The 115,060-nt window shown below is 68.0% G+C and carries 110 protein-coding genes, 2 pseudogenes and 1 riboswitch (2 of these 113 running past the window's edge); of the genes and pseudogenes, 58 read left to right on the top strand and 54 right to left on the bottom strand.

Features of this window, described 5'->3' with window-relative positions; all coding sequences use genetic code 11:
- On the top strand, positions 1-5,615 hold the 3' portion of the coding sequence (locus tag AB0L57_RS23385) for an amino acid adenylation domain-containing protein (RefSeq protein WP_364965803.1). The gene continues 544 nt to the left of window position 1, outside the view; only the last 5,615 of its 6,159 coding nucleotides appear in the window; its start codon lies beyond the left edge, outside the window; it ends in the stop codon at positions 5,613-5,615.
- Here the strand turns inward: AB0L57_RS23385 and AB0L57_RS23380 are convergent.
- Both AB0L57_RS23380 and AB0L57_RS23375 read right to left on the bottom strand, forming a co-directional pair.
- Positions 5,593-6,411 (bottom strand): acyl-CoA thioesterase II, encoded by an 819-nt coding sequence (locus AB0L57_RS23380; RefSeq protein WP_364965800.1) that lies wholly within the window; start codon positions 6,409-6,411, stop codon positions 5,593-5,595. The two genes, AB0L57_RS23385 and AB0L57_RS23380, sit on opposite strands and share 23 nt — an antisense overlap.
- 89 nt (positions 6,412-6,500) lie before the next feature.
- Positions 6,501-7,940, bottom strand: coding sequence for an MFS transporter (locus AB0L57_RS23375; RefSeq protein WP_364965798.1), 1,440 nt, complete (start codon positions 7,938-7,940; stop codon positions 6,501-6,503).
- A 196-nt stretch (positions 7,941-8,136) separates the two neighbouring features.
- On the opposite strand from AB0L57_RS23375, the gene AB0L57_RS23370 reads away from it, so the two are divergent.
- A complete protein-coding gene (locus tag AB0L57_RS23370) occupies positions 8,137-8,748 on the top strand; it encodes a hypothetical protein (protein WP_364965795.1) in 612 nt (203 codons plus the stop codon).
- Positions 8,749-8,754: 6 nt separating this feature from the next.
- On the opposite strand, the gene AB0L57_RS23365 is transcribed toward AB0L57_RS23370, so the two are convergent.
- The 7 genes from AB0L57_RS23365 to AB0L57_RS23335 all read right to left on the bottom strand — a co-directional run bounded on the left by AB0L57_RS23365 (position 8,755) and on the right by AB0L57_RS23335 (position 17,461).
- Positions 8,755-9,723, bottom strand: a complete 969-nt coding sequence (locus AB0L57_RS23365; protein ID WP_364965793.1) for a LysR family transcriptional regulator — start codon at positions 9,721-9,723, stop codon at positions 8,755-8,757.
- Positions 9,724-9,903: 180 nt separating this feature from the next.
- Positions 9,904-11,187, bottom strand: coding sequence for an alkaline phosphatase family protein (locus AB0L57_RS23360; protein WP_364965790.1), 1,284 nt, complete (start codon positions 11,185-11,187; stop codon positions 9,904-9,906).
- Positions 11,184-12,080 carry a LysR family transcriptional regulator gene (locus AB0L57_RS23355; RefSeq protein ID WP_364965787.1) on the bottom strand — a complete coding sequence of 299 codons (897 nt, stop codon included), beginning with the start codon at positions 12,078-12,080 and terminating at the stop codon, positions 11,184-11,186. The genes AB0L57_RS23360 and AB0L57_RS23355 overlap by 4 nt, the downstream gene beginning before the upstream one ends.
- Positions 12,077-13,498, bottom strand: a complete 1,422-nt coding sequence (locus tag AB0L57_RS23350) for a cation:dicarboxylase symporter family transporter (RefSeq protein WP_364965784.1) — start codon at positions 13,496-13,498, stop codon at positions 12,077-12,079. Before AB0L57_RS23350 ends, AB0L57_RS23355 begins: the two co-directional genes overlap by 4 nt.
- 177 nt (positions 13,499-13,675) lie before the next feature.
- Positions 13,676-15,271, bottom strand: a complete 1,596-nt coding sequence (locus tag AB0L57_RS23345; RefSeq protein WP_364965781.1) for a carboxylesterase family protein — start codon at positions 15,269-15,271, stop codon at positions 13,676-13,678.
- Between the two features lie 155 nt (positions 15,272-15,426).
- The gene (gene pdxS / locus AB0L57_RS23340) at positions 15,427-16,329 is read right to left on the bottom strand and encodes a pyridoxal 5'-phosphate synthase lyase subunit PdxS (protein WP_364965778.1); all 903 of its coding nucleotides are present in this window, start codon (positions 16,327-16,329) and stop codon (positions 15,427-15,429) included.
- A 517-nt stretch (positions 16,330-16,846) separates the two neighbouring features.
- Positions 16,847-17,461 (bottom strand): TetR family transcriptional regulator, encoded by a 615-nt coding sequence (locus tag AB0L57_RS23335; protein ID WP_364965775.1) that lies wholly within the window; start codon positions 17,459-17,461, stop codon positions 16,847-16,849.
- A 191-nt stretch (positions 17,462-17,652) separates the two neighbouring features.
- On the opposite strand from AB0L57_RS23335, the gene AB0L57_RS23330 reads away from it, so the two are divergent.
- From AB0L57_RS23330 to AB0L57_RS23315, 4 genes and pseudogenes are all read left to right on the top strand, one after another.
- Positions 17,653-18,873, top strand: coding sequence for an alkane 1-monooxygenase (locus tag AB0L57_RS23330; RefSeq protein ID WP_364965772.1), 1,221 nt, complete (start codon positions 17,653-17,655; stop codon positions 18,871-18,873).
- Positions 18,873-19,040: pseudogene (locus AB0L57_RS23325) on the top strand (rubredoxin); the annotation flags it as partial. The gene AB0L57_RS23330 and the pseudogene AB0L57_RS23325, both read left to right, overlap by 1 nt.
- The gene (locus tag AB0L57_RS23320) at positions 19,041-19,223 is read left to right on the top strand and encodes a rubredoxin (RefSeq protein WP_364965854.1); all 183 of its coding nucleotides are present in this window, start codon (positions 19,041-19,043) and stop codon (positions 19,221-19,223) included.
- On the top strand, positions 19,220-20,449 hold the full coding sequence (locus AB0L57_RS23315; protein ID WP_364965769.1) for an FAD-dependent oxidoreductase: 1,230 nt from the start codon (positions 19,220-19,222) through the stop codon (positions 20,447-20,449). Before AB0L57_RS23320 ends, AB0L57_RS23315 begins: the two co-directional genes overlap by 4 nt.
- Before the next feature lie 75 nt (positions 20,450-20,524).
- Here AB0L57_RS23315 and AB0L57_RS23310 read toward each other — a convergent pair whose 3' ends face one another.
- The 9 genes from AB0L57_RS23310 to AB0L57_RS23270 form a co-directional block, all read right to left on the bottom strand.
- Positions 20,525-21,568: an NUDIX domain-containing protein gene (locus AB0L57_RS23310; protein ID WP_364965852.1), complete on the bottom strand. Its 1,044-nt coding sequence runs from the start codon at positions 21,566-21,568 to the stop codon at positions 20,525-20,527.
- Positions 21,568-22,692, bottom strand: a complete 1,125-nt coding sequence (locus AB0L57_RS23305; RefSeq protein WP_364965766.1) for a glycosyltransferase family 4 protein — start codon at positions 22,690-22,692, stop codon at positions 21,568-21,570. Before AB0L57_RS23305 ends, AB0L57_RS23310 begins: the two co-directional genes overlap by 1 nt.
- Positions 22,689-23,660 carry a phosphatidylinositol mannoside acyltransferase gene (locus AB0L57_RS23300; protein ID WP_364965763.1) on the bottom strand — a complete coding sequence of 324 codons (972 nt, stop codon included), beginning with the start codon at positions 23,658-23,660 and terminating at the stop codon, positions 22,689-22,691. Before AB0L57_RS23300 ends, AB0L57_RS23305 begins: the two co-directional genes overlap by 4 nt.
- A gap of 15 nt (positions 23,661-23,675) precedes the next feature.
- Positions 23,676-24,347, bottom strand: a complete 672-nt coding sequence (gene pgsA, locus AB0L57_RS23295) for a phosphatidylinositol phosphate synthase (RefSeq protein WP_364965760.1) — start codon at positions 24,345-24,347, stop codon at positions 23,676-23,678.
- A 1-nt stretch (position 24,348) separates the two neighbouring features.
- A complete protein-coding gene (locus AB0L57_RS23290) occupies positions 24,349-24,963 on the bottom strand; it encodes an HIT domain-containing protein (protein ID WP_364965757.1) in 615 nt (204 codons plus the stop codon).
- A complete protein-coding gene (gene thrS / locus AB0L57_RS23285) occupies positions 24,960-27,032 on the bottom strand; it encodes a threonine--tRNA ligase (RefSeq protein ID WP_364965754.1) in 2,073 nt (690 codons plus the stop codon). Before thrS ends, AB0L57_RS23290 begins: the two co-directional genes overlap by 4 nt.
- A gap of 268 nt (positions 27,033-27,300) precedes the next feature.
- Entirely contained in the window at positions 27,301-27,948 is a 648-nt protein-coding gene (locus AB0L57_RS23280) for a (2Fe-2S)-binding protein (protein WP_364965751.1), read from the bottom strand.
- Positions 27,949-28,161: 213 nt separating this feature from the next.
- Entirely contained in the window at positions 28,162-30,402 is a 2,241-nt protein-coding gene (locus AB0L57_RS23275) for a bifunctional SulP family inorganic anion transporter/carbonic anhydrase (protein ID WP_364965748.1), read from the bottom strand.
- Between the two features lie 291 nt (positions 30,403-30,693).
- A complete protein-coding gene (locus AB0L57_RS23270; protein WP_364965745.1) occupies positions 30,694-32,901 on the bottom strand; it encodes a SulP family inorganic anion transporter in 2,208 nt (735 codons plus the stop codon).
- Between the two features lie 649 nt (positions 32,902-33,550).
- On the opposite strand from AB0L57_RS23270, the gene AB0L57_RS23265 reads away from it, so the two are divergent.
- Complete coding sequence (locus AB0L57_RS23265; protein ID WP_364965742.1) at positions 33,551-34,411, top strand: NAD(P)-dependent oxidoreductase; 861 nt, start codon at positions 33,551-33,553, stop codon at positions 34,409-34,411.
- Positions 34,412-34,424: 13 nt separating this feature from the next.
- Here the strand turns inward: AB0L57_RS23265 and AB0L57_RS23260 are convergent, their stop codons facing one another.
- On the bottom strand, positions 34,425-34,850 hold the full coding sequence (locus AB0L57_RS23260; protein WP_364965739.1) for a VOC family protein: 426 nt from the start codon (positions 34,848-34,850) through the stop codon (positions 34,425-34,427).
- A 271-nt stretch (positions 34,851-35,121) separates the two neighbouring features.
- On the opposite strand from AB0L57_RS23260, the gene AB0L57_RS23255 reads away from it, so the two are divergent.
- Genes AB0L57_RS23255 through AB0L57_RS23245 form a run of 3 tightly spaced genes read left to right on the top strand, consistent with a single transcriptional unit; the run spans position 35,122 to position 37,537 of the window.
- Entirely contained in the window at positions 35,122-35,949 is an 828-nt protein-coding gene (locus tag AB0L57_RS23255) for a GntR family transcriptional regulator (RefSeq protein ID WP_364965736.1), read from the top strand.
- Between the two features lie 11 nt (positions 35,950-35,960).
- A complete protein-coding gene (locus AB0L57_RS23250) occupies positions 35,961-37,382 on the top strand; it encodes an amidase (protein ID WP_364965733.1) in 1,422 nt (473 codons plus the stop codon).
- 17 nt (positions 37,383-37,399) lie between these two features.
- Complete coding sequence (locus AB0L57_RS23245; RefSeq protein ID WP_364965729.1) at positions 37,400-37,537, top strand: hypothetical protein; 138 nt, start codon at positions 37,400-37,402, stop codon at positions 37,535-37,537.
- Here AB0L57_RS23245 and AB0L57_RS23240 read toward each other — a convergent pair.
- A complete protein-coding gene (locus AB0L57_RS23240; RefSeq protein WP_364965726.1) occupies positions 37,501-38,928 on the bottom strand; it encodes an FAD-dependent monooxygenase in 1,428 nt (475 codons plus the stop codon). The genes AB0L57_RS23245 and AB0L57_RS23240 overlap by 37 nt on opposite strands.
- A 111-nt stretch (positions 38,929-39,039) precedes the next feature.
- Here AB0L57_RS23240 and AB0L57_RS23235 point away from each other — a divergent pair, with 111 nt between their 5' ends.
- From AB0L57_RS23235 to AB0L57_RS23225, 3 genes are all read left to right on the top strand, one after another.
- Positions 39,040-39,606, top strand: a complete 567-nt coding sequence (locus AB0L57_RS23235) for a helix-turn-helix domain-containing protein (RefSeq protein ID WP_364965723.1) — start codon at positions 39,040-39,042, stop codon at positions 39,604-39,606.
- Positions 39,607-39,703: 97 nt separating this feature from the next.
- On the top strand, positions 39,704-40,177 hold the full coding sequence (locus AB0L57_RS23230) for a MarR family transcriptional regulator (protein WP_364965720.1): 474 nt from the start codon (positions 39,704-39,706) through the stop codon (positions 40,175-40,177).
- Between the two features lie 5 nt (positions 40,178-40,182).
- A complete protein-coding gene (locus AB0L57_RS23225) occupies positions 40,183-40,605 on the top strand; it encodes an organic hydroperoxide resistance protein (RefSeq protein ID WP_364965849.1) in 423 nt (140 codons plus the stop codon).
- 234 nt (positions 40,606-40,839) lie between these two features.
- On the opposite strand, the gene AB0L57_RS23220 is transcribed toward AB0L57_RS23225, so the two are convergent.
- Positions 40,840-41,730 carry a universal stress protein gene (locus tag AB0L57_RS23220; RefSeq protein WP_364965717.1) on the bottom strand — a complete coding sequence of 297 codons (891 nt, stop codon included), beginning with the start codon at positions 41,728-41,730 and terminating at the stop codon, positions 40,840-40,842.
- A gap of 237 nt (positions 41,731-41,967) precedes the next feature.
- Here AB0L57_RS23220 and AB0L57_RS23215 point away from each other — a divergent pair, with 237 nt between their 5' ends.
- Positions 41,968-42,192, top strand: coding sequence for a hypothetical protein (locus tag AB0L57_RS23215; protein ID WP_364965714.1), 225 nt, complete (start codon positions 41,968-41,970; stop codon positions 42,190-42,192).
- A gap of 54 nt (positions 42,193-42,246) precedes the next feature.
- Positions 42,247-42,816 (top strand): hypothetical protein, encoded by a 570-nt coding sequence (locus AB0L57_RS23210; protein WP_364965711.1) that lies wholly within the window; start codon positions 42,247-42,249, stop codon positions 42,814-42,816.
- 6 nt (positions 42,817-42,822) lie between these two features.
- Here the strand turns inward: AB0L57_RS23210 and AB0L57_RS23205 are convergent, their stop codons facing one another.
- The 5 genes from AB0L57_RS23205 to AB0L57_RS23185 all read right to left on the bottom strand — a co-directional run bounded on the left by AB0L57_RS23205 (position 42,823) and on the right by AB0L57_RS23185 (position 49,331).
- Complete coding sequence (locus AB0L57_RS23205; RefSeq protein ID WP_364965708.1) at positions 42,823-43,770, bottom strand: alpha/beta fold hydrolase; 948 nt, start codon at positions 43,768-43,770, stop codon at positions 42,823-42,825.
- An 80-nt stretch (positions 43,771-43,850) separates the two neighbouring features.
- A complete protein-coding gene (locus AB0L57_RS23200; protein WP_364965705.1) occupies positions 43,851-45,956 on the bottom strand; it encodes an acyltransferase family protein in 2,106 nt (701 codons plus the stop codon).
- A gap of 145 nt (positions 45,957-46,101) precedes the next feature.
- Positions 46,102-46,785 (bottom strand): rhomboid-like protein, encoded by a 684-nt coding sequence (locus AB0L57_RS23195; protein WP_364965702.1) that lies wholly within the window; start codon positions 46,783-46,785, stop codon positions 46,102-46,104.
- 148 nt (positions 46,786-46,933) lie between these two features.
- Positions 46,934-48,109 carry a class I adenylate-forming enzyme family protein gene (locus AB0L57_RS23190; protein WP_364965699.1) on the bottom strand — a complete coding sequence of 392 codons (1,176 nt, stop codon included), beginning with the start codon at positions 48,107-48,109 and terminating at the stop codon, positions 46,934-46,936.
- Positions 48,110-48,782: 673 nt separating this feature from the next.
- Positions 48,783-49,331 carry a TetR family transcriptional regulator gene (locus AB0L57_RS23185; RefSeq protein WP_364965696.1) on the bottom strand — a complete coding sequence of 183 codons (549 nt, stop codon included), beginning with the start codon at positions 49,329-49,331 and terminating at the stop codon, positions 48,783-48,785.
- 97 nt (positions 49,332-49,428) lie between these two features.
- Between AB0L57_RS23185 and AB0L57_RS23180 the strand changes: the two genes are divergently transcribed.
- From AB0L57_RS23180 to AB0L57_RS23160, 5 genes are all read left to right on the top strand, one after another.
- Positions 49,429-49,896: a DUF4334 domain-containing protein gene (locus AB0L57_RS23180; RefSeq protein ID WP_364965693.1), complete on the top strand. Its 468-nt coding sequence runs from the start codon at positions 49,429-49,431 to the stop codon at positions 49,894-49,896.
- A 9-nt stretch (positions 49,897-49,905) separates the two neighbouring features.
- Complete coding sequence (locus AB0L57_RS23175; RefSeq protein WP_364965846.1) at positions 49,906-51,003, top strand: NAD(P)-dependent alcohol dehydrogenase; 1,098 nt, start codon at positions 49,906-49,908, stop codon at positions 51,001-51,003.
- Positions 51,004-51,022: 19 nt separating this feature from the next.
- Positions 51,023-51,165: riboswitch (cobalamin riboswitch) on the top strand.
- Between the two features lie 36 nt (positions 51,166-51,201).
- Complete coding sequence (locus tag AB0L57_RS23170) at positions 51,202-51,417, top strand: CbtB-domain containing protein (RefSeq protein ID WP_364965690.1); 216 nt, start codon at positions 51,202-51,204, stop codon at positions 51,415-51,417.
- Positions 51,418-51,438: 21 nt separating this feature from the next.
- The gene (locus AB0L57_RS23165; RefSeq protein ID WP_364965687.1) at positions 51,439-52,290 is read left to right on the top strand and encodes a CbtA family protein; all 852 of its coding nucleotides are present in this window, start codon (positions 51,439-51,441) and stop codon (positions 52,288-52,290) included.
- Positions 52,287-52,847, top strand: coding sequence for a histidine phosphatase family protein (locus AB0L57_RS23160; protein WP_364965684.1), 561 nt, complete (start codon positions 52,287-52,289; stop codon positions 52,845-52,847). Before AB0L57_RS23165 ends, AB0L57_RS23160 begins: the two co-directional genes overlap by 4 nt.
- Positions 52,848-52,885: 38 nt before the next feature.
- Here the strand turns inward: AB0L57_RS23160 and AB0L57_RS23155 are convergent, their stop codons facing one another.
- Positions 52,886-53,260, bottom strand: a complete 375-nt coding sequence (locus AB0L57_RS23155) for a DUF488 family protein (protein ID WP_364965681.1) — start codon at positions 53,258-53,260, stop codon at positions 52,886-52,888.
- Positions 53,261-53,425: 165 nt separating this feature from the next.
- Here AB0L57_RS23155 and AB0L57_RS23150 point away from each other — a divergent pair, with 165 nt between their 5' ends.
- Positions 53,426-54,187: a 1-acyl-sn-glycerol-3-phosphate acyltransferase gene (locus AB0L57_RS23150; RefSeq protein ID WP_364965679.1), complete on the top strand. Its 762-nt coding sequence runs from the start codon at positions 53,426-53,428 to the stop codon at positions 54,185-54,187.
- A gap of 15 nt (positions 54,188-54,202) precedes the next feature.
- On the opposite strand, the gene AB0L57_RS23145 is transcribed toward AB0L57_RS23150, so the two are convergent.
- Positions 54,203-54,760, bottom strand: coding sequence for a hypothetical protein (locus tag AB0L57_RS23145; protein WP_364965676.1), 558 nt, complete (start codon positions 54,758-54,760; stop codon positions 54,203-54,205).
- A 215-nt stretch (positions 54,761-54,975) separates the two neighbouring features.
- On the opposite strand from AB0L57_RS23145, the gene AB0L57_RS23140 reads away from it, so the two are divergent.
- From AB0L57_RS23140 to AB0L57_RS23120, 5 genes are all read left to right on the top strand, one after another.
- Positions 54,976-55,686, top strand: a complete 711-nt coding sequence (locus AB0L57_RS23140; RefSeq protein WP_364965673.1) for a TetR/AcrR family transcriptional regulator C-terminal domain-containing protein — start codon at positions 54,976-54,978, stop codon at positions 55,684-55,686.
- Between the two features lie 243 nt (positions 55,687-55,929).
- Positions 55,930-56,523 (top strand): ABC transporter permease subunit, encoded by a 594-nt coding sequence (locus tag AB0L57_RS23135; protein WP_364965843.1) that lies wholly within the window; start codon positions 55,930-55,932, stop codon positions 56,521-56,523.
- Positions 56,520-57,794: an ATP-binding cassette domain-containing protein gene (locus AB0L57_RS23130; RefSeq protein WP_364965671.1), complete on the top strand. Its 1,275-nt coding sequence runs from the start codon at positions 56,520-56,522 to the stop codon at positions 57,792-57,794. The genes AB0L57_RS23135 and AB0L57_RS23130 overlap by 4 nt, the downstream gene beginning before the upstream one ends.
- Complete coding sequence (locus AB0L57_RS23125) at positions 57,791-58,528, top strand: ABC transporter permease (RefSeq protein ID WP_364965668.1); 738 nt, start codon at positions 57,791-57,793, stop codon at positions 58,526-58,528. Before AB0L57_RS23130 ends, AB0L57_RS23125 begins: the two co-directional genes overlap by 4 nt.
- Complete coding sequence (locus tag AB0L57_RS23120; RefSeq protein ID WP_364965665.1) at positions 58,525-59,502, top strand: glycine betaine ABC transporter substrate-binding protein; 978 nt, start codon at positions 58,525-58,527, stop codon at positions 59,500-59,502. The genes AB0L57_RS23125 and AB0L57_RS23120 overlap by 4 nt, the downstream gene beginning before the upstream one ends.
- Positions 59,503-59,509: 7 nt before the next feature.
- Here AB0L57_RS23120 and AB0L57_RS23115 read toward each other — a convergent pair whose 3' ends face one another.
- Complete coding sequence (locus tag AB0L57_RS23115; protein WP_364965841.1) at positions 59,510-60,355, bottom strand: crotonase/enoyl-CoA hydratase family protein; 846 nt, start codon at positions 60,353-60,355, stop codon at positions 59,510-59,512.
- Positions 60,356-60,571: 216 nt separating this feature from the next.
- On the opposite strand from AB0L57_RS23115, the gene AB0L57_RS23110 reads away from it, so the two are divergent.
- From AB0L57_RS23110 to AB0L57_RS23080, 7 genes are all read left to right on the top strand, one after another.
- A complete protein-coding gene (locus AB0L57_RS23110) occupies positions 60,572-61,168 on the top strand; it encodes a helix-turn-helix domain-containing protein (RefSeq protein WP_364965662.1) in 597 nt (198 codons plus the stop codon).
- Positions 61,169-61,253: 85 nt separating this feature from the next.
- Positions 61,254-62,030 carry a thioesterase family protein gene (locus AB0L57_RS23105; RefSeq protein WP_364965838.1) on the top strand — a complete coding sequence of 259 codons (777 nt, stop codon included), beginning with the start codon at positions 61,254-61,256 and terminating at the stop codon, positions 62,028-62,030.
- A gap of 79 nt (positions 62,031-62,109) precedes the next feature.
- Positions 62,110-63,546, top strand: a complete 1,437-nt coding sequence (locus tag AB0L57_RS23100; protein WP_364965659.1) for a lipase maturation factor family protein — start codon at positions 62,110-62,112, stop codon at positions 63,544-63,546.
- A gap of 195 nt (positions 63,547-63,741) precedes the next feature.
- Positions 63,742-64,116 (top strand): SHOCT domain-containing protein, encoded by a 375-nt coding sequence (locus tag AB0L57_RS23095; protein WP_364965656.1) that lies wholly within the window; start codon positions 63,742-63,744, stop codon positions 64,114-64,116.
- A gap of 141 nt (positions 64,117-64,257) precedes the next feature.
- Positions 64,258-65,703 carry a basic amino acid/polyamine antiporter gene (locus AB0L57_RS23090; protein WP_364965653.1) on the top strand — a complete coding sequence of 482 codons (1,446 nt, stop codon included), beginning with the start codon at positions 64,258-64,260 and terminating at the stop codon, positions 65,701-65,703.
- An 11-nt stretch (positions 65,704-65,714) separates the two neighbouring features.
- Entirely contained in the window at positions 65,715-66,965 is a 1,251-nt protein-coding gene (locus AB0L57_RS23085; RefSeq protein ID WP_364965650.1) for an arginine deiminase, read from the top strand.
- 73 nt (positions 66,966-67,038) lie between these two features.
- The gene (locus AB0L57_RS23080) at positions 67,039-67,668 is read left to right on the top strand and encodes a glyoxalase (protein ID WP_364965647.1); all 630 of its coding nucleotides are present in this window, start codon (positions 67,039-67,041) and stop codon (positions 67,666-67,668) included.
- Positions 67,669-67,688: 20 nt separating this feature from the next.
- Here AB0L57_RS23080 and AB0L57_RS23075 read toward each other — a convergent pair whose 3' ends face one another.
- Both AB0L57_RS23075 and AB0L57_RS23070 read right to left on the bottom strand, forming a co-directional pair.
- Positions 67,689-68,117: a hypothetical protein gene (locus AB0L57_RS23075; protein ID WP_364965644.1), complete on the bottom strand. Its 429-nt coding sequence runs from the start codon at positions 68,115-68,117 to the stop codon at positions 67,689-67,691.
- 312 nt (positions 68,118-68,429) lie between these two features.
- Positions 68,430-69,275, bottom strand: coding sequence for a helix-turn-helix transcriptional regulator (locus tag AB0L57_RS23070; protein WP_364965641.1), 846 nt, complete (start codon positions 69,273-69,275; stop codon positions 68,430-68,432).
- Positions 69,276-69,378: 103 nt separating this feature from the next.
- Here AB0L57_RS23070 and AB0L57_RS23065 point away from each other — a divergent pair, with 103 nt between their 5' ends.
- Complete coding sequence (locus AB0L57_RS23065) at positions 69,379-70,317, top strand: SDR family NAD(P)-dependent oxidoreductase (protein WP_364965638.1); 939 nt, start codon at positions 69,379-69,381, stop codon at positions 70,315-70,317.
- A gap of 109 nt (positions 70,318-70,426) precedes the next feature.
- Positions 70,427-71,368: an SAM-dependent methyltransferase gene (locus AB0L57_RS23060; RefSeq protein ID WP_364965634.1), complete on the top strand. Its 942-nt coding sequence runs from the start codon at positions 70,427-70,429 to the stop codon at positions 71,366-71,368.
- Between the two features lie 101 nt (positions 71,369-71,469).
- Here AB0L57_RS23060 and AB0L57_RS23055 read toward each other — a convergent pair whose 3' ends face one another.
- Together AB0L57_RS23055 and AB0L57_RS23050 are read right to left on the bottom strand one after the other, a co-directional pair.
- Complete coding sequence (locus AB0L57_RS23055) at positions 71,470-73,545, bottom strand: glycosyltransferase family 39 protein (RefSeq protein WP_364965631.1); 2,076 nt, start codon at positions 73,543-73,545, stop codon at positions 71,470-71,472.
- 44 nt (positions 73,546-73,589) lie between these two features.
- Positions 73,590-74,084: a hypothetical protein gene (locus AB0L57_RS23050; RefSeq protein ID WP_364965628.1), complete on the bottom strand. Its 495-nt coding sequence runs from the start codon at positions 74,082-74,084 to the stop codon at positions 73,590-73,592.
- A 318-nt stretch (positions 74,085-74,402) separates the two neighbouring features.
- On the opposite strand from AB0L57_RS23050, the gene AB0L57_RS23045 reads away from it, so the two are divergent.
- A complete protein-coding gene (locus AB0L57_RS23045; RefSeq protein WP_364965625.1) occupies positions 74,403-74,618 on the top strand; it encodes a hypothetical protein in 216 nt (71 codons plus the stop codon).
- A 20-nt stretch (positions 74,619-74,638) separates the two neighbouring features.
- On the opposite strand, the gene AB0L57_RS23040 is transcribed toward AB0L57_RS23045, so the two are convergent.
- The 4 genes from AB0L57_RS23040 to AB0L57_RS23025 form a co-directional block, all read right to left on the bottom strand.
- Positions 74,639-76,333, bottom strand: coding sequence for an AMP-binding protein (locus AB0L57_RS23040; RefSeq protein ID WP_364965622.1), 1,695 nt, complete (start codon positions 76,331-76,333; stop codon positions 74,639-74,641).
- Positions 76,334-76,367: 34 nt separating this feature from the next.
- Positions 76,368-76,919, bottom strand: a complete 552-nt coding sequence (locus AB0L57_RS23035) for a nuclear transport factor 2 family protein (RefSeq protein ID WP_364965619.1) — start codon at positions 76,917-76,919, stop codon at positions 76,368-76,370.
- 70 nt (positions 76,920-76,989) lie between these two features.
- Positions 76,990-78,135: a helix-turn-helix domain-containing protein gene (locus tag AB0L57_RS23030; protein ID WP_364965835.1), complete on the bottom strand. Its 1,146-nt coding sequence runs from the start codon at positions 78,133-78,135 to the stop codon at positions 76,990-76,992.
- 162 nt (positions 78,136-78,297) lie between these two features.
- Complete coding sequence (locus AB0L57_RS23025) at positions 78,298-79,032, bottom strand: SDR family oxidoreductase (RefSeq protein WP_364965616.1); 735 nt, start codon at positions 79,030-79,032, stop codon at positions 78,298-78,300.
- Positions 79,033-79,132: 100 nt separating this feature from the next.
- Here AB0L57_RS23025 and AB0L57_RS23020 point away from each other — a divergent pair, with 100 nt between their 5' ends.
- Genes AB0L57_RS23020 through AB0L57_RS23005 form a run of 4 tightly spaced genes read left to right on the top strand, consistent with a single transcriptional unit; the run spans position 79,133 to position 82,220 of the window.
- On the top strand, positions 79,133-79,750 hold the full coding sequence (locus tag AB0L57_RS23020) for a TetR/AcrR family transcriptional regulator (protein ID WP_364965613.1): 618 nt from the start codon (positions 79,133-79,135) through the stop codon (positions 79,748-79,750).
- A gap of 29 nt (positions 79,751-79,779) precedes the next feature.
- Complete coding sequence (gene pip, locus AB0L57_RS23015; protein ID WP_364965611.1) at positions 79,780-80,724, top strand: prolyl aminopeptidase; 945 nt, start codon at positions 79,780-79,782, stop codon at positions 80,722-80,724.
- A gap of 31 nt (positions 80,725-80,755) precedes the next feature.
- Complete coding sequence (locus AB0L57_RS23010; RefSeq protein WP_364965609.1) at positions 80,756-81,847, top strand: aminoglycoside phosphotransferase; 1,092 nt, start codon at positions 80,756-80,758, stop codon at positions 81,845-81,847.
- 58 nt (positions 81,848-81,905) lie between these two features.
- Entirely contained in the window at positions 81,906-82,220 is a 315-nt protein-coding gene (locus tag AB0L57_RS23005; RefSeq protein ID WP_364965606.1) for a hypothetical protein, read from the top strand.
- Between the two features lie 55 nt (positions 82,221-82,275).
- Here AB0L57_RS23005 and AB0L57_RS23000 read toward each other — a convergent pair whose 3' ends face one another.
- From AB0L57_RS23000 to AB0L57_RS22990, 3 genes and pseudogenes are all read right to left on the bottom strand, one after another.
- The gene (locus AB0L57_RS23000; protein WP_364965833.1) at positions 82,276-83,127 is read right to left on the bottom strand and encodes a 3-hydroxybutyryl-CoA dehydrogenase; all 852 of its coding nucleotides are present in this window, start codon (positions 83,125-83,127) and stop codon (positions 82,276-82,278) included.
- 188 nt (positions 83,128-83,315) lie between these two features.
- Positions 83,316-84,512 carry a glycosyltransferase gene (locus AB0L57_RS22995; RefSeq protein WP_364965830.1) on the bottom strand — a complete coding sequence of 399 codons (1,197 nt, stop codon included), beginning with the start codon at positions 84,510-84,512 and terminating at the stop codon, positions 83,316-83,318.
- Positions 84,513-84,677: 165 nt separating this feature from the next.
- Positions 84,678-84,929 (bottom strand): annotated as a pseudogene (locus AB0L57_RS22990) (GNAT family N-acetyltransferase); the annotation flags it as partial.
- A gap of 217 nt (positions 84,930-85,146) precedes the next feature.
- On the opposite strand from AB0L57_RS22990, the gene AB0L57_RS22985 reads away from it, so the two are divergent.
- The gene (locus AB0L57_RS22985) at positions 85,147-86,358 is read left to right on the top strand and encodes a hypothetical protein (RefSeq protein ID WP_364965827.1); all 1,212 of its coding nucleotides are present in this window, start codon (positions 85,147-85,149) and stop codon (positions 86,356-86,358) included.
- Positions 86,359-86,422: 64 nt separating this feature from the next.
- Here AB0L57_RS22985 and AB0L57_RS22980 read toward each other — a convergent pair whose 3' ends face one another.
- Complete coding sequence (locus tag AB0L57_RS22980) at positions 86,423-87,385, bottom strand: DUF5996 family protein (RefSeq protein WP_364965603.1); 963 nt, start codon at positions 87,383-87,385, stop codon at positions 86,423-86,425.
- Positions 87,386-87,443: 58 nt separating this feature from the next.
- Positions 87,444-88,289: an NmrA/HSCARG family protein gene (locus AB0L57_RS22975; RefSeq protein ID WP_364965600.1), complete on the bottom strand. Its 846-nt coding sequence runs from the start codon at positions 88,287-88,289 to the stop codon at positions 87,444-87,446.
- Positions 88,290-88,543: 254 nt separating this feature from the next.
- Between AB0L57_RS22975 and AB0L57_RS22970 the strand changes: the two genes are divergently transcribed.
- The gene (locus AB0L57_RS22970) at positions 88,544-88,876 is read left to right on the top strand and encodes an antibiotic biosynthesis monooxygenase (RefSeq protein ID WP_364965598.1); all 333 of its coding nucleotides are present in this window, start codon (positions 88,544-88,546) and stop codon (positions 88,874-88,876) included.
- Between the two features lie 133 nt (positions 88,877-89,009).
- On the opposite strand, the gene AB0L57_RS22965 is transcribed toward AB0L57_RS22970, so the two are convergent.
- From AB0L57_RS22965 to AB0L57_RS22945, 5 genes are all read right to left on the bottom strand, one after another.
- Complete coding sequence (locus AB0L57_RS22965) at positions 89,010-89,204, bottom strand: ferredoxin (protein WP_364965595.1); 195 nt, start codon at positions 89,202-89,204, stop codon at positions 89,010-89,012.
- Between the two features lie 14 nt (positions 89,205-89,218).
- A complete protein-coding gene (locus AB0L57_RS22960; RefSeq protein WP_364965592.1) occupies positions 89,219-90,439 on the bottom strand; it encodes a cytochrome P450 in 1,221 nt (406 codons plus the stop codon).
- 96 nt (positions 90,440-90,535) lie between these two features.
- A complete protein-coding gene (locus tag AB0L57_RS22955; RefSeq protein ID WP_364965589.1) occupies positions 90,536-91,150 on the bottom strand; it encodes a TetR/AcrR family transcriptional regulator in 615 nt (204 codons plus the stop codon).
- A gap of 129 nt (positions 91,151-91,279) precedes the next feature.
- Positions 91,280-92,626, bottom strand: coding sequence for a family 1 glycosylhydrolase (locus AB0L57_RS22950; RefSeq protein WP_364965586.1), 1,347 nt, complete (start codon positions 92,624-92,626; stop codon positions 91,280-91,282).
- 140 nt (positions 92,627-92,766) lie between these two features.
- Entirely contained in the window at positions 92,767-93,624 is an 858-nt protein-coding gene (locus tag AB0L57_RS22945) for an SDR family NAD(P)-dependent oxidoreductase (protein ID WP_364965583.1), read from the bottom strand.
- A 329-nt stretch (positions 93,625-93,953) separates the two neighbouring features.
- Here AB0L57_RS22945 and AB0L57_RS22940 point away from each other — a divergent pair, with 329 nt between their 5' ends.
- The 15 genes from AB0L57_RS22940 to mug all read left to right on the top strand — a co-directional run bounded on the left by AB0L57_RS22940 (position 93,954) and on the right by mug (position 106,919).
- The gene (locus tag AB0L57_RS22940; RefSeq protein ID WP_364965580.1) at positions 93,954-95,477 is read left to right on the top strand and encodes an AMP-binding protein; all 1,524 of its coding nucleotides are present in this window, start codon (positions 93,954-93,956) and stop codon (positions 95,475-95,477) included.
- A 188-nt stretch (positions 95,478-95,665) separates the two neighbouring features.
- Complete coding sequence (locus tag AB0L57_RS22935) at positions 95,666-96,856, top strand: LLM class flavin-dependent oxidoreductase (RefSeq protein ID WP_364965576.1); 1,191 nt, start codon at positions 95,666-95,668, stop codon at positions 96,854-96,856.
- Positions 96,857-96,933: 77 nt separating this feature from the next.
- Positions 96,934-97,746 carry a mycofactocin-coupled SDR family oxidoreductase gene (locus tag AB0L57_RS22930; protein ID WP_364965573.1) on the top strand — a complete coding sequence of 271 codons (813 nt, stop codon included), beginning with the start codon at positions 96,934-96,936 and terminating at the stop codon, positions 97,744-97,746.
- Positions 97,746-98,219, top strand: a complete 474-nt coding sequence (locus AB0L57_RS22925; RefSeq protein ID WP_364965570.1) for an OB-fold domain-containing protein — start codon at positions 97,746-97,748, stop codon at positions 98,217-98,219. Before AB0L57_RS22930 ends, AB0L57_RS22925 begins: the two co-directional genes overlap by 1 nt.
- Entirely contained in the window at positions 98,216-99,391 is a 1,176-nt protein-coding gene (locus AB0L57_RS22920; RefSeq protein WP_364965567.1) for a transporter, read from the top strand. Before AB0L57_RS22925 ends, AB0L57_RS22920 begins: the two co-directional genes overlap by 4 nt.
- 34 nt (positions 99,392-99,425) lie before the next feature.
- Entirely contained in the window at positions 99,426-99,923 is a 498-nt protein-coding gene (locus AB0L57_RS22915; RefSeq protein WP_364965565.1) for a lipocalin-like domain-containing protein, read from the top strand.
- Positions 99,913-100,440: a hypothetical protein gene (locus tag AB0L57_RS22910; RefSeq protein ID WP_364965562.1), complete on the top strand. Its 528-nt coding sequence runs from the start codon at positions 99,913-99,915 to the stop codon at positions 100,438-100,440. The genes AB0L57_RS22915 and AB0L57_RS22910 overlap by 11 nt, the downstream gene beginning before the upstream one ends.
- Positions 100,437-101,594 carry an aromatic ring-hydroxylating dioxygenase subunit alpha gene (locus AB0L57_RS22905; RefSeq protein ID WP_364965559.1) on the top strand — a complete coding sequence of 386 codons (1,158 nt, stop codon included), beginning with the start codon at positions 100,437-100,439 and terminating at the stop codon, positions 101,592-101,594. The genes AB0L57_RS22910 and AB0L57_RS22905 overlap by 4 nt, the downstream gene beginning before the upstream one ends.
- Positions 101,595-101,629: 35 nt before the next feature.
- Complete coding sequence (locus tag AB0L57_RS22900; RefSeq protein WP_364965556.1) at positions 101,630-101,959, top strand: hypothetical protein; 330 nt, start codon at positions 101,630-101,632, stop codon at positions 101,957-101,959.
- Complete coding sequence (locus AB0L57_RS22895; RefSeq protein ID WP_364965553.1) at positions 101,956-102,498, top strand: flavin reductase family protein; 543 nt, start codon at positions 101,956-101,958, stop codon at positions 102,496-102,498. The genes AB0L57_RS22900 and AB0L57_RS22895 overlap by 4 nt, the downstream gene beginning before the upstream one ends.
- A gap of 2 nt (positions 102,499-102,500) precedes the next feature.
- The gene (locus AB0L57_RS22890) at positions 102,501-103,940 is read left to right on the top strand and encodes an aldehyde dehydrogenase (RefSeq protein WP_364965551.1); all 1,440 of its coding nucleotides are present in this window, start codon (positions 102,501-102,503) and stop codon (positions 103,938-103,940) included.
- Positions 103,941-103,995: 55 nt separating this feature from the next.
- Positions 103,996-104,634, top strand: a complete 639-nt coding sequence (locus tag AB0L57_RS22885) for a TetR/AcrR family transcriptional regulator (RefSeq protein WP_364965549.1) — start codon at positions 103,996-103,998, stop codon at positions 104,632-104,634.
- Positions 104,635-104,736: 102 nt separating this feature from the next.
- Entirely contained in the window at positions 104,737-105,981 is a 1,245-nt protein-coding gene (locus AB0L57_RS22880) for a cytochrome P450 (RefSeq protein ID WP_364965547.1), read from the top strand.
- A 31-nt stretch (positions 105,982-106,012) separates the two neighbouring features.
- Positions 106,013-106,243 (top strand): ferredoxin, encoded by a 231-nt coding sequence (locus tag AB0L57_RS22875; protein ID WP_364965546.1) that lies wholly within the window; start codon positions 106,013-106,015, stop codon positions 106,241-106,243.
- A 112-nt stretch (positions 106,244-106,355) separates the two neighbouring features.
- Positions 106,356-106,919 carry a G/U mismatch-specific DNA glycosylase gene (mug, locus tag AB0L57_RS22870; RefSeq protein WP_364965543.1) on the top strand — a complete coding sequence of 188 codons (564 nt, stop codon included), beginning with the start codon at positions 106,356-106,358 and terminating at the stop codon, positions 106,917-106,919.
- A gap of 47 nt (positions 106,920-106,966) precedes the next feature.
- Here the strand turns inward: mug and AB0L57_RS22865 are convergent, their stop codons facing one another.
- The 6 genes from AB0L57_RS22865 to AB0L57_RS22840 all read right to left on the bottom strand — a co-directional run bounded on the left by AB0L57_RS22865 (position 106,967) and on the right by AB0L57_RS22840 (position 112,867).
- Positions 106,967-108,196 carry a VWA-like domain-containing protein gene (locus AB0L57_RS22865; protein ID WP_364965541.1) on the bottom strand — a complete coding sequence of 410 codons (1,230 nt, stop codon included), beginning with the start codon at positions 108,194-108,196 and terminating at the stop codon, positions 106,967-106,969.
- Complete coding sequence (locus tag AB0L57_RS22860) at positions 108,193-109,431, bottom strand: AAA family ATPase (RefSeq protein ID WP_364965538.1); 1,239 nt, start codon at positions 109,429-109,431, stop codon at positions 108,193-108,195. Before AB0L57_RS22860 ends, AB0L57_RS22865 begins: the two co-directional genes overlap by 4 nt.
- 53 nt (positions 109,432-109,484) lie before the next feature.
- Complete coding sequence (locus AB0L57_RS22855) at positions 109,485-110,864, bottom strand: hypothetical protein (RefSeq protein WP_364965536.1); 1,380 nt, start codon at positions 110,862-110,864, stop codon at positions 109,485-109,487.
- 119 nt (positions 110,865-110,983) lie between these two features.
- On the bottom strand, positions 110,984-111,391 hold the full coding sequence (locus AB0L57_RS22850) for a hypothetical protein (protein WP_364965534.1): 408 nt from the start codon (positions 111,389-111,391) through the stop codon (positions 110,984-110,986).
- Positions 111,392-111,845: 454 nt separating this feature from the next.
- On the bottom strand, positions 111,846-112,070 hold the full coding sequence (infA, locus tag AB0L57_RS22845) for a translation initiation factor IF-1 (RefSeq protein WP_364965532.1): 225 nt from the start codon (positions 112,068-112,070) through the stop codon (positions 111,846-111,848).
- A complete protein-coding gene (locus AB0L57_RS22840) occupies positions 112,067-112,867 on the bottom strand; it encodes a GNAT family N-acetyltransferase (RefSeq protein WP_364965529.1) in 801 nt (266 codons plus the stop codon). The genes infA and AB0L57_RS22840 overlap by 4 nt, the downstream gene beginning before the upstream one ends.
- Positions 112,868-113,277: 410 nt before the next feature.
- On the opposite strand from AB0L57_RS22840, the gene AB0L57_RS22835 reads away from it, so the two are divergent.
- The gene (locus AB0L57_RS22835) at positions 113,278-114,153 is read left to right on the top strand and encodes a glycosyltransferase family 2 protein (protein ID WP_364965526.1); all 876 of its coding nucleotides are present in this window, start codon (positions 113,278-113,280) and stop codon (positions 114,151-114,153) included.
- Between the two features lie 10 nt (positions 114,154-114,163).
- Here the strand turns inward: AB0L57_RS22835 and AB0L57_RS22830 are convergent, their stop codons facing one another.
- Positions 114,164-115,060, bottom strand: partial view of a LuxR C-terminal-related transcriptional regulator gene (locus AB0L57_RS22830; protein WP_364965825.1) — the 3' end only. 12,954 nt of this gene lie beyond the right edge of the window; 897 of the gene's 13,851 nt are visible here — the last part of the coding sequence; its start codon lies beyond the right edge, outside the window — the gene reads right to left on this strand; its stop codon occupies positions 114,164-114,166.

Here is a 115,060-nt window from a genome sequence, read left to right as displayed (position 1 = left end):
CCGGCTCCACCGGACGCCCGAAGGGAGTGGCGGTCACCCATTCCGGGCTGCCCGCCGTGTGCGAAACACTGCGCACCACCGTCGGAGCCACCCAGGACGCGCGCATCCTGTACAACGCGTCCCTGAGTTTCGACGCGTCCGTGCTCGAGCTGCTGCTCGCCATCGGTGCCGCCGCGACGCTGGTGATCACCCCGCCCTCGGTGATCGGCGGCCTCGACCTGGCCGAGCTGCTGCACCGCGAACGGGTCACCCATGCGTTTCTGACACCGTCCGTGCTGGCGACGCTGCGGCCCGCTGGCCTGGACAACCTCGCCGCGATCGTGGTCGGCGGCGAGGCGTGTCCACCCGACCTGGTCCGGACCTGGGCCACCGCGGGCAAACGGCTGCACAATGTCTACGGGCCCACCGAAACCACCATCGGGGTGACGCTGAGCGACGCGCTGGCGCCCGCCGCCGAGGTCCCGCTGGGCAACTCGGTTCCCGGGCTGGTCCTGCATCTCCTCGACGCACAGCTGCGACCGGCTCTCACCGGTGCCGTCGGCGAGCTGTATGTGAGTGGACCGGCCTTGGCGCGCGGCTATACGGGCCATCCCGGGCTCACCGCGGCACGCTTCGTGGCCGATCCATCCGGTGCGCGGATGTATCGCACCGGTGACCTGGTTCGCCGCACCGCCACCGGCGAACTCGAATATCTCGGACGAGTCGATCATCAGGTCAAGGTCCGCGGGCTGCGCATAGAACTCGGTGAGATCGATTCCGCCCTCCTGCGCCACCCGGCGGTGGCGCAGGCGGTCACCGTGGATCGCACCACCGGCGCGGGTGAGGTCGAGTTGGTGTCGTTCGTGCGGGCGGCGACGGGCCGGGAGCCGCGGGCCGCGGAGCTGACCGCGAGTCTGAGCACCGAGCTGCCGGCGTTCATGCTGCCGAACACGGTGCTCGTGGTCGAGCAGTTCCCACTGACCGCGACCGGGAAGATCGACCGGACCGCGCTGCGCGCACAGCAGCTGCCGGCCGCGGCTTCCCGGCGGGCAGCCGATGTGGGCGAGGACCTGGTCGCCGAGGTATTCGGGCGGATACTCGGCCGCGACACGCTCGGCGGCGATACCGATTTCTTCGCCGCCGGCGGCAACTCGCTGCTCGCGACCCAGGTCGCGGCACGGTTAAGCGAGATCTGGCAGTTGCGGGTGCCGCCCACACTGCTGTTCGACCATCCCACCGTCGCCGCGCTCACGACCGCGCTGCGGACACGGCAGTTCGACACCGTCCGGCCGCCGTTGCTCCCGGCCGTCCGGCCCGAGCGAATCCCGCTGTCGCCGAATCAACTTCGCTTCTGGTTGCGCAATCAGTTCGACACCACCTCCGCGGTGGACAATGTCGGATTCGCCCTGCGGCTGTCCGGTGCGGATCTCGGCGCACTGCAGGCTGCCCTCATCGATGTGCTGAGCCGGCACGAAGCATTGCGGACCCGCTACCCGGCCGATGCGGACGGGCCTCATCAGCTGATCCTGGACGCCGCGGCATGCGGCGATTGTTTCGCCGTCGAGGACATCGGCGACGCCGACCCTGCCGAACGAGTGCACGGCGTACTCCGGGAGGGCTTCGATGTCACCACGCAGGTGCCGCTACGCGTCCGGCTGTTGCGGACGACGCGAGACCACGTTCTGGTCTGCGCCCTGCACCACATCTGCGCCGACGGTTCCTCGCTCGCACCGATGGCACAGGACCTCGCCGCCGCCTATACCGCCCGATGGGGCGGAAAGGCTCCCGAATGGCGACCCGTGGCGGTGCAGTACGCCGACTACGCCCTGTGGCAGCGGGAGCTGCTCGGATCACGCGACGAACCGGATTCCCTGCTGTCGCAGCAACTCCGGTATTGGAGCGAAGAGCTCGGCGGCCTGCCCGATCAGCTCGACCTGCCGATCGACCGGCCCCGCCGATCGGTCGCGTCGCTGCGCGGTGCCGCCGTGGATCGCACGATCTCCGCGCGGTTGCACGGCGAACTGCTCGAGGTGGCCCGCAGCGGGCACGCCAGTCTGTTCATGGTGATGCGAACGGCGCTGGCGGTACTGCTGGCCCGGTTGTCGGGCAGTAGCGACATCGCCATCGGCGTACCGATGACCAACCGGGCCGAACCGGCACTCGACGGCGTCGTCGGCATGTTCGTCAACACGACCGTCTCCCGGACCCGTATCGACGCGGGCGAGCCCTTTGCGGCACTGCTCGCCCGTACCAGGTCCCGCGACCTGGCCAACTTCGCGCATTCGGAAGTTCCCTTCGAGCAGGTGGTCGATGCTGTCGACCCGGTGCGGTCCCCCGGGCGGCACCCGCTGTATCAGGTCGGTTTCGCCTTCCAGAACTTCGCGCGGCCCGATCTGGAGATGCCCGACACCGCGCTGTCGCCGTTCGCCATAGAAATCGACACGGTGAAGACCGATCTGCACATCGGCGTGATCGACACCCGAGACGAGGACGGGACCCCCGGACCGGTGTTGATCCGATTCGGTTACAGCACAGATCTTTTCGATCAGGCGACGGTCGACGGATTCCTCGATGCCTATGTCCGCCTGCTGCATTCGGTCGCGGCGGAGGTGTCGACTCCGGTCGGGGACCTGATATTGGCCGATGCGGCCCACCCCGGCTGCGACGCCACCGCTCACCCCGTCGAATCCGAGTCGCTCACCGCCGCACTGCTCCGCCGGGCGGCCGCCCGTCCGGACGACATCGCGGTGGTCTGCGGTCCGGCCTCGATCAGCTACACGGATCTCACCGACCGGATCGCGCGACTGGCCCGGTGGCTGATCGCACAGGGCGCCGGCCCCGAGTCCGTCGTCGCGGTGGCGATGCGCCGGTCGATCGACCAGGTGGTCGCGTTGTACGCCGTCGCGGAGGCGGGCGCGGCCTGGGTGCCGATCGACCCGGACCATCCGGAGCAGCGGACCGCGCACATCCTGGAATCGGCTGACCCGCACTGTGTTCTGACCACCACCGCGGATCGGTTCACGATGGTGCCGGCCCATGCCGTCGACGCGATGGACCTCTCCCGGTTCCCGGCGGGCCCGGTGCGCGACGAGGAACGCGGCGTCCCGCTGCGCGGCGATCACCCCGCCTATGTCATCTACACGTCCGGATCCACCGGAAAGCCCAAGGGTGTGGTGGTGACCCACGCCGCGATCGTCAACCAGCTCGAGTGGATGCACCGGCGATACGGGGTCGGACCGCAGGACAGGTATCTGCAGAAGACCGCGGCCACATTCGACGTGTCGCTCTGGGGGTACTTTCTTCCGCTGCGGGCAGGAGCACAGTTGATCCTGGCCGCTCCGGGCAGCGAACGCGATCCACACGCGATCTGCGCACTGGTCGCCGAGCACGCCGTCACCCTGACCGATTTCGTCCCGTCCATGCTCACCGTCATCGCCGGCTGCGCGTCATCGCCACTGCTGCGGACACTGCGGGCCGTCTTCGTGATCGGCGAGGCGCTGCCGCCGGAGACCGCCCGGGATTTCGCGGCGGTGTGCCCGGCGCAGGTGCACAACCTGTACGGTCCGACCGAGGCCGCTGTCAGCATCACAGAACACCACATCGGACCGGATGATCTGCGAGCCCCGACCGTTCCGATCGGCGTTCCGGTATGGAATTCCCGCTGCCCGGTGCTGGATTCGCGCCTGCACGAGGTGTACGACGGCGTGACCGGTGAGCTCTTCCTGGCCGGGGATCAGCTCGCCCGCGGCTATCACGGTGCGCCCGGCCTCACCGCGGCACGGTTCGTCGCCGATCCCTTCGGCCCGCCCGGCGCGCGGATGTACCGCAGCGGCGATCTGGCACGTCGGCGACGCGACGGCGCCCTGGAGTATCTGGGACGCACCGACTTCCAGGTCAAGGTGCGCGGTCATCGCATCGAACTCGGCGAGATCGAGTCCGCGCTGCTGGCTGATCCGGAAGTGGCCCAGGCCGCGGTCACCGTGCACCGATCGGAGGCCGGTGACCGGCTGGTCGGGTACATCGTCCCCGCCGACGGGCACGTGGTGGACGCGCAAGCGTTGCGGCGCAGTGTATCCGGGCAGCTGCCGAGCTACATGGTGCCCGCGGCGGTGCTGGTGCTGGCCGCGCTGCCGGTCAACACCAGCGGCAAACTCGATCGCGCCGCCCTCCCCGAACCGGTGTTCACCAGCGCGTCCGCGGTGGCGCCCGCGACCGAGCTCGAATGCGCCATCGCCGACGTTTTCGCCGAGGTGCTCAACATCGACCGGGTGGGCGCGACCGACGACTTCTTCGAGTCGGGCGGCTCCTCCTTGCTCGTATTCGTTCTGCACCAACGATTGTCGGCCCGGCTGAACCGCGAGGTCGCGATGTCGGCGATTCTGGCTCACCCGACCGTCGGCGGATTGGCAGCCCACCTGACCGGCGCGGGGGCGCCGCCGATGGTGCACTCCCCCGCCGCCGACGCGGTACTCGAACCCGAAATCACCGCGGCCGGAGGTCGCCCGGCCGCGACGGTGCTGCTCACCGGAGCCACCGGCTTCCTGGGTGCGCATCTGTTGAACGAACTGCTCACGAGCACCGGCGCGCAGGTGGTGTGCCTCGTCCGCAGCGCGGCCGGGCAGGATCCGCTGGACCGGATCGTCGCCTCGCTCGAGCGGTTCCGGCTGCCGACCGACGCGGTCGCCGAGCGGGTCCGGGCCGTACGTGGTGATCTGGCGCAGCCGGACCTCGGGCTGACCCCGGCGGATTTCGATTTCCTGGCGGCAAACGTCGATGCGATCTACCACAACGGCGCCCGGGTCAATCATGTCGATCCCTATGAGCGTCTGCGCGCGGCCAATGTCGAAGGGACGCGCTCGATTCTGCGGCTGGCGACCACGCGGCGTATCAAGACCGTCCACTTCGTCTCCACACTCGGCGCCGCCGTTCCGGCCGACGCCGTGCCCGCGGTCGTCGGCGAGGACGACCGGTTGCGCGCCGATCAGTTGCAGGACAACGGCTACCTCGTGTCGAAATGGGTTGGTGAGGAACTGATCCGGCAGGCCGGTGAGCGTGGTGTGCCGGTGACCGTGTTCCGGCCGGGCACGATCTGCGGCCACACCGTCTCGGCGGTCAACAACCCGGACGACGCCTTCTGGAATATGGTGCGGGCCGCGGCCACGCTCGGGGTGGCACCGGATGTGGGTGCGGCGACGGTATCGCTGGTGCCGGTGGATTACGTGGTGCGCGCACTCGTCGCGATCAGCACCGGAAGCGGTGGCACAGGTTCGGTGTATCACCTGGTCAGCCAGCATCCGGTGGCCGTCGCCGATGTTCTCGATTCGCTGCGCGCGCACGGCCATCCGATCGCCGTGCGGCCGCTCGAGGAGGTCCGCGCGGAGCTGGACACGCAAACCGCCGCCCGGTCGGCGGCCGGTGACGACACGCTGGTGCGTGCTGCCCTGCTGGCGCCGACATTCGCCGGACTCGCGGGCCATACGGTGTGGTCCGACGTCGCTGCCCGGACGGCGCTGGAGGGCACCGGGATCGAGTGTCCGGCCGTCGATCGGATCGTCCTGGACCGCTACGTCGAGCGGCTCGGGGAGTCCGATCTGCTCGGTACGGCGGCCGGGTTCACTCCCGCAGGCTGCGGATGAGACCTTCCTGCACGACCTGAGCGACGAACTGCCCCTGCTGGTTGAAGATTCGCCCACTGGTCAGGGCACGACCGTAACCGGCCGACGGCGAATTCTGGTCGTAGAGCAGCCATTCGTCGGCCCGGAAGGGACGCAGGAACCACATGGCGTGGTCCAGTGAGGCGTCCTGGGTGTGTTCGTCGCGGTGGGTGACCTTCGACGAGCCGAGCAGGGTCATATCGCTCATGTAGGCGAGGGTGCACACATGGAACAGCGGATCGTCGGGCAGCGGATGGCGGTAGCGGAACCACACCTGCTGCTGGGAGGCGAGTCCGTCGCGAAGGGTGACCTGATCCTGTGGCACCGGCCGGATGTCCCAGTGTTCCCATTCGCGCATGAGCCACAACCGCTCGGCGCTCATCGTCTCGTGCCCGTCCGGAATATCCTGAGGCAGCGGCACTTCCGGCATCCGGTCCTGATGTACCGGGCCCTCGTCGCCGACATGGAAGGACGCCGACATGGTGAATATCGCCTCGCCGTCCTGGATTCCGGTCACCCGGCGGGTACAGAACGAGCGGCCGTCACGGATGCGTTCGACCAGGTACACCGTCTGCTCGGACGGATTCCCGGGGCGAAGGAAGTACCCGTGGAGCGAGTGCACCTCGTACCGCGGCTCCACGGTGCGCACGGCCGAAACCAGCGCCTGGCCGGCAACCTGTCCGCCGAAGGTTCGGGGCAGCTGGGACTTGGTCACCGCGCCGCGGAAGATGTCGCGCTCGAGCCGCTCGATCTCGAGCGCTTCTTCGATGGTCGCCATGTACCGTCCTTCCAGGAATAGACGAGCTCAGGCTAAGCGATGCCGAACCGCCTCCGACGCGCGACTCCGCCTGCCGACACACCGGACGGCTAGGACGTATTCGTGCCCTGGGACCCCACGAAAGCCTTGGCTTCCTCCTCCGAACCGGCGGCCGGTGCCGAACCCCACATGTGCTTACCGTTCGGCTCGGCCAGGAAATACACCGACACCGCACCCACCAGGCCGGCGATGATCAGGTAGTACGCGGGCCAGTTCAGATCGCCGGTCGCGCCGACAAGCGCACCGACGACCACCGAGGTCGTCCCCGCGAACAGCGACACCGCGACATTGAACGACACCGAAAGACCCGCGCCGCGCACCCGCGTGGGGAACAGCGACGGCAGCGTCGAGGGCATCGTCGCGCTGAAACAGATCAGTGTGAGGCCCATGATCAGCAGACCCAGGAACACCGCGAACGCGTTGTCGGTGCGCACCAGCAACACCATCGGGAACGCCAGCACGATCAGCGCGACGACGCCGGTCCAGATGATGGGTTTTCGACCCACCCGGTCGGAGATCAGGCCGATCATCGGAATCGCAAGCAACGCAATGGCCATCACCACGATCTGCAACCACTGCGAGGTCGACGAGGACACTCCGCCGCCGGTGCTGTCGGGCACGGTCTCGGTCACATAGGTCGGCATGTACGAGGTGAGCATGTAGTTGGTGACGTTCCAGACCACCACCAGCCCCATGCAGACCAGCACGTACGGCCACAGTTTCGCGAGCACCTTGGCCTCGTCACCGGTCTTGTTGGCCTTCTCGCGGTCCTCGGACTCCTTCTCCAGCGCCTCGAAGGCGGGCGTGTCGGCCAAGCGCATCCGCAGGTAGACCCCGACCGCACCGAGTGGCAGCGCGATGAAGAACGGCAACCGCCAGCCCCACGCGAGCAACTGGTCGTGGGTCAGGACGGCATCGGCGAGCGTGACGACCAGCGCGCCGAACAGATATCCGGTGAATGTACCGAATTCCAGCCAGCTGCCGAGGAATCCGCGGCGCCGATCCGGAGCGTACTCGGCGATGAAGGTCATCGCGTTGCCGTACTCGCCGCCGGTGGAGAAACCCTGCAGCAGGCGCGCGCACAACAGCAACATGGGTGCCCAGATACCGATGGTGTTCTGATCCGGAATGCAGCCGATCGCGAAGGTACCGGCGGCCATCAGGATCATCGTCGTGGCGAGCACCTTGTTGCGGCCGATGCGATCGGCGAGCGGCCCGAAGAACATTCCGCCGAACGGGCGCACCAGGAACGCCACCGCGAACAGGCCGAACGTCGCGATCGTGCCGGCGGTGTCACCGAGATGCGAGAAGAACACCTCTTTGATGGTGGGCTCGAAATACGCGTAGACACCAAAGTCGTACCACTCGGTGATGTTGCCGATACTGGCCGCACCGATCGCCCGTCTGATGATGGGCGGATCGGTGACGACGATGTCGTCGAGCGACCACCGCCTCGGACGTTCGCGCGGGCTCAGCACGGCCACCGACACCGACCTCCTCGAGTTTTTGTGGTCCTCTCTCGATCCGCGGCGTCGCGACCCCGGCCGGGGTGGCGGATCGCCTCGCACAGGTTCCTTCCGTCCGGGATCGACCCGCTCAGGCTATGCGATCACCACCCGCGGCGGTCGGCGACCCTCCGCGATCGCCGACTCGGCCTGTGCCCGGCGGACGGGGCATGATGGGCGGATGCCCGCATTCGAACCGATCTCGGCGCACGGGCTGATCACCGCGATCGCCGATGCAGTACGCGCCGAGCCCGGCCCGGTGGTGGTCGCCGTGGACGGCGCCGACGCGGCCGAACCCCGCATCCCCGCCGAGCGGCTCGCCGAGCTGATCCGCACCCGCGGCCGCCCCGCCGCGGTGGTGTGGTCACACGATTTCGTCCGCCCGGCCTCGGTGCGACTGGAATTCGGTCGCGACGAGATGTCCTATCGCACGGGCTGGTTCGACTACGCCGCCCTCGATCGCGAAGTGTTGCAGGCGGTGCGCCGCCGCGGCCGGTGGCTGCCCGCCCTGTGGGACGAGGCCGAGGACCGCTCCGCGCGCGCCGCGATGCGCACGGCCGCCGCGGGCACGGTCCTGGTGGTGGCCGGGCCGATGCTGCTGGGCCGGAAGCTGGATTTCGATGTGACCGTGCGACTGCGCATGTCGGAGGCGGCGCTGCGGCGGCGTACCGATCCCGGCGATCTCTGGACCGTCCCGGCGCTGCTGCACCACGACGCCGAACACGACGAGCCGGCGGCCTTCGAGGTGCGGTGGGATCATCCCGACCGCCCGGCGATCCGCATGGACCGATGAGTGCGGTCAGATCTCGAACAATTCGCGGTCGGCTGCGGGAATCCAGCAATCCGTGGCGATCACGCGATCGTAGTTGCTGCGAAAATGGTCGACGACCCGCGGTAGTCCGGGATGCGGGTTACCGGTCGACCACAACAGGGCGTGCGGATACACCGGTGTCGGATCGACGATCGGCAGCCTGCGGATGTGCGGATGCCACGGATTGCGAAAGTGATCACTGCTGATCGTGCACAGCGTGGTGGACTCGGCGATCAGCCCGACCATGGCGGTGATTCCATCGGGGCCGGGCGCGTCCCGCTTCGATCGGGGCGTGATGTCGACGGTGACACCGCAGTGCTCACTCAGTTCGCGATAGAAGTCGGCCCATTCCGACGGCACCCCCGCCCCGGGGATCCACACCGTCATTTCTCCTACCTCGGCGAGGGTCACCGCCGATCGGCCCGCCAGTCGATGGTGGCGCCCGACGAGCAGATGGACGGGGTCCAGATAGGCCGGTGCCGCCGCGATGGTCGACGGCAGTGGCCGGGGACCACCGTGCGCGCGGGCGAACGCGGCATCGGCACGGCCGTGCACGACCATGTCCCGCGAGGTCTCGAAGACATTGGAGATGACGATCTCGGTATCGGAGCCGCGGTGGTGGTCGAGATAGAACCGCATCCGCTCCATGGCACCGTCACGCTCGCCCAGGATCGCCACCCGCAACGGCCGCGGGGTGTCGTGCACCGCGGCCACCGCGGCCTCGGCGACCGCCAGCAGCGAGCGCGCGTGCGAGACGAATCGCGATCCCGCGGCGGTGACGGCGATACCGGAGGGCACCCGATCGAACAGCGTCGCACCCAGTTGCGACTCCAGTTTGGCGATCCGCTTGGACACCGCCTGCTGGCTGATGCCGAGAACGGTGGCGGCGTGACTGAACTGCTGCTCGTCGACCGCGGCCACGAATGCCCGCACGGCGGCCAGATCCAGATCCGTCATCATGCACACCTCCGTGGACAACCATCGGTTGTCCGGACCGCCTCCTGAACCCGAGCCACTGTACCGTGTCCTGGACGAGCCTGAAATCTGCTATTTTCCAGCCTTTTTGCCTAGAGCGAAGCTACCCGGCGCCGACTCCGAGCGCCCCCGCCGACGACCGGAGTCCACAACCGGAAGAGGTCACCGACCCCGGTTGCCGGTCGCCGCGACGCTCTCCGCCCGGCCGATCGGCTCGCTCGCCGCACCGACGTGGTTGAGCACCAGATCGTGGATATCACGGCTGCGCAGCACATTCGCGTGATAGCGGTCGGCCAGCGGACCGTGCACCGGGCGGCTCGTGATCAGCGGCACCGGCTGCTCGTGCCGGCCACCGTGTGAGCGCAGGGCGCCGTGCAGGCCGGACAGGTCGTGGTCGGCGGCACGGCGGCCCAGGGCGATATCGGCGGCGGCGGTGACAGCGAGATCACCGATGCGGTCGGCGGGATGTTCGTACACGGTGATCGCGTCCGCCCGGGTCCACACCTCCTCGATCCCGGGCAGTGCGGCGATGACGGCGCGCGCGGTGTCCCGGTGCTCGTCGTCGACATGGATCCAGGCGAACGAGCCCAGCGCGCCATGGTGTTTCACGTACGGATCGGTGATCGGCAGCACCACCTCGTGCACGGGTACCGAGGCAGCGTCGAGGATGTCGAGCAGATAGTGGACATTCGGGCTGCCATCGGGCTTGTGCTTGGCGTTCATTCCGTGGTCGGCGGTGATGCCGACGACGAAACCGGCGTCGAGGTATTCCCCGAGCAGGGTGTCGAACTCGGTGAAGAAGCGATCCGACAACTCCTCCCCCGGTGCGACGGCGTGCTGCACCCGGTCGGTGAGCGAGATGTAGAGCAGCCGCAACCGCGGGCACGCACGGAAGGCCGCGATGCCGATCCGCATGGCGTAGTGGCTGGCGTCCCAGTCGTAGATGCCGGGCGCGGGGCGGCCGACCAGGTCCTGTAGATCGCCGATCCCGTATTCCGGGAGCCCGTGCTCGGCGGCCAGTTCCACGCTCACACTGGGCACCCCGCCGTTGCCGAGCAGTCGCCGCAACTTCTCCTTGGTGGTGACCATCAGCGTCGGGACGCCCGCCTGTTCCAGAACGGCGTGAATACTGGGGCAGCGCAGGAACTTCGGATCGTTGAGCAGCTGCAGCGAGCCGTCCTCGAGCCGGCAGTAGTTGCCGGGCACGCCGTGCAGGGCGGGCGGGGCGCCGGTGACGATCGACAGGTTGTTGGGATTGGTCAGGCTCGGCATCTCCGAGGCGCCGATCCGGTATTCGCCGCCCTCGTCCAGCATTCCGGCCAGGCGCGGCATGATGCCGCGGGTCAGCGCATCGGCGAAGTACTCGGGGTCGCCGCCGTCGACGGTGAACACCACCGTCGGCTCCACGGGCAGGCGGTACTCACGGCCGTTCGCGGTGATCGTCATCGGGGGGACCTCTCTCGTGCCAATTGGATGAACTCTTCTTCCGGCCGGGACAGGGCCCGGCCGATCCGGTGGATCAGATGGACCGGCCGGGTCGCGGGTGCCGGTTCCAGTGCCAGTTCCGCCACCCGGCCCAGCCGCAGCGCGGACTCCGCGGAAACTCGTGTCACACAGGCGATGCCGAGCCCCGCGGCGACCGCCTCGACGATCGCTCCGGTCCCGCTGATGGTCCAGGTGCGGGCGCGCGGGATCTGCCAGCAGTCCATCAGGGTCTGCTGATACCGCCGGGTCGTCGACCCGGATTCGCGCACCAGGATCGTGCTGCCGCGCAGATCCGCGGCATCGACGCAGGCGGCGCCCGCCAGCGGATGCGCGGCCGCGGCGATCACGACTTGCGGTTCGCGTCCGACCAGGATCCGCTCGTGGTTCGAGTCCTCATCGGACGCGGCGACCAGTGCCACCGCGATCTCCCCGCTGTCGAGGGCACGCAGCGTCGCGCTGGTGTTCTGAATGCTCACCTCGAGCGCGACCTCGGGGAACAACGTGCCGTATTCGACCAGCAGCGGCGGGAGCAATCCTTCACCGGCGGTGACGGTTCCGCCGATCGACAGCGTGCCCTCGACCGGTCCGTGGCCGAGCCGCCGCAGCTGGTCGACCGCGGTCTCGTAGCTCTCGAGCACCTGTGGCGCGTGGGTGAGCAGCAGTTCTCCCGCGGGGGTGAGCCGACGACCGGGCGTGCGATCGAACAACTGCGCACCGACCTCGGCCTCGAGCAACCGGATGTGGGTGGAGACGGTGGATTGGGCCATGTCCAATGCGCGGGCGGCAGCCGAGAATCCGCCGGTGCGGGCGACCGCGACGAAGACGCGCAACCGCTGCAGGCTCGGCCCGCTCATCGCCGCGGATCCGATTCCGCGAACCGCGGCGTTCCGGCATTCGGCGATGCGGCGTCGCGGGTGTCCGGTGGCTCGGCGAGTGGTGCGGCGACGGGCAACCGGCGATCGTCGTGCAGGAGCCCCGGGGCCCCACCGCCCATGATCGCGTTCAGCTCCCGCGCCCGGGTCTCACCCTGCCATCGGGAGATCACCAGTCCGGCAACGGCATTGCCGAGCGAGTTGACCACGGCCCGGCACTCGGACATGAAGCGGTCGACGCCGAAGACGAGCATCACGCCCGATACCGGGATCAGCGACAGCGAGGACACCGTGGTCGTGAGCATCACGAAACCGCCACCGGTGACGCCCGCGGTGCCCTTCGACGACAGCAGCATCACCAGTAGCAGCATCAGCTGCTCACCGAACGACAGATGCAGCCCGAGTGCCTGGGCGATGAACATCGTCGACAGCGTCAGATAGATGCAGGTGCCGTCCAGGTTGAACGAGTAGCCCGCGCTGACGGTGATTCCGGCCGTGCCCTTCGAAACACCCGCGTTCTCGAGTTTGCGCACGATTCCGGGAATCGCGACCTCCGAGGACGACGCCCCGAACGCGAGCAATACCTCCTCCTTGAAGTAGCGGAAGGTGCGCAGCGGCCGCAGCCCGGCCAGCAGCAGCGCCCCGCCGAGCACCACGACCACGAAGACCAGTGAGGTGAGATAGAAGGTGGCGATCAGCTCGACCAGCGCGCCGAGGGTCGCGGCGCCGAAATGCCCGGTGGTGTAAGCCATCGCGCCGAACACACCGACGGGGGCGAGATAGGTCACGAACCGCACGACGGTGAACAGCACCGCCGACACCCGCTCGGTCGCCCGGGCGACCGCCCGGCCCTGTTCCCCCATCGAGGCGATCGCGATACCGATCAGCACCGACAGGAACAGGATCTGCAGGATGTGCCCCTCGGCGAACGCCGCCACCGCGTTGTCCGGAACCAGCTGGGTGAAGTAGTCGGTCCAGTCCAGTTCCGTGCCCGCCGCCGCGCGCTGTGCGACCGATTCGCTCAGCCGCAGCCGCGACGGGTCCACATGCATCGCCGAACCCGGCTCGACGAGGTCGACCACCACCAGTCCCAGCAGCAGCGCGACGGTCGTGACGACCTCGAAGTAGAGGATCGAGCGCAGCGCGACCTTGCCGACACTGCGCAGATTCGCCACCGCCGCGATCCCGCTGACGACCATGCAGAACAGGATCGGGCCGAGCAACATGGTCAGCAGGCTCACGAACAGGTCGCCCAGCACCTGCAGTGAATCGCCGAGGTCCGGTGCGACCAGTCCGGTGATCGCGCCGGCCGCCATACCTGCCAGCACCCAGACGTAGAGGCGCCGATACCAGGGGCGAGCCCGGCTCGGGGTCGTATCGCGGGGCTCTTGCGTGAACATGGATCTCCTCGCCGTCGTGGACGCGGCGTTCGTGCGTCCGCCACCGAGCATGTGGACCGAACGACGCGAGAGCTTGAATCCATCGGGACGGTGAGGTGAACGATCGTGGTCGGAGCATCGACCGCGCGATACCCGCGATCGGTGCTGCCGATGGGCAGACCCCGGCGTCGCGGCGAGTCAGCCGACCCAGTGGTCGCAGTGGTGCCGCCGGGTGAAGTCGCTGCCGGCCGCGGTGGCGCCCGGACGCAGGGTGAGCACTTCACCGCCGGTGTGGCGGGGCCACTCGGGTTGTCCTGCGGTGTGCGGGTTTCCGGTGTTCACGAACGCGGCCCAGTAGGCGATCATCTGGGCGGACAGATTCTGCTGAGGTGCGGTCGCCGGGTCCGGCAGGCCGGCTACGCCGAACAGATACGGCAATTCGACAGTGTGGGAGGCTCCCAGCGGGAACGGCGTTCCCGCGACGAGGCCACCCGGCGAGGCGGCGGTGGTGTCGTCGAATTCGTATTGGTAAACAGGTGCGCCGCGGGACAGCGCATCGGCCAGAGTCGACACCGGGCAGGCGAAGTCGTGGTCGGTGAATGCCGCCGCCAAGGCCGAGGCCGGGTGAGCGTAAGCGGCGGCCGGGTAGGCGGCGGCGACGTTGTCCGCGTCGGATCCGAACGCCTTGGCCAGCGCATCGAGGTACTGCTCGACGGTGGCGGGCGGTCCGGTCGCCGCGACGATGCCGGTGGCTTCGTCGTGGTTGGTACCGATCAGCACCGGCACGCGGGCAGCCTTGCCTGCGCGCACCGCCGCGACCGGATTGTCCGGCAGCAACGGCTGACCGGTCACGGGACCGGGGGTGGCGGTTCCGCCGGAGGTGGAGTAGCTCAGCGGAGCGGCGACCAGCCGGTAGGGCGGGAGCGCCCGCATGCACTGTGCCACCGCGACGGGTTCGGCTGCGCCACAGCCGAACCCGGTCACATAGTCGGCACTGATCCGGGCCGCGGTCTCCCGGGGCGCCTGGACCTGGCATCGACCGCTCTGCAGGACGACCGCGGCGAACAGTCCCGCCGAGGCCGGTGAGATCAGATGATCGCAGACCGAGGTGGCACCGGAGGACTCTCCGGCGATCGTCACCCGAGCCGGGTCGCCGCCGAACGCGGCGATGTTGTCACGCACCCACCGCAGCGCGGCCTGCTGGTCCAGCAACCCGAAGTTGCTCACCTGCCCGCCGTCGTGGGAGAACACCGGATCGGCCAGGAATCCCAGGGCACCCAGCCGGTAGTTGATCGTGACGACGACCATGTCTCCGGCGGTGACCAGCCGCGACGGATCATAGGAATCGCCGCTGCCGACCTGGAACGCCCCGCCGTGGATCCACACCAGCACCGGTCGCCGCTTCGCCGCGCTCCGGGCCGGAGTCCACACATTCAGGAACAGACAGTCCTCGTCGCCGGCCACGTCATCGGGACCGCGGACGACCAGCGCGCGCTGTTGCGGGCATTCGGCGCCAGGGGCGGTGGCGGCGCGAGTGCCGTCCCAGTGCGCGTGGGGTTCGGGCGGTGTCCAGCGCAGCGCGCCGATAGGTGCTGCCGCATAGGGGATTCCGTCGAAGCGGCGGTGATCGGCGGTCACGGTCCCACGCACCGCTCCCGATGACGTCGTGACCACGGCGCCAGCGGCCGAACCGGCCTGCTGCCCGGAACCGCCACAGCCACCGACCCATCCCGCGCTCACACATATCGCGGCCAGAACCGTCACCACCCGCAGGACGCGTCGCCACCGTGACATACGAGACATCCCCCTCCTACGCCAGTCCCCGTATCTGCCCGATGCCGAGACTATCGGACCACCACCGGCGTGTCGGCGAGGAATGAGAAAGCCGGGCCGCCCGATTCGGGCAGCCCGGCGAAAACTCCTACCGCGCAGACGTTTCCGCGCGGCGCCTACCAGCCGCGCTCGGCCAGGCGATGGGGCTCCGGGATCTCCTCGACGTTGATACCGACCATGGCCTCACCCAGACCACGCGAAACCTTCGCCAGCACATCCGGGTCGTCGTGGAAGGTGGTGGCCTTGACGATGGCGGCGGCGCGCTCGGCGGGGTTGCCGGACTTGAAGATGCCCGAGCCGACGAAGACGCCTTCGGCGCCGAGCTGCATCATCATCGCGGCATCGGCGGGGGTGGCGATGCCACCGGCGGTGAACAGCACCACCGGGAGCTTGCCGGTCTCGGCGATCTCGCGGACCAGTTCGTAGGGGGCCTGCAGCTCCTTGGCGGCGACGAACAGCTCGTCGGCGGGCAGCGACTGCAGGTGCCGGATCTCGCCGCGGATCTTGCGCATGTGAGTGGTGGCGTTGGACACGTCGCCGGTGCCGGCCTCACCCTTGGAGCGGATCATCGCCGCACCCTCGGTGATGCGGCGCAGCGCCTCACCCAGGTTGGTCGCACCGCACACGAAGGGCACGGTGAACTGCCACTTGTCGATGTGGTTGGCGTAGTCGGCCGGGGTCAGCACCTCGGACTCGTCGATGTAGTCCACACCCAGGCTCTGCAGGATCTGCGCCTCGACGAAGTGGCCGATCCGCGCCTTGGCCATGACCGGGATGGAGACGGCGTTGACGATGCCGTCGATCAGATCCGGATCGCTCATGCGGGCGACACCGCCCTGGGCGCGGATATCGGCGGGCACGCGCTCGAGTGCCATGACCGCGACCGCGCCGGCGTCCTCGGCGATCTTGGCCTGATCGGCGGTGACGACGTCCATGATCACCCCGCCCTTGAGCATCTCGGCCATACCGCGCTTCACGCGGGCGGTGCCGGTCGTCGAGGTGGTGTCGGGCGTTGTCACGGGCAAACTCCTGATTATCGGGGATTCGTTCGAGAGGCATCGCTGCGGTGCGAACCTCCACGATTCTATGCGCCCCGATCAGGCCACTTCATAGCCAGTCCGACAGCACTGGACTGGTCGGCCCGAATCCACCCGCCGACACCAGCGGTCCGTGCGCCGCTACACCGGCGCTACGGCGTCGGTGACCGGTGGCGGGAGTGGGCACGGCCGCCGCATGGTGACGCCGACCGACCGAGCCCCTTTCCCGCCGGTCAGAGCGGTCCCACGACGAACAGCTGGGCCCAGTACGTCGCTGCCTGCTCGCCGAGATACGGCACCAGGAAGTCGTACAGCAGATAGGACATGTGCATTCGACATTCACCTCCACACACCGGTTCGCCGGATTCGGTGTGCGGCAAACCGGTTCCGACCCTAACCGATGGTGAGGTAACACACAGCGCAAATCGGGCACCGATCACATCGGTCTCGCGAGGACCGCCGAAAGACCATGTCCGTCAACGCTTCCGGGTCCGGAAGCTCAGCTTCGCGACAACAGCGGATCGAACAATCCCACGGCGACGACCCGGATCTGCGCCAGCGCGGCCTCGACCGGCCCGGTGGGCTGGAACAGATGGCTCAGCGCAAGGCGCACAACGGTTTCGGTGACCGAGGCCAACTCCTCGCCGGTCACTCCGGCAAGCCCGTAGCGGTCACGGATGGCCACGCTCACCGCCTCGATCGCCCGCCCCAGCACCGGTTCCCGTTCGGTCATCAAGGCGGGCAGCAGGGCGGTGTCGGGCGCCGAGCGACCGGACAGCACGGCCTCGAGCAGCATATTGTCCGCACCGGTGCGCAGCGTGAATTCGATCGCGGCGAGCACGCCCGAGATCACATCGTCGGGATGGGCGGCCAGGTTCTCGGTGATACCCACGAGGAAGACGTCCACCTCGTTCGCGATGACGACGTCGGCGAGATCCTGTTTGGTCCCGATCTCCTTGTAGAGCACGGGCCGGCTGACTCCGACCTCCTTGGCCACCCGCGACATGTTCACCGCGCCCCACCCCTCGGCGCACACCAGGCGGCGAGCGGTCTCGATGACCCGCTCGCGCAACAGCAGGCGCATCTCGGACTGGAAGTTCGGCGCGGTAGCCATGCGTTCGATCGTACATCATCAGCCAAAACGTTCGACTATTGACAACTATCGCCTATCTGTATTCAATAGAAACACTTCGCCAAAAAGTGTAAATAGATCGAGGTGGGACGGCATCCACCCGAGATCCGAGCCCGCGCGCATCATCCGTGCCCCACCGCGCGTTCGCGCGCATCGTCGATGAGGAGAATCCGGTGACCACGTCCCGAATCGCTGAGCCGGCGGCCGCACCGCCGCAGTGGCACGACCGCAAACGTCATCTGTGGCTGTTCGGTCTCGTACCGCCGACTGCCGTTCTGCTGGCCGCGGGGCTGGTGTGGCTGTTCGACCGGCTCGGCTGGCAGCACGCGGCGCCGGTCTGGTGGTGGATCGGCCCGCTGCTGGTCTACGTGCTGCTGCCGATCCTGGACCGGTTCTTCGGACCGGACGGCCAGAATCCACCGGACGAGGCGATGGAGCAGCTCGAGAACGACCGCTACTACCGCTGGTGCGTCTACGCCTACATTCCGTTCCAGCTGATCAGCCTGGTTTTCGCCTGCTATCTGTGGTCGGCGTCGAATCTGTCGTGGCTGGGCATCGACGGCGGACTGAGCCTGGTGTCGAAGATCGGGCTGGCGCTGAGTATCGGCACCATGGGCGGCGTCGGGATCAACACCGCGCACGAACTCGGCCACAAGAAGGACGAACTGGAGCGGTGGTTGTCGAAGATCACTCTCGCCCAGACGTTCTACGGCCATTTCTACATCGAGCACAACCGCGGTCATCACGTCCGGGTGGCGACGCCGGAGGATCCGGCGAGTTCGCGCCTGGGCGAATCGTTCTGGACCTTCCTGCCGCGCAGCGTGTGGGGCAGCCTGCGCTCGTCCTGGTCACTCGAGCGGACCCGGTTGCAGCGAATGGGTAAGCGACCCTGGACCATTCACAACGACGTGCTCAACGCGTGGCTGATGTCAGTGGTGCTGTGGGGTGCGCTCGCCGCGATCTTCGGGCCCGGCATCCTGCCCTTCCTGGTCGTACAGGCGGTCTACGGATTCTCACTGCTCGAGACCGTCAACTATCTCGAGCACTACGGCCTGCTGCGGCAGCGCACCGCGGCCGGGCGCTACGAACGCTGCACCCCCGAGCACAGCTGGAACTCCGACCACATCGTCACCAACATCTTCCTCTACCACCTGCAGCGGCACAGCGACCATCACGCCAATCCCACTCGGCGCTACCAGATTCTGCGCAGTATGGACGGCGCCCCGAACCTGCCCAGTGGATACGCCAGCATGATCACCGTGGCGTATTTCCCGCCGCTGTGGCGCCGCATCATGGATCCGCGAGTGCTGGCCCACTACGACGGTGACATCACCCGCGCCAACATCGCACCCGGAAAACGCGACCGGATGCTCGCGAAGTTCGGAGCCCGCTGATGTCCCGGTTCCGCTGTCCTGTCTGCGATTTCGTCTACGACGAGGCCGATGGCGCACCGCGCGAGGGCTTTCCGGCCGGCACCGCGTGGGCCTCGATCCCCGAGGACTGGTGCTGTCCTGACTGCGGCGTCCGCGAAAAACCCGACTTCGAGCCTCTCGACCCGGCCATGACCCAACACAAACTGTTCCGTTGCGTGCAATGCGGTTTCGAATACGACGAGGCACTGGGCTGGCCCGAGGACGGCATCGCACCGGGTACCCGCTGGGACGACATCCCCGAGGACTGGTCGTGCCCCGATTGTGGTGCGGCCAAGGCCGATTTCGAGATGGTCGAGGTCAGCCGGGCATGACTGGACGCATCGTGATCGCCGGAGCCGGAGTGGCCGGTGCCACCGCGGCCCGGACCCTGCGCACCGAGGGCTACACCGGCGAGATCGTCGTCTTCGGCACCGAGGCACATCTGCCCTATCGCCGGCCGATGGTCTCCAAGGAGCTGCTGGCCGGAACCGCGAACGAACGTCGCCTGCTGCTCGAATCGGCCGATTCGTGGACCACGCTCGATGTCGAGTTGCGCTGCGCGACCGCCGTGACCGGCATCGACGTCGACGGCGACCGGGTACACGTGGCCGATGGATCCGCACTCGGCTACGACGCTCTCGTCCTCGCCACCGGAGCCCGTGCCCGGCAACTGCCCGGACCCGAGCAGGGCGCCTTCGTCCTGCGTGGTGCCGCCGATGTCGAACCGCTGCGCACGGCGATGCTCGACGGCGGTTCGATACTGATCATCGGCGGCGGTCTGGTCGGGTGCGAAGTCGCCGCGACCGCACGCGGTCTGGGTGTTCAGGTCGAGGTTGTGCACTCGGGATCGGGACCGCTGGCACGGGTGGTCGCGCCCGTCGTCGGCGAACACTGCCGAAAGCTGCACGCGGACAACGGGGTCGACATCCACGATGCGGTCGCGCTGGAACGTGTCGACAATGTGGGCAGCGGAATCCGGGCGGTCGCCGTCGACGGGCGGGAGTGGCGCGCCGCCGCCGCGCTGATCGCCATCGGCTCCGAGCCCGACACCGCACTGGCCCAGCAGGCGGGCCTGGCGGTCGGCGACGGCATCCTCGTCGACGAGTACCACACCACCTCGGCACCGAATATTTTCGCCGCCGGTGACGCGGCCGCGGTCTACGACGCCGAGCTCGGCATACACCTGCGCACCGAACAGTGGAACAGCGCGCGGGCGCACGGGATCGCGGTGGCCAATGCGGTGTTGGGGCGCGAGATTCCGCGTGCCGAGGTGAACTGGGGCTGGACCACCCAGTACGGCACCACCATCCAGTTCGCCGGCCGTCCGGACCCCGATGACGAGATCGTCGTGCGCACCGGTGACGCCCCGGAACGGTTCGTGGTGCTGAGCGTGCGCGCGGGCCGGTTGACGGCCGCCGCGGCGGTGGCGCGACCCGCGGATCTGCGCGCGGCCCGATCGCTCATCGCCGCGCGGACCGTCCACGATCGCGAGACCTGGACCGACCCCGCCGTCACACTCGCCGATCTCGCCGCCGCCGAACCGATCGCCCGGCACTGAGTTCCCGGTGCCGGCCGGACATCGCGTCCGGATCGAGCGGTACCGCGGGGCCGAATGCACCCGCCGCTCCGGTTGTCAGCGGATGGACCGCACCTCGGGCTCCGCGTCCGACCCAGCGGTGACGATCGCCTCGCCCAGCAATCCGTCCAGATGGTACGGGTAGACCTGCTCCCCCATGGTGTCCAGTTCCGCGATGTCCGACGGACGGCACCAGCGGTAGGCGCTCACGCAACGCCGCTCCCATACCGTCGGATCCGCCGGTTTCGGATCGAACCAGCGGACCCGCGCGACGAAGAACAATTCCTCGGAACGAATCAGCTCACCGTTGAACGGGAACACCGCGACGCGGCGCCAGATCGGGCCACGCAGCAGCGTGGAGTCCAGGGCGAAACCGGTCTCCTCCCACACCTCGCGCACCGCCGCGGTGCGCAGTGTCTCACCCGGTTCGATACCACCACCGACGGTGAACCAGAACGGTGAATCCGGAGTCAGCGGATCGTGGCCGCGCATCAACAGCACCCGATCCTGTTCGTCGAGCAGCACCACGCGCGCCGAGGTTCGCACGGTGTCGACCTCGAGTCCGGTGGTCGCGGCCGCCGTGACCCGCTCGGCGATCTCGAAATACGTGGGCAGCGGCGCGGTACCGCCCAGGTGCAACAGCCGCACCGGGCGCCGGGTACGCAGGGCCAGGGTGTCGCGTACGGCGTCGTTGTGGAAGCGGCGCGCGATCAGCACGCGGGCTTCGGCATCGGCGAGTTCGGCCACCAGTTGCGGACGCAACGTGGTGATGTCGACCGACGACAACGCGGCGGCGAGCTGGTTCTCCGTGGTCTCCCGGTCGCTCCAATCGGCCCGTTCGGCACGATCGGCCAGCGCGGTCAGCCGCTTGGCCTGCTCGGCGGCCGTGGACTCCGACATCGGCCCGGCCATCGAGATCGCCACCGTGCGCGCCACCACCGCGCGCCGCGCCAGCGCCGCTTCGAGGGCGTCGCGGGCCTGATCCCCGCGAACGTGCAGGCGGTCGAGCCGGTTGGCGGTGGAGTACGCCCAGACGCCGATGGCGATGATGACCGCCGCGATCAGCGCGAGGACCAGAATGGTCGTCGCGGAGAAGGTGATCATCCAGCGGTCCTCACTCGGGCGTCGCCGACGGTCACCGTCTCGTACACCCGCAGAATCTGTTCGGCCACGACCGGCCAATCATATTCGCCCACCACCTGATCGGCGATCCGAATCTGCGCCTCGCGGCGGTCGCGGTCGGTGAGCAGGACGTCGATCGCGCGGGCCAGGGCGGTCGAATCCCCCACCGGCACCAGCGATCCCGCGGTACCGTCGCGCAGCACCCGCCGGAAGGCGTCCAATTCGCTTGCCACCACCGCGGTTCCGGCCGCCATCGCCTCCACCAGCACGATGCCGAAGCTCTCCCCGCCCAGATTCGGCGCGCAGTACACATCGGCGCTGCGCATCGCCGAGGCCTTCTGCGCATCCGACACCTGCCCCAGGAACCGCAGATGTCCGGCGTGCTCGCCCGCTTCGCGGCGCAGCCGATCCTCGTCACCGCGGCCCACGATCAGGATCTCGATCTCCGGGTGCCGGGCGACCAGGCGCGGCAGCGCACCCAGCAGTACCGCCATTCCCTTGCGCGGTTCGTCGTAGCGCCCCAGGAACAACACCGTCCCGCCGGAACGCGGATAGCCTTCCAGCAGTGGCGCATTGGCGAAAGCCCGCACGTCGACGCCGTTCGGGATCTCGACCGCATCGCTGCCCAGCGCCTCCACCTGCCAGCGCCGCGCCAGCTCCGACACCGCGATCCGGCCGCTGATCTTCTCGTGATACGGCCGCAGCACCCCTTGGAAGGTGGCCAGCACCAGCGACCGCGTGGTCGAGGTGTGGAAGGTCGCCACGATGGGCCCCTCGGCGACCTTCAGCGCCAGCATCGAGATACTCGGGGCATTGGGTTCGTGAACGTGCAGGACATCGAAGTCGCTGTCGGCGATCCAGCGCCGCAGCCGGCTGTAGGCGGTCGGGCCGAACGACAGCCGCGCCACCGACCCGTTGTACGGAATCGCCACGGCCTTACCGGCCGAGACCACGAATTCCGGCAGTTCGACGTCGTCGGAGGAGGGGGCGAGCACGCTGACCCGATGGCCGCGCTCGATCAGCACCTGCGCCAACTCGACGACATGCGACTGCACGCCACCCGGAACGTCGAACGAATACGGGCAGACCATGCCGATTCTCATGAGGCGGCGCCTCGCTCGGCCTGAGCCCGGGCGATGCGTTCGCGGCGCTGCTCGGACAGATCGCCCTCCCACAGTGGCTGCAACATATGCCAATCCGCGGGATGCTCGGCGATATTCGCGGCGAATCGGTCCGCCAGGCGCTGGGTGGCCGCCGCCACCCCATCCGAGATATCCACGGGTGCTTCGGTTTTCAGGCCCCAGCCCTCCCGGCCCTGATCATCGACGGTGAACCAGGCGTGCACGGGCAGAATCGCCGCGCCGGTCTCGGCGGCCAGCTTCGCCGCGCCCGCCGGCATCCAGGTCCGTTCGCCGAAGAACTCCACCGGCACCCCCCTACCGGTCAGATCACGCTCGCCCAGCAGGCAGACCACCCGATTGCGGCGCAACCGCTCGGCCAGCTGCCCGAACGGCGGCTGTTCACCTCCGGTCAGCGGGAACACCTCGAATCCGAGGCTCTCCCGGTAGGCGAGGAATCGCTCGAACAGAGATTCCGGTCGCAGCCGTTCCTGGACGGTCGTGAATCCGCCGTAGTTCTGGACCAGCCACATACCGGCCATATCCCAGTTCCCGGAATGCGGAAGCACGAACACCGCACCCCGCCCGCGCTCCAGCGCCGCGTCGAGGTGTTCGATCCCGTGCGGTGGTGGCATCAGCGGTGAGCCGGCCAGGGCCGCGTGGTCCAGGGTCGGCAGCCGGAACGCCTCGCGCCAATACCGGGCATAGGAGCGCATCGACGCGGCGATCAGCTCATCGGGCACCTCGTGCGGATCCACTCCGATCACGCGGGACAGATTGCGGCGCAGCTGATTCGGTTGCCCGCCCCGGCGCATCGCCCGGTTGGCGCGGCGGGCCGCCCAGTCACCCCCGAAGTCGAAACACCGGCGCGCGGTCGCCTCGGGCAGCCCGCGCACGAGCCGCCAGCCCGCCGCGTACGCCTTGTCGGTCAGTGCCGCGCTGATCTGCGTCACGCCCGGATACCTTCCTCACTGTGCCGTATCGGGTGTGGCCTTGTTCGCCGGTGCGAGGACATCGCGGGCTCCGGCCGAATTACGCACCGCCAGCACGCGCTGGAAAACGGTGACGATGCTGAGCACCGCCAGGATGTACATCGCGACATGGACCGCGTAGGTGAGCCACTCGATGCCGAAATAGCCGCCGATACCGGTGAATCCGGCGCCGACCAGCACGATCACCAGCCGGTCCGGGCGCTCGATGAGACCACCGTCGGCCGACAGTCCGCTGGCCTCGGCGCGGGCCTTGGCATAGGAGATCACCTGCGAGGTCACCAGGACGACCAGCGTCGCCACGAACAGCTGCCTGCTGTGCTCGTGGTACACCGACCACCACGCCAGCGCACCGAAGATCGCGCCGTCGGCGACCCGGTCGCAGGTGGCGTCGAGGACCGCGCCGTATTTCGTGCCACCGCCGCGGGCGCGCGCCATCGCCCCGTCGAGCATGTCGAACATGACGAAGAGCCAGATCACCATCGTTCCCCAGAACAGGTGATCGGTCGGGAACAGCGTCACCGCGGCGACGATGGACGCGGTGGTGCCGATCAACGTCATCGCATCGGGGGTGAGCCCGGTACGCACGAGTGCCCTGCCCAGCGGCGCGGTCGCCTTGGCGAACGTCTCCCGACCGAAGAAGCTCAGCACGCTACTCGACTTCCTTCGCCTCGTGCCATGCCCCGGCCAGCAGGGCCCGCGTTTCCCGCAGCAACTGCGGCATCACCTTCACGCCACCGACGACGGTGATGAAATTCGCGTCCCCACCCCAGCGGGGAACGATGTGCTGATGCAGGTGGTCGGCCAGCGACCCGCCGGCCACGCCGCCCAGGTTGAGCCCCACGTTGAAGCCCTCGGGCCGCGACACCTGCTTCATCACCCGGATCGCGCGCTGGGTGAAAGCCATCAGCTCGGCGCTCTCCTCGGCAGTGAGATCCTCCAGGTTGGCCACCCGGCGATACGGCACCACCATCATGTGCCCGGGGTTGTAGGGGTAGAGATTCAGCACCGCGAAAACCCATTCGCCGCGCGCGATCACCAGGCCGTCCTCGTCGGACATCTTCGGGATCTCGGTGAACGGATGCTTCAGGCCCGCCGAGCTCTTCTCCTCGGCGGCGCTGTCGCGATCGGCGACCGCACCGGTGATGTAGGACATGCGGTACGGGGTCCACAACCGCTGCAACCGGTCCGGATCCCCCGCCCCGGTATCGACGATCCGACCCGGGTCATGTTGTGTCACAGCCTCTTCCACCATGCCTTCACTCATGCCCCACCAGTCCGGACCTCGAACCCTTCCGCGGTCGGCGAGGCGTTGTCGCGCCGGGAGATCCAGTCGGTCACGGTGGCCACCGCATCGGCCACCGGCACGCCGTTGACCTGGGTACCGTCACGGAACCGGAAACTCACCGCGCCCGCGTTCACATCACGCTCACCGGCCAGCAGCATGAACGGCACCTTCTGCGCGGTGTGATTGAAGATCTTCTTCTGCATCCGGTCGTCACTGCGGTCGACCTCGGCGCGGACACCGTGGGCCCGCAACTGCGCGATCACCCCGTCCAGGTGTTCGGCGAAGGCGTCGGCGACCGGGATACCCACCACCTGCACCGGCGCCAGCCAGGCCGGGAATGCGCCCGCGTAGTGCTCGGTGAGGACGCCGAAGAAACGCTCGATCGAGCCGAACAGGGCGCGGTGGATCATCACCGGCCGCTTCTTGGTGCCGTCGGAGGAGGTGTATTCCAGCTCGAACAGTTCCGGCAGGAAGAAGTCGAGCTGAATGGTCGACATCTGCCAGGTACGACCCAGCGCATCCTTGACCTGCACCGAGATCTTCGGTCCGTAGAACGCGGCGCCACCCGGATCCGGAACCAGCTCCAGACCGGAATCGGTGGCCACCCGGCGCAGAGTCTCGGTGGCCTCCTCCCACACCTCGTCGGAGCCGACGAACTTCTCCGGGTCCTTGGTCGACAGCTCCAGGTAGAAGTCGTCGAGGCCGTAGTCCTTCAGCAGGTCGAGCACGAATTCGAGGGTGGTGGTGAGCTCCTCGACCACCTGCTCCTGCGCGGCGTAGATGTGCGCGTCGTCCTGGGTGAAGCCACGCGCGCGGGTGAGCCCGTGCACGACACCGGACTTCTCGTACCGGTAGACCGAGCCGAATTCGAACAGCCGCAGCGGCAACTCCCGATACGACCGGCCGCGGGACCGGAAGATCAGATTGTGCATCGGGCAGTTCATCGGCTTGACGTAGTAGTCCTGGCCGGGCTTGCGGACGGTGCCGTCCTCGTTGTACTCCGCGTCCAGGTGCATGGGCGGGAACATGCCGTCGGCGTACCACTCCAGGTGCTTGGAGACCTCGAACAGGTGCCCCTTGGTGACGTGCGGGGTGTTGACGAATTCGTAGCCCGCGGCGACGTGGCGCTGGCGCGAGTAGTCCTCCATCTCCTTGCGGATGATGCCGCCCTTGGGATGGAAGACCGGCAGGCCCGAGCCCAGTTCATCCGGGAAGGAGAACAGGTCCAGCTCCGCGCCGAGCTTGCGGTGGTCGCGCTTCTCGGCCTCGGCGAGCCGGGTCAGGTACTCGTCCTGCGCCTCGGTCGATTCCCAGGCGGTGCCGTAGACGCGCTGCAGGTCCTCGCGCGACTGGTCACCGCGCCAGTACGCCGCCGAGGAGCGGGTGAGCTTGAACGCGGGAATGAACTTGGTGGTGGGGATGTGCGGGCCCCGGCACAGATCGCCCCAGACCTTCTCACCCGAGCGCGGATCGAGGTTGTCGTAGATGGTCAGTTCATTCGGTGCGATGTCACTGCCGCCGACCTCCATCACCTCGGGGTCGTCGATGCCGGATTTGTCATTGATCAGTTCGAGTTTGAACGGCTCTTTCGCCAGCTCCACCCGGGCGTCATCGACCTCGACCACCCGGCGCGAGAACCGTTGCGCGCCCTTGACGATCTTCTTCATCCGGGACTCGAGCTTGGTCAGATCCTCGGGAGTGAAGGGCCGGTCGACCTGGAAGTCGTAGTAGAAGCCGTCCTTGATCGGCGGGCCGATGCCCAGCTTGGCCTCGGGGAACTCCTGCTGCACGGCCTGGGCCAGCACATGGGCGGCCGAGTGGCGGATGACGCTGCGGCCGTCCTCGGAGTCGGCGCCGACGGCCTCGACCTCCACATCGGTCTCCGGGGTCCACGACAGGTCCTTGAGGTTGCCCTCGGCGTCGCGTACCACGACGACGGTCTCCGGCCCCTTGGTCGGCAGGCCCGCTTCGCGCACCGCGGCACCCGCCGTCGTCCCGGCCGGCACCCGGACGTGGGCGGCAGGGTTATTGCGGGCTGAGGTGGTCACGGCTGCGCTCTCCTTGGCAGTATCGGTCAAAGCAGGTCATCTTCGCCGTGGACGGTCGCCCGCGGCGTCGTGGTGCGGGTGGGTACCCGCGAGGTGCGGGACGGGCCCGCGGTACCGGAGCAGAACTCCGGGCCGGTCGAGCAACTCCGACCGGCGCGACCAATGCTATCGGGACAGTACCGCCGGTGCGCCGATGGACCGGCCGCAACGGCTCGCGGCCCACCCGATCGGCCCGGTCACCGGCGACCCGGCAGCGACCGCGCCGTGTTCACCCGCGGTGTGCGAGGTCGGCCAGCAGCTGCGCACGCTCGGCGGCCGGGCGTTTCGGGCAACTGGTGCACATCTGACATCCAGGGACCTCGTAGACCAGGCAACACGAGATCCGCCGCACGAATGTCCGGGATTCCACGTCGATGAATCGCGGCGCCGGGAGCCGGTCCCCGATCTCGGTGGCCAGCCGCGCACCGGCGTCGGGATCGCCCGCGTCGATGGCCCGGTTCCCGATCGCGTCCGCGACGACCGCCCACAGCGCGGCCTGCCCGGCACCGGTCGCGGCGGCCAGTACCGGGACGATCCGGCGCAGCGTGTCACCCAGTGCGGCCCCCGCGTCGGTATCCGGTCCGCAAGCCGGTGCGACGATGCGCTCGATCCCGCCGTCCGGGCGCATCTCACAGCGCACCCGTTCCAGCGTCGAATCCGGAACGGGCGTCCCCGCGGCGTATGCCTCGATGATCGGATCGACCAGCGCCGAGGCCGCCATACACCACCACAGCGTGCCCGAGACGCGGGAAACGCCTGTGCCCCAGGAGATTCCCATATCGGCGACCCGCTCCGCGAGCCAGACCGGCTCGGTGAGATTCGTCCCGGCCACCCGGGCCGGGACACCGGGGGCCAACGGCTGTGCGGCCATCTTCATCCGACTCCGATCCACGTCGATTCAGCGAATGCACCACCTCCACCATGACACGACCGGATTCCCCGGATCGATCGTGCGCCGTGGTGCGCGGACCAGCGTATCGGCGCCGACGCCGGGACCGGCCAGGCGCGCCGGTACCGCACGTCCGGTCCGAACGCGGCGAATGCGCGAGTTCGGCTGTCGGGCTGCCGAACTCGCGCATTCTCACCAGGATCACGCGTGGGTCGCGCTCCCGGTGGGTATTCCGGGCCGCTCGGCGTCGGTGATCTCGGCGATGCCGCTCTCCGTGACCTCGAGTACCCGGGCGGTGCCGATGTCGAAGAACAGGCCCGACACCGCGACACCACGTTCGGCGACCGCACGCGACACCACGGGGTGATCGCGCAGCGTCTCGACCTGCACCGCGATATTGACCATGCTCAGCTGATCGGCGGGACCGTAGCCGGCGGCGGCCGCCGCCTCGGCGACCGGATGTCCGGCACGGAACCGCGTCAGGGCCTGTTCGGCGTGCGAGAGCCAGTTGTCGATATCGGGACCGGCGGAGGCATCCGACAGCAGGGCCTTCATCGCACCGCATCCGGAATGCCCGCACACGACCACATTGCGCACCGACAGGTTGCCCAGCGCGAAGGCCAGCGCCGCGTCCACCGACACATCCGTACCCCGGCGAGGCACCAGATTGCCGATATTGCGGATGGTGAACAGGTCACCGGGACCGCTGTTGGTGATCACATTCGGCACGATCCGCGAATCGGCACAGGTCAGGAAGAACGAATCCGGATCCTGTCCGTCGCGCAGTTCGTCCAGATGCGGGCGCATCACATGGGCGTGACTGCGGTGATAGGCCGCCACTCCGGCGGCGACGGGGTTACCCCCGTCGGACCGCCACGGCCCCAGGACATCGTCCAGCAGCCCGCGCGCCCGCCCGCGGCGCGGCGGACGCTCGGCGGCGTCGGCCATGCGCGCCGTGCCGATCTCGACGAATTCGACGGTGCCTCCGGTGCTTTCGTGCTGCCGCGCCCAGGAGTGGATGGCGTCGTAGGCGGCATGGTCGAGGAAGTCGACCGTCAGCTCGACCATCACCTCGGCCCCGTCCGGCACCTTGGCCAGCTGCCCGGTGAGCTTCGGCAGGGCCAGGAATGTGCAGGTGCCATCCACACTCACCAGCCACCGCTCGGTTCCGGCGACCGGACCGGCCTCGACCGAGACCCGCACCACCCGCCACAGCAGCAGCGCGAAGGCGACGATCAGGCCGATCAGCACTCCCTCGAGCAGGTTCAAGAAGACCACCGCGGCGATGGTCACGGCGTAGATCACCAGTTCGCCGGTGCGGTGCGCGATCTTGATGTGCGCCAGCTTCACCAGCTGGATGCCGATCATCACCAGCAGCCCGGCCAGCGCCGATTTCGGGATCTGCTCGACCACGCTCACGAGGGCCACCGAGAACAGCAGCACCCAGACTCCGTGCAGCAGCGCCGAGGCCCGGCTACGCGCGCCGGCGGTCACGTTGGTCGCGCTGCGCACGATCACGCCGGTCACCGGCAGGCCGCCGATCATGCCCGAGGTGACGTTCGCCGCACCCTGCGCCATGAGCTCGCGGTCGAAGTTCGTGCGCGCCCCGGTGTGCATCTTGTCGACGGCGACGGCGGACAGCAGGCTCTCCACGCTCGCGATCAGGGCCACGGTCAGTACGGCGAGCGCGATGCCGCTCCAGTCCCCGCTGGGCATGTTCGGCAGGCCGATGGCGTCGAACAGCGAACCGCTCATGGTGATGCGCGCGGGGTCACCCGGCAGTACCAGCGACAGCGCGGTGGCGATCACGATCGCGACCAGCGGCCCCGGCACGACCCGGATCTTGGCCGGCACATAACGCCAGCCGAGCATGATCGCGATGACCAGCCCGCCGATCAGAACGTCGATACCGCTCAGATGCAGGAGCTGGTTCGGCAGTTCGGTGACGTTCTCCCACGCCGAACTCTGCGACGAGCCGCCGAGCAGGACGTGCACCTGCTGCAGGGCGATGGTGATACCGATTCCCGCGAGCATGGCGTGCACCACGACCGGCGCGATGGCGAGGGCCGCGCGGGCGATACGGCTCAGGCCGAAGACAATTTGCAGGACACCGGCACAGACTGTGATGAAACAGGTTGTCTTCCAGCCGAATTGCGTGATGGTCTCGGCCATCACCACGGTCAGGCCGGCTGCCGGTCCGCTGACCTGCAGGACGGAACCCCCCAGCGCCCCCACCACGATGCCACCGACGGCGGCGGCGATGAGTCCGGCGGCCACGGGCGCGCCGGTGGCGACCGCGATGCCGATCGACAGCGGCAGCGCGACGAGGAAGACGACAACGGACGCGGGTAGATCATGCCGGAGGATCGAGTTCATCCGATCCGACCAACCGGCCCCTGGCGGGGCAGACGGTCTGGGCGTCGAGACGGTGTCGGTGGACATATTGCTCCTTCACCGGCACCGCGGCGGCGGCCCGGTCGGTCGAACATGTTCTCCAGGCATCGAATTCAGCCGCCGGACTTCTTTGTCCCGCAGCCAGCCAGAAGCGAGGGCAACCCTAATAGTAAAGACTAAGCAAAGCCTTAGAAAAGGATCTTTAGCCTGGGACACTATTCGAATCCGATGTGACCACCGTCACCATTTTCTGCCTCGACCTGCATCGACGCCGATCCGACGTCGATTCACCTCCTTCGATCCACGTGCGAGATTTCCAGCGCTGGGAAAGTCACGACCTCATACCGGCACCATGACCGGCGGGCGCACCTCGTCGAACTCGCCGATCCCGTCGTCGGTGATGCGCAGAACGCGCGCGGTCGCGATATCGAAGAACAGGCCCGACACCACCACGCCTCGTTCCTCGATACCCCGCGCCACGGTCGGGTGCACCGACAATGCCCGGACCTGCACCGCGACATTGACCATGCCCAGCTGATCGACCTCACCGAAGCCCGCGGCCGCGGCGGCCGCCGCCACCGGATGTCCGGCCCGGAACTGCTCGAGTGCGGGCCGGCCGTGCGCGAGCCAATCGTCGAGTCCGGATCCGGTGTGCACGCCCGAGCACAGCGCATCCATGGCGCCACAGCCGGAATGGCCGCAGACGACGATCGAGCGGACATCGAGTTTGTCCAGTGCGTAGATCAGCGCCGCTTCCACCGAGGTGTCACGACCGTCGGCGGGAATCAGGTTGCCGATATTGCGCACGGTGAACAGATCACCCGGGCCGCTGTTGGTGATCACATTCGGCACGATCCGCGAATCGGCGCAGGTCAGGAAGAACGAATCCGGGTCCTGAGCATGCCGCAGCTCGTCCAGATGTGGCCGCATCATGTGCGCGTGACCGCGGTGATATGCCTCGATACCCGCCGCGATTCGATCGGTGCGAGCGGTGCGCCGCCACGGTCCGAGCACGTCGTCGAGCAAGCCGCGAGCGTGCTTGCGCGCGGGCGGACCGGCGGTGAGGTCCGCGATGCGCACGGTTCCCAGCTCGACGAATTGCACGGTGCCACCCAGGCTTTCGTGCCGCCGCGCCCATTCGTGCAGGGTGTCCGACGCGGCGTGGTCGATGAAGTCCACCGTCATCTCGACCGTGACGGGCACCCCGGTGGGCACCTTGGCCAGCTGGGCGGTGAGCCGGGGCAGCGCGAGGAAGGTGGCCGATCCGTCCACCGTCACCAGCCACCGCCTGCCGTCACCGACCGGCGCCGCCACGATCACGACCCGCACCACCCGCCACATCAGCAGCCCGAACGAGAGCGCCAGCCCGATCAGCATACCCAGCAGCAGATTGGCGAACACGACCACGAGAACCGTTGCGGCATAGACGATCAGGTCTCCGGTACGGCGCGCGAGGCGGATGTGGGCCAGCTTCACCAGGCCGATGCCGATGACGATCAGCAGCCCCGCCAGCGCCGCCTTCGGGATCTGACGCACCACCTCCACCAGTGCCACCGAGAACACCAGCACCCACACACCGCTGAGCATGGTGCTGGCCTTGGTGCGAGCACCGGCCTTGGCGTTGGTGATACTGCGGACGATGACCGCCGCGACCGGCAGACCGCCCAGCATGCCGGACGTCATGTTCGCGATGCCCTGGCCGAGCAGTTCGCGATCCAGATCGGTGCGATATTCCGGCCGCAGCCGATCCACGGCGACCGCGGACAGCAACGTCTCGACGCTGGCGATCAGCGCGATCGTGATCGCGGCCAGCACGACCGCACCCCAATTTCCGTGCGGCAGTTGCGGTAGCGACATCGCGTCGAACAGCGAGCCCTGCAGCGTGATGCGCTCGACACTGGTCGGCACGATCATCGCCAGCACCGTCGCGACCACGACGGCGGCCAGTGGTGCGGGCACGGCCCGGATCCGTCCCGGCAGATGACGCCAGCCCAGCATGATGGCGATCACCACCGCACCCACCAGCGCGTCACCGCCGTGACTCACGGTGAGCTGATGCGGTAGTTGCACGATGCTCTGCCATGAGGAACTCAGCGTCTGCCCGCCCAGCAGGACGTGCAACTGCTGCAACGCGATGACCACGCCGATTCCGGCCAGCATCGCGTGGACGACCACCGGCGCGATGGCCAGCGCGGCGCGCGCGATGCGACTGAGCCCGAACAGCACCTGCAGGGCACCGGCCAGCACGGTGATGCAACATGTTGTGGGCCAGCCGAATTGGTGGATGGACTCGGCGACCACCACGGTCAAGCTGGCGGTGGGGCCACTGACCTGCAGGACCGAGCCACCACACAGCCCGGCGACCAGACCACCGACCACGGCGGCGATCAAGCCGGCGGCGACCGGCGCGCCCATGGCGACGGCCACCCCGATGGACAGGGGCAGGGCGACGAGGAAAACCACCACGGAGGCGGGTAGATCGTGTCGTAGCAGAACCGAGAGCCCCCGGGACGACGTCCGTCGGGCCGGGTCGGTGTCGGTGGACATATTTCTCCTTCGCCGAATCCTGCCTGGATCCGGTTCATCGGTGGAACATGTACTGGCATCGAGAGCGGGCTAGTGCGTTACGGCCGAGATACATTGCGACTGTGGTCCATCCGGACACGCGAGCTCGCAGCAACGCATCGTGGTCAATAGTAAAGATAACGCAAAGCTGTTGGAAAGCGTTTCCAGGAGAAAAGTTGGCGCCGGTATCTAATTGTGATTTATGTCACATCAACGAGAGGGCGGGTATCAACATGGAACTCCGCTCCGCCGGGACGCGTGAGCCGAAAAGCGATGCGACAGAACCTGTCTCCGCGAACCCTTCGCGATATTACCGCATCCTTCGTACTGGTCATTTGTACGACTTATCTATCACCGGACCGCACCGAGCTGGATCGCACGCGGTCACGCACTGTCGACGGCCACCGCGAGACTCGCTGCGAAAGGGACCGGAACCACAGGTCTCGGGGCGGTGGAGACACTGTCGGGCAACAGTTTTCACTCACCCACCCACGATCGCCGTTGTCGCGCGGCACGTGCCCGCCGCCTCGACTCGCCCCCGGGCAGCACGCGACCGCACGCGGTGCGGGACAGTGGAGCGAGCGGCTCGCCGCTCAGGTGCGCCGGGCGAATTCGAGACGAGGAGGCAGCGGTGCACATCTGCGTACTGGGTATGGGACAGATGGGCCGGGCGCTGGCCGGACGGCTACTCGACGGCGGGCACCGGGTCACGGTGTGGAACCGGACGAAAGGCCGAGTGGGAGAACTCGAATCGGCCGGGGCGGTGGAGGCCGCGACCGTCGCCGACGCGGTGTGCGGTGCCGACACGGTGCTGACGATGCTGGCCGACGATATCGCGGTCACCTCGGTGGCGTTCGGGGAGCTGCGCTCCGCGATCGCGGCGGACACGCCCTATCTCGACTGCTCGACGGTCTCCCCCGCGCTCGGCGCCGCTCTCGCCGACGCATTCGGCACCCGATTCCTGTCCCTGCCGATCATCGGCGCACCGGCCGCCGTCGCGTCGGGAAACGCGATTCTGCTCGCCGGCGGCGAGGCCGAGCTGATCGATCGGCTCACACCCCTGCTCGGCGATCTGTCCGGCCGGATCCGCCGCTACGACTCGGCCGCGCTCGCCCTCACCGCCAAGGTCACCACGAACTTCCTGCTGCTGTCCGGGGTCGTGGCCCTCGCCGAGGCCTTCGCCGTCGGCCGTTCCGGTGGCCTCGGTGACGAACAGTTGCGCGAACTACTCGGCGAGGCTCCGGTCGTGGCCCCCGCACTGGCCAACCGGTTCGATGCCGTGCTCGCCGCCTCCCCGCAGGGATGGTGGACCACCGTCCTGGGTGCCAAGGACGCCGGGCTGGCACTCGACATCGCCGCCACGGCCGAGGTCGAGCTGCCGGTCGCGCAGGTCGTCCGAGACCGGTACGACACCGCCGCCGGCCGGGATCCGGGCGCCGACATCTCGGCGGTGGCCGCGCTCTACCGCGACCGGCCGGACCGGAGGTTCTGAGGACCGGGCGTGGTCACTGCCGGGCGAAGGACACGACCTCCCACAGATGACCATCGGGATCGGCGAAGTAGCCGGCGTGAATTCCCCACGGCCGCGAGCGCGGTGGTTGCAGCACGGTCGCGCCGGCCTCGCGGGCGAGGTCCAGTACCCGGCCGACCTCCTCGTCGCTGTCGACGAACCAGCCCAGGCTCATCGCCGAACCCGATATCCGTTCGAGCGGGACACCGGCGTCGCGAGCCAGGTCCTCGCGGCCGTACAGCGACAGCATCACACCGTTGTCCATGGTGAACATCGCCACCGCACCGCCCGGATTCTCCGCGTCCGGCTGGAATTCGGTGCCGATCACTCCCGGTGAGGACAGCCCCAGCGCGCGGTAGAACCGCAGGGACAGCTCCAGATCACGCACTGCCAGGGTGATCGCGTGGACTCGGGCCTGCACTCGGAACCTCCGTGTCGAATCGTCGTGTGCTGCCAGTCAACCGGACAGCGGACCGGGCGTCTTGTACGTATCGGACATCCGGTTCGCACCGCGTAACGGCGCCGCGCGCGCACCTCCCGATCCCGCGGCCGGTCCGGGGCCCGGCGAAACAGCGCATACCCGGGCACGAAAGCGCTGTTCACAGCGGTGCGGGTGCGGATATCGATCGCGTAACCAGGTATTTACCTCGAGCCCTTGTCGCGTAACGCGCAGTCTCTGCACGCTACCTGGCATGCAGTACCGCACCGAACAGCTTCATCCCGATCAGGCGGATCGCGATCGCCCGGTCTTCCGCGATCAGGTGCGCCAGCTCCTGCCCGCCGCCGCACATCTTCCGGCCCGCCGGCTCCGTGACCTCCTGCGTGCTGCCCTGCGCGCGGGCGCATTCGGCTCCGGGCGCCTGCCCGGTGAGGCCGAACTCATGGCCGAGCATCACCTGCCGCGCGATGTGGTGCGCGCGGCCCTGGCCATGTTGTGTGCCGACGGCCTGATCGAACGCCGCCGCGGTGTGGGCACCGTCGCGATCCGCGAGCACCATGTCGTGTCCGGCGCCCTGCCGCCGGAGGGTCGCACCCTCGAAGAACATCTGGAGCTGGGCCGCATCGCACCGCGGTTGCTGCACTGGGCATGGATTCCGATCCCCCGGGTGATCGCCGCCCATCTCGACGGTGTGCGCGCCGACGAGGACTGCCTGTGCATCGAATACGTTCTGCTGCTCGATGATCGCCCGCTGGCGGTGTTCACGAACTATCTGCGCGCGCCGGAAGCGAGCCGCATCGATCAGGCCGCCTTCGGCGACGATTTCTACACCCTGCTGCGCGGCGGCCGCGTCGAGGTCGACGGCTGCGATGTCGGGGTGCAGGCCGCCCGCGCAGACGACTGCACCGCCGCCCTGCTGCACGTACTGCCCGGTGAGCCGGTGCTGCTGGTGGAGCAGACCATCCGGACCCGCGCCGGCGAGGCCGTCGACTACGCCCTCGGGTCCTGTCGTGCGGAGATCCAGCTGCAACTCGGCGCGATACCCCGACTCGACATGACCGCGACCCTGCCCCACCGATGATGAGGACGATCATGACACTCGCCGCCACCCCACCCGCGCTCTCCGGTCTCACCGGCGCCGTCGCGGCCCTGCGCACCGGTGACGCCACCGCCGCGGGCCTGCTCGCGGACGCCACCGCCGCCGCCGACACCCACGACCCCGCTCTCGGGGTCTACCTCAACCGTTTCGACGAGCGTGCCGCCGCACAGGCCGCGCGGCTCGACGAACGACTGGCCGCCGGCGATCCGGTCGGCCCGCTGGCCGGAATTCCCTTGGGAATCAAGGATATTCTCGCCCACTCGGCGGCACCCACCACCGCGCAGAGCCTGGTTCTCGACCCGGCCTGGGGCGCCGCCGAGGGCGACTGCACCGTGGTGCGCCGGCTGGAACAGGCCGGCGCGATCATCACCGGCAAGGTCACCACGATGGAATTCGCCATCGGGGCGCCGGATCCGGACAAGCCGTTTCCGGTGCCGCGCAATCCGTGGAACACCGACCGCTGGGCCGGTGGATCCAGTTCCGGATCGGGCAGCGGTGTCGCCGCGGGTATGTTCCTCGGCGCGATCGGCACCGATACCGCGGGCAGCATCCGAATTCCGGCCGCCTTCAACGGAATAACGGGTCTCAAGCCGACCTTCGGACGGGTACCGAAGTCCGGTGTGGTGCCGCTCGGATACACCCTCGACCATCCGGGGCCGATGGCTCGCTCGGCGGCCGACTGTGCCCTGCTGCTGTCGGTCCTCGCGGGCTACGATCCCGCCGATCCCTACAGCGCCCGTACTCCAGCCGACGACTACGTCGGCGCCCTCACCGGCGAACTCACCGGCCTCACCATCGGCGTGGACACCCTGGACCGCTTCGCCGACGGTGGAATGGATCCCGAACAGCCGCACAGGTTCTCCGCGGCGGTGGCCGAACTCGAGGCCGCGGGCGCCCGGATCGTGCCGGTCGAGGTGCCGATGTACCGCGAGCTCACCGCCGTCGACGTGGTGGTGATGCTCGCCGAGGCGCACGCCTACCATCGGCGCACCCTGCGCGATCGGTGGGACGACTACGGGCGCGCCACCCGCATCATCCTCGCCGGTGGCGACGCCGTGAGTGGCCCGGATTACGTCCAGGCGCAACGGGTTCGGCGCATCGGCCGGCAGCGGATGGCCGAACTGCTGGCCAAGGTGGATCTGGTCCTCACCCCGACCGGGCATCTCGGCGCCACGGCCCTGGCGGACATGGATCAACTGCAACCGATGTCGATGCTCGCGAGTCTGCATACACCGTACTGGAATCCGCTCGGCAATCCCACCCTGGCTGTTCCGATCGGCACCGGCCGTGACGGGATGCCGCTGTCGATGTCGCTGTCCGGCAGCCATTTCGACGAAGCCACCGTGCTGCGCGCGGGCGACGCCTACCAGCGCCGCACCGCACATCACACCGAAATCCCCACCACCGTCCGCTGATTCGTCAGGAGCCCACCGTGACCTGGTCCACCGATCCCGAAGAGAACACCGCCGTCGAGGGGATGCGCACCCTGGTACGCACCATGGCGGCACTGCTCACCGATGTCACCGACGCCCGCTACACCGATCCCGCCGGTGGTTTCACCGTCACCTGACCCGCACCGAGGAGGCGATCGACGATTCCGCCGGCCCGATGTCCGGCCGCCACGACCGCCTCCTCGGCCAGGGTGCGCGCGGCGCCCACGGCGATTCGCGCGACGATGTCGGGGCGCATCAGCGCGACCGGCCGCCTGGTCAATCCCATCACTCGATACAGCGTGGCGGAGACGACCGGATCGCGTTGCGCCGCCGCCAGCACCGGATCCAGGGCCGCCACCGCGGCCCGGATCAGCGGGTCCGGATGCGGTCCGACATGCGGCATCGCGCTGTCGGCGATCACCGTGAGCTGCCAGGCGACATCGATTTCGGGCGTCACCGCGGCATAGAACCGCCGGGCCAGGTCCCTGTCGCCCGCAGCCAGGCAGCGCTGCAGCGCGCGCATCTGGATCGCCGCGACGGTCATGCCTTGGCCGTAGACCGGGCTGAAACTGCACAGCCCGTCGCCCACGGCCAGCAGGCCCGCGGGAAACCGGTTCAACCGTTCGTAGCGGCGGCGCAGATTCGCCTTGTAACGGAAGGTGGAGATCTCGGTCAGCAGTTCGGCCCGCCGCAGCGGCCCGCGCAACGCCGGTGCGGCGATGTTCGCGGCGAAATCCAGGAAGGCCGACGCCTCGGTGGGCGGCTGCTCACCGGCGTGCCCGATCAGGGTGAGCACGTGCCGATTCCGGCCCTCGACCGCGAACAACGCCATGGCGCGCGGTGGCAGTTCGCGCACCCCGACGGTCACCGATTTGTCGGTCCCGAGCGCACCTGGTTCGAGTTCCACGAAGGCGCTGCGGTAGACGATGTCGATGGCGGTGCCCTCTTCACTCGGGCGCGGATATCCCAGGGCGTCCAGCCAGGCCGGCACGACACCACCGCGGCCCGTGCACGCCACCACGAGATCGGCCGCCAGTGCCGATGTCCCGTGTTCGTCCCGCAGTTCGACACCGGTGACACGCGTCCGGTCGGCGTCGGTCCGCACCCCGGTCGCCACACACCGATCCCGGATGGTCACGCCCGGCGATGCCGCCACGCGCCGGCGCACGTGATACTCGAGCTGCGGACGACTGGCCTGCAGTCCACGGTAGCCGGTGCTGACCCGAGCCAGCGTGCGTCCGGCCATCTGAAAGTTCACCTCGCCCAGCACATCACAGTCCACGGCCCCCGCGGCGAGCAGTTCGGCCGCCAGTCCGGGGAAGAACTCCTCGAGCAGATCCTTGCCTCGGGGCAGCAGGCCGTGCACGTGCCGGCCCTGTGGTACGCCCCTGCGGGCCTCGGGGCCGTCGGGCAGCGCGTCGCGTTCGACGACGGTCACCCGGTCGAAGTGTTCACGCAGCACCCGTGCCGCCAGCAGACCGCTCATCCCGGCACCCAGGACCACCGCGTGCTCACCGATTCTCGCCATTACCGCCCACTTCCCGATCACAAATGAGACTCAGTGTCAAATTAGTCTCAGTTTGCCGATCGAACAACCGCACCCGCCGGAACCGGGCGGGCGGACGGGCACAATGGTGCGGTGACCAGGTCCGCGACCGAATTGATCGATGCCGCATTGAGTCTCATCGCCGAGTCGGGCCTGACCGGCCTCACCCTCACCGATGTGGCACGCCGCGCAGGGGTCTCACGCGCCACCACCTACCGGGAATTCGGCGACAAGGACGGACTGGTCGCCGCGGTGGCGCGGCGCGAGATCGGCACCATGATCGCCGCCGCCTACCAGGTCGTCGACATGGCCGCACCGGCAGCCGAATTGACCAGATCGGCAACCCTTTTCGCCTTGCGGTACCTGCGCGAGCACGCACCGTTCACCTATATCCGCGACCACGAGCCGCAATGGTTGCTCACCCTCGCGGTGACACACGAGGGCGCCGAACGCAACCTCGTCGAAACGGTCACCGCACTGCTCACCCCGCTGCTGTCGCTCGGCCACGCCGGCGAACTGTCGGTGGCCCCGGATCAGGCCGCCGAGATCACCGTGCGCACCGTGTTGTCACATGTCCTGATCGAGCGCAGCACCCTCGACGACGAGGAGATCGCCGATACCGTCGCCCGGGCGGTATCGGCGACCAGCCACGCCCGCTGAGACGAAGCCGCTCCCTCGTACCGCGCTCGAAGGCCGCTGCTCCACGCTCTCCATTTTTCTATTGCACACAACTTACTTTGGTACTACATTATTGACCGTGACCAACCCACTGGCCCTCGACCAGCAACTGTGCTTCTCGCTGTACACCGCTTCGCGGGCGATGACCGCCCGTTATCGGCCGAAGCTCGAGGCCATGGGACTGACCTACCCGCAATATCTGGTCATGCTCACGCTGTGGGAAAACGACGGCCGCAGCGTCGGCGATCTGTGCGGCACCCTCGCCCTCGACTCCGGCACCCTCTCACCACTGCTGAAGCGGCTGCAGGCCTCCGGACTCGTCGAACGCATCCGTTCCGCCGAAGACGAGCGGCGCGTGGAGATCCGCCTCACCGACCGTGGGCGCGAACTGCGCACACAGGCGTGCGACCTTCCGGCTCACATCGCCGAATCCGTGGACATGCCACTGGACGACGTGGTGGCACTGCGAGACACACTGGCCCGGTTGACCGCCGCACTGAACACCCTCCCAGACCCGGATGCCGACCGTGCATCCGCTGACAGAAAGCGATGACCGCGATGACGATCCTCTACACCGCCGAGGCCCTGTCGACCGGAGACGGACGCAACGGCCACACCCGCACCACCGACGGCAAGATCGACCTCGCCCTGGCGATGCCGCCGGAAATGGGCGGAAGCGGGCAGGGCACCAACCCCGAGCAGCTGTTCGCCGCCGGCTACGCCGCTTGCTTCCACTCCGCGCTCCGGCTGGTCGGCAAGCAGGAGAAGGCGAACGTCGACGATTCGGCGGTCGGCGCGAAGGTCGGCATCGGCCCGAACGATGCGGGCGGTTTCGGTCTCGCGGTGACCCTGGAGGTCTCCCTGCCGCATCTGTCGCGCGAACAGGCCCAGGCCCTCGCGGACAAGGCACACCAGGTGTGCCCGTACTCCAACGCCACCCGCGGCAACATCGATGTCGACGTGGTGGTGGCCGAGGACTGAGATCAGCCTCGAGCCGAGGCCTCCGAGTCGGCGTGGCCCTCGCACCATTGCTGCGGGGGCACCGTCACGCGAACCTCGTCGATGTGAGCACCGCAGCCGGACCAGGTGGTTTTTCCGCAGGTGCCGCAGGTGGCGGGTACGCACATCTGTCAATCTCCATCTGTCGTCGGGCAGCAGGACCGGTCGCGTCCCACAGTACCGGGGGGTGGTATCGAGTGCCGTTCGGTCGAGTCGTCACCGGCGCACCACCATGATCGGGCATTCGACCGAACTCAGTAACGCGGCACTGGTCGAACCGAGCAACAGTCCCGTGAATCCACCGCGGCCACGGTTGCCGACCACCACCAGCTGTGCCGAATCCGACTCCCCCAGCAGCGATCTCGCGGGATCGTCACGCACGACCTGCAGGGTGACCAGCAGCTCGGGATAGCGCTCGCGCCACGGCTCCAGACGTTTCGCGAGCATGTCGTGTTCCGCGCCGACAATGGTGTCCCAGCCGAACATCGAGATGTCGAGTCCGGTGGTGTCGCTCCAGGAATGCAGTGCCACCAGCTCGACACCGCGCCGATGCGCCTGATCGAAGGCCTCCTCGATCGCGGGGGTGCTGTTGTCGGTGCCGTCGATACCCACCAGCACCGGCCGGCGCGCGGCCACCGGATCGGTCGCCGAACCCGACTTCACGATCACCACCGGACAGTGGGCATGCTGGACCAGCGCGGAGCTCACCGACCCCAGCACGGTTCGCTGTACCGCACCGCGACCGCGGCTGCCGGCGACCACCCGACGTGCCCGCTCCGATCGCACGAGCAGGTCGCCGATGATCAGCTCCAGGCCGAGTTCGGCGTCGATCCGCAGCTCCGGCCCGCCGATCTCGCGGGCCACCGCGGTGGCCTCGGTCAGGATCTGCTCACCGTCGGTGCGCAGCCAATCCGGTTGCGCCGTACCGGCGGCCAGACCGGGCCCGAAACTCGCCGGGATGGCGATCGAATGCACGATCTCCAGTCGGCATCCGCTCAGCGCCGCATCGCGCGCGGCCCACGCCACGGCGTGCAGGGATGTGGGCGAACCGTCCACGGCGACCACGATCGGCGCGGCGGGGTCGGATTGCTCGGTGGTCACGCTCATCCTCCTCGGTCGACTTCTCGGCAGCCGGCTCGGCGCGGCGGCCGGGCGAAACGCTGGAGCACTCGCACGGACGGCGACAGCTCGATGTTAGCCGGGCCACCGGACGGTCGGCGTGCGCGAATCGGGGACGGGTCCGGCTGCCCCGAACACTCGGGTCTGTCCGAATCCGCCGAGATGTAGTGAGTTGGTCCGTGCGACAGTCGTAGTCACCACCAGCCGACGGAACAGGAATCTCGTATGGGCACATTCGCAACTGTCACTCTGATCGGCGCGGCCACCACCGCCGTGCTGTCCGCGGGCGCCGGTGTGGCGGCCGCCGAAGACACCCCCGTCGCCACACCGGTGATCGCGCCGGGCGAGCCCGATCCGAACGGCACCGGTTCCGCCTCCGTCCTCACCTATCTGGTGGACGCACTGGCCAGCGGCAGCGCACAGCCCGCGGCCGCGCACCAGGTCCGGTAGTCCGGTCGCCCCGAGCGCCGCCCCCGGCACGCCGGGCCCACTATGTTCGAGGGTATGCACTGGGATCAGATGACCGCCACGCCCGATGAGCTGCGCAAGCGAGCGACCCGGCTACGACGCGGCGTCGGCCAGATCGGCATTCTCGAATCGATCCTCAGCGCGGCGGAAGGACCTTGGCTGGGCGCCATGGACGCCGACGGCCGGGGTACGGCGGAACTCAGAATGCATCTTGCCGGGCGGTATCGCGTGACCGCGGTCGTCACGAGCGCCGGCAAATTGAGCATGGTCGCGCTGTCCACTCCGGCCCCCGGCCGCGATCACGAGCGGGTGTTGTCCCTCAAGCCCGCCTTGCGCAAAGGCTGGGACGACGGCGAGCCGATGCCGAAACAGCCGCGGTGGCTCGACTATCTCGTGGACTGGGTGCGCGCGGCCAGCACCGATGTCGACCCCCGTGCGGTGCTGGCCTGGCATCTCGACGGCGCCGACCGCCGGCTGGCCGCCATGAACGAGACGATCGAGAGCCTGCGCCTGAGCCTGTCCGAACGCGAGCAACTCCGCGACGAGGTCGCCGCCGAAGTCACCAGGCTGCGAACCGAACTCGACGCCCTCGGCCCCGCGAACTGAACCTCGTCAGGCCGATTCCCCGACCTGGGTGAGGATCGCCTCGCGCGTCACCGCCCAGGCCGCGGAGTTCGGATCGGTGAATTCGGTGTGCCCGGTGCCGGGCAGGATCCGCAGTTCGGTGCGGTCCCCCGCGCCCCGGGCGGCATCGATGTAGCGGCGACTCTGCTCGGCCGCGACCACCCGGTCGTTGTCACCGTGGATCGCCGTGATGTGCACGCCCACCGGAAGATTCGCGATCGGCGAGGCGTAGCGGTAGTGGTCGGGCACCTCGGCGGGCAGACCGCCCAGCAGTTTGCGCGCGAACCCGTCGTTTCCGTGCCCGACGGCGTAGTCGAGGTCCAGAACCGAGGCCATCAGCGTCACGCTGCGGATGTGCAGTACCTGCGGTCCGTCGGCGCCGGAGGTGCGCCGTCCCGCGGCCCATGCCGCCAGCTGTCCACCGGCGGAATGTCCGGCCAGATGGACACGCCCGAGATCCAGCCTGCCCCCGGCGCGTTGCTGGACCACGGTGGCCAGGGCACCGATCGCGGCATCGGCGTCGGTGAGCGTCACCGGCCAGCCACCCGCGCCGTTGACCCGGCGATACTCGATATTCCACACCGCCACACCGGATTCGGTGAGTTGCCGGGCCTGCTCGGCGAACTGTGACAGATCCCGGTACTGCGCCCAGCCGCCACCGTGGACCAGCACCACCACCGGACAGCGCCCGGCCGACCCTGTCAGCGGGCCACCGGCCGGCAGATAGAGATCACCGAAGGTGTCGGCCTCGGGTCCGTAGGCGATGCGAATCGGCGCTCCGGGTACGACCGGCTCGGTGAACAAGCCCGGAATGAGCGGGCCCGTGGCACCACTGGGCGCCGCCGGTTCCACCGAGAATCCGATGCCCCCGACGACAGCCGCCAGTACCGCGACCACAGCCCAGCGGCGCGCCGCGCCGTATTCAACCCCCACCACGTGCGGGACCTCCTGCTAGAGCCACTCGTGCTCACCGTAGCGGCAATCGCGCCGTTACGCCGCTCACGTGACGCGTGGCACTACCACCAGTGCAGCAGCGGGTCGATCGCCCGTCCCAGCGGACCCGCCAGCGATCGCGAATAACTGGAGGTCAGGTGGTGTTCGTCGTGATAGACCAGGATATTGCCGACCACCACGGGGCATACCTGCGCATCGCAGAACGCATCGCTGAGATCGATGGGGAAGATGTTCGGATAGCGCGCAGCGGGTTCGGCCTGCGGATCGATCGGGTCCAGGGCGTCGGAACGACGCATACCGCAGCTGACCGCGTTGCCACCGCCGGCCAGGCAATCGGCCGCCTTGTACGGCACCTCGCCACGACGTGACCACGGGGTGTCCCGGATGGTGATGACGTTGAGTCCCCGATCGGCCAGCGCCGACCACACATCCACGTAGTACGGCGGTGTCTCGTCCCCGGCGCCGGCACGTGGTCGGCTGCCGGTGGTGAACACCCAATCGGGCCGGTCGACGGCGAGCCGGTCGACGACCGCGCGCGACCAGTCACGGCAGTCGGGAATCGGCTCCCCCTTGTAGGTGGCGTCGTCGGCCAGGGTCAGCGGGCACCCCATCTTCAGATACACCTGGATGCGGAAGGAGTGTTCGGCGGCGAGTTCCTGGAATGCCGGAATCCAGTGCTCGGCATGCGAACTGCCCACCACCGCGATCGTGCGGGTGGCCGACAGGTCGCCATACGTACAGGTGACCACGTCCCTGGTGTCCCAGTCGGCGATACATCCGTCGAGGGTGGGCGGTGGTAGTTCGTTCGGTGCCTGCAACACCGTGGGCCGCATCGGGGCCGACGGCGTCGGCAGATGGGAGGCCAGCGCTTCCGCGCCCGGATACTGCATCGAGTCCAGCGCCCGCGCCGCCGGAGCCGGCTGGGTGCGCACGACGCCGAACTGCCACACGGTGGTGGTCACGACCACCACCACGGCCACCACCGACACCGCCGCGCCGGCGATACGCCGATACCGCACCGATCGGGCCGCCGCGGTGCGCGCGCCCATCCGCAACGGTTGCTCGACCCACCGATTGGTGCCCCAGGCCAGCACCAGTGATACCGCGACGACCCCCGCGCCACCGACGAGCCCGGCTCGCGACCGGCCGGATTCGGCCAGATAGTAGATCAGGATCGGCCAGTGCCACAGATACAACGGATACGCGATGCCACCGAGCCATTGGGCCACTCGGGACGAGAGCAGCCGGTTGGGCCACGGCCTTTCCTCGGCCGCGACATTGTTGGCCGACGCGATCACCGCCAGCGCGGCCAGCACCGGCACCAGCGCCGCCGGGCCGGGATAGCGGTTGGCCCCGTCGACGATCACCCAGCCGCAGGCCACCACCAGCGCCACACCCGCGAATGCGGTGATCCCGCGCAGGATCCGGGGCAGGGTGAGCATCGGACCGGCCAGCGCGAGCGCCGCACCGGCGAGCAACTCCCACAGCCGGGCGCCGCTGTCGTAGTAGTTCCAGCCCTGATGAGTGGCAGCACCGTGTGCCGCGTAGAGCAGCGACAGCAGCGCGGCCGGGGCCGTCACCACCGCCAGCACCGGCCGAACCTGCTCGATCCGGCCGATGCGGCGCAGCACGGCGGTGACGACCGCGACCACGACGAGTGCGAGCAGATAGAACTGCCCCTGCACGGCCATCGACCACAGATGCTGCAGCGGGCTCACCGACGGATCGGCGGCCAGATAGTCCGACCAGGTCAGCGCCAGGCGCCAGTTCTGGTAGTAGAACAGCGAGGCCAGCGTCTGCCCGGCCAGATCACTCCATTGGGTGTAGGGGCGGGTATACGCGGTGGTGGCGACCACGGCGGCCAGTACGACCACCATGGCGGGCAGCAACCGCCGGCCGGTGCGGCGCAGCGTGAATCCGACACCGACCGATCCGGTCTCCGCCCGTCGCAGCAGCAGACCGGTGAAGAAGAAGCCGGACAGCACCAGGAAGACGTCCACCCCGCCGGAGACCCGGCCGAACCAGATGTGGAACACCACCACCAGCGCGATGGCCACACCGCGCAAGCCGTCGAGATCACTGCGATAGGTCGCGGCTCGGGATGCCTTGTCCGCACCCGCCCGCGGCCGGGACGCGGCGGTGACGCGCGCGCCCGTACTTCCGGTCACCACGCGCAGGGCCGGTTCCCGCGATCACGGGCCGAGAGCGCCACCGAAACGGGGAGATGAACACGCGCAGACCACAACACGTCCATTCTCTTAGCACGGAGCAAACGGTCAGCGCCACTTGGCTTTCCGAATTCGATCCGATGGGCTAGGCTCCACGCGCGCGCCCGCGTTCCCGCCAGGCCACCGCGGGATTCCACACCGGCGCTGTCCGAGATCGGGTGATCGGATAGAACGCCAGTCCGATCAGGAATGCCGACAGATGGCCGATCCCGGTGAAGGTGAGATGGATCAGCGGCGGCGCCGCGAAGCACGCACCCGCCGCCACGACGTAGGCCCACCGCCACGGATAGGCGAGGTGATAGGTCAGCACCCCGATGATCCCGGCCAGGAAATAACTCACGCCGATATCGCGAACGTCGACGAGCGCGGGATCGGCGTGGCCGTGCCGAATGGCCCAGCCCAGCACTCCCTCACTGATATAGGTGGCCGCGACGTGGGCGACCAGACCCACGCTCGCCCACCGCAGCGCACCGAGCCAGCGTTCGGCCGGCGCGTGGAACACCCAGAACAGCAGCAGATACGGCAGCCAGAAGTAACCGTCGATCCACAGCAGACTGGTCACCAGGACATGGACGGGGTCGTTCTCCAGATTGTCCAGATTGGTCGACCGCTCGCCCAGCAGGGGCTTCAGCTCGCTGCGCGGAACCGAGTGCTGCACGATGGTCGTGACGAGCAACAGGGTCAGCCAGGAGAAGGTCCACGGCGCGCTGCGTGCCTGGCGCCACACCGCACTCGCGCGGCGACGTACCGGATGTGGTTGTCGATTCACCGCCGCAGCTCCTCACCGGCCGGCCCGAGCCGGTGATCGCCCGGGCGCGACAACCGGCACATCGACACTGCGCGCCGGGCCCGGCAACCACCTCACCCGCGGCGGATGAAGCTGTGTCCCGGCCGCCCACGGCCGGGCACCGCCCCGGTCAGCCGGCCGCCACCACCCAGGCGGGCAGGCCCGCGAGACTGCGGCTCAGATAGCTGCCGTCCCCGGTGAGCGAACGGTCGAATTCGGCCGGGTCGTTGAGATAGGTGGTCGCCAGTGATTTGGTGTGCACCTGTGCGTACTGCTCGCCGTCGGCCGAATGCGCCTGCACCCGCACACCGGACAGCAGATGCACACCGGCCCGCTCGGCGGCGTCGAAACCGTATGCCACCGGGCCGGTTTCGTCGAGGCCGTAGCAGATCGTGATGGGGCCCGACATCGCGCGCACCCGCTCGGTCACGGCCGAGGCCACCGAATGCGGCGCCACCCGCAGCCGGATCCGCCGCAGCGCCGCGGCCACCTCGGTCGGCAATTCCTCTCGCGTCCCCTGCACCATGGCCTGGTACACCGCGGGCTCGGCGATCAACACGGTCGGCGATTCCGCGGCCAGCCGGCGGTGGATGTTGCCCGGCGCGTGGGTGCCGTCCGGTAGTACCAGATCGGCGCCGGCGACGAGATTGGCCACCGTGGCGGTGTGAAATCCGAAGCGCCCGAACAACCCGGCGTAACAGAGCACACGATCGGATTCCCGGAGTTTGCTCGCACCCACCCACGCCGTCGCCGCGTTGAGAACCGCGGTCGCGGAGTATTCGAGGCAGACCAGCCGCCGCGACGGCGCGGACGCGACCCGGCACAGTTCGGTGTCGCGGTGCAGCGCCGGACGTTCACCGTCGATATCGGTGCGCTGGGCCCAGGAACGTTCGTCGAGCCGGACCCCGCTCGCCTGCCCGGAAGCCACCACGGCGTCGATCGCGCATTCGTCTATCAGCTGACGCATCGCCGCCAAAGGAAGGGCGGGGTTGGCCAGGACCGGAACATCGCCGCGCGCCAGCAGCGCCAGTACCGTCGAGATATAGCCGGGGGAATTCCCCAGTGCGACAAGGACTCTCGACCGCGGGCGGCGTAAGACCGTATCGAACCGAGCGGCCTTCTCGGCCACCTCCCCGAGCAAATCGCCGAAGGTTCTGGCGTCCTGCGCCGCCGACACCGTCGCGTGGGGGCGCATCCGCATGGCGGTGGTGACCGCACTGAACAACAGCGCGGGCCTACCGGCACCGGTCGTAATATCCCTGTCGCGATATCCGCGAATATTCACCGATGCAGATTTCGTTGTCATCGAATACCAATCTTTGTTCCCCCTTGTCCGATATCTACCGCATTCCTCCCCGCAGTACACGCTCGCACCCGATCACATGTGGTCACACGCACGCCATCGGGATGCGGTCACATTAGCCACAACCGCAACAATGTGCAACCGAGTTCAATTTCACGCGTTTCGCGAATACATTTACGAATGCAAGCACATTTGCACGGATGAATGTGCGCGATTCTGCGCGTACGGATGACCGCACGGGAGGCGGTGGGCGAGCCCTCCAGCTCGGATGCGGCGCCATGAATCACGATCCACCTCGATCGATACCGTCGGCGCGGACAGTCCGCTCCCAGCAGGCGCCTCCCGGGTCCGTCGCGCCACCCGGCCGGCGACCCGGCAATACATCCGGACACACGTCTCCGAGAATCATCCTGCACCGGGTCGGCGCGGAAATTGCGAACGACGCGCCGAACGGTTTCCGGAACTCCGCAGATGGGCATTGTCTGTAAATGCACGAGCGTGCCGGACCGAATTTCCGCACGATTCCGCACCCGCACCGAAACGAATAAACAGCGACAATTCCACCGGACGTCATGCGCCGGGCGGTCCGGGCCCGATCGGGGCGCTCACCCCCTCGGAGGATGCGCTCGGCCCCGGCTCGACCACCGAATCGGCGCGGCCGCGGCGGGATCGGAGGCTACGGCGCGATCAGCCGGCGGGCCGCGAGTACCGTTGCGGCACGGCGTACTTCGGCATCACCGGCGGCCGGCGCGTGGACCGCGGACGTGCGCGCCAGGTCGGTGAGCAGCGTCAGCAGAATCGACGGCTGGAACTCGGCGGTGATCCAGCCACCGCGCTGGCCACGGCGGATCTCGGCGATCTTGGGCGCCACCGCCCGACGGATCGCCTCGTCCGCCCCCGGGATGTGCACGCCCTCGATCTCCGCCCAGGCCTGTAGCCGGGCGTTGTCCGGATGCTCGAGATAGTGGTCGAACAATCTGCCGACATAGGCGGGCAGATCATCGGCATCCAGGGCGGTCTCCGCCGCGGTCGCACCGGCCCACTGCTCGGTCACCGCCGCGTACAGGCTCTCTTTACCGCCGAAATAGGCGTACAGCCGCTCCTTGCTGGCGTGCGCGGCGTCCGCGATCCGGTTGATCCTGGCACCGGCGATGCCGTGGCGAGCGAACTCCACCTTGGCGGCGGCGAGAATTCGCTCCCTCGTGGCATGGCCGGCTGCGCGCATACGGCGAATCCTATCTTGCCGAACCAATTGGTTCGGGTGTAAGTTGCCGAACCACTTGGTTCGCGATGCGGATCGGTTCGACGAGCGGAGGAGAACCATGACGGGCACCACCGAGCGCTGGCGGGAGTTGGCCGGACAGGCCGACGGGGTGGCGACGGCCGATCTGGATCAGCTCTGGTCCGAACTCGAGACCGTGCGCGCCGAGGACATCCTCGGCGAATGGCAGGGCGGCGCCTTCCGCACCGGTCACCCACTGTGCCGCGCACTGGACAAGAGCCGCTGGCACGGAAAGACATTCGTCTCCACGATGGACGCCAAACCGCTCATCTGCCGCGCCGAGGACGGGACCCTGTTCTCCGATACCGCACTGGGCGGCGGCGAAGCGACGCTGTGGGACATCGAATTTCGCGGCGAGGTCACCGCGACGATGGTCTACGACGGCCGCGCGGTCTTCGACCATTTCAAGCGGCTCGACGAGACCACGCTGATGGGCATCATGAACGGGCGTCCCGAGCTGGTGCTGGCCGGCGGCGAACACTTCTACTTCTATCTGGAACGGATCTGACCCGTGCCGATCACCACCACCGCCGCGCTGTCGCGAGATCCTCACGCCCCCTTCGATATCGAGTCCGTGACGGTCGACGACCCGCGCGACGACGAGATCCTGGTGCGGATCGAGGCGGCCGGGATCTGTCACACCGATCTGGTGTCCCGCGCGGCCGGAAGCCCGCAGCGGCCGGTACTGCTCGGCCACGAGGGTGCGGGAGTGGTCGAAGCGACCGGGAGCCGGGTGGCCGGTGTCCGCCCCGGTGACCGGGTCGTGCTGACCTACCGGCACTGCGGCGACTGCCGCAACTGCCGGCTGGGCCGGCTCGCGTACTGCGCCCGATCCACCGTCCTCAATCAGTTCGGCGCCCGGCCCGACCGCACACCGCGCATCACCGTGGCCGGCACCGCGGTGCGGGACGGATTCTTCGGACAGTCGAGTTTTGCCGGATACGCCCTGGCCACTGCCGACAACACCGTCGTGGTCCCCGGCGACACGGATCTCGCGGTGGCCGCGCCGCTGGGCTGCGGATTCCAGACCGGCGCCGGCGCGGTGCTGAATGTTCTCGCGCCCGAACCAGACGCGCGGCTGGTCGTCTTCGGGGCGGGCGCGGTGGGGATGGCCGGCCTGCTGGCCGCGCTGACCCTGCCCGGAGTCGATGTGGTCGTGGTCGAGCCCGCCGTGAGACGGCGGGAACTCGCCGTCGAACTCGGCGCCACGGCCGCCCTGGATCCCGCCGCCGGTGACATGGCCGCTGCGCTGGCGGATCTCACCGGCGGCGGCGCCACTCATGCCCTCGACACCACCGGACGGCCCGAGGTTCTGGCGACCGCGGTGAGCGCACTGGGTGTCGGCGGCGCCGTGGCCGTGGTCGGTCTGGGCGCCGGCGTCCCGCCGATCGATCTACGCGATATCGTGCTGGGCGGCAAGTCCGTCCGCGGCTGCCTCGAGGGCGATGCGGTTCCGGCGCAATTCATTCCGCGGCTGCTCGAGCTGTATCGCGCGGGCCGCTTCCCGATCGACCGGCTGGTCCGGACCTATCCGCACACCGAGATCGGTGCCGCGCTGGCCGATCAGCGTGACGGTGACGTCGTGAAACCCGTCCTCACCCGGTGCGCGCGGTAGCTGACCGTCCTCGCCCCGATTGACCATACGAACAGCGGTTTCGTATGGTTATGTGAGCGTCGATTCGAGGAACCCGGTGAGAATCCGGGATGGTCGCGCCACTGTGAGCACTCCGGTGACGGAGTGCGAGTCAGGAACTCGGATCGCATGCTCACCATCCGTCTACGGGGACGCGTAATCCCCTGAAGGAGTGCCCCCATGGCGACGTCCTATGTCCCCCGGTCCGGTATCGAGTCGATTCGGCTCTCGATTCCCACCACGGCACTGTGGCTGGCCGGGACCACCCTGCTCGCACTGCTCGCCCTCTACTTCATCGGTGTCGACCAGGGTGCGGTCTCCGTCTTCGGTAGCGATATGCACGTGCACGAGTTCGTTCACGACGCCCGCCACTTCCTCGGCTACCCCTGCCACTGACCGGCGGAACGAGTCGACACCATGGAAAAACGAATCATCGGCCGCGGCGTACTGGTCGGCGCGATCGGCGGACTGCTCGCCTTCCTGTTCGCCCGGATCCTGGCCGAACCCATCATCAACCGCGCCATCGACTACGAGGGCGGGCGCGACGAGGCCCACACCCAGCTGGAACAGGCCGCCGGGCACTCGATGCCCGGCATGGAGGAAACCGAACTGTTCACCCGATCCGTGCAATCGAATATCGGCATCGGTTTCGGCATGATCATCTTCGGTGCGGCGATGGGCGCGCTGTTCGCGGTCGTCTACTGCCTGTTCATCGGCCGCGTCGGCAAACTCACCCCGCGCAATCTCGCGCTGTGCCTGGCAGGCGGCATGTTCGCCGTGCTGTACGCGGTGCCGTTCTTCAAATATCCCGCCAACCCGCCCTCGATCGGCAACCCCGACACCATCAAGGAGCGCACGGGCCTGTACCTGCTGATGGTGGTGATCTCCGCGGTGGCTGCGGTCGGCGCGGTCTGGCTCGGCCGGCGACTGCAAGCGCGGCTGGGCAATTGGACCGCGACCATCGTCGCCGGACTGGCCTTCGTCGTCGTGGTCACCGCGATCGCCGCGCTGCTGCCCGCACTCGGGCATCTGGCCGCCAACCGCGCGCTGGGTGATGCGGCCACCGAGACACCGCGTCCGCTCACCGATGCGAGCGGGAAGATCGTCTACCCGGGCTTCCCCGCCGACGACCTGTACTACTTCCGGTTCTATTCCTTCGCCGCGCAGGTCATTCTGTGGACGGTCATCGGTGTCGGCTTCGCATCGCTGGCGCCTCGACTGTTCGGTCGAGCCGAAACCGAGTCCGCCGCACCGGCTCCGGTCGTATGACCACAGGCGTCACCCGGCTCACGCTGATCAGTCACGGGATGACCGAGGCGATGCGAGCCGCCCGGTTCCCGATCGACGAGCCGATCGAGCGGATCACCCGGGATATCGCACCCGACAGTGCGGTATCCCGGGCCGATCTGGTCCAAGTCGGGCCCGAGGTCCGGGCCGCGCAGACCGCCGGACTGCTGAATCTGTCCGGCACGACCGAACCCGCGTTGCGTGATCTGGATAGCGGCCGATGGGCGGGTTCGGCGATGGACGCACTCGCGCCGGAGGACCTGATGGGGTGGCTGAGCGACCCCGGCTACCGCGGCCACGGCGGCGAATCGGTCACCGAGGTGATCGATCGGGTGCGGACTTGGCTGCGTGCGTGTGCCCCGCTGCACCGGCGCGTCGTCGCGGTCACCCACCCGGCCGTCATCCGGGCGAGCGTCCTCGTCGCCCTGTCCGCGCCGCCGGAATCGTTCTGGCGCATCGACATCCCGCCGCTCAGCGCCACCACTCTGCACGGACGCGGCCCGGCCTGGACGCTGCGCCACACGGCCAACCCGTTGTGATCGGACGGGCGTGATCGACGCGCGACGTGCCGAGGGATTCACTCGTGGTCGACGGCCAGCAGCTCCGCCAGCACCGCCGCCTCGCTGATATCGATGCGTTTGGTCGCCGACAGCAGGGTGAGCGTCCCGCGCCGGACCAGCTCGCGCAGATGGTCCAGTTCGACCGCACGTTCGGGATCTCGCAACTCGTCCCGGTAGCGGCGGCCGAATCCGTCGAATCGCTGTGGATCGTGCCCGTACCACTTGCGCAGTTCCGTCGACGGCGCGATCCGCTTGCACCACTCGTCGAGATGCGCGCGTTCCTTGCTCACACCACGTGGCCAGATCCGATCCACCAGCACCCGTGTCCCGTCATCCGGACTCGGGTCGTCGTAGATCCGCCGGACCCGGACCTGCGGTCGAGTACGCGCCATCGAACCTCCTCCGATCGCCCCCGCTCGTATCCGGGCACGGTCGACAGTAGCCAGTCCGCCCCTGCCATCGAGGACGAGCGGCCCGCGGTGGTGTCGCCGGCTCGGTGGTCGATTTGTCGATTCCGCCCTACCTACGGCCCCGTAACTTACGGTATCGTAGGTTCCGTGAAATTCTCGATACCGGCCACCACCACCATTACCCCACCCCCGGTGGTCGACTTCGACAACCGCGATGTGGTGTACGAGTACTACCGGACACACCGGCCCCCGCGCGGGCGTGCCCGGTTGCTGTACGCGATCACCGCGTACCGCAAACGCCCGGCGGTCCGGTACGCCGACGGTGTCCGTGAGCAGATCCGGCGCCTGATCCGTGACGACAGGCGCCTGATCATCGCGATCAACCACCTCAGCGTCGAGGATCCACGCATGGTCGCCGCCTGCGCGTGGCGCAGTGTCTTCCGGTCGCGGATCGGCCGGATCCGGGTGCTGGCCAAGGACGAACTGTTCACCGACCACGCACAGCGAGCACGTATCGACATCATGGGCGCGATCCCGGTCTTCCGCGGCAAGGATCACGGTCCGCGTGCGGCGCACGCCGCCGGTCAGCAGCTGATGGACATCTGCGTGCAGCGCATGACCGACGGCGACGACCTGGCGGTGTTTCCGGAAGGCACCTGCAACGAGACCGATCCGACCCGGATACAGGTCGTCGGCACCGGAATCGGGCACATCGCCGCACGCGCCCGAAAGGCCGGCACCGCACCGGTTTTCGTATTCCTCGGACTGACCTACGGGACCGACGGCCGGGCCACCTTCTTTCTCGATCGGCCGATGGCCGAGTTTCCCGAACGACCGGCCCAGATCACCCGGGCGGTCGGCGCGCGGATGCAGCAGGCCCTCGACGGCGCGATCGCCGCGGCACGCTGATCCGCACCCGGACGGTCAGCAGGCGGGAAACGTGCGTACCCCGGACTCGTCGGCCGGGCCCACCACCGCGCGAAAAGATTCCGCTTCGACGACCGGCGGACCGATTCCGGCGGATTCCAGGGCGCGCGCCTTGAAGGCTCGCGCGGCCACGCTCGGCGTGTACTGCGTGGGCGAGGCTTGTGCGAAAATCGTTTCGTCGCAACCACTCTCACCCCACAGTCGGACATCGGTGCGCGCACTGCCCATATATCGGTAGGCCCACTCGCGGGCCGGTTCGCCGAATTCGGTCAGCTCACCGGCGACAGCGAAGGCTTGCGGGACGGGCACCTGGCGCCGGCAGTTGAGCACACATCCGAGGTCGACGACGCCCAGCCCGAGAATGGACAGCGGTCTGGTGTCCCCCGGCGAAGCGACGGCGACGGTCACATCCCAGCCCGACATCGCGCGATCGAACAGCCAGCCGCCCGCGCGCGAGACGACATCGGCCGGACTACCGGCGATCACGACGATCTGATACCTCAGTGGTCGCCGGCCCGACTCGGCCACCACACATTCCGTCGGAGATTCCGCCACGTGGGCGCTTGTACGAGACCAGTGCGTTACAGCAGACATAGCATTTCCGTTCCGATCACAACCACCACTGTCTCCCCCGCCCGCGACGGCCCACTCGCCACGGAGCCGAGAGTAGTTTATTTTCCCCCAGCGGGAGAAAATATTGGCCAAACTCGTATCCCGGAAGCCGGGACGCCTTGTCCGGGCCGTACTCGCACCGCCGTAGCCTGTGAGGGATGAGCGGCGGCAAATCGACCGGGCCGGAGGCCGACATCGTGACCACATCGCGTCGAGGACGGGGGCGGCCACCGCGGCTCAACCGGGATCGCATCGTCGCCGCCGCGCGCGAGTTACCGCCCGAAACACTCACCATGAAGGCCGTCGCCGATGTCCTCGGCGTGGACCGGAAATCGCTCAACTACTACGTCAGCGATCGCGAAGGACTGCTCGAACTGGTGGCCCTGGACGCCTTCGAGACCGAGTTCCGGCGCTTCGACCTGCCCGCCGAGGGCGATTGGCGCCTGCTGCTGCGGCTGTTCGCCGCCGCGGTCGCCGAAGCGCTGACTCGGGTCGGCGTCCTCATCTGGTACGTGCGATTCACCGGCCGCGGCGGCATGACCGTCCTGGTGGAGATCGAGCGCATGTTCGAAGTGCTCGTCACCGCGGGATTCGAACCCATGGAGGCCGGGCGCACGATGCGCCTGCTCGCCGATATCGCGTTCTCCGCGGCCCGCGAGGCCGCCGACGCCGGCCGCGGCCATATCGACCGGCAGGCCGAGGCCGTGGCGCGAACACTGAATTCCGAACCGGGCGAAGCATTTCCGCTTCTGCGAGAGGTGGCCAACACGCGCGAGCGCGCCGTCCGCGTCGGTGAACAGTTCGACTTCGATGTCGAACTCGTCATCGCGGGCCTGGAGCGCACACTGGAATCGCGCGGACGCGGCTGACGTCCGGCCGATTTCGATCGCCCTGACCGCAACCCGGAGCTGTTGCTCCCACCTGGTCGTCGCCGTGGACACGAACCGCCGCACCGCGGTTTGTCCGGAACGCCGGCCGCGACGTCCACTAGTCTTTGAGCGCCTGCGCCCGGCGTCGGCGCGGACAGGTATCGGCTGATCTCGGCGGACGATGGGAGCCCCGTGAACCTGTGGAACTACATCCGAGGGCGGGGTGATGTGCTTGCCTTTCTCATGTATCAGCATGCCTCCCTGGCCTTTCAGACGGTTCTGGTCGGAACGGTGGTCGCCGTGCTCATCGCGGTCGCGGTCTATCGGCTCCCGGTGCTGTCGCAACTGTCGCTGACCGCGAGCCGGGTCGCGCTGACGATTCCGTCGCTGGCTCTGCTGGCGCTGCTGCTGGTGCCCTTCGGCCTGGGCGTGGTGCCGTCGTTCGTGATGCTGGCGTTCTTCGCGGCGTTGCCGGTGATCGGCAATGCGATCGTCGGCCTGCGGTCGGTTCCGGCCTCGGTGGTGGAATCCGCGCGCGGTATCGGATTGTCGCGGTGGCGGATCCTGCTCACCGTCGAACTCCCGATCGCCTGGCCGGTGATTCTCACCGGCATCCGGGTGTCCACACAGATGATCGTCGGTGTCGCCGCGGTCGTCGCCTACGTACTCGGACCTGGCCTGGGGTCGTTGATCTTCAACGGCCTGTCCCGCCTCGGCGGGGCGAACGCGCTCGAAATGGCGTTCACCGGAACCATTCTCATCGTCATCGTCGCGTTGGTGTTCGACGCGCTGCTCGTCCTGCTCGGACGCCTCACGATCGCAAAGGGACTCTCATGACCGATGTGACCACCGCACCCCCGGCACCCGAACGTCATGTGACCGGAGCGACGATCACGCTGGATTCCGTCGTGAAAAGGTATAAGGGACAGGACACACCGGCCGTCGAGCGCCTGGACCTCGAGATCGAGGCGGGCCAGATCGTCGCCTTCGTCGGCCCGTCCGGATGCGGCAAGACCACCACCTTGAAGATGATCAACCGGTTGATCGAACCCACCGCGGGCCGCATCTTCATCGGCGGGCGCGATGTCACCCGGGAGGACCCCGACAAACTGCGGCAGTCGATCGGCTATGTCATCCAATCCGGTGGCCTGTTCCCGCACTGGTCGGTGCGCAAGAACATCGGCGCCATCCCGCGAGTACTGGGCTGGGACAAGAAACGTATCGCCGAACGCACCGATTATCTGCTCGATCTGGTGGGCCTGGATCCCGCCACCTTCGCCGACCGGCTGCCCAAGGACATGTCGGGCGGGCAGCAGCAGCGCGTGGGGGTGGCGCGGGCGCTGGCCGCGGACCCGCCGGTCCTGCTGATGGACGAGCCGTTCGGCGCCGTCGATCCGATCACCCGAGTTCGCTTGCAGGACAGCCTGATCGCCATTCAGCACGAACTCGGCAAGACCGTCGTGATCGTCACCCACGATTTCGAGGAGGCCACCAAACTCGGCGACAAGGTCCTGATTCTGTCCGAGGGCGGGCACATCGAGCAGTACGCGCGACCGGAGGAGATCCTCACCGCTCCGGCCACCCCGTTCGTGGAGGAATTCGTCGGTTCCGGCGCCAAACTGGCCTATCTGACCGTGCAGCGAGTACGCGACGTCGACTGTGACGAGGTGGTGACCGCGCGGATCGGCGAACCGGCCCCGGCGGTGATCGCGCGCGCGAAGGCCGCCGGGCACACCTGGGTGGTGGTCGTCGACGCCGCCGGTCGACCGCGATCGTGGCCCACGCTCACCGAATTGGCCACCAAGCCGGAGGTTTCGGATTTCCTCGATCGCCGGTTGCCCGTGGTGGCCCGCTCCTCCACCCTCAACGACGCGCTCGACGAGATGCTCGCCACCAGTCAGGGCGCCGCACTGGTCACCGACGGCCGGGGCGCGGTGGTGGGCTCGCTCAGCATCGGATCGGTCACCGAGGTGATCCGGGCCAAACTCGCCGATGTGCGCTCGGAACAGGACGATCCGTCCTACGAGACCTACGTCGACGGCACCGATCCGGCGCCCACGCCGGTGATCGCCGCCGACGACGAACAGGGACCACAGGAGGCATCGTGAATCGGCTACGGCGCCTGCCGATGGATGTGTGGTTCGAACCGCTCGTCATCGCCGTCGTCGGCATCGGCTACATCTTCTGGTATCGCGCGCAGACCTTCACCGCTACCGAGCAGGCATCCCTGGAATGGTCCAATCTGCAGACCACGATCCTGTCGCACATCAAGCTCACGGTGGTGGCCACGGTGATCGTGGTGGTGGTGGCGATTCCGCTGGGGATCGCGCTGACCCGCCCATCGCTGCAGCGGCTGGAACCCATCGCGGTGAACATCGCCAATATCGGCCAGGCGGCGCCCGCGGTCGGATTGCTCGTGTTGTTCACCTTCTGGCTGGGAACCGGATTCCGCACCGCGGTGGTCGGATTGGTGGTCTACGCGATTCTGCCGATCCTGCAGAACACGATCATCGGGCTACGGCAGGTCGATCGGCGCACGGTCGAAGCCTCGCGCGGTATCGGCTTGTCCGCGGCGCGCACGCTGGTGCAGGTGGAGTTGCCGCTGGCGGTGCCGGTGATCCTCAACGGGGTGCGCACCGCACTGGTGATCCTGGTCGGGACGGCCACGCTGAGCACCTTCATCGGGGCGACCAGCCTCGGCACCCTGATCACCACCGGAGTCACCCTCTTCCTTCCGAAATTGCTGGTGTCCGGCGCGATCCTGGTCGGGTTGCTGGCATTGATCATCGACTGGCTGGGCAGACTCGTCGAGCTGGCCGCGACCCCGCGAGGTGTGTCATGAGGCCGAGGCTCGCGGTAGTGCTGGCCGCCGTCGTCACGGTGCTGACGATGGTCGCCGGATGCGGTCTGGTGAGCTCTTCGGGCACCTTTCGCGAGGCGAGCCTGCCCGGCGGCGACCGGCCGCTCGACGGCGCGAAACTCGTTGTCACCTCGAAGAGTTTCACCGAGGGTGTGCTGCTGGGCAAGATCACCGCGACCTACCTGGCCGCGGCCGGCGCCGAGGTCACCGACCTCACCGGGGCACCCGGCTCGGCCTCGTCGCGGCAGGCACAGCTGGCCGGCGACGCCGACATCCTCTGGGAGTACACCGGAACCGGCTGGGTGACCTATCACAACGAGACCGAGACCATCTCCGATCCACAGCAGCTGTGGCAGCGCGTCCACGATGTCGAGAAGCACGACCACAACCTGGAGTGGCTGCCCCCGGCGAACTTCAACGACACCTACGCCTTCGGGGTGTCGGAGCCGACCGCGCGACGCCTGGGCGTGCGGACGATGTCGGAGGTGGCGGCCCTGCCCGTACGCGACCGAACCTTCTGCGTGGACGACGAATTCTTCAGTCGCTCCGATGGTTTCATTCCGATGCTGCAGAAGTACGGAATCCCCTACAACGATCCGAACGGGGTCCCGGCCGGCAATGTCACCCGGATGGACGCCGGCGTCGTCTACACCGCCACCGCCAAGAGCTCACCGTGCAATTTCGGGATGATCTACACCACCGACGGTCGCGTGAAGAACCTGAACCTCGTGGTGCTCGACGACGACAAGAAGTTCTTCCTGCCCTACAGCGGCACCGCGGTGGTGCGCGGCGAGATCATCGACCGGTACCCGCAACTGCGCACCCTGCTGGGCACGATCTCCGAACGCCTCACCAACGATCTGATGCAGGAACTCAACGGCCGCGTCGACATCGACGGCGAGGACCCCGCCGATGTCGCCTACGACTGGTTGAAGAGCGAGCATCTGATCGAGTAGCGGCGGCTCAGGCGCCGCGGAACGGCGGGATCGGGAGATCCGGTCCGAACACGTCGGGGAGATCGCGCTCGACGCTGTCGGGGAATTCGGCGGGCCGTTTCGCCAGGAACGACGAAACACCCTCGCGCGCATCGGCACTCACACCGCGCAGATTGATGCCGCGGGATTCGACGCGGTGCGCGATCATCGGATGTTCGGCGCCCAGGCCGCGCCACAACATCTGCCGGGACAACGCCACCGATACGGGGGCGGAGTGTTCGGTCAGCCGGCCCGCCAGCTCCCGGGCCCGCTCCGGCAGTTCGGCCGCCGGGTACAGCCCGTAGAACAGCCCGGCGTCGGCCGCCTCGGCCGCCTCGACCATGCGGCCGGAGTAGATCCAGTCCAGTGCGGTCTGCATCGGGACCAGACGCGGCAGGAACCAGCTCGAACAGGATTCCGGGACGATACCGCGCCGGTTGAACACGAAGCCGATGCGCGCGGAATCGGCCGCCAGGCGGAAATCCGCGGCCAGGGTCATCGTGATCCCCACCCCGACGGCCGGGCCGTTGATCGCGGCGATGATCGGCTTGTGGCATTCGAACATCCGCAGTGCGACCTCGCCGCCGCCGTCGCGGAACATCTCGGAAGCCTCGGCGGCGAAGGTCTCGGCTCCCTCGGACAGATCCGCACCGGCGCAGAAGGCGCGACCCGCGCCGGTGACGATGATCGCCCGCACCCGGTCGTCATGGTCGCAGGTGTCGAAGGCCTCGATCAGTTCCGCACCCATCGCGGTGGTGAATGCGTTGAGCCGCGCGGGGCGATCGAGCGTGATGGTGGCGATGGATTCGGAGATTTCCAAGCGGATGTCGGCCATATCGGCCAGCTTGCCATTCCCGGCCGGCCGCGGATCGAGACGGCGCACGAATTCGACTGCGCCGCCCCCGCATCGGGAAAGCACCACGCACGGAAACGGCGCCGAGAACCTCGGACGCTTCGGTCGAGTACTCCACGGGCCCGGTCGGCACCCGTTGGCACCGGCCACAGGTGCGGAGCGCTACGATATTACAGTCGTTATAGACGGGAGGTGCGAATGACCAGCGGTCCGACCGAGGACTCACGACGGAAACTGGTGGCCGGCGCGGCCGATATGATCCGCCGGCGCGGACTGGCCGCCACCAGTGTCCGCGATCTGGCCAAACACGCCCGCGCACCGCTGGGGTCGACCTACCACTACTTTCCCGGCGGCAAGGCCGAACTGGCCGCCGAGGCCGTCACACTCGCCGGTGAGCTGACCGCCGCCGGGCTGACCCGCGAACTGCGGCGAGGTCCGGTCGAGGGGTTGCGCTCCTTCCTGCGCATGTGGCGAAAGAATCTGGTGGACAGCGATTTCCGCGCGGGTTGCCCGGTGCTGGCGGTATCGGTCGAGGATGTGCCCGAAGCCGAGGGCGCGGCGCGTATCGCCGCCGCGGCCGCGTTCACCGGATGGATCGAGATCCTCACATCGTCGCTGCGCGATCACGGCGCCGAAACGGCCGCCGCCGAACGCACCGCCACCCTGATCGTGGCGGCCTTCGAGGGCGGTGTGGCGATGTGCCGCGCCGAACGCAGTACCGCGGCGCTGGATCGCATCGGCGAGCAACTCGACCCGCTGGTGCGTTCCACGATCGCGCCGGCCACGGCCGGATGACCCGCCCGAATCGTTGCCCACCGAAGGAGTCCGCACCGTGAATCCGACCGAAATCCGCACACACCCATTCGATCTCGCCACCGGCCTGACGGCCACGAGCGAAGGCGGCTTCCTCGGGCACACGTCCGCGCCGTACTCGAACATGGTGGGCCCCTTCGGCGGAGTCACCGCGGCCACCGTGTTGCGCGCCGTCCTCGACGATCCGCGATGCTCGGCCCCGCCGCTGTCGCTCACCGTCAACTTCGCCGGTCCTGTCGCCGAGGGCCCGTTCACGATCGATGCCCGTCCGGTACGCACCAATCGCAGCACCCAGCACTGGATGCTGACCCTGAGCCAGGACGATTCGGTCGCCACCACCGCGACGGTGGTCTGCGGTGCCCGCCGCCCGACCTGGTCCGATACCGAAATCAGTCCGCCCGCCGCTCCCCCGGCGGAATCCGTCGAGGTGGCGGATCCGCCGGATTTCCCGGTCTGGATGCGCAACTACGAGATGCGATTCGTCGAAGGCGGCGGTCCACTGTCCGGGCAGCCGCGCGAGCAGCCGGACTCGACCACCACGCTGTGGGTGCGCGACACCCCCGCGCGGCCGCTGGACTTCCTCGCGGTCACCGCGCTCAGCGACATCTTCATTCCGCGGGTCATGGTGCGGGCGGGGCGCATGGTCGCCGCGAGCACGGTATCGCTCACGGTGTACTTCCATGCCGACGCCGCCCCGCTGGCCGGACACGGCGACCGGCCGGTTCTCGCCACCGCCCGGGCCCAGCACTTCGGGGGCGGCTTCTTCGATCAGTCGGCCCACCTGTGGGGTGCCGACGGCACTCCGCTGACGACCACCCACCAGCTGGTGTATTTCAAGGATTGAGCGACCGACGGCATCGAGACCGAGCCAGCGGGTATTCCACACTGGAGTGCAGGTCACCGGAGCCGAGGAAGCGGTGTGCATGCAGTGGTTCGATGCACCCGGATACTGGTTCGCGCGGGAAGTTTTCCAGCGCGGCCTGGCGGTCGTCTACCTCGTGGCGTTCGCCGGCGCGGGGCGGCAATTCCGCGCGCTGATCGGAGCGTCGGGCATGCTGCCGGTGCCGCGGTTCCTGGCGCGCGTGCCGGTCAGGCAGTCGCCGAGCATCTTCCACCTGTACTACTCCGACCGGTTCTTCGCGGTCCTCGCCTGGTTCGGCGCGGCACTGGCGGTCGCACTGGCGGCAGGTGTCGGCGATCGGGTACCGCTGTGGGCGGCGATGCTGTTGTGGCTACTGGCCTGGGCGCTGTATCTGTCGATCGTGAACGTGGGTCAGGTCTGGTACGCGTTCGGCTGGGAATCGCTGCTGCTCGAGACCGGATTTCTCGCCGTATTCCTCGGCAATGACCGCACCGCCCCGCCGATTCTGGTCTTGTGGCTGGCCCGTTGGCTGCTGTTCCGGGTGGAGTTCGGCGCCGGTCTGGTCAAGCTGCGCGGCGACCCGTGCTGGCGCGATCTGACCTGCCTGTACTACCACCACGAGACCCAGCCGATGCCGGGGCCGCTGAGTCGGTTGTTCCATCTGCTGCCCCGGCCCGTGCATCGCGTCGAGGTCGCCGCGAACCACGTCGCCCAGCTCGTCGTGCCGTTCGCGTTGTTCACCCCGCAGCCGATCGCGAGCGCCGCCGCGGGCGTCATCGTCGTGACCCAGCTGTGGCTGATCCTGTCGGGCAATTTCGCCTGGCTGAACTGGTTGACGATCCTGCTGGCCGCTACCGCGATCGACGCTCGGACCGCCGGGACCGCACTGCCGTTGCCGGCGCGGCCGGACATGCCCGGCGCGCCACCCTGGTTCATCGCCGCGGTACTCGCGTTCACCGTCATGGTGGTCGTGCTCAGCTATCGGCCGATACGCAATCTGGCCTCGTCCCACCAGCGGATGAACGCCAGTTTCGATCACTATCACCTGGTCAACACCTATGGCGCTTTCGGCCGCATCGAACGCACACGGTTCGAGCTGGTGGTGGAGGGCACCCGTGATCCGGATCCCGGCGATGGGACACGGTGGCAGGAATACGAATTCAAGGGCAAACCCGGCGACCCACACCGGATTCCGCGCCAATGGGCGCCGTGGCACCTGCGCCTGGATTGGATGATGTGGTTCGCCGCCATCGCTCCGGCCTACGCCCGCCCGTGGCTCGGTCCGTTCCTGCAGCGCCTGCTGACCAACGACCCGCCCACACTCCGACTGCTGCGCCACAACCCGTTTCCGGACACTCCGCCCACCCACGTCCGGGTCCGCCACTACCTGTACCGGTTCAGCACCCGCAAGGAATTCCGCCGCGACCACACCCGGTGGCACCGCGTCCCGCTCGGCGAGTACGTCCCGCCGATCTCACTGGCGACCCGCATCCGTTGATCCGGAGCACGCACCGCACACGAGCCGCTGCCAATGGCCCATTCGTGCATCATCCCTTTCGGATGAAATGCGTCGCCCGCCTTGATTCAGCCGCGAAACCCACCGTCTGATTTACCTTTTCCAGGCCTGGCATCGTGATTTACTGTGGAATTAACTGTCAGTGTGCCGGTTACGGTCCACCGAGAAGGAGTCGCCATGCCGTTCTGGGATGTGTTCTGGCTTATCATCATGAGCTTCGCTTTCGTCGCGTATCTCATTCTGTTGTTCACAATCATCACCGACCTGTTCCGTGATCACACGACTTCCGGCTGGGTGAAGGCGATCTGGGTGGTGTTCCTGTTCATCTTGCCGCTGATCACGTCGCTGGTGTACCTCATCGTGCGGGGCGGCGGCATGGCGCAGCGTTCGGCACAGGAAGCGCAGCGTATCGATACCGCGCAGCGCGAATACATCAAGGAGACAGCAGGAACCAGCAGCGCCGCGCAAATTGCCGATGCCAAGAAATTGCTGGAAGAAGGAACTATCACGCGGGAAGAATTCGATCGAATCAAGGCCAAGGCGCTTGCCTGACCCCAGCGATCCACTCCTGGCCGGCATCGACCAGCGCAACCTGTTTCACACGCTGCGATGGTGGTGCCGGTTTCTGGTTTATGTCATCGTCGTCGGTTCGGACGAGGGCTCGGAGCGGAGGCGCGGTAGCGGGGAATCTCGATGACCAGGGTGGAGGAGCGCGCGCCCGGGACCAAGACCATGCCGGTGCTCACCCTGTCCGCGATGGTCGTCGGCTCGATGGTCGGCGCCGGAGTGTTCTCCCTGCCCCGCAACTTCGGCACCGCGACCGGCGGCCTCGGCGCGTTGATCGCCTGGGCGATCGCGGGCACCGGCATGCTGATGCTGGCCTTCGTATTCCAGACCCTGGCCGTGCGCAAACCCGATCTCGACGCCGGTGTCTACGCGTACGCGAAAGCGGGATTCGGTGAATACCCGGGCTTCTTCTCCGCCTTCGGCTACTGGGCCAGTGCCTGTGTGGGCAACGTGTCCTACTGGGTACTGATCAAATCGACACTGGGACAGGTTTTCCCGATCTTCGGTGCGGGCAACACCGTGCCGGCCGTCCTGCTGTCCACGGTGTGCATCTGGGCCTTCCACTTCATCGTGCTGCGGGGGGTGCAGGAAGCGGCGGCGATCAACAAGATCGTCACCATCGCCAAGATCGTCCCGATCCTGTTCTTCGTGGTGGTGTTGCTGTTCTACTTCGACCCCGGCGTATTCGCCGAGAACTTCCATGGCGGGCAGGCCAATTCGGATCCTCTGCACGAGCAGGTCCGCTCCACGATGCTGGTGACGGTCTTCGTGTTCCTGGGCATCGAAGGCGCCAGCGTGTACTCCCGGTACGCCCGCAGACGCGCCGACATCGGGCGGGCGACCGTCCTCGGATTCGTCAGTGTGCTGGCCATTTTCGCGGCCGTGACGATGGTGTCCTACGGCATCATGCCGCGTGGCGAGCTGTCCACCGTGCAACAACCGTCGATGTCACCGGTGTTCGAATCGGCGGTCGGCACCTGGGGCGCCTGGTTCATCAGTATCGGGTTGATCGTCTCGGTACTCGGCGCCTATCTGGCCTGGACCCTGATGGCGGCCGAGGTCCTGTATGTGGCCGCGGCCGACGACGACATGCCCTCGTTCCTGGGCCGGGTCAACCGGCACAACGTTCCGGTGGTCGCGCTGACGCTCACCTCGGTGCTGATCCAGGTCGTCCTGTTCACCACGCTGTTCTCCGAGGACGCGTTCACCTTCACCCTCAAATTGTGCAGCGCGCTGTCGCTGGTGCCGTATCTGCTGGCCGCGGCCTACGCGCTGAAGCTGGCGGTCACGCGCGAAACCTATGTCGCGATCCGCCCGCAGGACCGGGGCCGGGAGTTGCTGGTCGCGGGCCTGGCGACGTTCTACACCGCGTTCATGATCGTGGTCGCCGGGCTCGAATTCCTGTTGCTGTCGTTCATCATCTACGCCCCGGGCACCATCCTGTTCGTGCTCGCACGCCGCGAACAGGGCAAACGGTTGTTCGGACCGTGGGAAGCGGTGCTGCTGATGGTGTCCGTCGCCGGTGCCGTCGCCGGAATCATCGGTCTCGCAACCGGTCACATCACCATCTAGAAGGGACCACCATGAGCGACACCCGTCGATCGGCCGCCTACGGTGTGCACTCCGAGGTCGGCACCCTGCGCAAGGTGCTGGTCTGCGCACCCGGGCTGGCCCACGACCGGCTCACCCCCACCAACTGCGACGACCTGCTGTTCGACGATGTGCTGTGGGTGCAGAACGCCAAGCGCGATCACCTCGATTTCATGACCGAACTGCGCGACCGTGGCGTCGAGGTCGTCGAACTGCACAATCTGCTCGCCGAGACGCTGGCGGTGCCGGGCGCCCGGGACTGGTTGTTCGACCGCGTCGTCACCGCCGATCAGGTCGGGCCGGGCCTGATCGAGGACACTCGCGCCCATCTGGGCGGACTCGACGACCGCGCGCTGGCGACCTATCTCATCGGCGGGCTGGCGGTGGCCGATCTGCCCGCCGAATTCGCCACCGGATACCGTGCCCTGGCGCGTGAGGACGGCGGGGTCCGCGAATATCTGCTGCCGCCGCTGCCGAACACCCTTTACACCCGCGACACCACCTGCTGGATCTACGGCGGGGTCACGCTCAATCCGCTGTACTGGCCCGCGCGCCACGACGAGACCTTGCTGATGAAGGCGCTCTACACCTTCCACCCGGATTTCGCCGGTTCCCGGATCTGGTGGGGTGATCCGGAAAAGGATTGGGGCCTGGCCACTTTCGAGGGCGGCGATGTGATGCCGGTCGGCAACGGTGTGGTGCTGGTGGGGATGAGCGAGCGCACCTCCCGGCAGGCCGTCAGCCAGGTGGCGCAGGTCCTGTTCGACAACGGCGCGGCGGAGCTGGTGATCGCCGCCGGCATGCCGAAACTGCGCTCGGCCATGCATCTGGATACGGTCTTCACCTTCGCCGACCGTGATCTGGTCACGATCTTCCCCGACATCGTCCACGCCATCCACGCGTTCTCGCTGCGTCCCGGCGACAAGGGTGTGGTCGAGGTGACCGACGAATCGGCCCCGTTCCTCGACGTCGTGGCCAAGGCGCTGGGTCTGCCCGCCCTGCGGGTCGTCGAGACCGGCGGCGGCTACTACGCCAACGAACGTCAGCAGTGGGACAGCGGCAACAACCTCGTGGCCGTGGAGCCCGGTGTGGTCTTCGCCTACGACCGCAACACCCACACCAACACCGCACTGCGCCGGCAAGGTGTCGAGGTGATCACGATCGTCGGCGCCGAACTCGGTCGCGGTCGCGGCGGCGGCCACTGTATGACCTGCCCGATCGTGCGGGACCCCGTCGAGTTCTAGTGCTCGCACCCGTGCGCACAGTGATCAGGAATCGAGAAGCACCGGGGACGGGGTCGCCGATAACGTTGCCGATATGAACAACACCATTGATCAGAGCACCATCGCATCGGTCACCATCGAGTCCACGGATCCCGCTGCCACCGCCGCCTTCTACGACGCCGCCTTCGGCCTCGGCGATCGGCTCCGGGTCCGGAAGGCGACCTCGGAGACGAGCGGGTTCCGCGGCTACATCCTCTCGCTCGTCGTGTCACAGCCGAACATCGTGGACAGCTTCATCGGTTCCGCGGTGGCGGCGGGGGCCACGACGGTCAAGCCGGCCAAGAAGAGTTTCTGGGGGTACGGCGGCGTCGTGCAGGCCCCCGACGGCGCGGTCTGGAAGATCGCGACCTCGGCGAAGAAGGACACCGGTCCGGCAACCCGCGAGGTCGACGACTTCGTGCTGCTGCTCGGAGTCGACAGTGTCAAGGCGACCAAGCAGTTCTACGTGGAGCGCGGCTTGACCGTGGCGAAGAGTTTCGGCGGGAAGTACGCCGAATTCGACTCCCCGGCCGGGTCGGTCAAGCTCGCGCTCTACGGTCGCAAGGCCGCCGCCAAGGATGCGGGCGTCCCGGTGGAGGGTTCCGGATCGCATCGGATGGCCGTCGGCAGCCCCCTCGGCTCCTTCACCGATCCGGACGGATTCGTGTGGGAGGTCGAGGCCTGACCCCGATGGCCGCCTCGGAATCAGGCCGCCTGCAACGGAACTCGAAACGATTTGCGCAGCGAGGACGGGCCGGCCAGGGGCAGCAGTGCGGCCAGGAGCTTGCCCTTGACGGCCTGCGGTGTGCGGGTCAGTTCGACCTCGACACGGGTGCCCTCCGGCGCGGGCGTGGCACGGAAGACCCAGCCACCGCCCGCGCCGAAGAGTTTCGAATCCAGGGTGGTGACGGTGACGGTGTCGCCCGCCGGATCCCAGTCGTAGCGGGCACGCTCCCAGGCCGCCGCGGTGCCCTCGGTGACTTCGGCCCATCCCTCGCCCCGGTCGTGCACGATGAAATGCTCGGCATCGATCGACGGCCACACCTGAGCCCGCGCGGGACCGAAATCGGTGAGTACCCGCACGACCTCGGCGGGGGTCAGGGTCGAGATGAGATGAAAACGGACCGTGGTCATGGGAACTCCTCGAAACCGGTGCGGTGGCCGGCCGCGGTGCGGCCGGTCGACAACCGTGTCCGGTGCGTGGTTCGCGATTCCGGACACGTGATCAGCATGGCTGTCACCGGCGTCGCCACGATTCCGTCGGATGACGCTGAGTTGACGTAATCCGGCGCGGGGCCCTTCACCGCGGGGCTCACACCCCAGCGCGCGGACCAGCGGATCCCGGACTTGCGAGAGAGCCGCGTGATCCGGTGTCCACGGGGTGAATTCGCGTCGCGCGTGCTCGATCATCAGGGGCCCACCGGCCGCCCGGTCATCGATTCGCGGTCACGGAGTCAGCGCTTGGGTGCCCAGGACGACAGCGAGGTCCAGACGGTCGGCGTCTTCGGTGCCGGGCTCGGCGGTGTAGACGGAGATGCGCAGGTCGTCGAGGGCGACCAGCAGGGTGTCGCACTCCAGGGTGATCCGGCCGACGGCCGGATGCTCGATCGTCTTGTGCCTGGACGGGCCGTTTCCCGGCTGCGGGGTCTCGGCGTCCCAGAGTTGGGCGAAGCGCGGGCTGCCGGAGACCAGGTCCGCGATCAGGTGGCGCAGTGTGCGGTCGCTGGGATAGCGCGCGGCCGTCAGGCGCAGATCGGCCACCAGGCGGGCCTCGTGCTCGGCTTGCTCCCGCGGCGTGTGCACGACGCGTGACTTAAGGCGGGTGACGTTGCGCCAGACAGCGTTTCGCTCCAGGCCGCGCCAGCCGGTGGTGTCGCCCATGAGCGCGTTGTAGGGCGCATTCGCCAGAACCAGCGTCCAACTCGCGTCGTAGACGACCACCGGGGTGTGCGACAACCGGTCCAGCAGCCGTTGCACACTCGGGGGCAGTCGCGTCGGCACGACATCCGGGCCGGGGGCGGCGTGTCCGGCCAGCCGGTAGAGCAGGTCACGTTCGGTGTCGGACAGGCGCAGCGCCCGCGCCAGCGACTCCACCACCTGCGCCGACGGCGCGGTGGCGCGCCCCTGTTCGAGGCGGGTGAGGTAGTCGGCGGAGATGCCGGCGAGTGCGGCCAGTTCCTCGCGGCGCAATCCGGCGGCCCGGCGGCGGGTGCCCACCGGCACTCCCACGGCCTCGGGTGACACCCGGTCACGCCAGCGGCGCACCGTCCGGCCGAACTCCCACGCTTGCACGCACTCCAGTCTGCGCGAGCCCGCATCGTTTTGTCCTGGCCCTGGCAGTCCTACGACAACCGGACGACTGTCTACGGCCGGGTCGAACGCGCAGGCTCGAGCCATGACCGAAACCGGAACCGTTCTCATCACCGGCCCGACGCGTAATCTGGGCCGCCACACCGCGCTCGCCATGGCCGCCCGCCCGCAGGACCGGCGCCCCGATCTCCTGCTGGTCGGCCGGTCCGGTCCGGAGCTGACCGCCGTCGCCGACGAAGCCCGCGCCCGTGGTGCCCGCGTCCACGAGATCGGCTGCGATCTCTCGCGCCTGGCCGACGTGCGTGCGGCCGCGGCCACCGTACGGAACCTGCTCGCCACCGGCGCCGTCCGGCCACTACGGGCACTGATCGCCAACGCGGGCATCATGTCGAACGACACCCGGCAGGCCTCGCCGGACGGCTACGAGACGACCTTCGCCGTCAACCATCTCGCCCACGCGCAGCTCATCGGCGATCTGCTCGACACGTTCACCGCACCGGCGCGGATCGTGCTGCTCGGTTCGAACACCTACCACGCCAACGTCTGGCGCAAGCTGCTGAACGTAGCCGAAGCCGAGTGGGCCGACCCCGTCGAACTCGCTCGCCCGGCCCCCGCGGAGCGAACTCCGGACATGACCACCTCGGGTGTCGCCTACTCCAATGCCAAGCTGGCGATCCTGTACTACGCGCACGAACTCCAACGCCACGTCGACGCCGGGATCCACGTGTCGGTGTTCGAACCCGGGTGGATGCCCGGTACCGCCCTCGGGCGTGGCGCGCCCGCGGCCGTCCAGGCGGTGGGGCGGGCCCTGGGCCGGCTGCCCGGTGTGTCGACACCCCAGCGCTCGGGACCACTGCTGGCCGCGATCGCCCTCGACGACACCTGGGCGCACCTGCGCGACGGGGCGTTCGTGGTCAAGACGCGACAGACCGAGGTCCGGCCGATCGCGCACGATCGCGATCGGGAGCGACGCGTGTGGGCCGCGACCGCCGAACTACTGGAACACGCAGGCGCACACCGGTAGCCGATGCGGACCGTCGGCAGCGTGATCGTGTTGCGCGCCGAGGTGGTATCCGGCCGGGCTGCCACCGCCGCGCTTCGACGAGATGGCAGCCACGGCGGATCGTGGGTTCGTGACGGATTCCGGACGCCTCGTGGGCTATCTGCCGGCAAATCAGGTGGGTAGGTTGGCGAGTATGCGTACCGACGAGGATTCCTGGGATATCAACACCGGTGTCGGATCCACGGCGTTGTTCGTCGCGGCGGCTCGCGCACTGGGCGGACGCGCACACGACGCACCCGCCACCGATCCGTTCGCCGAGCTGTTCGTCTCGGCCGCCGGTGGTGAGTGGGCGGATCTGCTGGCCGGTCGGGTGCCGGACCATCCACTGCTGACTCCGGACTTCGGGGCCCAGTTCCAACAGCACCAGCTGGCCCGGACCCGCTATTTCGACGACTATCTGCGCACGGCGGTCACCAGCGGTATCCGGCAGATCGTCATCCTCGCCGCGGGCCTGGATTCGCGGGCCTACCGGCTGCCATGGCCGGACGGGGTGACGGTGTACGAGCTGGACCGGCCATCGGTGCTGGAGTTCAAGCACCGAACCCTCACCTCGGCCGGGAAACAGCCGCTCGCCGACCGTCGCGAGGTCGCGGTCGACCTGCGGGGAGACTGGCCGAATGCGTTGCGCGGCCGTGGTTTCGATGCCGCGCAGCCGACCGCGTGGCTGATCGAGGGCCTGCTGATCTATCTGACCCCGGCCGCCCAGGACCAGTTGTTCGACGCCCTGAACACACTCAGCGCATCCGGCAGCCGGGCCGCGATCGAGCAGATGGATCCGCTGCCCGCCGACACCGCGGCCGCGCTGGCCGCCGATGACACGGCCGGCGCGGAATGGGTGCGCTTGATCTACAACGAACCGCGAGACGAGGCGACCGCCTGGTTCGCCGAGCGCGGCTGGACCGGCGAACGTATCTCCCTGCCCGCCTACATCCGCGCGCTCGGGAGCGTCCCGGTGGGCGACGACGAGCACCGTCAGTCACTGATCGATCTCGTCACCGTCGTCAAGTCCTGAGCCGCGCTCGCCGGGCCCGTGCCGGCGAGGGTCGCGGCGCGACCGGATCCGAGAAGGCCCGGCGGACAGCGCTTCACGCGCCGCGCCGGGCCTTTCCGTGATCAGCCGTGGTACCCGGTCAGGGGGTAGACCGTGGCGGTGTCGATGTGCTGCGCGGGGAAGTTCGCGGTGACCCAGTCGGTGATGTCGGTATGCCGATTGCGTCCGTAACCGCCCGGTCCGCCGGTGTTCGCACCGTTCTCCGGCGCAGGCACCGCACCGGCCGCCGCCGGCTGCCGGGCCGTCGCACGGCCGTCGACCGCACCATGATCGCGGGCGCTCGATCCGGGGGTGCGGGGGGCGGCGCCGGTCTGGTCGCCGGCATCCGGCGCGCCCTGGTTCCGGCCGTCGGCCTGCACGACGTAATAGGCGACCTTCCCGTCGCGCACATCGGCCTGGAATTGCGCCAGCGTCGGAGCGGGATCACTGCCGGAGAACCCGCCGATGGCCATCACCGCCCTGTCGCTGGCCAATTCGAGCCCGGCCGCGGCGGATGAGCCGTTCGTCGCCGCGGCCCACGTGGCGTTCGTCCCCTTCAGCATCGCCGCGAGCTGCGAATTCGGCCGGCTCTGGCCGATACCGCCGCGCCCGCCCGCCTGCGCGGGACCGACGGTCGGTCCACCACCGGAGTGCGCGGTCGCGACGGTGACGAACGAGTAGGCCGCCGCCCCCGCCAGGCTTGCGACCAGACCGGCCGTCAGGACGACCGCCGCGAGGTGGCGATGCGCGCGATGAGTCCGGGGCACCGTGAGCGCGACCGCGGCGGCGATCGTCACCACCAGGATCGACCAGCGCAGTTCCGGATGCCAGGCGCTGTTGCGATGCAGCAGAACGAAACTCCACACCCCGGTGAGTGCGAGCAGCGCGGCCGTGCCGAATCGGCCGAAGGTGGTGTCGCGCCGATGCCACATCTCGGCGACGCCGATCGCGAACATGCCGGCGACGGCGGGGGCGATCGACAGGCAGTAGTACGGGTGGACCATGCCGTTCATATAGCTCAGCACGCCCCCGTCGATGATGATCCAGCCGCCGAAGACCAGTGCGCCCGCGCGCATCCGATCGGTCCGCGGCGCACGCCCCCGGGAAACGAGGACCAGCACGAACGCCAGCAGGGCCGCGGGCAGCAACCAGCCGATCTCGAAGCCGAATTCACCGGTGAACAGTCGCTGCACGCCGTGCACCTGACCGCCGAAACCGCCGAAACCGGGATGGTCGCCCGCCGCCGCGTGCGCGGGTGCCGCCGCGGGGGCGTTGCCACCCCCGCCACCGTGATTGCGTCCCAGCACCCGCGCGAACCCGTTGTAACCGAGCACGAGATTCATGAAGTTGTTGTCGGTCGACCCGGCCAGATAGGGCCGGCTCGACGCGGGCCACAGCAATGTCAGCACCACATACCACCCGCTGGAGACCACGAGTGCGGCCAGTGCGCCCAGTAGTTGCAGCAGCCGGGTGCGCAACGGATTGGGCGCGGCCACCAGATAGGCCAGCCCCAGTGCGGGCAGCACCATGAGACCTTCGAGCATCTTGGCGAGGAAGGCCAGGCCCAGCGCGGCGCCGGCCAGCACCAGCCACCTCGTGGAGGCGCGCTCGAGCGCGCGAACGGTGGCGTAGGCGGCGGTCATCATGAGCAGCACCATGACCGCATCCGGGTTGTTGAACCGGAACATCAGCGCCGCGACCGGTGTCAGGGCCAGCGCGGTGCCCGCGAGCAGCGCCATCGCCGGGTTGCCGGTGATCCGGCGGACCGCGCCGTAGAGCAGAGCGACCGCGGCCACCGCCATCAGCGCCTGCGGGATCAGCATGCTCGCACTGGAGAAACCGAAGATCCGTCCGGACAGGCCCATCACCCATTGGGACACCGGGGGCTTGTCGACGGTGATGAAATCGGCCGGATCGAGCGATCCGAACAACAGCGCTTCCCAGCTCTTCGAGCCCGCCCACGCCGCGCCGGCATAGAACTGATTACCCATTCCGTCGACGGTGATGTTCCACAGGTACATCACCGTCGCGGCGATCAGCAGTGCGGCCAGACCGGCACGTTCGGTGGCGCTACGGCTGCCCGCGGCACCGGTTGCCGGACCGGCGGGCTCTGGTGGGACCACCGATGCGTGGTCGACGAGTGTTGTCACGGTTCCCATTGAGCCCAATGGAGTCCACAGCTACCTGTGAACGAGCAGTGAGCTCAGTGAGAGGCCCGGCCCGCCTGCCCCCGGGGCGCCGCCGCCGGGACGCGCCGGCGCGGCCGCTCCCCCGGTACGAGCAAAGCCAGGATCGCGACGACCAGCCCGCCGCCGAACAGGTACAACCCCCAGGTCCCGGAGAGCAGATGCCGGTAGTCGTCGCGCAGGAGGTCGCCGAATCGCTCGTTCAAGCGCCACGCGGGAACGGCGAGCGCGGCCACCCCGGCCAGCACACCGAGCCAGCCCAGAATTCGCGAGCCGAACAGTCCGGCCAGCAACATCACCAGGGCCACGATCAGCAGCACCACGGTGTAGGACTCGCGCAGCTGCGGCGCCTGCGCCTGCAGTCCGTCGAGCGGTATTCCGGTGGCGAAACCGTCGCGGATGTCGGTCAGCCGGATGTGGCGGACCTCGACGATGCCGATGAACGGACCGAAAGCGCCGATCGCCATCGCGACACCACAGGCGAACAGCACCAGATGGACCATAGTGCGCATGACTCCACGGTATGGCCAGTGGAGCCCCGATGCAGCGACTCGCACCCGATCGTCGCCGTGTCGGTACGAAATCGTCCGAAACCGTTGCGCCGCACCTCATGAACCGGCGCCCGCGTTCACCACCTGGACGCCCGTTCGTCACACGTTGCGGGTGAGCCCGGGCCGTACGGGTCGATCGGGGCGTCCGCGCCCGGCCGAACCGGCCGGGTCCAGATCATCCCGATCGGATGAAGCGGGCACCGAGACGCGCGGACCAGACTCGGCGACGAGGAAAGCCCCAGCGGCCGCGCGCGCCGGCGACGGAGAGGCAGGCCCGATATGCCGAAGGACATTCGATACCGGTTCGTCATCGAAGGCGAGCTGTCCGAGCGCGCCCTGGCCGCCTTCCCCGATCTGAATCGCAGCGAGATATCCACCGCCGGTACGACCACACTGTTCGGATCGATGCCCGACAACACCGCCGTGCGGGGCGTGCTGGCCCGCGTCGACGCGCTGGGACTGACCCTCATCGAGATGTCGCGGCTGCCCGACTGAGCGGCGGGCGGAGGTCGCGTTCACAACATGCGCTGCCTGCCGAAGGCCGCGAATTCCGACTCCAGCGCCTGCTGATCGGCCGCGCTCATGAGGTGGTACTCCGGTGCGCCGCGGCCGATCCACCGATACACCGGTTCGTCGGTGCGCCAACCCTGTTGCTGGAGTTCACGCTTGAGCACCTTGTTGGACCCGGTCACCGGTAGATTCGCCGAGACCCGCAGCAGGCGCGGGGCCCCCTTGCTCCCGAGATCGTCCTGGGTGGAGAGAAATTCGGCGAACTCGCGCACATCGAAGGCATCCGGATCGGCGACTTCCACCGCGGCCATGACCTGATCACCCGAGCGTGGATCGGGTACCCCGAACACCGCCGCCGCGACGACGCGGGGATGACGACGCAGCACCTGCTCGATCATCAGGGTCGAGGTGTTCTCGCCGTCGACGCGCAACCAGTCCCCCTTGCGGCCCGCGAAGTACAGGAACCCGCCGGTATCGATGTAGCCCAGGTCGCCGGTCCAGAACCAGCCGTTGCGGATCCGCTCGGCATCGGCGGTCTCGTTCTTGTAATACCCCTCGAAGCTCAGCGCGCCGGCCTTGTCGACCATTTCGCCGATCGCGTCGTCGGGATTGCGGACCCGGCCGTGTTCGTCGATTTCGGCGGGGGCGCAGTCGCGCAGGGTATCCGGATTCACCACCGCGACCCCGGCGTGGGCGGGCCGGCCCAGAGCTGTGGGCGGGGCCTGCGGGTCCAGCGCGGCCAGATGCGCACCCTCACTGGATCCGTATCCCTCATACAGTTCGGCACCGAAGCGGCGGCGGAACTCCGCCTGATCGGCCACCGACGCCTCGGTTCCGAAGGCCCGCACCAGACTGGTGTCGGCGTCGAGCGGGGTCTCCGGGGTGGCGAGCAGATAGCCGAGGGCCTTGCCGACGTGGGTGAAGAAGGTCGCGCCGAAGTACCGGACATCCGACACGAAACCGGATGCCGAGAACTTCGGGGTCAGGCACACGGTCGCGCCCACCGACAGCGCCGGTGCCCACAGCGCCATGATGGCATTGCCGTGGAACAGCGGCATACAGCAGTAGTCGACGTCCTCGCGCACATGACCGAACTTCTCCGTCGCGGCGTAGGCCATCACCGCGAGGCGCCGCTGGGTGCAGCGCACCGCCTTGGAGGTGCCGGTGGTGCCGGAGGTGAACAGCAGCAGCATCAGCGCGTCCGGTCCGGCGCAGGACGCGGGTTCGGTGCGATGAGCCTCGATCCGCGCCCGGTATCCGGGATCGTCGACGACGAGGAACCGATCCTGCGCCAGCCCGGTGTCGAGCTCCCGCAACCGATTCATCCCCGCGGTGTTGGTGACGATCAGCTGGCAGTCCACATATCGGATGTCGGCGGCCAGCTGGGGGTTGCCCCGGGTCGGATTCAGCCCGGCGAGTGTCGCGCCCGACAGCGCCGCCGCACCGAGCCAGAAGACGAAGTCCGGCACATTGTCCAGCAGCACGCCGATGTGGAACGGGCCGTCGTGCCGCAGTGACCGCGCCAGCTCCGCGCGAGCGGCCGACTCGCGAGCCACCTCGTCCCAGGTCCAGTCGGTATCGCGGGTGCGAAGGCCGAGCCGCTGGTCACCGAGCCGGTCGAGCAGCATGGTCGCGATATCGGCCCGTCGCTCGCCCAGGATTCCGTCCGGGTGGTGTGGGTGTTGTGGGGTGTGCGTCATCAGTCTCGCCTTCCGTGATCCGATCCGGGCCGCCTCACGCGCCCGCGTGCACGAGTTCGATGTATTCGCCCGGCAATTCGTCGAGGGTCAGTTTCCGAATCTCCACCGGGCCCGAGTGATAGGAGTCCTCACCCCGGATACGGCCCTCGGCATCCACCGGCCACAGCAGCAGCTGACGGAAGACCACCAGGTAGTCGGCGGCCGGATCGTCGACCGGGATGCCGATTTGCGCCGCATAGGCGCCCGGATAGATCTGCTTCAGGTATCCCTCGGTCACCACGCAGTCGTCGTCGACGACCACTCGATCCAGCGCGTACTCGAGGATGTTGCTGCGGCTGGCGACGAAATCGGAATAGTAGGTCCGCACACCGTCGCGGCCCTTCGGACCGACATCCTGCCCGGCGTTCCAGAAGTGATAGGCCGGTTCGGGAACCAGGGTGCGCATGAGGCCGTCGAGATCGGGGGCGGCCTCGGCCTTCATATGTTCGATGACGATGCCGAGCACCTGGCGGTGCCGCTCGTTCGTGGTGCCGGCCAGGCGCTGTTGCAGCGGTGCCCAGGTGTTGGTCGGATCGATGACCGCCATGGTGAGACTCCTTCTCGTTCACCGGTTTTCGCGAGTGCCCGTTCATCGTCACCGAGCACGGTGATCCGGATCACCCGACACCCGTCGCCGGAAACGGCCCGTCCTCCCGACGGGTGTCGGATCCCTGTCGACGCGCATCCGCCAGGTCCGGAGTGCAGGCCAGCTCCGCCGAGGACAGCGCGACCCGGCGCACCATGAGCACCAGGGTCGCGGTGAAGCGATCCAGCGCCTGGTCCACATCCCATCCCATGACGGCCTCGACCTGCGCGATCCGCGCGGCCACCGTGCTGTGATGCAGATGCAGTTCCGCGGCGGTGCGCCGCAGCGAGCCGAAGACGCAGAATGCCTCCAAGGTGTCGACGGCCACCGCACCGGATTCGGTCCCGGCGAATTCGTTGATGCGCACCACATCCGAGGTGCCGAGCAGCCTGCCCACCGGCAGTTCGCCGAGCAAGGCCAGCGATCCGAGGCGTTCGTAGGCGATGACGCGGCGCCCGTGCCAGGTCGAGGAGGCGAAGTGCAGAGCCCGCCGCGCCTGCTCCCACGAGGTCGCCGCGGCCGGTGCGGCCAGCCGCTCCCCCATACCCACCCAGGGCCCGGAAGCTCCGCGGCGACAAGCCGGGAAGTCGTGCACCACAGCGGAATTCAGGACATCCGACAATTCACGACCGTCGAGATGCTCCTGGATCAGCACGGCGGTGACCGCCCCGACGACCGCCGAGCGGATCACCGGCACGCGGCCCGCCACGATCCGTACGGCATCGACCGCACCCGGCCCCGTCACCGCCAGTACCCGGATCGGCCGGCCCGGATCCACGCCCAGCAGGCGCATCGCGCGTACTCGATCCGCACGCCGCTGTTTCTCCGAGAGCACCACCTCGAGCAGTGCCGGATCGTCGAGCCCGGTCGGCGCAGCAACCGGAACACGGGCCGCCGCGACCCGCAGGCAGTGCCGCACGCGAGCGACCACCAGGGAGTCGAGCGAATCGACGTCCCCGGCTCGTTCCAGCCACACCGCGGGCTCGGCGCCGGACACCCCGGGTGGCGCGGCGGCCGCCGGAAGCAATCGGCCCGCCGCGTCGTAGCGGATCACCGTCCCCGACGGCCAGCGCGCACCCGCCGGACATTCGGCCAGCAGCGCCGCGGCGCGAATCACGGTGTCGGCGTTGGCATCGGACTCGGCGAGGCCGTCGAAATAGTCGATCAACCGCAGCATGGCAGCGGGGTCGGACGCGAGATCGTCCCAGCGCAGCCGATCCGCCTCCGGCTCACCCATGCGCCACCTCCACCTTCCACCGGACTGTCGACCAGCGTCGCAGGAGTGTGCCCGGTCACAGCCGAGTTCGGCCGATCCCTCCCACTGGGTGGTACGCGCGACTCACGCGATGGCGCCGTTGGCGAACAGGGTCTGGCCGTCGACCCACCGGCCCGGACCGGCGAGAAAGGCGACGGTCTCGGCGATGTCGTCGGGGGTCCCGAGCCGTTGCAGCGGCGACTGCGCGGCGAGGCGGTCGACGGTCTGCTGGTCCTTGCCATTCAGGAACAGTGGCGTCGCGGTGGGACCGGGCGCCACGGTGTTCACGGTGATGTCACGACCGCGCAGTTCGCGCGCCAGGATGAGGGTCATGGCCTCGACCGCGCCCTTACTGGCGGCATAGGCGGCGTATCCGGGAGTCTGCAGCCGGGTCACCGAGGTGGAGAACATGATGATCGCGCCGCCGGACCGGACGCGTCGTGCGGCCTGCTGGGCAACCACGAAGGTGCCGCGAATATTGGTGCGATGCATACGATCCAGCGCGTCGAGGTCGAAGTCGGCGACCGGCCCCAGGACCATCACCCCCGCGGTGTGGACGACGACGTCGATGCCGCCGTACGCGGACTCGACCGCATCGAAGGCCGCCGCCATCGCCTGCTCGTCGGCCACGTCCGCGCCGATCGCGAGTGCGTGCCCGCCCGCCGCTTCGAGTTCGGCCACGATCTCCTCGGCCGCGGCCTTGTTCCCGGAGTAGTGAACCCCGACCGCCACGCCGTCGGCAGCAAGCCGCCGCGCCACCGCGCGGCCGATTCCACCGGAAGCCCCGGTCACGAGTGCGGCACGCGAATATTCGGTCATGATGCTGCCTCCCGGCGATTAATGAACGTACAGTCCATATAAGCAGATTGTGGACGCTGCGTCCATATGTCACGGTGTACGGAGAGGAACGGAGGTCCGGATGCCGGAGCAGGACACGCCCCGGGCGCGGCGCGGACGGGGACGCCGCCCCGCCACCGAGGTGCGCGCCGATGCGGTGGCAGCGGCCGGTGAGTTGCTGTTCGAGTCGGGTATGGGCGCATTCACCATCGAGGCGGTGGCCGAGAAGGCCGGGGTGAGCAAGACGACACTTTACAAATGGTGGCCGTCGAAGGGGGCCCTCGCGCTCGACGGCTACTTCCACGCCGTGGAATCGACCCTGGCCTTCCCCGATTCCGGCGATATCGAGGCGGACCTGACCGTCCAGTTGCACGCTTTCGTGCATCTGCTGACCCGGACCAGGGCCGGGCGCGTCATGGCCGAGCTCATCGGCGGTGCGCAGACCGACCAGGACCTGTCCGCGGCACTGCTGCAACACTATTCGGATCCGCGCCGGGCCCTCGGCGTGGCGGCGGTGCGACGAGCTCAACAGCGGGGACAGATCCGATCGGACGCCGATCCGGAAGTACTGATCGACCAACTGTGGGGAGCGTGTTATCACCGGCTGCTGCTTCCCAGCCTCCCGTTGACCGAGGAATTCGCCACGGCACTGGTATGCAATCTGATGCGGGGTGTGGCCACGGGCGCCGGCGGTCGCTGATCGGCGCCCGGCGCCGATAGGGTGGGCGCGTGCGATTCCCCCCGATCGAGCCCCACGCCCACGGCCTGCTCCCCGTCGGTGAGGGCAACGAAATCTATTGGGAGACATCCGGAAACCCGGCCGGTAAGCCCGCTCTTCACTTGCACGGCGGGCCGGGCGGCGGCATGTCGAGTGGATACCGCCGCGATTTCGATCCCGAGAAGTACCTGATCATCGGGCTCGATCAGCGCGGATGCGGGCGCAGCCGCCCGCTGGTGAGTGCGGATCCGATCACCCTGGCGAACAACACAACTCAGCATCTGATCGCCGACATCGAAGCGCTGCGCACACATCTCGGCCTGGACCGCTGGCTGGTCTTCGGCGCCTCCTGGGGCACCACCTTGGCGCTGGCCTACGCACAGGCACATCCCGGCCGGGTCACCGAGATCGCGCTGATGGCGACCACACTGACGAATCCGGAAGCCGTCGAATGGATCACCGAAACGGTGGGGCGACTGTTCCCCGTCGAGTGGGACGCCTTCCGCTCGGCCGCCGCCGCGGCGCCCGGCCGGCGCCTCGTCGACGCCTACCACGATCTGCTCGGCGACCCCGACGAACAGGTGCGTACCCACGCGATCGAGTCCTGGATGGCATGGGAGCGGGCGCACATCACGATGGGCACGAAATACCCACCGCGCCAGCGTGATTCTCGGGAGTGCGAGATCTTCGTCCGGCTGGTGGTGCACTACTGGCGGCACGGCGCGTTCCTGCCGCCGACGGCGCTGCGCGAGGGAATCAGCACTCTGCACGGGATTCCCGCGGTGCTCGTCCAGGGCAAGCTGGATGTCAGCGGCCCGGCCGCGGTCGCCTGGGAACTGCACAAGGCCTGGCCGGGAAGCCGGTTCATCCTGATCGAGGACGAGGGCCACGGCGGCCCGAGGATGACCGAGGCCCTCTGCGCCGCGATCGACGAATTCGCCGACGGCCGCCATTGACGCCTCATATGAGTGAGCACATACTTTTTCGATGAGTGATCGGGGCGGCAGGCGCGAGGTGCCGGACCTTCGGGTGCCCGCCGACTGGGCCGAGGTCACGCCGGAGTGGATGACCACGGCGCTGCGCCACGATCATCCCGATGCCGAGGTCGCCACGGTGCGCCTGGTCTCCCGCGATGACGGAACCAATCGGCGCGCACGGTTCGAGCTCACCTACCACCACGGGTCGGGCCCCGGCCGGGTCTTCCTCAAAGCCGAGGGCGCACATCGAGAGGTGCACAGCCGCAACGGGAATCTGTTCAACGAGCCACTGCTGTTCGCCTCCGGCGTACCGCTGGAGGTGGAGCACGCCCGGGTGCACGCCGCGGTGATCGACCGGCCCCGGCTCGATTACGTCCTGGTGATGGAGGATGTGACCGGCCGCGGTGGCGATCCGCGCGATGCCACCCGCCCGCTGACCGTGCCACAGGCGGCCGGCGCGGTGCGTGCGCTGGCCCGGCTGCACAGCCGCTATTGGCAATTCGATCCCACGACCACCCGCGGGCTCGACTGGGTGAACACCTGGGCGCCGACGGCGGGTTTCCAGGCCGGACTGCGCACATATGTCCCGACCGGATTGGCACGGGGCGCCGACCGGCTGCCGGACGCGGTGAGCGGTCACGACGGCGACGCGATCGTCGACCTCTGGGCACGCTATGTCGCTGTGCTGCACCGCGATCCGGTCACCCTGCTGCACGCCGACGCGCACATCGGCAATCTGTACGTCCTGCCCGACGACGAAGTCGGATTCCTGGACTGGCAGGTGGTGCGCCGCGGCGCGTGGTCACAGGACGTCGGCTACTTCCTCATGGGCGCACTCACCGTCGGCGATCGGCGCGAGCACGAGACCGCACTGCTGGCAACGTATCTCGATGCCCTCGAGGTCCCGGCCGGCACCCGACCCACCTGGGACGACGCCTGGCTGCACTACCGAGCCTGTGCGGCATACGGTTCGGCGATCTGGTTGTCGACGCTCGGTACCGACGGTTATCAGCCGCGTGAGGTGTCGCTGGTCCTCGCGCAGCGATATGGCACCGCCTTCGCCGACCTCGGCACCGAATCGGCGCTCGCCGCCCTCGAATGATTCCCGGCGTCAGCGTGTTGCAAATGTCCAGCTATCGAATGTGGCAGGGTGCGAATTCATGAAACGCACACTGCTGGGAACAGTCCTGGTCGGCGCCGGAATCGCACTGGCGGGTGCCGCCACCGCACCCAGTGCCACCGCCTACCCCGTCGGCCCCTGGGGCGTGGAGGGGCCGTGCGCGGGCCGGGCACCCGACCAGTGCCCGATGAGCCCCTCCGCGGACGGCCTGACCTGGGCATGGCACGGCGACGCCTGGAACTACGACAAGACCGGACACCTGGTCTGCATGTCCAGCGACTTCTACTGCGAACCTCTGATGGCGATCGTGCGGTCGCTGCCGCCGACGCCGATCGGGTCCTGGATCAACCCCTGATCCCTCGCACCGAACGACACGGCGACGCCCACCCGGGCGTCGCCGTGTCCGCGGATCAGCGGCCGTACTCGTAGAACCCGCGGCCGGTCTTGCGGCCGAGGCGACCCGCGTCGACCATGCGGCGCAGCAGGGCCGGGGGCGCGAAGTGGGGTTCGGCGAATTCGGCGTACAACGACTCCGAGGCGGCCAGCGCGATATCGAGGCCCACCGTGTCGAGCAGGGTCAGCGGGCCCATCGGGTATCCGCAGCCGCCCTTCATCGCCGCGTCGATGTCCTCGGCGCTCGCGTAGCCGGAGTCCAGCATCCGCACCGCCTGGCACAGGTACGGGATCAGCAGCGCGTTGACGATGAATCCGGAGCGGTCACCGGCCTGCACAGTGGTCTTGTTCAGGGTGTTCTTGGCGTAGTCGGTGACCGCGGCGGCCGTCTCCGGCGAGGTGACCAGTGTCGAGATGATCTCCACCAGCGGCATCACCGGCACCGGATTGAAGAAGTGCACGCCGACGACCTGCTCGGGGCGCTGCGTGGCACCGGCCACCTTGATCACCGGGATCGAGGAGGTGTTGGTGGCGAGGATGCCGGCCGGCTTCACGATCTTGTCGAGTTTGCCGAAGATCTCGTACTTCAGCGACTCGATCTCCGGGGCGGCCTCGATGACGAGATCGCGGTCGGCGAACTCCTCGATATCGAGAGTCACCCGCACCCGCGCGATCGCGGCGTCGGCATCGGCCTGGCTGATCTTGCCCTTGCTCACCCCGCGCGATATCGAGCCGGCGATGCGCGTCTGCGCGGCCTCGGCGAACTCCGGGGTGGTCTCCAGGACGAGCACCTCGCTCCCGGCCTTCGCGCACACCTCGGCGATTCCCGCACCCATGGTTCCGCCACCGATCACACCGATCAGCTTCACAGTCGTCTCTCCCACCATCTCGATTTCGACTTGTCCGCCGATCATTATCGCTGTTCGGGTAGTTGGAACATGCCGCGGGCGAAGCGCAGGAGGTGTTCACGCAGGTCGCGGTCGTCCAGATCGACCACCATCGGGTGCCCGGCCGCGCCACCGATCTGACCTGATCACGGTCACACCCGACGCATCCGCTATCCGATGGCCTCGATCAGCAACTTCGCCGCCACCGTCGCACCGTCGGCACGGATCAGTCCGGCGACCTCGATCGCCCGTGCGCGGGTGGCGGACGCCAAGGCGATATCCAGAGCGTCGGACAGCGATGCCGGATCGACAGCGCTGTCCTCACATACCGAGCCGATACCGAGGGCGGCCACTCGGCGCGCCCAGTACGACTGATCCATCATCAGCGGTACCAGCACCTGCGGTGCGCCGGCACGGGCAGCGGTCGTCGTGGTGCCCGCCCCACCGTGGTGGACGACGGCGGCGACCCGGGGGAACAGCGCCTGATGGTTGACCTCGCCCACGGTGAAGCAGTCCGAGCTGTCGTCGAGCGATCCCAGCCCGGCCCAGCCACGGGACAGGAGTACCCGACGGCCATGTGCGCGGACCGCATCGATCACCGACCGGGCGATCTCGTGGCGCACCAGCATACTGCCGAAACCGACGTAGACCGGCGGCGTCCCCGCATCCAGGAAGTCTCGCAACCCGGCGGGCAGGCGACGATCGTCGGGAACGATCCAGGCCCCGGTCTGCACGACGTCCAGATCCGGCGACGACGGCCACGGCCCCAGCACCGGATCCGCCGCCAACCACGGCCGATCGGTGATGACATGGTCGCGCACGCCGCCCGGCGGTGCGAGCCCGAGCGCCGCCCGGCGGGTTTCCATCGTCACGCGGTACTCCGCATCCCATCCCAGCGCGTCGATCTCCCATTGCACGCGGTTGCCGATTTCCGCGGGGGCGGCTCGCTCGCCCGGCATCCGCGGCATCGGCGGATGATGGGGCGAAGGCAGGCTGGTGGGCTGGTAGCTCACGAACTGGTAGTGAATTCCCCGCTTCTCCGCTGCCGACCGCGCCGCGATCTCACCGATACCGGTCGCGACGACCGCATCGCATCCGGCGGCCGCCGCGGGAACGGTGTCGAACTGTGCCGTGGGCCATTGCTCGGCGTGGTCCGACAACTGCGCGGGCGAGGCCCACACGCCATCGGAACCGGGTGTCGGCGGCCCCACCGGCACGAGCGGCACCGCGAGTTCGGCGCAGCGCCGCTCGAAGTTCGGGGGTGCGCAGATCCGCACCTGAACTCCGAACTCCCGCAACGCCATTGCGAGCCCGAGTGCCGGCTCGAGATCGCCACGCGTCCCGCTCACCGACAACAGCACCCGCACGACACCACTCCTCGCCTCGTCTATCGGCGTCGACCGTAGCCGGAATCGCCACGGTGATGGTCGCGCCGTCCCCACTGGTGACGATCGACACCGAGGGCCACGGTTTTCTCGTCGCTGTCGTCGGTCGATCGCGGGAATCCGGACTTCTCCAGATCGCACGGACGCGGGATTCGAGAGCTCCACATTCGCGAACACGACATCGGCTTCCATTGTGGCGAAGCAGCATTCGGTCAATCCCTGTACCGCCTCGGGCGCATGGCCACGGCCGCGCCGCGACGGCACGATGCCGTACCCGATTTCGAGCACACCGGCGCCGGCCGGCCGGAACCAGCCGATCGATCCGACGACCAGCCCGCTGTCGCGCTCGACGATGAGCCGATGCCCGGCGCCCGCGACCGGATCGAGTTGCGGCAGCATACCGGCGACGACCCGATCGCCCTCGGCCGGGAAGCCACCGGCCCAGTCCGGGGCACGCGCACGGCCCGGCCGGGCAAGCGCGCGCCTCGATCATGGCCGCGACGGGGCCGGGCTTCACCCTCGGCGGGTGATCCCGGCCCATTCGCGGCGGGACGACGATCGCGGGGTGCCGCATGCTGCCGCCTCCTCCCGATCGGTCACTCTCCGGATCCTCGGCATGATGATCGTCCTGCTGAGCACCGGGTTCTTTTCGGTTCCGACACCGGCCTACGCCGCCCCCGGCGACTCCGCGTTGTGCGCGTGGCGATTCATGTCGAACAGCACGATCCTCGATGTCGCTTTTCCGGATGCCGATGCCACCTACTGGGTGTTGCCGTTCGCCCTCGGGCGCGGTGATTCCATCGAGCTGTCCGGGACCTATCCCGCCGCGCGATACTTCTCGCTCAACACCTACGGCACGAACTTCGACACGGTGGACACCCTGCGGGACAACCAGATCCTGCCCGATCCCGGCAGCGGTAACCCGTTCGCCGAGCCCGCCGCGGCCGACAACCCGGCGGCACAGCGGCACTGGCACGCGACACTGGTCACCGGCCCCGCCGACCACAGCCGCAACCAGATCCAGGCGCTGCCCACGTCACAGGCCGCGCCGGTCGGGTTCCTCATCATCAGGGTGTACGTACCGACGGACCCCGACTCACTCAGCGGCGGTGTGCCGCTACCCGATGCGACACTCGAGCTCGCCGGAGCCACCATCGCGAGCCGGCCCTGTGCTCAGGTCTTCGATCCGGCCGCCTATCCGGGCCCGATCGCCCAGGCCGCGACCGCCGGATTCGACCGGATCGTCGCGGGGGCGGCGGCAGGAGCGTTCCCCGGCAACGTTCCGGAGGCGACCTTCGTCAATCCGGCGAGCACCTCCGGCCTGTTTCCCAACGGCGACAACAAGTACATCGGCGCGGGCCTCACCTACCAGCCGGGGCGTCTCGTCGTTGTACGCGGTAAGGCCCCGGACTTCCCCGACTCGCGCGCGGGGCAGTCCCCCGCCGACCCGGACCGCCAGGTCCGGTACTGGTCGATGTGCCAGAACGACCTCGTCAGCCCCTACCCCGTGGTGGGTTGCGCAGCCGATTTCCGCACCGTCCTGGACGCGAACGGCTTCTACACCTACGTCCTCGGCGCCCCCGCCGACCTGCCGCCGAACCCAGGACCGGCAGTCACCGTTCTTCCCTGGGGCAGTACCGAAGTGGCGAAGAAGGTCCTGTTCCTGCGCTACATGCTGCCGAGCCCGCGCTTCTACCCCGAATCCATCCAGGCATCGCAGGACAGCGGAAGCGATCCCGCGGTCACGATGGGCCCGTATTACCCGAGGGCAACCTATTGCAGCGCAACCACATTCGCTGCCCAGGGCGCGGCGGGATGTTTCTCATGAGGTCTCCCGGGCCGGAATTCGGCAGGATGGGCGGTGTGCCCGGCGTTGATCCGAGCGCGCCGGGTCAGCGCAACGACCACGGCGCAGCGGCTCGCCTGTCGGACCATCGTCGCGGATCGCACTCGAGGACGTTTCGATTCCACTGGCCGAGTTCGGCCGCGGCCGCATAGGTTTCGGCGAGGAACTCGGTCACCGCGGCATTCGGATCGTTCGCGGTGCGCACCGCCTCGTAGGGCAGGACGAACTCCCCCAGCTCGGCGGCGTAGGTGGCGCCGGGTACCCGCAGGCGACACTCGCGGTAGCCTTCGGGCTCGGGATAGGAGTAGGCGTAGAATGCTCCCTCCTCCCCGCCGCCGGGCCAGAATCCGCAACTGCTGAGCTCGTGGGAGTAGCCCTCCACCATCACCCAGTCGGCACAATGCGGTGCGCCGCCGCCGTGTTCGGGCGCGGTCCGTCCCGAGAACCGGGTGCAGGCCAGATCCATGGCGCCCCAATAGAAATGCACCGGACTGGATTTACCGGTGAAACCGGAGCGGAATTCGTCGAGCAGCCGGTTGGCATGCACCAGCTGCCGCCAGAACGTCTGCGCGGAGTGTGGATCGTAGGAGGTGTGCCGGGTGTCCTCGGCGAAGGGAATCGATGGGTCGACTTCATTGGGCCGGCCCTGGATCCGCGTCTCGAGCCCCAGGCCGTCGAGAGCTCGCATGGTTTCGGAATAGAACTGCGCGACCGATTTCGGCTCGAGGGCCACGGTGCGGGTCTCGCCGCTGTCGGCACGGATCACCAATCGGTGTGCGAGGAAATCGAATTCGATATCGAAGAGCCGGTCCCCGTACGGGATCGCCGATGTCGTCAGCCCGCGTGGGCTCACATAGAGGGTGACCTGCCACCAGTGGTTCAGCAGCGGAGCGTGTGCGAGACGGACCTTGCCGACGATCTGCGTCCACATGTGCAAGGTCTCGCGCGTATCGGTCCAGTCCGCCACGCGCAGCCGCGGCCATGCGGTGGTCGAATTCGTCTGTGCCATATCGATATTCCCTTCGTCACCGGCAGCGATCGGGGGGGCGTCGAGGGTGCGCCCGGAGTCAGGGGGCGAAGGTTCGTCGTGCCCAGTCCCGGAAGGATGTCCACTCGATCTGCGGATTCGCGCGATGCAGTGCGTCGATGTCGACGCGATAGCCCTCGCCGTTGAGGAATGTCCACATGGCGTGCATATCGGCATTGCCGATCGCGTCGAGGGACGTCTGCCGGTGGACGACGGGGCGGCCCAGGGCGTCACCGATCGCGGCGGCCATCTCCGCCGGACTGGGGGCGTCGCTCGCCAGTTCGATGCGTGCACCGGCGAACGTCGCGGGGTCGTGCAGAACGTGAGCGACGAACTGTCCCAGATCTTCTCGCGCGAGCTGCTGGAGCGGCCGGTCGGTGGGCAGGGGCAGTTCCAGCACACCGTCGAGCAGTTCGCCGCGGCCACCGAGCGCATTGTCGAAGAAGTACGTCGGGGCCACGATGGTCGCCGGCAGTCCGCTGGCGGTGAGATCCCCTTCGATCACCGCTTTGCTCTCGAAATGCGGAACCCGGGTGTTGCGGTCCGCCGAGGCCACCGAACTCAACACCAGATGCGGCACCCCCACATCCGCGGCCGCACCGATGATCGCCCGGCCCTGCTGGACCTCCGCATCCTCACCTGCTTCGAACGGCGTCGTCACCGCGAATACGCCCGCGGTATTCGTCATCGCCACCGCCAGCGCGCCACGGTCGTCCAGCGATCCGCGCACCAGTTCCACACCCCGCTCACCGAGCCGCGCAGCCCGTGAACTTCGGGTGTCACGCACCATTGCCCGCACCGCCACACCGCGAGACAGCAATGCTTCGGCAACAGCCCCGCCCTGTCCACCTGTTGCACCGAGCACCAGAACCGGAGAATCTGTCACAGCACTCCAATCCGAAACGAGGAGTCAGAGGGACCAGTTAGCTACGGTATCGCAACCCCTGAAACCAGGATGAGGTTCGGCGGCAGTCCGATGCCATCGCAGCAGCACCGAGGTCATCGGGTCGCGGCGCGGTACCTCGTCCGAGCGGGTCGGTTCGGTTCTTCGCGGCCCGTGCTGCCGGAGCGGAGACCCCGGCGCTCCTGCGTCGAGCAGTACGCTGAGCAGCAGAAAGCGACCGGCGAAAGGGCGTGCGCGTGTCCAGTTCGAATTTGTTCAGCGTCTTCGGGCGAATGACCGCGTTGCCCGGTCGGCGCGAGGAGGTGATCGCACTGATCAAGGAGTCGGCGCGCGCGGGCGGCGACGACAGCGGTCTGCTCACCTACAGCATCAATACCGCTCTGGACGACCCGGACTCGATCTGGGTGACCGAGCTGTGGACCGACAAACGAGCACACGACGCGACCACCCGCTCCGCGGCGGTCGTAGCGGTGACCCAGCGCTTTCTCGAACTTCTGGCCGAACAACCCGCAGGTTATTACGGCCACGCGGTCCACGTTCAGGGCCGAACATCCGACGGCGCACTCTGACATCGCACCGGATCACCTCACCGGCCGGTCGTGCCGTCGATCGGTTCGCGCAGGATGTCGGCGTGCCGGGCGCTGTGCTGTCGCGCGCGCCCGGCTCGACGTCGGGCCTCGATCCCCGGCGGCCCTCCGATCGCTATCCGGGCGCGAGCCGGATCGCGGCCGCCGGGCAGAGTGCGGCCGACTCCTGGACGGCCTCGAGCTGATCGGCATCGGGCCGCTCGCTGAGCAGTGTCACGAAGCCGTCGTCATCCTGATCGAACACCTCGGGTGCGGTCAGCACGCATTGGCCCGATCCGACGCACATGGGCCGGTCGACTTCCACATGCACGGGAGTCTCCCCTCTCACCACAGGACCGGAACCCGATCCACACCGCCGGTCACGCGGTGGGATTGGACCCGGAGTTCGTCCACGCCGACGGCAAGGCGCAGGCCGGGGAACCGGCGGAACAGCGCGGGGAACACGATCCGCAGCTCGGTCCGCGCCAGATTGGCACCGACGCACACGTGCATTCCGTGCCCGAAGCTCAAGTGCGCGTTGGGCTTTCGATCGGTACGGAATTCCCGGGGATCCGGGTACACCGACTCGTCCCGGTTGGCGGCGTCGGTGTTGAGCAGGACGAGATCACCGGCGGCGAGTGTGACTCCGCCGATCTCGACATCCTCACGCGCGTACCGCAGCAGCCCCGGACCGGCCGATGGCGCGGCCAGCCGCAGAATCTCCTCCACCGTCGGCTGCACCCGCCCGTCGGGATCGGCGACGAACCCAGCGCGGCGATCGGCATCGGACAGCAACCAGAGCACACCGAAACTGATTCGGCCGGAGGTGGTCTCGTGCCCGGCGAACAACAGCCCGGCCGCCAGCTCGGCCACATCGGCGTCGGTGAACGTGGGGTCCTCTTCCTGCATGGCGACGACGTCGGAGATCACGTCCGGTCCCGGATTCGCACGTTTGGCAGCGGCCAACCCGGCGGTGTATTCCTCGAGTTCGGCCCGCGCCGCCCAGGCGTCCGCGCCGTCGTACATCGCGGTCATCCGCTTGGACAGGTCACCGAACAATGTCCGGTCCTGCGGCGGCACCCCGAGCAGTTCACTGATCACCAAGGCGGGCAACGGAAATGCCAGCATGCGGTTCAGATCCACGGGCTGTCCCGGATCCGCGTCCTGCGCCGCCTGCATATCGTCCAGGCAACGCGCGGCCAGTTCCTGGATCCGCTCGGTGAGCCGCGTCATCCGCCGGGCGGAGAACGCGGGCACGAGCATCTTGCGCAGCCGCTGATGGTCGTGGGCCTCGGTGTTGTAGTCGCCCCTGGGGCCGCCCGCGATCGCGGCCTGCGATACCTTGGCGGCCGTCTCGGGAGTGGGGTGGCGGCGACCGAACCGGGGGTCGCCCAGGATCTGTTTGACCTCCGCGTACCCCATGACCAGCCAGGCCGGATCTCCCGCCGGACTGGTCACCCGGGTCACCGGCGCCTGCCGGCGTAACTGCGCGTACTGCGGCGGGACCTCCAACGCGTGGGGACGGTCGAACGGCAACCGCGGTGCGGAGTGGACGGTACCGGTCATGGATTCTTCCTCACTATCAGTGATTACTCGTATCCGATCAGTGCACGAACAAGCCCGCGCGGCACCGGCGAACCGGTCCGCCCACGCGGTGGGGAATCAACCGGTCATGGTGGTGCCGCCCTGCGGAATCCCGGCGCGCAACTGCCCGAGTCCGGCCCGGACCACATCGGACAGACACCTCGAGCCGTCACCCGCGGACCACACCTCGAGCGACATCCGCACCGTCATCCCGGCCGCGGCGGCCAGCAACCGGGTGGGCAGGTCGCGCTCGGGGTCGGTGCCCATGCGCTCGGCGATGGCCTGCGTCAACTGCCACGACGTGCGGTCGATCGAGGTCAGATGCGCGGCCAGGATCGACGGATTCTCGCGCCCCGCGCGCAACACCATCGCCACGTCCGCACGGCTGCTCACCATGGTCGCGACGATGTCGGGCAGTACCGCGGTGAGCACATCCCACACCGGCTCGTCCGCCGGTCGGCCCCGCACGGCCTCGGCGAGCGATTCGACGTGCCGGATCGACGCCTCGACGATGGCCTCCTCCACCGAGAAGAAGTAGTTGCGGAAGGTCCGCCCGGACACCCCCACGATCGCCGCCACGCTGTCGGGGCTCACGGCCTGCAGACCCTGATCCAGCATCAGCGCCCAGGCCGCCTGACTCAGCGCGGCGCGCATCGCTTGCTTCTTGCGCTCTCGCAACCCGGGCGACGTCATGCCTCCATGGTCATGCAATATTTCCAATCTGGCAATATTTCAATTGTGGAACTGTTTGCGCGGGCAGGTGATTCGCGCGAACGCGATGTCCGGTGCCGATTCGCGTCGGGCAGTGGTCGATTGGCGTGGCTACGAACCGGCGACCGGGCTCAGACAGCTGGCCGGCGGGTCGACGAAGATGCACAGTGACGGCGCCCGGGTGGGGCGATAGCCGCCGGGCACACCGCCCGCGGCCACGATCTGCGCGTAGGTGCCGACGGCATCGGTGGGGCGTCGCGTGAGGGACGGGTCGGTGCGCACGTCGACGGTGTAGAGACCGAATCGCGGTGTGTAGCTGCCCCACTCGTAGTTATCGGTGAGACTCCAGTAGTTGTAGCCCATCACGTTCATACCGTCGGCCTTCGCGCGTTGCAGCCAGTAGACGATGTCGCGGAGATGGTCGCTGCGGGTGTAGCCGTCACCGCGGGGCAGGCCGTTCTCGGTGGGCATTCCATTCTCCACGACATACAGGGGTTTCCCCGGAAGACGGCGTGAATAGTGCTGCAGCGCATAGTAGACCCCCTCGGGCCGCAGAGGCATGTCCCACAGACGCGGGCCCGGCAGGTTCGGCAGCGCCGAGCCGGTGGCGCGCCCGATCGCACTATACAGCGACTGCGCCGGGTCGAAGCCGAAGTAGTAGTCCACGCCGACGTAGTCGAGCCGGGCGGCGATCCGGTCGATCAGCTCACCGTTGACCTGATCCTCGGCACCCGCGACGTATCCGACGTTGGCGGTCACCTGAGCCCCGGGCTGCCGCTGGTGGATGTAGTCGTAGATGGCATTGTGCGCATCCACGACCCCGGTCAGCATCGCGCCCGCGTCCGCACCCGACTCGCGAACCTCGTTCTGGATGTAGGCGACGGGCTCGTTCACCGTGACCCACAGCGGATTACGTGCGGAGTAGCGGTCGACGACGGCACGCATGTTGGCCAGCCAGTCTCCGACCATCCCCGGATTGCGCCAGCCGCCCCGATCGGCCTCCCAACCCGGATACACCCAGTGGTCGAGAGTGATCATCGGCCGCATCCCGGCCGCGGTGATGGCATCGACGACCGAATCGTAGAAGCGGAAGGCGTTCTCGTCCCACACACCGGGCGCGGGCTGCAGCCGGGCCCATTCGACCCCGACCCGGAACACGCGCATGCCCATATCGGCGGCCAGCCGGATGTCGGACCGGTAGCGATCGACGAAATCGACCGAATCCTGCAGTGGTTCCTTACCGGGGTCCCGCGCGATGTACCGAGTCCAATTGCTGTCGGGCGCATGCCCTTCGGACTGGAATCCGGAACTTGCCACACCCCACAGGAACCCGGCGTCCAGCGAAGAGAGGGCGGCCGCGCGCGCAGGTGGCGCGGCCAGCGCCGGAGTACCGGCCAGCAACACCGACGCAACAGCGACGAACACGGCCGAGGCATTCCGAGAAAACCGGGATCGCATCAATTCAGGGTAACCAACGGGCCCCGGCCCGCGCTGCGGATCGGCCACCACAACGACATCACAGCAACGACTTCCGTGGTCGGCGTTCTCATGACGGCCGCCACCGGGCACCACCGAAGCCACCACTCGATACCGGCTCGCTATGACGCCGCGGCATCCTCGTCGAAGGCCATCGCAACCCGCGACAGCGTGCCACCATCGGTCGTCGGTACCGTCAGGCCCGACAGATAGGCCGATTCGTCGGAGGCCAGGAACAGGGCGACGTTCGCGTTGTCACGCAGGCTCGGTGGCCGATTCAGCTTCAGCGGAATGGGGGAAACCGCCGGATCCCAGGGGCCGGCCACTTCCTCGTAGGACCGCCCCACCACCGGCGCGCCGGTCGGAGCGAGGAAGTTCGGCGACATCCCGTGGGTCGGGGCGATCGCGTTCACCCGGATGCCGTACTTGCCGAGGTCCAGCGACAGTCCACGAACCAGGCCGTTGACCCCGGCCTTGGTCGCGCTGTAGATCGCTGCCGCCGGATAGGCGACCAGGGACGCGGCCGACGAGGTCGCGACGATCGTCCCGCCGCCGTTGCGGCGCATGGCGGGGACAGCCGCCTTCGCGCAGTAGAACACACCGCTGAGATTCACCGAGACGACCCGCTGCCAGTCCGCGTCGGTGAGGTCCTGGAACTCCACCTGTTCACCACCGGCGACGGTCGGCACGCCACCGCGGGAGATGATGCCGGCGTTGGCGAACATGATGTCCAGCTTGCCGAAGGCACCCAGCGTCGTCTCCACACTCCGCGTGACCGCGGCCTCGTCGGCCACATCGGCCACGATCGCGCATGCGGTGCCGCCTTGCCGTTCGACGAGTTGCACGGTGTGTTCGGCGCGTTCGGCGTCGATGTCGACGACGGCGACACGAGCGCCTTCCGCGGCGAAAAGCTGGGCGCTCTCGCGTCCGAGGCCGGATCCGGCGCCGGTGATCAGTGCGACTTTGCCATCGAGTCTCATGGGAACTCCAGGTGCATTCAACGAGTGTCGGAAAGATACGAGACGGGGCGACTCCGACAGCGCGGGAAAAGAATCCGGTACGCGATGGGAGATCGACACCCTCATGGAATGAGCGAAGAACGCTCTGCCGGAACAACATATGTCAGGTCGGCGCCCTGGTCAACGCCCGACTACTGCGTGCTGAGTATTTGCCAGATCTGGATATCGCAAACTCCCCCTTGCGTCATTAACCGATAGCCTTTAGATTAACGACCTGTGACCCACGCCGCATCGGCGGCGCGAGACGCACAGCAGCCAGAGCGCGTGCGTGTCCCGTTTGGAGTGTGAAAATGGCTGGTACCGTTGTCGATTCGCTACTGTGGTGGTCGCACATCGCACCCGATCGCGAGGCGATCGTGTTCGAAGACGATCGCGTCACCTACGCCGAACTGAATTCCTGGGCGGACGCGGTCGCCGCCGACCTCCGCGGCAAGGGGGTGAGTCCGGGTGATCGGATCGGTATCGTCGGAAAGAACTCGCCGGCCTGGTGCGCCGCCGCCCTCGGAGCGCTAAAGATCGGCGCCATCGCCGCGCCGTTCGCGCACCGTCTCGTACCGGCCGAGTTCGCCGCACTGGTGCAGGATTGCGCGCCCACCGTCGTATATGCCGACGAGGAGCTCGCACCGCGGCTGGAAGCCGTTCTGGCCCAGGGGTATCGGTTCGACCTGCGGCTGCTCGAACATGCGGTGGCACCGCTGCGCGCCGGCGGGGCGGAACCGGCCCCCCTACGCGATCCGGACCTGTCCGAACCGGCGATGATCGTGTTCACCAGCGGCACCACGGGCCGGTCGAAGGGAGTGGTGTTCGACCACGCCAACTTGACCGCCGTGACCCACGAATGGTCGCTGATCGAATCGGTCCGGCCCGCGGAGTTCCGCCCGCTGGTCGCGTTACCACTGTGGACCTGCGCGGGAATGGTCTGGGGTATCGCCCGGACGATCGTGCACGGCGGAACCATGTTCCTGCTGGCGCGACTGGACGCGGAGCCCGCACTGCGCACGATCATCGAGCACCGGGTGACCACCGTGAACGGTCCCCCGATTCTGTTCGAACGGATCGCCGGCGCGCGAGGTTTCGCCGACGCCGATCTGAGTCACATCACGACCGCGCATGTCGGCGGCGCCCCGGTACCCGTCACACTGCTGCGCGCGTGGGAACGGCAGGGAGTATGTCTGCGCCAGATCTACGGGCAGACCGAGATCGGTGGGACGGCCACCGCGAACCCACCCGAATCGGCGGCGTCGAATCCGGAGAAGTGCGGCCGGGGCGGCATTTTCACCCGAATCCGGGTCATCGGCCCGGACGGGACCGACCGCGCCCCTGGCGAACCGGGCGAGATCGTGCTGCGCGGTCCGGGCATGACACGGGGCTACTGGCGCAACGACGCGGCGACCCGATCGACGATCGTCGACGGCTGGATCAGAACCGGTGATCTGGGCGTACTCGACGCGGCAGGCAGTCTGACCTTCGTCGACCGGATGAAGGACATGATCATTTCGGGCGGTCTCAACATATCCCCGGCCGAGATCGAGCGGACGATCCTCGCGATCCCCGGCGTCGAGGAGGTGGCGGTGATCGGTGTCGAGGACCCGAAGTTCGGTGAGACCCCGGCCGCTGTCGTCCATCCCCGCGGTGCGCTGACCGCCGGAGAAGTCGTCGCGCACTGCAACGAGCACTTGGCCGACTACAAGGTGCCGCGCTACGTCGTACTTCTCGACGAACCGCTACCACGTATGTCGAGCGGCAAGATAGCCAAGCGTGAACTGCGAACCCAATATTCCGATATCGCACAGCGATACGAAAAGGTTCGCTGAGACCGGAGTAAATCATCTAATGCACAGTTGATTCCTGGTTGTGCAGCCAATTGACGGAACAGGAATTGCACGCCGGGCGCATTGTTCGAATTCGATGCCCGGCGGGGCGAATCATGTCCCGGGGAAGTCGGCCTCGCCCCGGTGATACCGCATGTCCACGCGGCCCTTTCGACCAGCAGGAGACAGATATGGAAGCACATCCCGGGACGGGTCCGCTGCGATTCGGAGTGTTCCTCCCGCCCTATCACAACCCGCGCCGCAACCCCACGCTCGCGCTGGAACAGGACCTGAGGCATGTCCAGGAACTCGACACGCTCGGATTCCACCAGGTGTGGTTCGGTGAACACCACAGTGGCGGTTATGAAGTCGGCCCCTCGCCGGAGCTGATGATCGCTGCGGCGGCGCAGCGAACCCAGCGCATCGAGCTGTGCAGCGGTGTCATCTCACTGCCGTACCACCATCCGCTGATGGTTGCCGACCGAATCAACTTCCTGGATCACATGACCCGCGGACGGATCAGGATCGGCGTGGGTCCCGGTGCGCTGGTGGCGGATTCCCAGATGATGGGGATGGACTACAACCTGCTCCGGCCGCGGATGGAAGAGTCGCTCGACGCACTTCTCGAACTGCTGGCCGGCGCCGGACCGGTGGACCGCAAAACCGAATGGTTCACCCTCGAGGACGCCCGAGTCCAACTCGGCAGCTACCAGCATCCCGGCGTGCCGATCACGGTCGCCGCCGCGATGTCGCCGTCCGGGCCGAAACTGGCCGGAAAATACGGTCTCGGTCTGCTGTCGGTCGGCGGCACCGGCGACAAATCCATCGAACTGCTGGAGAAGACCTGGGAGATCACCTCCCGGGAGGCCGTGGCGCACGACCGGACGGTCGACCGGCGGGACTGGGCGATCGTCGGCAACATGCACATCGCGGACACCTATGCGGAAGCCGTCGAGCAGACCCGCTACGGTCTGCGCGATTTCATGGAATACCGCCATGTGGTGACGCCGATGAAGATGATCGAGCCCGGGGAGGAGATCGAGCACGAGGAGCTGGTCCGGCGAGTCAACGAGTCCGGATACGGCTGTATCGGCGACGCGGAGCAGGCGGTCGCGTACATCCGGAGTCTGCTCGACCGGACCGGCGGGTTCGGGACCTTCCTCACCACCGCCCACGATTGGGCCGATACCGAGGCGACCTCGCGGATGTATCGGCTGCTCGTGCGCGACGTCTTCCCGCGATTCACGGGGGTGTGCGAGCCGCTGCTCGAATCCTACCGGTGGACGCAGGCGCGCAAAGAAGGCTTCGGTCAGCGATTCGCGGCCGGAATCAGCAACGCCACAAAGGATTACGAGCAGACGACCGCCGTCCGCGCGGACTGAGCGAAACGGCCGCGCCGGCGTTCCGACGGGGCGTCGCGCGCATCGAAGGCACCGAGCATTCGGCAATGGGAGAGAAGATGACAGACCTCAACGGCAAGGTGGCGATGATCACCGGCGGCGCTCGCGGGCAGGGACGTTCACACGCGCTCACGCTGGCCGCGGCAGGGGCGAAGGTGGTCGTGTGCGATATCGCGGCACCGATCGCGGAGGTGCAGTACGCACTCGCCGACCCGCAGGACCTCGAGGACACCCTCCGGCTGGTGAAGGAGGCCGGTGGTGAGATCGCCGGGATGCGCGCCGACGTGCGCAGCAGCGCCGATATGGAGGCGGTCGCCGAACTCGCCGTGACCACCTTCGGGCGGCTGGACATCCTGGTCGCCAACGCCGGAGTGCACGATCACGCCGAATCGACGTGCGAGATCAGCGACGCCGCCTGGCAGACGATGTTGGACGTCAACCTCACCGGCGCATGGAAGGCGTGCAAGGCGGCAGTGCCACGGATGATCGCCGGCGGACAGGGCGGTTCGATCGTCATCACATCGTCGGTGGACGGACTGCGCGCGGCACCGTCGTGGGGCCACTACGGTGCGGCCAAGCACGGGCTGCAGGGCCTGAAGCAGACACTCGCGTTCGAACTGTCCGAACACGACATCCGGGTGAACACCGTCAACCCCACCGGCGTCAATTCGCCCATGGCGGAGGGCCTGTCGCAGGTGCTGCCGTGGGTGGTACGCAAGTGGGCGCACAGCGATCGCAGCAACCTGCTGGATGTGCCGATGCTCGAGCCACAGGAGATCAGCAATGCCGTGCTGTGGCTGGTATCGGACGCCGCGCGCCATGTGACGGGCGTCGATCTGCCCATCGACGCCGGATACCTGGTCAAGCACTGATGTCCTCGGATACGCGATTGCGGCTCTTCCCGGCCTCCGCATCGGCCGGGCCCGCCGCCGACGGTGTCGACACCGGATATTGGCAGGGGCTGCGCGAAGGCGAACTGCGGCTGCAACAGTGCGCTGCCTGCGACCGCTGGTGGTGGGGACCGCGCTGGATGTGTGGCGACTGCCGCGCATTCGAGCTCAGCTGGGTCGCGGTCGACCCGGTGGGGACGGTGTATTCATGGTCGCGCACCCGGCACCCGTTCATCCCCGAGCTGGCCGCCGAACTGCCCTATGTCACGGTGCTGGTCGAATTGCCCCAGGCGGGCAACCGGCGGGTGCTGGGACTGCTGGCCGATCCCGTCGGCGCCGACGATGTCCGCATCGGCGATCCGGTGCGGGGAGTCGTTCAGCACCCGGAGGGTGCGCGGTGGCCGGCGCTGCGGTGGCACCGGGATGTGCCGGCGGAACGGGAGCGGTCGCGATGAGCGCCTCGGTCTTGCGCGGTGCCGCCGCGGTGGCGGGTGTCAGCGAATTCCATTGCAAACGCGGCGAATCCGGGCAGACGGAACTGCAGCTGACGCTGCGGGCCGTCCTGGCAGCCGCCGCCGACGCCGGAATCGACCCCGGCGAGATCGACGGCTTCGTATCCTACGGTGGCGGCGAGAACGACGGGACCGTCGTCGGATCGGCTCTGATGGTGCGCCGGATCCGCTGGTCCAGCATGATCTGGGGCGGCGGCGGAGGTGGCGCGGCAGCGGCGGTGACGAATGCGGCGGTCGCGATCGCGACCGGCCAGGCCGACTGTGTCGTCGTGTATCGAGCGATGTCGCAGCAGGACTCCGGCCGCCTGGGCTATGCCAAACATCATTTCGACGGGCAGATGCTGCCGCACGGCGTGGGCTCCCCCGCCCAGGCGTGTGCACTGCGCACCCAGCGGATGCTGGAGGCCGACGGCGTCCCCGCCGAGGCCGTGCGCGCTCTGGTGCTCGCCGATTACGCTCACGCCCAGCGGAATCCGTCCGCGGCGGCGTACGGACGGCCGCTGGATGCCGCGGCCTACGAGGCGTCACGGATGATCGTCGAACCGTATCGCCTGTTCGACTGCTCCCGGGAGAACGACGGCGCCGTCGCCCTGATCCTGGTCCGCGCCGATCGCGCCGCGGACCTGACGCACGAGCCGGTCTACGTGCTGGCCGGCGCGCAAGGTGCGGCGCCGGGCTACGCGGTCGACACCGAGAACGACATCGATTACAGCTCAGCGGGATTCGGCGCATCGTCCGGGGTCGCGGCACAGCTGTGGACCGACGCCGGCATCGGTCCGGCGGATGTCGATGTCGTGCAGGTGTACGAGAACTTCAGCGGATCCGGAGTGGCCGCGCTGATCGACCACGGTCTGTGCCCGGCCGGACCGGCCGCCGCCACCGTACTGACCGTCGAGAATCTGACCGCGCCGGGCGGCGCGCTGCCGGTCAACACCAGCGGCGGAAATCTCGCGGATTCGTTCGTCAACGGCATGGGCCTGGCGGTGGAGGCGGTGCGGCAGTTACGCGGCACCTCCGCCAATGCCGTTCCCGGCGCCCGGATCTCACTGTTCATCGGCGGACCGATGGCCGCTCTGGTGAGTTCCGTGCTGTTCTGCGTCAGGGCCGCGCTGTGAACCCCGCGCGCGGTGGATACCAGGGAGGTTCGCGATGACCGAGACAGGTGGACCGGACCCGCGCTCGATCGCGGAGCGAGTCCTCGGGGCGTGGGAGCTGGTCTCCTACACCACGGTGTCGGAGACCGGGCAGATCGCGTACCCGCTCGGCGAACGGGCACGGGGATTGATCGTCTATACCGCGGACGGATTCATGTCCGCCCAGATCATGAGGCCGGACCGGCCGCATTACGCGTCCCGCCGGGTACACGGCGGCGCACCCGACGAACGAGCCCGGGCGGCCGCGGGCTACCTGGCCTACTCCGGTCGCTACGAGGTGGACGAGGCCGGCAACGCGATCCGGCACGACGTGGCGGTCTCTCTCTATCCGAACTGGGTCGGGGACCGGCAATTGCGCCACGTCGAGTTCACGGCCACCACCATGACCCTGTCGTCGGATCCACTGCGGTTCCGGACCACCACGCTGTTCCCGCGCCTGGTGTGGCAGCGCCCCGGGACCGCGACCGCGAAGGAGGGACACGATGCCCGCTGAGGTGATCCCGGAGGCCGATCGTCCGGTGTGCACCGACCGGGACGACCACATCGTGCTGCTGGGCGCGTTCGATCCACGGCGGTCGGTGCGCCTGGTGGCACCGGATCTGGTCACCGCCGGTGACCGCCGCAGAGTGCTCGACACCGGCCCACCCGGCCGGCACACCACCGCGCCGGCCGTCCTGCTCGATGTCGTGGCCCATATCGCGCGGGACACGCGCGCCGCCCGTCGAGAACTCGCCACGGCCCGCGAACGCGACGGCGCCGCGCCGGTGCGCGGCGACGAAAACATCTGTTACACAGGAACACCCGCCGGTCTGGCCCGATTGATATCGGATGTCGTCACCACCGGAATCTGTGACGGCGTGACCCTCGTTCCGGCGATCACCGACGGTGCCGCACGCGCATCGTTCGACCGGCTGCTGACCCACGAAGTGGTGCCGGTGCTGGCCCGGTGGGCGGGCCGCGGCGGCGGTCCACCGATGACAATCATTCGAGTTTCGAAGGAAAGCCGATGACCAACGCGGAACTGAACGCGCGGATACGCCGGTTACTCGGCCATCTGCGCGCCGGTACGACCGATGAGGTGCAGACCACCGCACCGTTCGAGCCCTGGGAATTCACCTCGCCCGAGCGCGCCGGTCTCGAGCGTGACCGGATATTCGGGCGAGTGCCGTCGATCGTCGCGCATTCCTCGGAGATCGCGCAGCCGAACGACTTCATCACCCTGCAGATGCCGCGGAACCGGGTCATCGTGGTCCGGCAACGCGACGGTTCGGTGAAGGCATTCGTCAACGCGTGCCGGCACCGCGGATCACTGCTCGAAGAAAGCGCGGCGGGCCGCTGCCGGCTGTTCTCCTGCGGATATCACCGGTGGTCCTACGACACCGACGGCACTCTGCGCGCGATCACCAAGGATTCCACCTTCGGCGTGGTGGATCGCGACAGCCTCGGCCTCGTCGAACTCCCGACCGAGGAACGGCACGGTTTCATCTGGATGGTGGACGCGGCCGGAGCCGATATCGATGTCGCGCGCTGGCTCGGCCCGGAGATGGACGCGAACCTGGCACGGCTCGAGCTCGCACGCCATGTGACGTTCCGGGCCGAAGGTTTCGACGAGCCGTGCAACTGGAAGCTCATGCAGGACGCGTTCCTCGACGGGTATCACATCCAGTACGCGCATCCGAACACCGCCGCGAAGTTCGTGCACACGAATGTGCTGGCGGTCGATGACTTCGGACGGCATTTCCGATTCCTGACGCCGCGCAAGAGCATCGATCGCTGGCTGGTGGTGGCGCCCGACGATGTCGACCTGTCCCCGCATGTCACCGAGACGCTGTTTCTCGGGCCCAACACCTCGGTGCTGATCCAGCCCGATCACGTGGAGTTGCTCACCTTCCGCCCGCACCCCTCGGACCCGGGAATGTGCCGGATGGAGATGCGGATCATCGCTCCGACGATGGCGGCCATGGGGGTCGACGAGCAGGTCTGGACCAAGCGCTGGAACAAGAATTGGAAGATCTTGCTCGAGGTACTCCATCAGGAGGATTTCCCGCTGCTTCGTTCGGCTCAGCTGGCGCTGTCGAGCGCGGATGCCGGGCCACTTGTGCTGGGCCGCAACGAGATCGCCAACCATCTGTTCCGGCGCGAGCTCGCGCGGATGCTGGCCTGAATGCGCAAGGTACCGAGGAGAAAGGTTGCGATGAGATGCGTGTGCTGGTGAACCTCAATCGCCGGTCGCCGACCGCGACCATGACCGCGACCGACGATTTCGGATCCTTCGGGATCGAACTGATCGGGGTGAGCGCGGGGCACCGGGTCACCGCGTCCGATGTCGCCTGTGTGGGCGTGCTCGATTCGTCCGGTGATGTTCTCGTCACCGTGGCCCGGATCGGCGAGTTGGCCGGCGACCGGTCGCGCGACCCCGACTGGACCCGCCGCTTCGGCGAGATGGTCGAATGGGCGGCGCGCCGGGGCTGGGTGGACGAGTCCGGTCGTCTCCGGGCCCACGTCGAGTTGAGCGAGGTGGCGCGATGACCATGCCGGGCACCCGGATCCTGCGAGATGTGCTCGGTCATTTCGGATCCGGGGTCACCATCGTGACGGCGGTGCACGACGGAGTACCAACGGGCTTCACCTGTCAATCGTTTTCCGCACTGTCGCTCGCCCCGCCGAAGGTGCTCCTCTGCCCCAGCCGCACGTCGACGAGCTGGCCATTGATCCGCACCGCGCCCACATTCGCCGTGAACGTGCTCTCGGCGGCCCAGTGTGAGCTCAGCGACCGCTTCGCGCGATCGGGCGGGCACAAGTTCGGCGATATCGGATGGCAATCGGCCCCGGGTGGCGCGCCGATCCTCGACGGCGTCGCGGCGTGGTTCGAGCTGGCGCTGGACACCGAACACCCCGGTGGTGATCACACGGTGGTCATCGCCGACATTCTCGAATTCGCCGCCGGCGGGACCAGCGAACCGTTGATCTTCTCCCGGGGAAAGTACTGCGGCGTCATCGAATTCGATCATCCGGACGACCCGGCGCGACGGCAACCGATCGGTGCCGACGCCGGAGGTGAGGAGTAGGTATGGACAGGAACGAGTTGTTCATCGGCGGGCGTTGGACCGCCCCGCGCGGCGGAGGGCACACGACGGTCCTCGAGGCCGCCTCGGAACAGGCCATCGGTATCGCGGCGATGGCTGATGCCGGCGACATCGAGGTCGCGGTGACGGCCGCGCGCGACAGCCTCGGTGGCCGGTGGCGTGACTTCTCGACCGGCGAACGCGCTGCGGCACTGCGCAACTTCGGAAAGGCCCTCAAGGCGCGCGGCCGCGACACCACGGCCCTGGTCAGCCGCGAGAACGGCATGCCGATCACGATTTCCAAGGCCGCCAACGGGTTCAGTCCGGCGATGATGTTCGACTACTACGCCGATCTCGTCGAACGCCGTGACGAATCCGATGTGCGCCCCCATTTCATGGGCGGCAGGACAGTGGTGCGCCGCGAACCGGCGGGGGTGGTCGCGGCGATCACGCCGTGGAACTATCCGCAGGCGCTGGCCGCCATGAAGATCGCGCCGGCCCTCGCGGCCGGATGTTCGGTGGTGTTCAAGCCGTCACCGGAAACCGCCTTGGACGCATTCGTTTTCGCGGACGCGGCAGTGGAGGCGGGCCTTCCCGCGGGTGTACTCAATGTGGTCCCCGGCGGCCGCGAGACCGGCGCCCGGCTCGTCGCCCACCCCGGTGTCGACAAGGTCGCCTTCACCGGATCGACCCGGGCGGGCCGCGAGATCGGCCGGGTCTGCGGGGAGAACTTCACTCCGGTCACCCTCGAGCTCGGCGGTAAGTCCGCGGCGATCGTCCTCGACGACGTGGACATGGACGTGTTCACCCACGGACTGCTCGAATACTCGTTCGGGAACAACGGGCAGACCTGTCACGCCAGTACCAGAGTGCTGGTGCCGCGCGGTCGCTACGCGGAGTTCGTGGAGGCGATCACCGAGACGGTGCGCGGCTTCGTGGTGGGTGATCCGCTGGAGAAGTCCACGCAGATCGGACCGCTGGTCAGCTGCGAGCATCGCCGGCGGGTGCTGGACCACATCGCGTCGGGGCGCGGCGCCGGCGCGCGGATCACCACCGGCGGCGGGGTGCCGGCGGACCGGGACCGGGGCTGGTTCGTCGAGCCCACCGTGTTCGCCGATGTCGAGAACTCTTCACGTATCGCACAGGAGGAGATATTCGGTCCGGTGGTCTGCGTGCTGCCCTATGACAGCGTCGATCACGCGGTCGACATCGCCAACGATTCGAAGTACGGACTGGCCGGAATGGTGTGGACCTCCGACGAGGCGCGGGGCATGTCGGTCGCCTCGCGTTTCCGTGCCGGCACCGTGGGCGTGAACATCTACGGATTGGATCTGGACGCACCGTTCGGCGGCCGCGGAGCCAGCGGTATCGGTCGTGAACTCGGCCCCGAGGGATTGGCCAACTATTACGCCTTGAAATCCGTCTACTTCCCCACGCCCGCATGATCCTTCGCCGGAGCGGTCGAATGAATTCCCGGGACAACCGCAAGGAAGAGAGAACATGGTACGTCCACGAAAGCCGCTGATAACTCGGGACTCGATCATCGCCGCGAGTATCGAGATGATCGACGGTGACGGTATCGACTCCTTCAGTCTGCCGCGTGTGGCGAAACAACTGAACGTGAGCACTTCCTCGCTCTATCACCATTTCTCGGACCGTCGCGAGCTCATGGCCGAAGTGGCGAAAGAGATCATGCGCGGAGCGCGGGTTCCGGCAGCTCCGGCCGACGGCGATTGGATGGAATGGTTCGTCCAGCTCAGCCTGAACTACCGGGAAGCGATCCTGCGCCACGCGAACGCCGCGCTCATCCTGGTCGAACTACTACCCAGGGACGTGCTCACCAGCACGTACGAGAAGTGCGCACGAATTCTGTCCGACTGCGGGGTCGCCCCGGCTCTGCACGTGATAATTCTCGATGGGCTGGAGAAGCTTTCGTTCGCGACAATACTCTCCAGCCTCGCGAATGCCTCCGCCGCAGACGGCGACATCTTCCCGAACGTCGATGCCGAGCGGCACCCCGTGCTCAGTACGGCGCTGTCGTCCAATCCATGGTCGGCGACCGAATTGTTCGAGGTGACAATTCGCAGCTTCCTCTCGGGTGTCATGGCGGGTTCCGCACATCCGGCGGCACACGAATAGAAGTCGATATTTCCCGCAAAACCTTGCGATATAAACCTACATTTATTAGGTTTACAATTGTAGCGAGGATCTCATACCTCACATCTTCCGAGAGGGCCGTCGATGACGACTGCAACGGGAATTCCCGAGAATCTGATGACCGATTTCGATGTCTACAATCCGGCGCTGGCGGTGCCCACCGACGTATTCCAGGAAAGGGTCGCGGAACTGCGCGCGCAGGGACCGATCCTCTTCTCGCCCCTGTACGGCGGCCACTGGATCGTCACCCGGTACAAAGAGGTGCACGCGATCCTGCGGGATGCCGAGACCTTCTCGAGCTATCCGAACAACCTCGTCAATGCCGGGCAGGGCCGATTCCTGCCGCTCGAGCTCGACCCACCCGAACACGGCTACTACCGGCAAGCACTGCAGCCACTGTTCAGCCCGATCCGGATGAAGGCGCTCGAGCCCGAAATCCGTGGCATCGTCAACGAACTCATCGACGGCTTCATCGAGCGGGGCGAGTGCGAATTCATCGCGGAGTTCGCCCACGAGCTGCCGACGCGAATCTTCCTGGCGCTGATGGGGTGGCCGCTGGCCGACGCCCCGAAATTCACGGAGTGGACCGACATCGTGCTCCAAGGTGTTCCGGGAGCGTCGGAATCCGAGAACGAGGCGGCCCGCGCCCAGGCGGCCGAGGAGATCTTCGGATACTTCGGCGCGGTCATCGAGCAGGTCCGGGCGGGCGAATACGGTGAGGGCCACTTGACCGCACATATCGTCTGCACCCCGATGAAGGTCGCCGACGGCGAACGGCTGCTGACCGATGAAGAACTGTGCCGGATGTTCTTCCTGCTGGTCGTGGCCGGCCTGCACACCGTGCAGGGAGCCCTCGCCTGGGGGCTGGTCCACCTGACCTGGAATCCGGCGGAACGCCAGATGCTGATCAACGATCCTGATGTCATTCCGCAGGCGGTCGAGGAAATCCTGCGTATGGAGACCGCCTCCAGCAGTGGTCGACGCGCCACCCGCGATGTCGAGATCGGCGGGGTGTCCATCAAAGAGGGCGATCAGCTGCTGCTCCTGATGACCTCGGCGAATCGCGACAGCACCGAGTTCGAGAACGCGGACACCTTGATTCTGGACCGGGAGCCCAACCGCCACATCGCATTCGGCGCCGGAGCACATCGCTGCCTCGGTTCACACCTGGCGCGGATCGAATTGCGACTGGCGCTCGAAGAGATCCATCGGCGACTCCCCGATTACGCGTTGGTGCCGGACAACCCGCCCGTCATGCACGCCTCCCAGGTTCGTGGTTGCGAGAAACTGCCCATCACATTCGGCAAGGGCCGGAAAGCCGGCCGATAGGGCCGGGCACCGGTCTGGTGGAGGTGTGCGAATGAATGAATCACCGAGAACGTTCCAGCGGCTTCTCGTCGACCGGTCGGCATGCGCCGGGCACGGGTTGTGTTACAGCAGAGCACCGGAACTTCTCGACTGCGACGAACAGGGAGATCCCGTCGTTGTCCCCGACGAACTCGCCGCCGAGCACCTGAATGCGGCCGAGGCGGTCGTCCAGTCCTGCCCCGAGCAGGCCTTGTCGGTCGAATCTCGCGTGTTTCAGGAATGACCTGGCGCAATCGAACGGATCTCCCGGACCGCCCCGGGTCTGCGAGGCAGCCGACCCGGGCGGCGACCATCACGGCCGGCCGGCGGAAGGGCGGTTCGGGCAGACTGGGCGGATGCCACCTTCCGCTGCGTACCGCCCCTCCCCGGCAGATCTGGCCGCCGCGTCGGGCGGGACCATTCCCGATCTGCTGGCACCGGATCTGCGGGTGCTGTTCTGCGGGATCAATCCGGGACTGTGGTCGGGGGCGACCGGCCATCATTTCGCCCGGCCCGGAAACCGGTTCTGGCCCGCGCTGTTCCGGTCGGGATTCACCCCACGCCTGTTCCGTCCCGATGAGCAGGCCGAATTGCTCACCCTCGGTCTGGGCATCACCAATGTCGCCGCGCGCACCACGGCCAAGGCGGACGAGCTCACCGCGCAGGAGTTGCGTGACGGCGGCCATGCGCTCACCGACCGGGTGCGGCGCAATCACCCGCGCGTTCTGGCGGTCCTCGGATTGGGCGCCTACCGCACCGCGTTCGGGCGGCCGAAAACCACCGTCGGGCCCCAATCCGAGACGATCGCGGACACCCGAGTCTGGGTGCTCCCCAACCCGAGCGGCCTCAATGCCCACTACACACTCGACGCGCTGGCCGCCGAGTTCCGAAAGCTGCGCGAGGCAACGGGATCCGAGTAGCGGCGGCCGTCCACCGCACAGCGGCGCCCGGTCACCGCACACCGTCGTCATCCGATCCGGACGACGCGCGCCCAGTCCGGCGGCCGGGACGGAACGTGATCCGGATCGTCCTCATTCCATGGACGCTGCCGGTCGAACACACCCACCACCGTCCGGCAGGGCGGCTGGGCGATCGGCCAGGGTGTGTGACCGTCGGTCAGCACAACGATCACATCCGGACGGTGGTGGGCGTGTAGCGCCCGGGTGAAACCCGCCCGCAGATCCGTGCCCCCGCCACCGATCAGCGGTATCCCGCCGGCCCGGCACAGCGGATGCGCGATTCGTGCGGCCGCATCGCACGACAGCACGCTCACCAGGTCGCGCCGGCCGCCCAGGGCTCGGGTGATGGCCACCGTTTCCAGCAGCGCGCTGCCCAGTTCCGCGTCGCTCACCGAGCCGGAGGTATCGATGATCACGCTGACCCGAGCGGGCGTGTGCCGCAGACTCGGCAGCACCACGCCCGGCAGTCCTGCCGATCGTCGCGCGGGCCGGCCATAGGTGTAGTCGTCGCCGACGCCAGGCGCCGACGCCGCCGCGCGGACGGCCGCTCGGAGCAGATCCCGCCACGGCTGCGGCGGGTGCAATGCTTCCTGCGCCCAGCGTCGCCACCCGCGGGGTGTGTCGCCCGGACGGCCATCGATACCGCGAGCCACCTGGAAACGGACCGCGTCACACTCGACGCCGCCGAGGCCGTCCGCGCCGTCGGGCCCCAGCTCCCATTCGCGGTCCAGTCCGTCTGCGCCACTGCCACAGTCGAGCCACACCATCCGCTGGGTGAGGCATCCCAGGCGGAATTGACGCAGATAGTCCTCCATGAGTTCCCCGCCGGCCAGTCCCAGAGTCCGCGGCAGGATGGCACCTTCGGGCCGCACCAAGCCGTCCCCGAACGCATCGTCGTTGATCTCGGCGTCCGCGGCGATGTTCATCCGCAGTCGTTCCGCCCGGCCGGTGAGGTTGTGCTCGCGGGCGAATCGGTCGCAGCGCCCGTGATGGTCACGCAGTAGATGCGAAACCTCGTGCACCAGAATCGAAGCCAGCTCCCGCACCGGCGTGTGGCCGACGAACACCGGCGAGACATAGCACCGCCAGTACCGGTCCACGCCCATGGTCGGCACCCCGCGCGACTCGACCATGTGCAGTGCGAACAGTGCGGTCGCCAGGTAGGGGCGGGCCCGCGTGGCCAGCAGACGGGCGGCGCAGAGCTTCTCGAAGTCCAGGGGCGCGGTCACCGGCGTCATCGCCCGGCCCGCGCGGGCGCGGGAACCGCGGCATGATCCGCGGTCCGCGACACCGACACCATCGCGGCGAGATGTTCGATCGAGGCCGGTACCTCCCAATCGTCGCGGCGCAGTGTGGCGAGGGTGGTCGCGGGAACGACCACGAGGTCGGGAGCTCCGGTCTCGACGGCCTTCGCCAGCAGCGCCCACGCCGCATCCCAGCGCGCCTTCTCCGGTCTTCCACGAACCGCCGCCACCACGCCATCGAGCACGGCTTGACGTAGATCTCCACGTCCGGGCAGCTCGGCGCTGTCCGGATCGGCGAGCAACCGCTCCGGATCGGGAAGTTCCATCCGGTCCATACCGGTGAGCAGTTCGAATCCGGGACCATCGCCCACCGTCCCCCGGACCAGCAGGGACACCACATCGCGGCCGGCGCCGGCCGCAGTGGCGAATGCGATCAGTCGCAGGGCCATCTCCCAGCTGCGCGGCGACGGCCAGGCACCGCCCCGGCGCGCTTCACCGCTGGGCAGCCGATGCACGAGCGCGGGCCGGGCCGCGAGCAGCACGCACACCGCGCGCCGAGCGAAAGCCACTGCCTCCGGTAACTTTTCGGGATCGAGCGTGGGCAGGCTCACCCGCGGCCAGACCCCGCCCAGACCGCGGATCACCACATCGGGGTCGTGCGTCCACATCAGATGGACGAATCGGTTGGCCAGCGGCGGACTCAGTTCCCAGCCGTCCGCCGCCGAAGAACGCGGGTTGGCGGCCGCGACGATACGAACACCCGCGGGTAGTTGCAGTGCGCCGATCCGGCGTTCCAGGACCAGCCGCAACAGCGCCGCTTGCACGGCGGGCGGTGCGGTCGACAGTTCGTCCAGGAACAGCAGACCTCGGCCGGCCCGCACGAGCCGCACCGCCCAGTCCGGCGGCGCCAGCGGCACACCCTGCGCCGCGGGGTCGTCGCCGACGACGGGCAGACCCGAGAAGTCCGAGGGCTCATGAACACTCGCGATCACCGTGGTCAGCGGAAGGTCGAGGGATTCGGCGAGCTGGGTCAAAGCCGCGGTCTTCCCGATCCCCGGCTCACCCCACAGCAGTACCGGCAGGTCGGCGGCCACGGCCAGGGTCAGTGCCTCCAATTGGATATCGGAGCGTGGTTCGGTGGTCGCGTCGTTCAGCAGAGCCAGCAGTTCGCCGGCGACGTCGGTCCGGGCGGCGCGGGTTCGCGCACCGGTCGAGATGGCAGCAGACATGTGTGAATCACCTTGGGGTGCAGAGGAATCGGGTGGGTGTGTGGCTTTCGATATCAGTGCGACGTCGCGTGACGCGGATGTGCGCGATACGCGTGCACACGTCTTGTCACCGGCAGCGGGGTTTCCGGCAATCCGGCCCGGAACTCCTGATGGACGGCTTCCCGCCGCGCGGCCGCCGCCAGTTCGTCGCGCAGGACTCCCGCACGCAACCGGGCGCCGGGACCGAGCACACCGTCGACGACAGCCAGCGCGCCGGCGATGTCCCCGTGGCGCAACCGTTCACGAACGCCGGCCAGACAATCCGGACGGCGGTGTGCCAGGTCGATCGCTCGCAGGCAGGGCAGCACGGTGCCGGACAGGGCGGCGAGCAGTTCTTCCCGTCGAATCTCGGCCGGGCTGTGATCCAGCGCGGCCAGTACTCCGTCCACCAGTCCGATGCGGTGCAGCTCTCCCCCGCATCGCACCAGGTGTGGCCGTCCCGCCGGGACCGCGCTGGAAGATGGTGCCGCAGAGACGAAGTCCGGTACGAGAGCCGCGGCGACCAGTGGATGGAGTCGATCGGCCGTTATCGCATCGGCGCGCAGCAGTTCCAGATCCGGAAGCGTCCAGGTCGCCGCGTCCGGCAGGACCGCAAGCGCCGATAGCGCACCGGCGGGGTATCCGTGCGCGATCCGCAACGCCGACGGATCCTCCCCGGACGTCACGACCACGCGGCGCCGCGCCCCCAACCGCACCTGGACCGGACCGTCCGGACTTCCGTCGGCGCGCAGCAGCAGCCCCGCCTCGGCCGCCCATCGATCGAGGGCACATCCAGGGGGAACCAGTTCCTCGAGTTCGCGGTCCACGCCACCGCCGTCGGTGAATTGTCCGGTACCGCAGCGAATCCGCAGCTCGTCGCTTCGACGGGCGTCCCACAGGTGACGGTGGAGGTCCAACCGAAAACGACGGCTGGGCCGGGGATGTGGATGCGGGCCGCCACCGGCCGTGGGACGGGATCGGTCCCACAACGCGAGGCTCATCCGCTGTCCGGAGTCCGCCCAGGCGGGTGCGGTCCGGACCACCAGATGCACCGGACCCGCCCTACTCCACCGTTTTACGGGTTCGCCGGTGCCGTATCGCGCCAGCGTCACCGTCGAGCCCGGTCGCAGCAACCCGCCGTCGCGAACCCTGGGCATGTGCCAGCGCAGCAGATCCGGTGCCAGATGGCGCAGATCGCCCCGCACCCTGGCGGCGAGTTCACAGCCGTGGGTACGCGCGAGTGCCCGCAGGTCGAGATCGACATCGAAACCCGCTGCGGCACAAGCCCCGGACCAGTCACCGGCACAACGCCGGGCAGTCGCGGTCTCGATCATGGATGGTGGCACGGCGAACTCGCGCACGCGCTGCCAGAAGGAAATCCGGGAATCGTTCCCGTTCGCAGTCCAAGGGTGCATCAGCACTCACCTTGAGCGAACGAGACCCCCAATCTTGCATCAGAATGAGTCATCATCGTCGTCGATGGTAACGGTTGCCCCCGAATCGAGCCAGTCCGGGGGCAACCGGCACGTCGGCGCTACCCCAACTGGAACACGTTGGCCTTCCCGGTCACCACGATGTCCTTGGCGTCGACCAGTGCCACCCGCACCTGCACCGTCTGCCCCTGCGACAACTGGGCGGGCGACCCGTCGGGCCCGGTCAGGACGACAACGGTGTTCTGCGCTCCCCCGTCGCATGTGATCTGCGGCTGTGCCCCCATCGCCGACGGCGCATCGGCCTGGGGATCGCCGACCATCACCTTGACGGCGACGGCTCCGGAAGCGGCATCACAGGTGTAGTCGACCCCCACATTGGCCGGCCCCACCCCCTTGATGTCGATGGTGTTGGCGGCGAGCGCCGGAGCGGCGGTCGATATCGCGGCCACCCCCAATGCGGCCAGGGCGGTCACCAATAGAGCGGGGCGTCGGCGGTTCCGGCTGGTCATCATCGATGTTCGTCCTCTCGCCTGGTGGATACGAACGGTCGTGGACAATCGGTACATATCCCGGATGGGCAACAGGTCCGGTTCCGGCGACTACGGTTGCACGATGCCGGTGGCGTTCCTTGTTCGCGCTCGGTACAGGGTGTGAGGTCTTCCACTGCTGAAGTGACGCAGAGGACCGACAAGATCACGGTCCACGATCAGCGACAGTAACACCGGGTTGTGGTGCGAATGCCCGGAAAAACGGATCCGAAACATCTCGTTACGGTTGCCCCGAACGGTCACCGTGGTGACCGCAGCCGAGTCCGGGCCAGATCCCAGCCGTGCGCGGTCGCGAACCGAATGGACATCTGTCCGACAGGGTGTCGATCACCAACGATCGCCCCCGCGGGGACCGATATGGATCCGGTGGCCGTGCCGCTGTGGGCGGGCGGCTGCCCGCCCGCCCACAGCGGCATCAGTTGCGGTACCGGAACAGGATCCGGCCGCGAGTGAGGTCGTACGGGCTCAGCTCGACGAGCACCCGATCCTGCAACTGGATCTTGATGTAGTTCTTCCGGATCTTCCCGCTGATGTGGGCGAGTATCTGGTGCCCGTTGTGCAGTTCCACCGTGAAGGTGGCATTGCGCAGGCACTCGATGACCGTGCCCTCGATCTCGATTCCCTTCCCGTTCTTGCTCATCGCAGCACCAACTCCAGGTTGCTGTTCACGCGCTGGGCTCCGACGCCCGTGAACAATGCGGTGGCGGCGGCGTTGGCCTCGTTCACTTCGACTGCGGCCCTGTCGATCCCATGCTCGCGCAGGGATTCCAGCGCGTGTGCCAGCAGCGCCCGACCGATACCCCGGCGGTGCTGGTCGGCGCGCACGGCGATCAGCCCGATCCGCGGTAGCCGAGTCACCTGCACGACGCGGACCAGCCCCACGTAGCGGTCGGATTGCACCGCCACCGCGTATTTCGAAGGATCCAGCAAAGTATCGCCCGCGGCGCAGCGCGGCAATATCTCGGCCGGCATCTCCTGCCAGCCCACGGTCGCCTCCACCTCGTGTCGAATCGCTCGATCCACCTCGCGCAGTGGACCTTCCGCCGCGGCACCGGCGGCCAGGATCGTCGTGTCCGAGGGCGGGACAACCGCACCGAGCCCGGTCACTCGCGGATCGGTCGGGACGAGACATTCCCGTTCCCGGCGCCGGATGGTGAAACCCGCACGCTCCCAACACGTTGTGAGATCCTGATCGGTCTCGTCGACCACCGTGTACAACGGTCGCGGCAGACCTGCCAGCATCGCTTCGGCGAGCGGGCCGAAGGCATCGGCTCGCCACGAGTCGATACTGACGAACAGCCGGCCGTCGAACCGCTGCGAAACGTCACCCGACCCGATCCGCAGGCCGTGTTGCACTGCCTGCCAACGTGTCTCGGAGACACGCGTGACGACAGTGGTGTGTCCGGTGGAACCGGACGTGAAATCTTCAGAATTCATGCTCATCGCCCTTTCGGAGCAGCCTTGGATGACAGGCGCTCCCGGCGACAGCTAGATCGTTCGCCCAACCGTGACGTCGAGAGGGAGCTCCCACTTCGATACGACATTCATGGGTCTCACCTCCTCGCGTGCTGTCACGGTCCGCATGACGGTACAGACGGCACCGGTACCACGCAATTGTTTTTCCGCCGATCGCCGCGGGATGTCCCATCACGTTCCACAGACCGACCACACCACACGATCGACTGCCCACCGCGCCCGATCAGGCATGGCTGGTGATCACCGAGCAGAAGTGACGACAACGGTGGCACCGGTACGGCCTCGAACAGCGAATCCGCCGATACCGACAGAACGGGCCGTGACGAAAGTCCCTCGGCGGCATCGATACCCGCAATGATATGTTCGCCGGCATGCCCAGCTCGGATGACAAAACTGTCGGCTTGGCCCTCGTCACCTACCAGAGCGCGGAAGACCTTCCCGGATTCCTCGAGACTTTGCCGGAAGCCGTGGGGCCCTACGCCGTCGACGTGATCGGCGTCGACAATGTATCCACCGATCGCAGCGCCGACATCGTCGAAGAATTCGGCGGGCGGGTCATCCGCAACACCCGCAATGTCGGGCTGGCCGCCGCCATCAATCAAGCGGCGGCAGCGACCGACGCGGAGTGGATTCTGGTCGCCAATCCCGACACCGAACTCTCCCCCGCCTCGATCGCGACACTGATCGAGACCGCGAACACCGATGGCCGGATCGGCATGATCGGCCCGCGCATAGCTCGCCTCGACGGCGAGCCCTACCCCAGCGGACGCCGGTTCCCGTCACTGGCGGTCGGCATCGCGCACGCCCTGCTGGGCGGGGTCTGGCCGGGCAACCCCGCCACCCGTCGTTACTTCGGCGAGCCGGTCGCCGATATCAGCGACGTGGACTGGATCTCCGGTTGCTGCATGCTGTTTCGCCGCGAGGCGTTCGACGCGGTGGGCGGTTTCGACGACCGCTACTTCCTCTACTTCGAGGAAACCAAGATGGCGTTGGACATGCACCGCGGGGGCTGGCGGGTCGTACTCGATCCGAGGGTGGAGATCCGCCACCGCGAGGGCGGCAGTATGCGGTCCGCGCCGTTCCGCAAGGTTCGCTCACACCATCGCAGTGCTCTGCGGTTCTACTGCGATTACCACCGGGGCTCGCCCTGGATCGTGTTCGCGCCGTTGGTCGCAGTGGGGCTGGTGGTGCGCGGGGTGGCGGCAGTGGCACGGACCGCGCTGTTGCAGCGGGTGAAGGGCCGCTGACCGAAGCCGCTCAGCCCCACGGGGTCGGGCCGGCCCGCTTTCCGGTCCATGGCGAACGCGAGGCGGGTTTCGTGGTTTCCGGCGGATTCGGCGCGTCGGGCGGCGGGGATGACGGGAGTTCGGCACCGGTGAGCAAGGCGTGAGCCCAGGCCGCCATTATCGGAGCATCCCCAGGCAGCGATGTCATCGCCGCCGCATTGAGTTCACTCGACGGCAGATCACGAAACCTGGCGTACTGCCGTGCGGCGATTTTGTCGGCGACAATGCCTGTAACAGCGGAGGCGAGGAGCCCTCCGGTGCGCGCATCGATTTCGTCGACGGCGTCGATGAGATGCTCGGCCAACATCGAGTGGAATCGATCGCGCAATGGGCCGTCGGTGGGCAGCTCCAGATGCAGCACACGTGTCTCGTCCCCGTGCTTGGCAAGAACCATGAGATAGTTGCGCACCGCCATCTCCAGCCGCGCTCGTAGGTCGCCGTCGACCGAGTCGGACAGTGCCGCTCGACAGGCGGTTCGCAGACGCTCGATTCCCGCCGCGCAGGCCACCTCGAACCCGGTCGCTTTGTCGGTGAACAACTCCCGATATGTCCGGGAGGACACCTCAGCCCATTGCTGGACGGTTTCCAGCGACATCTTCGCGTAGCCGTGGCGGGCGGCGACCGCGATCAGCTGGGTCAGAATCCGTTCTTGCTCATCGGGTTTCGCCTGCTCAGCTGCCACGCCGTCGTCAGCCCCCGGTGGGGGCCGTACGCCGTCAGCGGTGGGTTTCAGCACTGGTGACGCAGTACCGATGCGCAGTAGATCGGCGAGGTCACGCTGCAGACCCGGTACCGCGGCCACGTCCCCGGTCGCGGCCCATTCCGCCAGCCGAGCGTTGACCGCTGCCGACAAGGCGCGGCGAACCTG

This window comes from Nocardia sp. NPDC052254 (assembly GCF_040679495.1).
Classification (GTDB): Bacteria; Actinomycetota; Actinomycetes; order Mycobacteriales; family Mycobacteriaceae; genus Nocardia.
Note: the sequence above shows the minus strand (reverse complement) of the source record. Positions and strands in the feature narration are given on the sequence as shown.

Bases quoted from the DNA above. Each gene is read 5' to 3' on its own strand.
- AB0L57_RS23380 (WP_364965800.1), bottom strand. From the start codon at position 6,411: ATGGCGACCATCGAAGAAGCGCTCGAGATCGAGCGGCTCGAGCGCGAC.
- AB0L57_RS23370 (WP_364965795.1), top strand. From the start codon at position 8,137: ATGCCCGCATTCGAACCGATCTCGGCGCACGGGCTGATCACCGCGATC.
- AB0L57_RS23365 (WP_364965793.1), bottom strand. From the start codon at position 9,723: ATGACGGATCTGGATCTGGCCGCCGTGCGGGCATTCGTGGCCGCGGTC.
- AB0L57_RS23360 (WP_364965790.1), bottom strand. From the start codon at position 11,187: ATGACGATCACCGCGAACGGCCGTGAGTACCGCCTGCCCGTGGAGCCG.
- AB0L57_RS23355 (WP_364965787.1), bottom strand. From the start codon at position 12,080: ATGAGCGGGCCGAGCCTGCAGCGGTTGCGCGTCTTCGTCGCGGTCGCC.
- AB0L57_RS23350 (WP_364965784.1), bottom strand. From the start codon at position 13,498: ATGTTCACGCAAGAGCCCCGCGATACGACCCCGAGCCGGGCTCGCCCC.
- AB0L57_RS23345 (WP_364965781.1), bottom strand. From the start codon at position 15,271: ATGTCACGGTGGCGACGCGTCCTGCGGGTGGTGACGGTTCTGGCCGCG.
- AB0L57_RS23335 (WP_364965775.1), bottom strand. From the start codon at position 17,461: ATGGCTACCGCGCCGAACTTCCAGTCCGAGATGCGCCTGCTGTTGCGC.
- AB0L57_RS23320 (WP_364965854.1), top strand. From the start codon at position 19,041: ATGACCCAACACAAACTGTTCCGTTGCGTGCAATGCGGTTTCGAATAC.
- AB0L57_RS23315 (WP_364965769.1), top strand. From the start codon at position 19,220: ATGACTGGACGCATCGTGATCGCCGGAGCCGGAGTGGCCGGTGCCACC.
- AB0L57_RS23305 (WP_364965766.1), bottom strand. From the start codon at position 22,692: ATGAGAATCGGCATGGTCTGCCCGTATTCGTTCGACGTTCCGGGTGGC.
- AB0L57_RS23290 (WP_364965757.1), bottom strand. From the start codon at position 24,963: ATGAGTGAAGGCATGGTGGAAGAGGCTGTGACACAACATGACCCGGGT.
- AB0L57_RS23280 (WP_364965751.1), bottom strand. From the start codon at position 27,948: ATGAAGATGGCCGCACAGCCGTTGGCCCCCGGTGTCCCGGCCCGGGTG.
- AB0L57_RS23275 (WP_364965748.1), bottom strand. From the start codon at position 30,402: ATGTCCACCGACACCGTCTCGACGCCCAGACCGTCTGCCCCGCCAGGG.
- AB0L57_RS23270 (WP_364965745.1), bottom strand. From the start codon at position 32,901: ATGTCCACCGACACCGACCCGGCCCGACGGACGTCGTCCCGGGGGCTC.
- AB0L57_RS23255 (WP_364965736.1), top strand. From the start codon at position 35,122: ATGCAGTACCGCACCGAACAGCTTCATCCCGATCAGGCGGATCGCGAT.
- AB0L57_RS23250 (WP_364965733.1), top strand. From the start codon at position 35,961: ATGACACTCGCCGCCACCCCACCCGCGCTCTCCGGTCTCACCGGCGCC.
- AB0L57_RS23240 (WP_364965726.1), bottom strand. From the start codon at position 38,928: ATGGCGAGAATCGGTGAGCACGCGGTGGTCCTGGGTGCCGGGATGAGC.
- AB0L57_RS23225 (WP_364965849.1), top strand. From the start codon at position 40,183: ATGACGATCCTCTACACCGCCGAGGCCCTGTCGACCGGAGACGGACGC.
- AB0L57_RS23220 (WP_364965717.1), bottom strand. From the start codon at position 41,730: ATGAGCGTGACCACCGAGCAATCCGACCCCGCCGCGCCGATCGTGGTC.
- AB0L57_RS23215 (WP_364965714.1), top strand. From the start codon at position 41,968: ATGGGCACATTCGCAACTGTCACTCTGATCGGCGCGGCCACCACCGCC.
- AB0L57_RS23210 (WP_364965711.1), top strand. From the start codon at position 42,247: ATGCACTGGGATCAGATGACCGCCACGCCCGATGAGCTGCGCAAGCGA.
- AB0L57_RS23190 (WP_364965699.1), bottom strand. From the start codon at position 48,109: ATGACAACGAAATCTGCATCGGTGAATATTCGCGGATATCGCGACAGG.
- AB0L57_RS23185 (WP_364965696.1), bottom strand. From the start codon at position 49,331: ATGCGCGCAGCCGGCCATGCCACGAGGGAGCGAATTCTCGCCGCCGCC.
- AB0L57_RS23180 (WP_364965693.1), top strand. From the start codon at position 49,429: ATGACGGGCACCACCGAGCGCTGGCGGGAGTTGGCCGGACAGGCCGAC.
- AB0L57_RS23170 (WP_364965690.1), top strand. From the start codon at position 51,202: ATGGCGACGTCCTATGTCCCCCGGTCCGGTATCGAGTCGATTCGGCTC.
- AB0L57_RS23165 (WP_364965687.1), top strand. From the start codon at position 51,439: ATGGAAAAACGAATCATCGGCCGCGGCGTACTGGTCGGCGCGATCGGC.
- AB0L57_RS23160 (WP_364965684.1), top strand. From the start codon at position 52,287: ATGACCACAGGCGTCACCCGGCTCACGCTGATCAGTCACGGGATGACC.
- AB0L57_RS23155 (WP_364965681.1), bottom strand. From the start codon at position 53,260: ATGGCGCGTACTCGACCGCAGGTCCGGGTCCGGCGGATCTACGACGAC.
- AB0L57_RS23140 (WP_364965673.1), top strand. From the start codon at position 54,976: ATGAGCGGCGGCAAATCGACCGGGCCGGAGGCCGACATCGTGACCACA.
- AB0L57_RS23135 (WP_364965843.1), top strand. From the start codon at position 55,930: ATGTATCAGCATGCCTCCCTGGCCTTTCAGACGGTTCTGGTCGGAACG.
- AB0L57_RS23130 (WP_364965671.1), top strand. From the start codon at position 56,520: ATGACCGATGTGACCACCGCACCCCCGGCACCCGAACGTCATGTGACC.
- AB0L57_RS23120 (WP_364965665.1), top strand. From the start codon at position 58,525: ATGAGGCCGAGGCTCGCGGTAGTGCTGGCCGCCGTCGTCACGGTGCTG.
- AB0L57_RS23115 (WP_364965841.1), bottom strand. From the start codon at position 60,355: ATGGCCGACATCCGCTTGGAAATCTCCGAATCCATCGCCACCATCACG.
- AB0L57_RS23110 (WP_364965662.1), top strand. From the start codon at position 60,572: ATGACCAGCGGTCCGACCGAGGACTCACGACGGAAACTGGTGGCCGGC.
- AB0L57_RS23100 (WP_364965659.1), top strand. From the start codon at position 62,110: ATGCAGTGGTTCGATGCACCCGGATACTGGTTCGCGCGGGAAGTTTTC.
- AB0L57_RS23095 (WP_364965656.1), top strand. From the start codon at position 63,742: ATGCCGTTCTGGGATGTGTTCTGGCTTATCATCATGAGCTTCGCTTTC.
- AB0L57_RS23090 (WP_364965653.1), top strand. From the start codon at position 64,258: ATGACCAGGGTGGAGGAGCGCGCGCCCGGGACCAAGACCATGCCGGTG.
- AB0L57_RS23085 (WP_364965650.1), top strand. From the start codon at position 65,715: ATGAGCGACACCCGTCGATCGGCCGCCTACGGTGTGCACTCCGAGGTC.
- AB0L57_RS23080 (WP_364965647.1), top strand. From the start codon at position 67,039: ATGAACAACACCATTGATCAGAGCACCATCGCATCGGTCACCATCGAG.
- AB0L57_RS23075 (WP_364965644.1), bottom strand. From the start codon at position 68,117: ATGACCACGGTCCGTTTTCATCTCATCTCGACCCTGACCCCCGCCGAG.
- AB0L57_RS23065 (WP_364965638.1), top strand. From the start codon at position 69,379: ATGACCGAAACCGGAACCGTTCTCATCACCGGCCCGACGCGTAATCTG.
- AB0L57_RS23055 (WP_364965631.1), bottom strand. From the start codon at position 73,545: ATGGGAACCGTGACAACACTCGTCGACCACGCATCGGTGGTCCCACCA.
- AB0L57_RS23050 (WP_364965628.1), bottom strand. From the start codon at position 74,084: ATGCGCACTATGGTCCATCTGGTGCTGTTCGCCTGTGGTGTCGCGATG.
- AB0L57_RS23045 (WP_364965625.1), top strand. From the start codon at position 74,403: ATGCCGAAGGACATTCGATACCGGTTCGTCATCGAAGGCGAGCTGTCC.
- AB0L57_RS23040 (WP_364965622.1), bottom strand. From the start codon at position 76,333: ATGACGCACACCCCACAACACCCACACCACCCGGACGGAATCCTGGGC.
- AB0L57_RS23035 (WP_364965619.1), bottom strand. From the start codon at position 76,919: ATGGCGGTCATCGATCCGACCAACACCTGGGCACCGCTGCAACAGCGC.
- AB0L57_RS23030 (WP_364965835.1), bottom strand. From the start codon at position 78,135: ATGCTGCGGTTGATCGACTATTTCGACGGCCTCGCCGAGTCCGATGCC.
- AB0L57_RS23025 (WP_364965616.1), bottom strand. From the start codon at position 79,032: ATGACCGAATATTCGCGTGCCGCACTCGTGACCGGGGCTTCCGGTGGA.
- AB0L57_RS23020 (WP_364965613.1), top strand. From the start codon at position 79,133: ATGCCGGAGCAGGACACGCCCCGGGCGCGGCGCGGACGGGGACGCCGC.
- AB0L57_RS23010 (WP_364965609.1), top strand. From the start codon at position 80,756: ATGAGTGATCGGGGCGGCAGGCGCGAGGTGCCGGACCTTCGGGTGCCC.
- AB0L57_RS23005 (WP_364965606.1), top strand. From the start codon at position 81,906: ATGAAACGCACACTGCTGGGAACAGTCCTGGTCGGCGCCGGAATCGCA.
- AB0L57_RS22985 (WP_364965827.1), top strand. From the start codon at position 85,147: ATGATGATCGTCCTGCTGAGCACCGGGTTCTTTTCGGTTCCGACACCG.
- AB0L57_RS22980 (WP_364965603.1), bottom strand. From the start codon at position 87,385: ATGGCACAGACGAATTCGACCACCGCATGGCCGCGGCTGCGCGTGGCG.
- AB0L57_RS22960 (WP_364965592.1), bottom strand. From the start codon at position 90,439: ATGACCGGTACCGTCCACTCCGCACCGCGGTTGCCGTTCGACCGTCCC.
- AB0L57_RS22955 (WP_364965589.1), bottom strand. From the start codon at position 91,150: ATGACGTCGCCCGGGTTGCGAGAGCGCAAGAAGCAAGCGATGCGCGCC.
- AB0L57_RS22950 (WP_364965586.1), bottom strand. From the start codon at position 92,626: ATGCGATCCCGGTTTTCTCGGAATGCCTCGGCCGTGTTCGTCGCTGTT.
- AB0L57_RS22945 (WP_364965583.1), bottom strand. From the start codon at position 93,624: ATGAGACTCGATGGCAAAGTCGCACTGATCACCGGCGCCGGATCCGGC.
- AB0L57_RS22940 (WP_364965580.1), top strand. From the start codon at position 93,954: ATGGCTGGTACCGTTGTCGATTCGCTACTGTGGTGGTCGCACATCGCA.
- AB0L57_RS22935 (WP_364965576.1), top strand. From the start codon at position 95,666: ATGGAAGCACATCCCGGGACGGGTCCGCTGCGATTCGGAGTGTTCCTC.
- AB0L57_RS22930 (WP_364965573.1), top strand. From the start codon at position 96,934: ATGACAGACCTCAACGGCAAGGTGGCGATGATCACCGGCGGCGCTCGC.
- AB0L57_RS22925 (WP_364965570.1), top strand. From the start codon at position 97,746: ATGTCCTCGGATACGCGATTGCGGCTCTTCCCGGCCTCCGCATCGGCC.
- AB0L57_RS22920 (WP_364965567.1), top strand. From the start codon at position 98,216: ATGAGCGCCTCGGTCTTGCGCGGTGCCGCCGCGGTGGCGGGTGTCAGC.
- AB0L57_RS22915 (WP_364965565.1), top strand. From the start codon at position 99,426: ATGACCGAGACAGGTGGACCGGACCCGCGCTCGATCGCGGAGCGAGTC.
- AB0L57_RS22910 (WP_364965562.1), top strand. From the start codon at position 99,913: ATGCCCGCTGAGGTGATCCCGGAGGCCGATCGTCCGGTGTGCACCGAC.
- AB0L57_RS22905 (WP_364965559.1), top strand. From the start codon at position 100,437: ATGACCAACGCGGAACTGAACGCGCGGATACGCCGGTTACTCGGCCAT.
- AB0L57_RS22900 (WP_364965556.1), top strand. From the start codon at position 101,630: ATGCGTGTGCTGGTGAACCTCAATCGCCGGTCGCCGACCGCGACCATG.
- AB0L57_RS22895 (WP_364965553.1), top strand. From the start codon at position 101,956: ATGACCATGCCGGGCACCCGGATCCTGCGAGATGTGCTCGGTCATTTC.
- AB0L57_RS22890 (WP_364965551.1), top strand. From the start codon at position 102,501: ATGGACAGGAACGAGTTGTTCATCGGCGGGCGTTGGACCGCCCCGCGC.
- AB0L57_RS22885 (WP_364965549.1), top strand. From the start codon at position 103,996: ATGGTACGTCCACGAAAGCCGCTGATAACTCGGGACTCGATCATCGCC.
- AB0L57_RS22880 (WP_364965547.1), top strand. From the start codon at position 104,737: ATGACGACTGCAACGGGAATTCCCGAGAATCTGATGACCGATTTCGAT.
- AB0L57_RS22875 (WP_364965546.1), top strand. From the start codon at position 106,013: ATGAATGAATCACCGAGAACGTTCCAGCGGCTTCTCGTCGACCGGTCG.
- mug (WP_364965543.1), top strand. From the start codon at position 106,356: ATGCCACCTTCCGCTGCGTACCGCCCCTCCCCGGCAGATCTGGCCGCC.
- AB0L57_RS22865 (WP_364965541.1), bottom strand. From the start codon at position 108,196: ATGACGCCGGTGACCGCGCCCCTGGACTTCGAGAAGCTCTGCGCCGCC.
- AB0L57_RS22860 (WP_364965538.1), bottom strand. From the start codon at position 109,431: ATGTCTGCTGCCATCTCGACCGGTGCGCGAACCCGCGCCGCCCGGACC.
- AB0L57_RS22855 (WP_364965536.1), bottom strand. From the start codon at position 110,864: ATGCACCCTTGGACTGCGAACGGGAACGATTCCCGGATTTCCTTCTGG.
- AB0L57_RS22850 (WP_364965534.1), bottom strand. From the start codon at position 111,391: ATGACCAGCCGGAACCGCCGACGCCCCGCTCTATTGGTGACCGCCCTG.
- infA (WP_364965532.1), bottom strand. From the start codon at position 112,070: ATGAGCAAGAACGGGAAGGGAATCGAGATCGAGGGCACGGTCATCGAG.
- AB0L57_RS22840 (WP_364965529.1), bottom strand. From the start codon at position 112,867: ATGAATTCTGAAGATTTCACGTCCGGTTCCACCGGACACACCACTGTC.
- AB0L57_RS22835 (WP_364965526.1), top strand. From the start codon at position 113,278: ATGCCCAGCTCGGATGACAAAACTGTCGGCTTGGCCCTCGTCACCTAC.